This is a genomic window from Cupriavidus sp. AU9028, from assembly GCF_019795295.1.
GTDB lineage: Bacteria > Pseudomonadota > Gammaproteobacteria > Burkholderiales > Burkholderiaceae > Cupriavidus.
The window spans coordinates 1-115,343 of sequence record NZ_JAIMCG010000009.1; the positions used below are offsets into that span (position 1 = coordinate 1).

The window sequence follows — 115,343 nt, forward strand, 5'->3', positions numbered from 1 at the left end:
GCTTAGGCTGAACGCTACCAAGAATGGACGCCCCGATCCTCGCTCTCCCTCGAACTTGAGCTCGCGCTCAGAGCATGGGGCCATCGATCTGAGGCGTCCAGGACGAATTGTGCGACATACAAGGGGCTGGGGGGGAGGGAGCCGACCCGCAGCGCCCCGCAATCACACCACGCGCGAATACCGTGGGATGGCAGCCGGCAAGGACACGGTTGACACCGGCCGGTCGGTGCCCTTCATCCTGCCATCGTTGGCCGGGGCGGCGCCCCTGCGCAGATGGCTGTCGAAGACCATGGCAACCCGGCGCACCAGCAGGCGGCCAAGCGGGGTGACATCGATGCGGCCGTCCGGCCTGTCGATCAGCCCCTGCGCCTGGAGCCGCTCCAGTTCGCCCTGCTCGGCGGCGAAGGCGGTGGCAAAGGGCTGGCCCAGCCGCTGCTCTAGTTGGCGCAGGTCCAGCGTGCCATTGCACATCAGCGCGCCGATGATCTCCCGGCGCAGCGCGTCGTCATCGTCGCAGACGATGCCGCGGATCACCGGCAGTTCTCCGGCGTCGAGCGCCGCGAAATACGGCTCCAGCTCGCGCGCGTTCTGCACATAGCGTCCGGCCACCGCGCCAATGGCGGAAACGCCGAAGCCGAGCTGATCGTAGCCGGCATGCGTGGAATAGCCCTGGAAATTGCGCTGCAACCGGCCCTCGCGCTGGGCAACCGCCAGCGGGTCGTCCGGCAGCGCGAAATGGTCCATGCCGATATAGACATACCCCTCGTCGGTCAGCCGCTCGATGGTGGAGACGAGGATATCCAGCTTTTCCCCCGGATCGGGCAGCGCGGCCTCGTCGATACGCCGCTGCGGCTTGAACAGATGCGGCAGGTGCGCGTAGCTGTAGACGGACAGGCGCTCGGGCCGCATCGTCAGCACCGCATCGAGGGTGGCCGCGAAGCGTTCGGTGCGCTGGTGCGGCAAGCCGTAGATCAGGTCCATGCTGACCGACTGGAAGCCGTGGCGCCTGGCTGCATCGACGACCGTGCGCGTTTCCTCGTAGCTCTGCACGCGGTGAATCGCCGCCTGCACCAGCGGATCGAAGTCCTGCACACCGAGACTGACGCGATTGAACCCCAGCGCAGCCAGTTCGGCAACGCGGGCCGCATCGACCCGCCGCGGGTCCAGTTCGATGCTGTGCTCGCCCTCGGGCAGCAGCACGAAGTGCCGGTTCAGCGCGTCGAACACCTGCCCCATCTCGCCGGTGTGCAGGAAGGTGGGCGTGCCGCCGCCCCAGTGGGATTGCATCACCGCACGCGGGCTGCCGAGCAACGCCGCCACCATGCCGATCTCGCGCGCAAGATAGCGCACGTAGCGGCCGCTGCGGCGGCGATCGCGCGTAACGATCTTGTTGCAGCCACAGTAGTAGCAGATGTTTTCGCAGAACGGCACGTGCAGGTACAGCGACAGCGGCGCGGCACCGTTCCGGGCACAGTCGCGCAGCGCGTCGCGGTACTGCACCTGGCCGAAGTCGGCGCGGAAGCGGTCGGCGGTGGGATAGGAGGTGTAGCGCGGCCCGTTGGTGTCGATGCGTGCGGCCAGCGCACGAAAGTCGGGCAGTGCCGCGCGCAGCGGCGTGGTGGCAGCCATGCGTGGCCCCTGGTGCTGGGAAGATGGGACCATCGTAGCGGCACCGGCCGAGGCCGGGGTTGATCGCGATCAAGCGTCATGCCGGCAGCCGGCAGGCCGGGGCGGCAATCAGCCCGCGGTCACCTTGCCCGCGCCGCCGAGCAGCGCCTTGAGCCCGGCCAGCCGGTCCTTGGGGCTCATTGCAGGCGCGTCGTCCCTGGGCACGGGCGCCTCTTCCAGCTTCATTTCACCGATGAAGCGCGACGGCTCGCACGAGTAGGTCTCGCGCGCCCGCTTGCGCTTGCGGCACCAGCTGATATGCAGGCTGCGCTGGGCGCGGGTGATGCCGACATACATCAGCCGGCGCTCCTCCTCGATCTTCAGGTCGGTCAGGTCCTCGTCCTCGCGGCTATGCGGCAGGATGCCCTCTTCCACGCCGACGAGGAATACGTGCGGGTACTCCAGCCCCTTGGAGGCGTGCAGCGTGGACAGCCGCACCGCATCCGGGTCTTCCTCGCGCCCTTCCAGCATGCTCATCAGCGCCACGGTGTGCGTCAGTTCCAGCAGGTTCTTGCCCTCGTCGCCAAAACCATCGGCGGTGTCGTAGCCGGTCGCCTCGCCGTCCTCGCCCGTGCCCTCTGGCTTGGTGCCCTTGCGCTTGAGCCAGTCGAGAAACTCGAGCGTGTTGGTCCAGCGCGCCTGCGCCTGCCGCTCGTCGAAGGTGTCGTACAGATAGGCTTCGTAATGGATGCCTTCCATCAGGTCGTCCAGCACCTGCGTGGCCGGGTCGGTGGCCGCGCGGTCAGCGAGGCGCACCATCGATTCGCAAAACACCCGCAGCGGCTCCAGCTGGCGCGGCTGCAGCTTGCCCTCGATGCCGCCCATCATCGCCGCCTCGAACAGCGACACCTTGGCCTGACCGGCGAACGTGCCCAGCACTTCCAGCGTGGTATTGCCAACGCCGCGGCGCGGCGTGGTGACCGCGCGGATGAAGGCGGGATCGTCGTCGGGATTGGCGATCAGCCGCAGATAGGCGCAGATGTCCTTGATCTCGGCCTTGTCGAAGAAGCTCTGGCCGCCCGACAGTACATAGGGAATGCGTTCACGCCGCAGGATCTGCTCGAACAGCCGCGCCTGGTGGTTGCCGCGGTAGAGGATGGCGTAGTCGCGATACTGCGCGCGCCGCTCGAACTTGTGGGCCGAGAGCCGGAACACCACGGACTCGGCCTCGTGTTCCTCGTCGTTCATCGGCGACACGGTGATCGGATCGCCCATGCCGTGCTCGCTCCACAGCGTCTTGTCGAACAGCTTGGGGTTGTTCGAGATCACCGCATTGGCGGCCTGCAGGATGCGCACGGTGGAGCGGTAGTTCTGCTCCAGCTTGATGACCTTCAGGTTCGGAAAGTCCGTCTGCAGCAGCCGCAGATTGTCCAGCGTCGCGCCACGCCAGCCGTAGATCGCCTGGTCGTCGTCGCCCACCGCGGTGAAGGCGGGCGCGCGCAGATGCGAGCCGCCGGCCAGCAGCTTGAGCAGCTGGTACTGGCAGGCGTTGGTGTCCTGATACTCGTCGACCAGGAAGTAGCGCAGCCGGTTCTGCCACTTGAGCCGCACCGCCTCGTCACGGGCAAACAGCTCGGCCGGCAGCCGGATCAGGTCGTCGAAGTCCACCGCCTGATACGCCGCCAGCGTGGCGACATAGTTGCGGTACACCAGCGCCGCCTGATGCTCTTCGGCGCTGGCCGCCTGGGCGATCGCCGTGTCGGGATCGATCATCGCGTTCTTCCACAGCGAGATCGTGCTTTGCACCGAGCGGATCAGCTTCTTGTCGGTGGTCGCCAGCTGCTCCTGGATCAGGCCGAAGCAGTCGTCGGCATCCATGATGGAAAAGCGCGGCTTCAGGCCCAGGTGCTCGGCCTCGGCACGCAGGATCTGCACGCCGAGCGAGTGGAAGGTACAGACCGTCAGTTGCTTGATCGGGATGCGCTTGCCGTCGCGCGTCTTGCCTTCCATCAGCTTGGCGATGCGCTCCTGCATCTCGCGCGCGGCCTTGTTGGTGAAGGTCACCGCGGCGATATGACGGGGCTCGAAGCCCTTGTCCTCGATCAGGTGGGCGATCTTCTGCGTGATCACGCGGGTCTTGCCCGATCCGGCGCCGGCCAGCACGAGGCAGGGCCCGTCCAGGTAGCGGACGGCTTCGGATTGGGCGGGATTCAGTCCGTGAGTCATGCGGCTGGGGCAGCGGGATGGGCAGTTGGTTGGCGACACGCGCCGTGCCGCGCACGAAAGACGCGGGCGAAGCGGCCGATGCTATCACGGGCGCCGGCTCCCCCGCTGCCGCCGCCGGCCAGGAGCGGCTCGACAAGCACTTCACTGAAGCGAACCAGCCACAGCCGCCGGTTTGACAGTCCCGGCCTGCCCGGTTAGAGTCGCGCCATCCGTCCGGGAGAGCGCGCGATCGTTCGCGCCGCCGAAGGGGAATCACCCGCAAACTCTCAGGCACCATGGACCGGGCGGATCGGCATGCAGTATGCACACGATGTATGCCGCACTCTGGAGAGCGGCACCGGCCATCCATCAGTCGGATGGTCAGCGTGCCCACCGAAGGGGCGCACGGCGTTTGTCCGTCGTCACCGGGTTTGACGGGGCGGTCGATGACCGCCACCGGGAACCGGGACGGCGAGCCGTAATCTCTCAGGTATCGAGGACAGAGGGGGTCATCCGACGCGACGATCGGAGCGCCAGGCGCATGGCGCCCGGCCGTCGCGTCGGATGACCCCTTTTTGCCTGGCGCGCCGCGATGGCGCGCCGGAAACCCCGAACCAAGCCCCGAGGATTCCATGACGCTCCAGGCCACTCCGCTCAACGCCATCCACCGCGCCCTCGGCGCCCGCATGGTGGATTTCGGCGGCTGGGACATGCCCGTCAACTACGGCTCGCAGATCGAGGAACACCACGCCGTGCGTCAGGACGCCGGCATGTTCGACGTCTCCCACATGTGCGTGGTCGATCTCGAAGGCGCCAATACCCGCGCCTTCCTGCGGGGCCTGCTCGCCAACAATGTCGACAAGCTGCAGACGCCCGGCAAGGCGCTCTACTCGTGCATGCTGGACGAGCGCGGCGGCGTGATCGACGACCTGATCGTCTACTTCTTCGCCGAAGACCGCTTCCGGCTGGTGGTCAATGCCAGCACGGCGGTCGGCGATATCGACTGGATCCGCCAGCGCAACGAGGCGACCGGCAGCGGCGTGACCATCACGCCGCGCCGTGGCGACGTCGCCCCGGAAGGGACGCCGGCCCTGGCCATCATCGCGGTACAGGGCCCGAATGCGCGCGCCAAGGTCTGGCAGGCCTTCCCGGCCACGCAGCCCAGCGATGCGCTCAAGCCGTTCAACGCGCTGATCGTCGACGTGCCGCTGATCGGCGAGATGATGCTCGGCCGCACCGGCTACACCGGCGAAGACGGCTTCGAACTGGTGGTGCCGGCCGAGAGCGTGGCGGGCGTCTGGCAGAAGCTGCAGGACGCCGGCGTGCGCCCGGCCGGGCTGGGCGCCCGCGACACGCTGCGCCTGGAAGCCGGCATGAACCTGTATGGCCAGGACATGGATATCCACACCTCGCCGCTCGACGCGGGGCTGGGCTGGACCGTGGACCTGCAAAGCGAGCGTGACTTCGTCGGCAAGGCGGCGCTTGTCGCCAGCGGCCAGCAGAAGCAGTTCGCCGGGCTGATCCTGCGCGACAAGGGCGGCGTGCTGCGCGCTCACCAGAAAGTGCTGACGCCCGCGGGCGATGGCGAAATCACTTCCGGCACCTTCAGCCCCACCCTCTCCCAATCCATCGCCTTCGCCCGGCTGCCGCGTGATGTCGCGCACGGTAGCGAGGTGCAAGTCGAAATCCGCGACCGCAAACTGGCCGCCACAGTGGTTAAACTGCCATTTGTGCGCAATGGCAAGGCGCTCGTGAGCTGATCGACGCCCCCGCGGCCGAGATCGGCCGACCGGTCATCTTTGCGCCGCCGCGGCAATGAGCCTGCGCCGCGGCGGCGCCCCAAGGACACAAGAATCGAATCTGGAGAACTGCATGAACTTCCCCGCTGACCTCAAGTACACCGAGTCGCACGAATGGGTGCGTGTCGAAGCCGACGGTACGCTGACCATCGGCATCACCGACCACGCCCAGGATGCGCTCGGCGATATCGTCTTCCTCGAACTGCCCGAGGTGGGCAAGACGGTAGGCGCGGGTGACGCGCTGGCCGTGGTCGAGTCGGTCAAGGCCGCTTCCGACATCTATGCGCCGGTCGCCGGCGAAGTGGTGGCGATCAACGATGCCGCCGCCGCGTCCCCGGAGAGCGTCAACGCCAACGCCTTCGACGCGTGGCTGTTCAGGATCAAGCCGGCCAACGGCGACGACGTGAACGGCCTGATGAGCGCCGACGCGTACAAGGCCAGCGTCGGCGCCTGACCGGCTGCCACGTTTGCGACGCTGGCGACGGGGCCGACCACCCCGCGCCGGCGTGCCCCCCCGAGTTCCTTGCCATGAATGCCCCCCTGCCCATGAACGCCGCACACTCCGCTCGCCTCTCGCTTGCCGAACTCGAGGCCCGCGACGCCTTCTCCCATCGCCATATCGGGCCCGACGCCGCCGAACAACAGCACATGCTGAAGGTGCTGGGCTACGACAGCCGCGCCGCGCTAATGGACGCGATCATTCCCGCCGCCATCCGCCGCCGCGACGGCATGCCGCTGGGCGAGTTCACCGAGCCGCTGACCGAGGAAGGCGCGCTGGCCAAACTGCGCGCCATCGCCGGCAAGAACCAGGTGTTCCGCAGCTTCATCGGCCAGGGTTACTACGGCACGCACACGCCCAAGGTCATCCTGCGCAACATCTTCGAGAACCCGGCCTGGTACACCGCCTACACGCCGTACCAGCCGGAGATTTCCCAGGGCCGCCTGGAAGCGATGCTGAACTTCCAGCAGATGGTCACCGACCTGACCGGGCTGGACATCGCCAACGCGTCGATGCTCGATGAAGGCACCGCCGCGGCGGAAGCGATGACGCTGCTGCAGCGGGTCAACAAGCACGCCTCGAACACCTTCTTCATCGCCGACGACGTGCTGCCGCAGACCATCGAAGTGGTGCGCACGCGTGCGCTGCCGCTGGGCATCGAGGTGCAGGTAGGCCCCGCGGCCGATGCGGCGAAGGCCCATGCCTTCGGCGTGCTGCTGCAGTATCCGGGCGTCAACGGCGATGTCGCCGACTACCGGGCCATTGCGGACGCCGTGCATGCGGCCGGCGGCCTGGTGGTTGCCGCCGCCGACCTGCTGGCGCTGACGCTGCTGACCGCGCCCGGCGAATGGGGGGCGGACGTGGCAGTGGGCAATTCGCAGCGCTTCGGCGTGCCGCTGGGCTTCGGCGGCCCGCATGCCGGCTATATGGCGGTCAAGGATGCCTACAAGCGCTCGATGCCGGGCCGGCTGGTCGGCGTCACCGTCGATGCACAGGGCAACCCGGCCTATCGGCTGGCACTGCAAACCCGCGAGCAGCATATCCGCCGCGAAAAGGCCACCTCCAACATCTGCACGGCGCAGGTGCTGCTGGCGGTGATGGCGTCGATGTACGCGGTCTACCATGGCCCGCAGGGCCTGAAGCGCATCGCGCAGCGTGTGCATCGCCTGACCGCGACGCTAGCCGCTGGCCTGGAATCCCTGGGTTATCGCCGCGTCAACGGCACCTTCTTCGATACCCTGACCATCGAGACCGGCGAGGCGACCGCGGCCATCCACGCCGCAGCCGAGCAGCGCCGCATCAACCTGCGCCGCGCCGGCCAGAACCGCGTCGGCATTTCGCTCGACGAAACCACCACGCGCGACGAAGTGATCGCGCTGTGGGAAGTGTTCGCGCAAGGCAAGGCCGTGCCGGCCTTCGACGCGGTCGAGGCGTCGGCCAATGACGGCTACCCTGCCGCGCTGGCGCGCCAGAGCGCGTACCTGACGCATCCGGTCTTCAATACGCATCACGCCGAGCACGAGATGCTGCGCTACCTGCGCATGCTGGCCGACAAGGATCTGGCGCTGGACCGCACCATGATTCCGCTGGGCTCGTGCACGATGAAGCTGAACTCGACCAGCGAGATGATTCCGGTCACCTGGCCGGAGTTCTCCAGCATCCACCCGTTCGCGCCCGCCGAGCAGACGGTCGGCTATCGCGAGATGATCGGCCAGCTCGAAGCAATGCTGTGCGCGGCCACCGGCTACGCGGCGGTCAGCCTGCAGCCGAACGCGGGCTCGCAGGGCGAGTACGCCGGCCTGCAGATCATCCATGCCTATCACGCCAGCCGTGGCGAAGCGCATCGCGACATCTGCCTGATCCCGTCGTCGGCCCACGGCACCAACCCGGCGTCGGCGCAGATGGCCGGCATGAAGGTGGTGGTGGTGGCCTGCGACGAGCAGGGCAACGTCGATCTGGCCGATCTGGAAAAGAAGGCGGCGCAGCACAGCGCCAATCTGGCGGCGATCATGATCACCTACCCGTCCACGCACGGCGTGTTCGAGGAAGGCGTGCAGCGCATCTGCGAGATCGTGCACGGCCACGGTGGCCAGGTCTATGTCGACGGCGCCAACATGAACGCGATGGTCGGCACCGCGGCGCCGGGCCAGTTCGGCGGCGACGTGTCGCACCTGAACCTGCACAAGACCTTCTGCATCCCGCACGGCGGCGGCGGCCCCGGCGTCGGTCCGGTGGCAGTCGGCGCGCATCTGGCGAAGTTCCTGCCCAACCACCAGAGCACCGGCTACCACCGCGCCGACGACGGCATCGGTGCGATCTCGGCCGCGCCCTACGGCTCGGCCAGCATCCTGCCGATCTCGTGGATGTACATCGCGATGATGGGCTCGGCCGGCCTGACCGCCGCTACCGAGAACGCGATCCTGGCGGCAAACTATGTGGCCAAGCGGCTGTCCGAACATTATCCGGTGCTCTACGCGGGCGCCAACGGCCATATCGCGCACGAGTGCATCCTCGATCTGCGTCCGCTGCAGAAGACCACCGGCATCACCAACGAAGATGTCGCCAAGCGGCTGATGGACTATGGCTTCCACGCGCCGACGATGAGCTTCCCGGTGCCCGGCACGCTGATGATCGAGCCGACCGAAAGCGAGGCGCTGCACGAGCTGGACCGCTTCATCGACGCGATGATCGCCATCCGCCAGGAGATTGCGCGTGTGGAGGACGGCAGCTTCGACCGCGAGGACAACCCGCTGAAGAATGCGCCGCATACGGCAGCCGTGATCACCGCCAACGAGTGGGACCACAAGTACACTCGCGAAGAAGCCGCCTACCCGGTTGCCTCGCTGCGCACGCAGAAGTACTGGCCGCCCGTTGGCCGTGCCGACAACGTGTATGGCGACCGCAATCTGTTCTGCTCGTGCATGCCGATGAGCGCGTACGAGGAATGACGCCACGGCGGCGCCGGACCTGTTCCGGCGTCCGCCGCGGCGGTGCTTCGGCGGTGTGAATCCGCGCGGGGCACGCGCTGCCTCGTGCAAACCGTCCGCCGGCCCGTCGCCAGCGGCCAGTCAATGCATGGAGGTGGATCGATGTGGGAACTGAGCGCCCCCTGGTGGGAATTCGTCGTACGCGCGGTGATCATCTATTGCAGCGTGCTGCTGCTGATGCGACTCGCGGGCAAGCGGCAAATCGGGCAGATGACGCCTTTCGACCTGGTGTTGCTGCTGATCCTGTCGGAGGGCCTGCAGAACGCGATGATCGGCAGTGACGAGTCGGTCCTGGCCGGCCTGATCGTGGCCGTGACGCTGGTCGGCATCAATGGTCTGGTCAGCTGGTTCAGCTGGCGCAGCCGCAAGTTCGAATATGTGGTCGAGGGTCGGCCGCAGCTGCTGATCCGCAACGGCAAGGTCTTCAACGACGTGATGAAGGCCGCCCGCATCACCAGCGACGACCTGATGAAGGAGTTGCGGCGCGAAGGGTGCAACAGCCTGGACGATGTCCGCTACGCCATTCTCGAAAACGACGGGGCCATCAGCGTGCTGAAGCACAAGGAGGTCCCTGACCCGCCAGCGGGCCCCGGGGTCTCGATCTGGATGCGGCCGGACGACGACCGGCCGGTCTGAACACAGCAAGTCATGCCCGTCAATGCGGCATGGCGTCAGGAGAGTCAACGTGGCCGTCAGCGTATTCGATCTGTTCAAGGTGGGCATCGGCCCATCGAGTTCGCACACGGTCGGGCCGATGCGGGCCGCGGCGATGTTCGCCCATGGCCTGGAACGCGACGGGCTGCTGCCGCGCGTGGCCAGCGTGCGCGTCGAACTGTACGGCTCGCTGGGCGCGACCGGCAAGGGGCACGGCACCGACAAGGGCGTGATCCTCGGCCTGATGGGCGAGGCGCCCGACACCATCGATCCGGACACCATCGAGCAGAAGCTCGGACAGATGCGGGCCACGCGGTCCCTGTCCCTGCTCGGCAGGCATGCGGTGCCCTTCGTGGAGAAGGAGCACATCGCGTTCTACCGGCGCGAGGCACTGGCCGAGCATCCGAACGGCATGAAGTTCCATGCCTGGGACAGCGACGGCACGGCGCTGCGGGAAGGAAAATACCTGTCGGTCGGCGGCGGCTTCGTGGTCACCGCCGGAGCGGCCAACACACAGGTGCTGGAGGCTGACCGGCAATTGCCGCACCCCTTCCGCAGCGGGCGCGCCCTGCTCGATATCACCCGGGCCAGCGGCAAGTCGATCGCCCAGCTGATGCTGGAGAACGAATGTGTCTGGCGCAGCGAGGATGAAGTGCGCGCCGGCCTGCTCCATATCTGGGACGTGATGCAGGCGTGCGTGGCGCGCGGCTGCCGTACCGATGGCGAGCTGCCGGGTCCCTTCAAGGTGCGCCGCCGCGCGCCGGAGCTGTACCGCAACCTGACCGAGCGGGCCGAACGGACGCTGTCCGATCCGCTGTCGGTGATGGACTGGGTCAACCTCTACGCCATCGCCGTCAACGAGGAAAACGCGGCGGGCGGGCGCGTGGTGACCGCGCCGACCAATGGCGCGGCGGGCATCATCCCGGCGGTGATGCACTACTACGACCGCTTCGTGCCGGGTGCGAACCAGCAGGGCGTGGTCGACTTCCTGCTGACCGCCGGGGCGATCGGCCTGCTGTACAAGCTCAATGCGTCGATTTCGGGGGCCGAGGTCGGCTGCCAGGGCGAGGTCGGCGTCGCCTGTTCGATGGCGGCCGGCGCACTGGCCGCGGTGCTGGGCGGCACGCCCGAGCAGGTCGAGAACGCCGCCGAGATCGGCATGGAGCATAACCTTGGGTTGACCTGCGATCCGGTCGGCGGGCTGGTGCAGATTCCGTGCATCGAGCGCAATGCGATGGCGTCCGTCAAGGCGGTCAACGCGGCGCGGATGGCGCTGCGCGGCGATGGCAGCCACTACGTCTCGCTGGATTCGGTGATCAAGACCATGCGCGAGACCGGCGCCGACATGAAGACCAAGTACAAGGAAACCGCGCGCGGCGGGCTGGCGGTCAATATCGTCGAGTGCTGATGCCGGCAAGACGGCAAGCGCTGGCGTCGCGGCACTGAAACAGGGCAAAATCGCGGGCAGACCCCTGCCCGCGAGGACGCCATGCAGACCTTTCACCAGCTCTTCGATCCCGAGTCGTCGACCTATACGTATCTGCTGATCGATGCGGCCACGCGGGACGCCGCCTTGATCGACCCGGTCGACCGGCAATTCGAGCGCGATCTGGCGCTGCTGGAGCAGACCGGCGTCCGGCTGCGCTGGATCCTGGAGACGCATGCGCACGCCGACCATATCACTTCGGCGGGCCACCTCGCCCAGCGCACCGGAGCCGGCACCGCCGCGCCTTCCGGCTGTGAAATCCGTCCCGCGCAGAAGCAGCTGATCGACGGCGATACCGTCACCTTCGGTAGCCAGATCCTGCGCGCCATCCATACGCCGGGCCATACGGCGGGCAGCATGAGCTACCTGTGGGAGGAGCAGCCTGCGGATGGCGATGCCAAGGTGGTGCGCCGGGTCTTCACCGGCGATGCGCTGCTGATCGACGGCTGCGGCCGCACCGATTTCCAGTCCGGCGACGCCGGCACCCTCTACGACAGCCTGACGCGCCGGCTATTCACGCTGCCCGACGACACGCTGGTCTACCCCGCGCACGACTACAAGGGCCGCACCCATTCGACCATCGCCGCCGAGCGCGCCAGCAACAGCCGGATCAGCGGCCGGACCCGGGACGAGTTCATCGACATGATGAAGAACCTGAACCTTCCCCCGCCACGCATGCTGGCGGTGGCGGTGCCGGCGAACCAGCAGCTGGGGCTACGGGATGGCGAACGCGTGCCGCATGGGGTTTGATGGTCGTCCGGCCAAGTAATAGAAGTAACAAAGCGACCGAAATCGAAAATTCGTCGAGTGCACCGCTGCGACGATCGTCCAGATGACAGCCGCGCTGGAGCACTCGTCGAAGCCGCAGGAAGCGGCTTCCCGCGTTACTTCCCCGCCCACCGCTCGCAACTTTGCCGCACCGTCTCGCGCAGGCTGCGGCTATCCCCGTTGATCTGACGCATCAATTCCGCATCGCCACGGCGGCTTGCGGCCAGCATGCGGATATTGGCCAGGGCTTCAAGCGAGCCGAGCGCTTCGGCATGGGGCACCAGCACGTCGCACATCTTCAGGATGTGGTCGGCGATCGGCATCCGGGTCAGTTCGTTGGGATGCACGTATTCGCCGTCCAGTCCGAAGCGGCATGCCTGGAAGCGATTGAAGGTATAGACGAGGTAGTCGTCCTCTTCGGGCGCGAAGGGCCGTGCCAGCAGCAGGTAACGCGCCAGCGCCTGGATATAGGCGGCAATGTCGCAGGCCCGGGTGACCGTCAGCGGCGTGTCCATCACGCGGACTTCGATGGTGCCGAATTCGGGCTTGGGACGGATGTCCCAGTAGAAGTCCTTCATGCTCTCGATCACGCCGGTCTTGCGCATCTTCTCGAAATAGGCGGCGAAGGCATCCCACGTCAGCATGAAGGGCGCGCGGCCGCTCATCGGGAAGGCGGCAACCGAGTTCAGCCGCGCCGAGGCGAAGCCGGTATCGACGTCCTGCACATAGGGCGACGAGGCGGCAAGCGCGACGAAGTGCGGCACGTAGCGGCCGATCGCGTGCAGCAGGAACAGCGAGTCGTCGGCGCTCGGGCAGCCGATATGCACGTGCTGCCCGAACACCGTGAACTGCTTGGCCAGGTAGCCGTACAGCTCGGAGATGTACTGGTAGCGCGGCGAGTCGGAAATGGTGCGATCGGCCCACTGCTGGAACGGGTGCGTGCCGCCGCCGCAGATGCCCAGGTTCAGCGCGTGGGACGCTTCCACCATCAGGTCGCGCATCGTGGTCAGTTCGTCCAGCGCCTGCGCGTAGTCGTGGCAGATGCCCGTGCTGATCTCGATCATCGAGGGGCTGATCTCGGGCTTGATGTCGCCGGCATGCTGCGCGCCCTTGAGCTGGCGCAGCAGGTCGGGCGCGAACGGCGCGAGGTCGTAGTCGTGCCGGTTGACGAGCTGCATTTCCAGCTCGACGCCGAAGGTCAGTGCCTCGGAGTGCTTGAACGGTTCCAGTGACATCAGCGGGTCCCTCCTGTGGGTCGGACCTCGCCGGCATAGCGAAGTGCCCAGCTTGCCAATACGGGCGCGGCGATCTGCTCGATGGCCAGCGCGCACAGGATGATGGCGGTCAGCAACTGCCCGGTGTTCGGGTACAGCCGCACCACATCGCTCATCAACAGCCACGCCAGTCCGGACATCGGCCCGAGCGCGACGCCCAGTGCCATGCATTGCCGCATGGACAGGCCGGAGAACGATCCGAGCGCCATCACGCCGGCGAGCTTGGCCAGGTGGCGCAGCAGCACCAGCACGATGGCGGCGACACCGCCGATGGCCCAGTCGTTGATCGTCAGCGGCAGGCCCAGCGACACCACCATCACGATGATCAGCAGGCTGCCGACGCTGCCGAAGTGCGCGGGCCAGACACGTGGCTGGTTGTCCTGGTGCTTGAAGAGCACGCCGGCCAGAATCAGCGTCAGCGGTACGGACAGCTTGAAGAGGCGGGTCAGCGCCAGCGTGAACAGCACCATGCCGACCAGCACCAGGAAGCTGTACCCGTCGTCGGACGCCAGACGCCCATAGATGGCATGGCTGAGCTTGCCGACCACCCAGGCCAGCAGCGCGGAGCCCATCAGCAGATACAGCGGATGGAGCAGCGCCGCGCCGATATTGCCGTATTCGGAATGCAGCCAGCCGGTGGCCAGCTGCACGATGACCGCGGCGTAGATACTGTTCAGCGCCGCCATCGCCAGCAGACGCTCGGTGACCTGCCCTTCGGCTCGCAGTTCGTTCTTCAGCTGCAGCACGATGGTGGGCGAAGTGCTCACGGCGATGCCGCCGGCGAGGATGGCCACCGTCGGACCGACGCCCATCCATTGCAAGGTGGCCGTCACCAGACCCCAGGTCAGCAGGCTCTCGCCGGCGCTGGTAAAGAGCAGCCATCGGTTGGCGCGCAGCCAGGTCAGCGACAGCCGGTGTCCAAGTTCGAACAGCGCGAAGGCCAGCGCCATGTCGATAAGGATGCGGGTCTGGCCGATCATCGTTCCATCGACGATGGGCCGCCCCAGGGCGCCGGCCAGCAGACCCGCCACCGCATAGCCGACGATGCGCGGCAGGCGCAGATACAGACGGCAGATTTCGCCGGCCAGGCCGGCACCGACCAGCGCGAGGCCGATCCAGAAGAGCCCGCTTGGCGCGAGCGGCCAAGTCGGGAATAGTTGGCTTAGTCCATTCATGCGTGCAATCCTAATCGAACCCTGTGACAACCCGTGTCCGGGTTTGTCCCACAGGGCACGCATTTTGCAGAAAAAGCAGTGAATTGCGCCAAAATTGCCGCGGTTGGCCTCAATTCACGGCTGCGGTTCCGCTCGGGTTCTCCCCGGGGTCCGCTCGGACCCCGAGGCGCGCACGCACGCAGGCTGCTCAAACCAGCGTTGCTGTCAGACCCCCCAGAATTTCCAGGTGGGCCGCGTGCGCTTCAAGGCGTCCTCGACGCGGCGATAGAGGGACGCCTGGCGTCCCGTTTTCGCACCGAGCTCCCGGGCACGCAGAAAATGGGCCCGGGCCGCTTCGCGGCGCTGCATGCCGAGCGCGGCCTGCGCCGCGTGCAGCCGGATCTGCGGCTCATCCTGGCTTCCCGCCACGATGGCGGCCTCGAGGTCGCTCAGGGCATCGGCGAAGGTGACGGACAGCGCCAACGGCGCCCGGTCGCCGGACCCGTCGCCCTGCTGCGGCGGCTCGGCGTCCGGCGACGAGGAAGCAGCGGCCGCGGGCGTGGCGCCACGCTGGGCTTCCAGCCACTCCAGCCGGATCAGCCCCCGTTGAAAGCGCGGTGCAGCCTGATCCTCGGCATCGCCCGCTGCCAGCTCGATTGCCTTCTCGAACAGCGGCAGTGCACGGCCGTTGTCGCGCAACTCGCGCCAGATACGTCCGAACGCGTAATACAGCGCGGCGTCCTCGATCTGCAGCGCCCGCTCCTGCAGCGCTTCGATCTCGTCCAGCGCGAGCGCGCGCTCGCGGGCCTCCATCGCGGGTGCCGCCGCGCCCAGCAAGGCGGCGAAATGGGCCCGCGCATGGGCCATCGGATGGGCCGCCTCGCTGCGCTCCTCGACCGGCAGGGCGTCGAGCTGCGCGTCCATATGGGCGATCGCGGCGCGGGCCGCGGTCACGGCGTCGGTGCCGCCAATGGCCTTCCAGGCGTGGATCAGCCGGCTGAAGACCCAGGCGACCTCCGCCGGTTGCCGGTCCAGCGGATAGCGGTTGAGTACCTCTCCGGCCACCTCGACAACCAGCGGATGCCTCCCTGCGGAATCGTGGCAGTCTAACAGGTCGATCCAGTGGCCGATGAAATCGCTGACGGCGATGCCCTTCTCGTGCAGCGCCACTCGCTCCTCGCGCTCGTCCTTGCCCGTCCCTTGCAGCCGCCGGGCCAGACGATCGCACAGCAGGGAATAGATGTGCGGGTCGGCGTCGTCGCAGGTGCCTTCGCCGCTTTCGAAGTACGCTTCGAAGCGGCCCAGCGCGATGCGCCATGCCTTCTGGATCTGCGGCTCCAGCGCGGCGGCCGATGCCGGCTCGCGCTCGGCGAACTCCGCCAGCGACAGGCCCGCCAGGTAGTAGCCGTGCGCATCGGGGGCGTTCTCGTTCAGCCGGAAGCCCTGCCATGGCGCGGATTCGCCCGCGCGCAGCCGCCATTCCAGTTCCCGCACCTGGGCGCGGGGATCGGGCACGCGGCGCAGGTACACCGCCAGATCGTCCCGTGCCCCGGCGACGTCGCCGGCCCGGTAGCGCAGCGGTGCGCGCACGCGGCGCGCCTCGGGATGGTCCGGTTCCGCCGCGAGCACGAGTTCGGCCTGCTGCGCCGCCAGCGCGTCCCCTTGCGAGCCGCTCAACTGCAGCAGATCCGGGTTGTCCAGCGCGATGCGCGCCAGGCAAAGCCGCAGCAGCGGGTCCACCGCCTGCCCGGCGGTTTCCGATGCCTGGATATGGGACCCCGTCAGCGCGAGGATGTCGTGGGCACCGAGATCCGGCGCGCGGTACAGCAGGTCGTACCAATAGCGCGCGGCGCGGGCAGGATTGCCGAGCCGGTAGTGCACCAGACCCGCGTGGAACTGCGCGCTCCACTCACCGGTGGCCAGCCCATTGCGCCTGGCGGCCTCCTCCAGCCAGGGCAGCGCTTCCTGCAACCGCCCCGCGCTCATCAGCAGCAGGCCATAGCGGTGCGCCAGCAGCCCACGCGAGGCCCAGCGATGGGCGGGATGCAGCGGCGTCTGCGGCAGCCGGCTCAGCGCGGCATCGAGAATGGCGAAGCTGCGCTCCGGCTCGCCCTTGTCGAACCACAGCCGCGCCCGCAACGCGTCATAGTCGACCACCTCGGGATGCTGCCGAGCGAGGCCATCGAGGATCGCCAGCGCGTCGTCATAGCGCTCCTGGGTGGCCAGCTCGATGGCGAGGTCGTAACTGAGTGGCGTGGCGGACACGGACTGCTCCTTGGCAAAGCGGAATAGGACTGGAATAGGTCGGGATCGGACGGTCGGGGCCATCGGTGGCCTGGCTCGCGGACGAAGCCCAAACGACGTATGTCGGCCACTTCGGGCCGGAGTGTAGCGGGAAAGTGGTGGTTAGCCCCACTTTCGGGGGATGACCGTGCAGGCGGGCGGCCGGCCGCAGCGGCTAGCCGTCCTTGGCGGGCAGATACTCGCGGCGATCGATGCCGTAGCGCTGCATCTTGTCGTACAGCGTCTTGCGCGCGATGGCCAGGGTTTCCAGCGTCTCCCGCACGCTGCCGCCGTTGGCGGCCAGGGTGTCGCGAATCAATTGGGCCTCGTAGCGGTCGACCCGTTCGGCAAGGCTGCCGGGTGTCCCGGGCGCGCCCGCGGACGGCGTCTGCACCGCAGCCGTAGCCTCGGCCTGGGCCGTCCGTACCTGGCCGAGGCGCGCGCCCGGCGTCAGCGCCGTCACGCCGAGCACGAAGCGCTCGGCGAAATGCAGCAGCTCGCGCACATTGCCGGGCCAGTCGTGCTCGTCCAGATAGCGGCGCACGCCATCGCCCAGTGCCGGCACCTCCCGCCGGAAGCGGCTTGCCGCCTGCGTGCAGAAGACATCGAACAACAGCCCGATGTCCTCGCGGCGCTGGCGCAGCGGCGGCAGATGCAGGGTGACCACATTCAGGCGGTAATACAGGTCCTCGCGGAACGCGCCGCGCTGCGAGGGGTCGGCCAGATCGACCTTGCTGGCCGCCACCACGCGCAGGTCCACCGGACGCAGTTCGTTGGTGCCGAGCGGATCGACGCTGCGCGTCTCCAGCACCCGCAGCAGCTTCAGCTGCACCGCCGGCGGCATGCTCTCGATCTCGTCCAGAAACAGCGTGCCGCCGCTGGAGTGCTCGATGCGGCCGACCCGCCGCCGTTGCGCGCCGGTGAAGGCGCCCGGTTCGTGTCCGAACAGCTCGCTCTCGATCACCGACTCCGGTAGCGCGCCGCAGTTCAGCGCCACCAGCTGGCCGGCACGGCGGCGGCTCCACTGGTGCAGCGCGGTGGCCGCCATCTCCTTGCCGGTGCCGGTTTCGCCCACCAGCAGCACGTCCACGTCGGCGTCGGCGATATGCCGGATAGTCTCGCGCAGCTCCACCATCGGCGCGCTGATGCCGAGCAGGGGCCAGTCCGATTGCCCGCCTTCGGAGGCCTGCTGCAGGCGGCGGTTCTCCAGCACCAGTTGACGCTTTTCCCAGGCATGGCCGACCGCGGTCAGCAGGCGGTGGGTCGCGTAAGGCTTCTCGAGGAAATCGTAGGCGCCGCGCCGCATCGCTTCTACCGCCTGCGCGATATCGCCGTGGCCGGTGATGAAGATCACCGGCAGGCTGGCGTCGCGCTCGAGCACCCGCTCGAACAGCTGCAGGCCGTCCAGACCTGGCATGCGCATGTCGGTGACCAGCACGTCCGGGTAGCCGTGCGCCAGGCTGTCCAGGAACGACTGGGCGCTCGCGTGCGCGTCGACGTGGTATCCGGCCAGCGACAGGCTCTCGCTGGCGGCGATCCGCACGTCGTGGTCGTCGTCGACCAGGGCCACGCGGCGGGCAGGGGTATCGTTCGATGGCGTCATGGTTGCGGACGCTGCCGCGTCCCGTTCAGCAGGATGGTAAAGACAGTGCCGCCGCCCGGCGCCGGCGCGGCGTCGAGGGCACCACCGAAGTCGCGCACGATGTCGCGCGAGATCACCAGGCCCAGCCCCAGCCCTTCGGGTTTGGAGGTGGAGAACGGCGTGAAGAGCCGCTGCGCGATCTCGCCGGCAATGCCCGGGCCGTTGTCCGAGACGGCGATCCGCACGCGCTCGCCGCACGCCTCGACCGCGATGCCGATGCGGCCATCGGGCTGGCCGGCCAGCGCGTCCAGCGCGTTCTGCAGCAGATTGACCAGCACCTGCTCCAGGCGCCGGCGCTCGCCCATTGCCTGCGCGCCACGCTGGCCGGTGCGGGTCACCGGCACCGGCTGGCTCTGCAGCCGGGGGCCCAGCAACATCAGCGCCCCCTCGATGGCCTCGTCCACGGAAATGGGCTCGACCGCGCCCGAGCCGCCCTTGCGTGCAAAGCTGCGCAGCTGGCCGGTGATGGCGCCGATGCGCTCGGTCAGGGCGCCGATCCTCTGCAGATTGGTTCGCACCCCCTCCTCGTTGCCGCGTGCCAGATGGCTGCCGGCATTGTCGGCACTGGCGCGGATGGCGGCGACGGGCTGGTTGATCTCATGGGCGACGCCGGCCGCGATCTGTCCCAGGGAGCTGAGCTTGCTGGCCTGCACCAGCTGCTCCTGCGCGGCATGCAGCCGCAGCTCGGCCAGCCGGCGCTCCTCCATCTCCGCGCGCAGCTGATCGTTGGCCGCGCGCAGTTCCGTGGTGGCGGCGCGTACCTGCTCGGTCAGTTCGGCGCGGGCCGCGGCCTGCCGGGCGTTGTGCCGCCGCACTCGTTGCCGCAGCGCCAGCGCAGTGGCTACGGCCCCATATAGCAACAGCAGCACCACCAGCGCCTGTGCCTGCATCCGTGCGCCGGCCGCCGCGGCCTCGGGCTGCAGGGGCGCCAGCTGGTGGAAGGTCCAGTCGGTGCTTGCCACCGGCAACGCGATGTGCACGTAGCGCTGGTCGCTGGCGCGCGCCGGTACGTCTGCCCGTACGACCGAAGCCTGGCCCGGCGCGCCTTCGCCCTGCGGCGGCCGCAGCGGCAGCGTCTCGAAAGTCGCCTCGCCATACTGCAGGCTCTGGCGCAGCCGCGCGGCGATGGCCGGGGGAACCGGGCGCAAGGCGCGAAAGCGCCAGGCCGGCTCGCTCGACAGCAGCACCACGCCGCCCGGACTGGTGACGAACACCGGATCCGGCAAGCGGGCCCAGTCCGCCTCGAGCGCGTCGAATTCGACCTTGACCGCGACCACCCCGAGCAGCGCCCCCCGCGCGTCCGCCACGCGGTGCGACAGGTACAGCCCCGGGCGCCGGCTGATCGTGCCCAGCGCGAAGTGCTCGGCCGCGCCCGCCTGCGCGGCGCGGGCGAAATATGGGCGGAAGGCATAGTTCTCGCCGACGAAGGTGTCGGCGCCGCGCCAGTTGCTGGCGGCCAGGGTCAGGCCATCGCGGTTCATCAGGTAGATCACCGAAGCGCCGGTGCCCGCAGCCAGCTCCTCGAGCTTGCGGTTCAGCGCCGCGACCGCTGCCGTATCCGGGCCGATCAGCGCATTGCGCAGGTCCGGGTCCTGGGCCAGCACCATCGGCAACGCCCGGTGTTTCTCCAGGTCGCGCCGCAGCGTGGCGACGTTGAAGCGCGCCGCGCCCTCGGCGCGCGCCGTCACCGCTTCGGTCGCGCTCCGCAGCGCGACGCGCCCGACGACCTCGAGCACCGCGACGGCAAGGGCCAGGCCGAGCCCGACCAGAGCCAGGGCTGCGACGAGGGCGCGCGTGCGAGGACGCAAAGGGGACGGCGCGACAGCGCCGCGTGGGAGGGGCATCGTGGAAAGGCGGAGGCGAAGGCGAAGGTGAGGCGGAAGCGGAAGCGCAGGGCTTCGTGCGGGCGGCGGATCGTCGGCCGCCATCGCTCACGTGGTTGTGTGGAAACTCACACATCAAGGCTGGCATTCTAGGTGGTTTTCCGCCCACCCGCCAGCGCATCCACCCGTCCCCTACCGAAATTCCGTTACAGAACAATGACTTGAACGGCAAGAGGCGCGTGGCACGGCGCTTGCGTTACCCCCGCCGCTCCTGGCGCCGCACCCGCTCGGCCCAGCTTACCTTTACATATGGACTGCAGCCGGCCCACGCTGGCGAAGTCTTCGGCAGGGGACACCCATGATCGACACGCATTTCGAGGCGGCGCCGGCCGTCAAGCGCCCGTTTTACCGCCATCTGTACGTCCAGGTGCTGATCGCCATCGCGGCCGGCATCGCACTCGGTCACTTCTGGCCCGAGACCGGCGCCGACATGAAGCCGCTGGGCGATGCCTTCATCAAGCTCGTCAAGATGATCATCGCGCCGGTGATCTTCCTGACCGTGGCGACGGGCATCGCCGGCATGACCGACCTGAAGAAGGTCGGTCGCGTCGCCGGCAAGGCGATGGCCTACTTCCTGACGTTCTCGACGCTGGCGCTGATCGTCGGCCTGATCGTGGCCAATGTGGTGCAGCCGGGCCACGGCCTGCACATCGACCCGGCCACGCTGGATTCGAAGGCGGTGTCGGGCTACGTCGCCAAGGCGCACGACTCGTCGATCGTCGGCTTCCTGATGAACATCATCCCGACGACGATCATCAGCCCGTTCGTCAACGGCGACATCCTGCAGGTGCTGTTCGTCGCGGTGCTGTTCGGCATCTCGCTGGCACTGGTCGGCGAGCGCGGCAAGCCGGTGACGGACTTCCTGCAGGCCGTGATGCAACCGGTGTTCCGCCTGGTCGCGATCCTGATGAAGGCGGCCCCGGTGGGCGCATTCGGCGCAATGGCCTTCACCATCGGCCGCTACGGCATCGAATCGGTCGCCAACCTGGCGATGCTGGTGGGCACCTTCTACCTGACCTCGCTGCTGTTCGTGCTGGTCGTGCTGGGTGCCGTGGCCCGCTACAACGGCTTCTCGATCCTGAAGCTGGTCCGCTATATCCGCGAGGAGCTGCTGCTGGTGCTGGGTACCAGCTCGTCCGAGGCGGCGCTGCCCACGCTGATGCAGAAGATGGAGCGCGCCGGCGCCTCGAAGTCGGTGGTCGGCCTGGTCGTGCCGACCGGCTACTCGTTCAACCTGGACGGCACCAACATCTACATGACGATGGCGGCGCTGTTCATTGCACAGGCTTGCGACATTCCGCTGTCGCTGGGCGACCAGATCCTGCTGCTGCTGGTGGCGATGCTCAGCTCCAAGGGCGCCGCGGGCGTGACCGGGGCCGGCTTCATTACGCTGGCGGCGACGCTGGCGGTGGTGCCCACGGTGCCGGTGGCCGGCATGGCGCTGATCCTGGGCATCGACCGCTTCATGTCGGAATGCCGCGCGCTGACCAACCTGGTTGGCAACGCAACCGCCGCCATCGTCGTGGCACGCTGGGAAGGCGAGCTGGACAAGGACCAGCTGGACCGCGCACTGGCGGGCGAGGTGGTGCCGGCGGTCGACGAGCCGGCGACGGCACAGCCGGCCGCCTGAGCGGGCGGCATGGCCTGACAGGCCATGGCAACAAAAAGGGCCCCGCATGGCGGGGCCCTTCTCGTTTGCAGACAGCGCTCGAACACCCTGCGCGTCGCTCCCGCGAAAGCGGGAATCCAGCGTCTTCAAAAGCCACTGGGTCCCCGCTTCCGCGGGGACGACGGTGCCTGATCGGCAGTCCTGGGCCTCGCACTGCGGGCCCTTCTCGTTCGCGCAGCCGGTGGCAGCAGCGCGGCTTACTTGCCGCCGAGCGTTTCCAGCACGGTCCACTTGCCGCCGACCACCTTGTAGACGGTGATACCGCCGTCCTTCAGGTCGCCGCGCTGGTCGTACGCCAGCGTCTTGGTGGTCACCGCCGGCATGTTGGTCGCGGCCAGCACCGGCAGGTAGCGCGCCGGATCGGCCGAGCCGGCCTTGATCATCGCCGTCATCAGCGCGGTCGCGCCGTCGTAGGCATACGGCGAGTAGGTCTGCACCTTGCTGCCGAAGCGCTTCTCGTAGCGCTGCGCGTACGCAGCGCCGCCGGGCATCTGCTCCAGCGGCAGACCGGCCAGCGACACCACGGTCCCCTCGGCGGCAGGGCCGGCCAGCTTCAGGAAGTTGTCGGTCTTGGACATCTCGCCCGACACCAGCGGCGCCTTCAGGCCCAGTTCCTTGATCTGCTTGGCCATCGGCGCCGACTGCGTCTCCGCGCCGCCGAAGAAGATCACGTCCGGGTTGGACCGCTTGATATTCGTCAGCACGGCCTTGAAGTCCACCGCCTTGTCGTTGGTGTACTCGCGGCGCACGATCTTGCCGCCCGCCGCCTTGGCCGCCTTCTCGAACTCGTCGGCCAGACCCTGGCCGTAGGCGGTGCGATCGTCGACGATGGCGATGGTCTTCGCGTTCAGCTTCTTGACGACGAACGCGCCGATCACCGAGCCCTGCTGGGTGTCGGAAGTCATCATGCGGAAGGTCGTCTTGAAGCCCTGGCGGGTGTATTCCGGCGCGGTCGCCATGGCGATCTGGGCGATGCCGGCACGGTTGTACACCGTCGAGGCGGGGATGCTGGTTCCCGAGTTGAAATGACCCAGCATGCCCTGGATGCCGGTGTCGACCAGCTTCTGCGCGACGACCGAGCCGGTCTTCGGATCGGCCTGGTCATCTTCCGAGACCAGCACGAACTTGACTTCCTTGCCGCCGATCTTCGGCTTGGTCGCGTTCATGTCCTCGATGGCGAGCACCACGCCGTTCTGCATGTCCTTGCCGTACTGCGCCTGGCCGCCGGTCATCGGCGCGGCGAAGCCGAGCTTGATTTCCTGGACCTGGGCGAACGCGGCCGAAGCGGCGGTCAGGCCGGTGGCGGCGAGTGCGACGGTCAGCGCCGTCTTGTGGAAAGTCGAGATCATCCGTTCTCCTTCGTGGCCGGTAGGCCGGTTCACAGCACCTGTCGATGCGTTCGGCCCGCCACGGGTGCGGGCCACGCCTTCTTGTCACGGGCGGCGGGATCGCCGCCGCACCGCGTTCTCCACCCGGACGATCGCGCCGGCTTTCCTGTCAGCCGATCGTCATCAGGTTCGCATTGCCGCCCGCGGCGGCCGTGTTGACCGACAGCGCGCGCTCCATCAGCAGGCGTTCGAGCGCAATCGCACTTTCGCCGTGATTCAGGCCCTGCACGCCGACGATCGGCCCCTGGCGCTGCGCGACCCGCTCGCAGACCGCGCGCAGCTGGTCCGAATCGCCATGATGCAGCACGGCGTCGAAGAACACGTCCTCTGCACTCCAGTCGGCCACCAGGCGGACGCGCGATTGTACTGCCTTGGGCAAGCGCGCATGCAAGGCACGGGCAGTGGCGTCGTCGGCCCACAACGCGGTGGAACCGACCGCCAGCACCGCGGCCAGCTGGGTGGCCAGGTCCGCTTCGTTCTGCGCCAGGCACAGCACCGCCACGCGCGGCGATACGGTGTACGTATTGCGCTCGCCGGTGGGACCGGCCAGCGTGATGGTGCGGCCGGACGGCGAGGCGGCATGGAAACGGTCGCACAGTTCGCCCAGGCCCGGCATCGTGTTCGCCCACTCGCTCAGTGCCGTCCACGCCGCCGCCGCCTCCCTGGCCAGCAGCGGACCGCTTTCCGAGGCGCGTTGCAGATCCTCGGCACGCAGCGCCTGTACCAGGCCGTCCTGCGGACAGACCGACAGCAGCCGGTGCAGGTACAGCGGGCCGCCCGCCTTCGGACCGGTGCCGGACAGCCCTTCGCCGCCGAACGGCTGCACGCCCACCACCGCGCCCACGATATTGCGGTTCACATACAGATTGCCGACGTGCGCGCGCCGCACGATGCGGTCGATGGTTTCGTCGATACGGGTGTGCACGCCCATGGTCAGACCATAGCCGGTGCCATTGACGTCGTCGAGCAGCGCATCGAGCTGCGGGCGGGCAAAGCGCACCACGTGCAGCACCGGGCCGAACACCTCGCGCTTCAGTTCGTGCAGGCTGTCCAGCTCGATCAGCGTCGGCGGCACGAAGGTGCCATTGCGGCAAGCCGGCGACTGCGCCGCTTCCGCATCGACCTGATGCACGCGCCGGCCCTTGGCCCGCATCGCCTCGATATGGCCGACGATGCCGGCGCGCGCCTCCTCGTCGATCACCGGACCCACGTCGGTGGACAGCCGGTCGGGATTGCCCATGGTCAGCTCGGCCATCGCGCCCTTGAGCATTTCCAGCACGCGGTCGGCCACATCCTCCTGCAGGCACAGCACGCGCAGCGCCGAGCAACGCTGGCCGGCCGAATCGAAGGCGGACGACACCACGTCCGCGACCACCTGCTCGGCCAGCGCCGACGAATCGACGATCATCGCGTTCTGTCCGCCCGTTTCCGCGATCAGCGGCACCGGACGGCCAGCGGCGTCCAGGCGCCCCGCCAGATTGCGTTGCAGGATCCGCGCGACTTCGGTGGAGCCGGTGAACATCACCCCCTTGACGCGGGTATCGCCGACCAGCGCCGCACCGACCGTCTCGCCGCGTCCGGGCAGCAGCTGCACCGCCCCCGCGGGAATGCCGGCCTCGCGCAGCAGGCGCACCGTCTGCGCGGCGATCAGCGGGGTCTGCTCGGCCGGCTTGGCCAGCACCGTGTTGCCCGCGGCGAGCGCCGCGGCGACCTGTCCGGTGAAGATGGCCAGCGGGAAATTCCACGGGCTGATGCAGACCACCGGGCCCAGCGGCCGGTGCGTGTCGTTGGAGAAGCGCTCGCGCACCTGCACCGCGTAGTAGCGCAGGAAGTCCACCGCCTCGCGCACTTCCGCGATCGCGTTCGAGAAGGTCTTGCCCGCCTCGCGCATGATCACGCCCATCAGCGGCTGCATCTGTGCTTCCATCAGGTCGGCGGCGCGCTCCAGCGCCGCGGCGCGGTCCTCCGGCATGGTGGCCTGCCAGATTGGCGCGGCATTGACGGCCTCCTGCAGCGCGGCCTCGACGTCGGCGGCACTGGCTTCGGTCACGTGGCCGACGATGTCGCGATGGTCGGCGGGATTGCGCACCGGGGCGGTCTCGCCGCCGCCGGGCGCTTCGCTGCCCAGCAGCGGACCAGCCGTCAGCACTTCGCTGGTGCCGTGCAGCAGCGCCGAGGACAGCGAAGCGAGGCGATGCTCGTTGGACAGATCGAGGCCGGCGGAATTGGCGCGCTTGTCGCCGTACAGGTGGCGCGGCTGCGGAATGCGCGGATGCGGCAGGCCCAGTTCGCCCTCGTCCCGGTGCAACCGTTCGATCTGCATCACCGGGTCGGCCACCAGCTCGTCCAGCGACACGGTGTCGTCGGCAATGCGGTTGACGAAGGAGGTATTGGCGCCGTTCTCCAGCAGCCGGCGCACCAGGTAGGCCAGCAGCGTCTCGTGCGTGCCGACCGGCGCGTAGATGCGGCAGGGCCGATTCAGCTTGCCGTCCGCCACCGGGCCGACCACCTGCTCGTACAGCGGCTCGCCCATGCCGTGCAGGCACTGGAATTCGTACTGGCCGGGGTAATAGCTGTGACCGGCGATCTGGTAGATCGCCGACATGGTGTGCGCGTTGTGCGTGGCGAACTGCGGGTAGATCGCGTCGGGCGCCGCCAGCAGCTTGCGCGCGCAGGCGACGTACGACACATCGGTGTAGACCTTGCGCGTATAGACCGGATACCCCTCCAGGCCGTCGATCTGCGCACGCTTGATTTCGCTGTCCCAGTAGGCGCCCTTGACCAGGCGGATCATCAGGCGATGGCGGCTGCGGCGCGCCAGGTCGATCACGTAGTCGATCACGAACGGGCAGCGCTTCTGGTAGGCCTGCACGACGAAGCCAATGCCGTTCCAGCCGGCCAGTTCCGGTTCGAAACAGAGCCGCTCCAGCAGGTCCAGCGAGATTTCCAGGCGATCCGCTTCCTCGGCATCGATATTGATGCCGATGTCGACCTCGCGCGCCAGCAGCGTCAGCGACTTGAGCCGCTCGTACAGCTCGCCGATGACGCGCTCGTGCTGCGCGCGGCTGTAGCGCGGATGCAGTGCGGACAGCTTGATCGAGATGCCCGGCCCTTCGTAGATGCCGCGGCCGCGCGAGGCCTGGCCGATCGCACGGATGGCCTGCTCGTAGGACGCCAGGTAGCGCTGCGCATCGGCCTCCGTCATGGCCGCCTCGCCCAGCATGTCGTAGGAGTAGCGGAAGCCCTGCGCCTCGTACTTGCGCGCGTTGGCCAGCGCCTCGGAAATCGTCTCGCCGGTGACGAACTGCTCGCCCATCAGGCGCATCGCCATGTCCACGCCCTTGCGGATCAGCGGCTCGCCGCCCTTGCCGATGATGCGCGTCAGCGCCGTGGTCAGTCCCGCCTCGTTGTGGGTGGAGACCAGCTTGCCCGTCAGCAGCAGGCCCCAGGTCGCCGCATTGACGAACAGCGACGGGCTCTGGCCAAGGTGGGACTGCCAGTTGGCGCCGCTGATCTTGTCGCGGATCAGCGCGTCCCGCGTCGCCTTGTCGGGGATGCGCAGCAGCGCCTCGGCCAGGCACATCAGCGCCACGCCCTCCTGCGAGGACAGCGAGAACTCCTGGATCAGCCCCTGCACCAGCCCTTCGCGGCCGGTGCCCACCTTCTGGTCGCGCAGCTTCTGCGCCAGCTTGCGCGCCATCGCCATCGCGGCGTCGGCCTGCGCCCTGGGCAAGCGCGCCTGCTCCAGCAGCACCGGCACGCATTCGGTCTCGGGCCGGCGGTAGGCGGAGGTAATGGCAGCGCGCAGCACCGACTGCGGCTGCACGCTCTGCGCGAACTCCAGGAACGGTTGGGGCGGGGCGTCAGCCGCCGTTTCCCCCGTCTCGCCGGCCTCGCCGTCGTCGCGCGTCTCCGCGCCAGCGAAGGGCGCCTGCCCCTGCTCGATCTGCTCCAGGTACGAGAAGATCGCCTGCTTGATCAGCCAGTGCGGCGTACGGTCGATCGATTGCGCGGCGCGCTTCAGGCGCTCGCGGGAAGCGTCGTCAAGCTTGACGCCCAGGGTGGTGGCTGCCATGCAGGAATACTCCGGAAGGGAACGGGACGAGCGAGTCCGCATCGCTGCGACCCGCCAGGCTGGCGCGATCTTACTCCCGGGGCAGTCAAAGGTGCAACCAATTGCAACCATGGGGTTAACCCGCCCGCCCAGGGTGCAACCTTACCGATCAGATCCGCAGGGGGTCGATCTCCAGCTGCCAGCGCACCCCTTTCACCTCGGCGGCGACCTGCGGCAAGCGGTCCGTCCAGCCGGACAGGAATCGCTGCAGGGCGGCGCGCGCTCCGCTCTCGATCAGCATCTGCGCGCGCTCCCGTCCGGCGATACGAACCATCGACATCGGCACCGGATCCTGCACGAAGATCTCGCTGCTGCTGCCGTCCTCGTCCTCGGCAAGCAGCGCCCCGGCGGCGCGCAGGAACGCCAGCGCGCGCTCCAGCTCGCGGTGCTCGGCCGTCAGCAAGGCCTGATGGACGAAGGGCGGCAAGCCGGCCTGGCGCCGCTCGCGCAGCTGGGCAGCGGCAAAGCCGTCGTAGTCGTGCCGCAGCAGCGCCTGTAGCGCCGGCGCATCCGGGTAGCGGGTCTGGATCAGTACCTCGCCCGGCAGGCCGGCCCGGCCCGCGCGGCCCGATACCTGCATCAGCGAGGCGAACAGATGTTCCGCGGCGCGAAAGTCATGGCTGAACATCGCGGCGTCGGGATGGACGATGCCCACCAGCGTCACCCGCTGGAAGTCATGCCCTTTGGCGATCATCTGGGTGCCGACCAGGATGTCGACCTCGCCCGCGTGGACCTCGTCGAACATCGCCTGGGCGCTGCCCTTGCGGCGGGTCGAGTCGGCATCGATGCGCGCGATGCGCGCTTGCGGGAAGCGCGCGGCCAGCGCTTCCTCGATTCGTTGCGTGCCCCGTCCGAGCGGGGCGATGTCCACGTTGCCGCAGTCCGGGCAATGATGGGGCACGCGCGCCTCCAGCCCGCAATGATGGCAGCGCAGGCAACGCTCCGGACGGTGCAGCACCAGGTAGGCCGAGCAACGGGAACAGCCCGACAGCCAGCCGCAGCTGTCGCAGGCGATCACCGGCGCGTACCCGCGCCGGTTCAGGAACAGCAGGCTTTGTTCGCCGCGCGCCAGCCGCTGCTCGATGCCCTGCAACAGCGGCGCCGACAGCCCCTCGAACAACTGGCGCTGCCGTTGCCGCTCGTGGTTCAGGTCGATCAGCCGCACCGACGGCAGCACCGCCTGCGCCTGGGCCCGCTCGCGCAGCACCAGCTTGCGGTAGGCGCCCTGCTCCGCACGCCACCAGCTCTCCATCGATGGCGTGGCCGAGCCCAGCACGATCGGGATGCCCAGCTGCTTGGCGCGCCAGACCGCCAGGTCGCGCGCAGAATAGCGCAAGCCCTCCTGCTGCTTGTAGGAGGTATCGTGTTCCTCGTCGACCACGATCAGCTTCAGGCCCGGAAGCGACGCCAGCACCGCCATCCGCGTGCCGAGCACGATCCTCGCCTCGCCCCGGTGCGCGGCAATCCAGTGCAGCGTCCGCTCCTGGTCCGCCATGCCGCTGTGCAGCAGCGCCACCGGCAGGTCGGGAAAGCGCGACGCCACACGCTCGCGCAGCTGGGGTGTCAGGTTGATTTCGGGCACCAGCAGCAGCGCCTGCGCATCGGGCTCGCGCGCCAGCACGGCAGCGATCGCGTGCAGGTACACCTCGGTCTTGCCGCTGCCCGTCACGCCATGCAGCAGGAAGGGCGTGAACGCGCTGGCCTGCGCAATCTGCTCCACGGCAGACCGCTGCTCGTCATTCAGCGGCGGCGGCGTGGTCGGCGTGTCTGCCGACTCGGCTTGCCGGGGAGCGGTGTCCAGCAACGGCCGGTCGATGCCCTGCGCCTGTAGCCATCCCTGCGCCACCCACTCTGCCAGGCGCGCCGGCGCCGCGGTGCACAGGGCACGCGCGTCGTCTTGCGTCAGCGACTCGTTGCGCTCGCTGGCCGCCACAAGCGCCAGCGCCAATGCCCGTACCGAGCGGGCGCGAGCAGGAACGGCGGCGAGCAGCGCGTCGGCGCAGCCAGGCGCCAACCGGTAGCGCTCGGTCCGCGTACGGGCGGCCAGCCGCCCCCAACCTTCCGGATCGCGCAGGCCGGGCGGCAGCGCGGGCAGCATCACCTCGCCCAGCCGCCGGTGATAGTAGCTGGCGGCAAAGCGCATCATCGCCAGCCATTGTGCCGACAGCGGTCGCAGCCAGCCGGCGCGCGCCGAGACCTCGCGCAATTTGTCATGCGGCACGTCGGTGCTGGCGATGCCGCCCAGTACCACTGCCGCCACCGAGCGCCGCCCGAACGGCACCACCGCCAGCTCCCCTGCTCCGGGCGCGGGGCCTGGCGGTGTGCTGTAGTCGAACGCGTCGTCGGCCGGCGTGTCGAGCGCAACCCGTACCAGTCCGGCGGCCCCCGCTGCGCCTGCGGCGGGGTCGCCAGACTTCATTAGGGTGCCGGAGACGGGCGCGGCGGCCGGATGGGACATGGTGGATCGACGCGTTGCTACGGGAAAGGATCGGTGCGGACGGGAAGCAGGCGCGCCGGCAAGAGCAACGGGGATGCGCCAGTCAGGTGAAGGACAAGGCTCTCGCACCGCAGCAAGAACTTAAAGTAAAACTTGAAATGCCGGCCTAAGTCGATGATACAGGAGGGGTTTTCCCGCCTCTCCACAGCGGCTGTGGATAACTTTGTTGAAAACTTGCCTCCGCTGCCCGGAAAGGCGCGTGCCACAAGGGTTTGCGGGCAATCCACGCCTCTGGGTCAAACTCTACAAAGCCAGAAAAATCAAACACTTAGCTGCTGGGCGCCAAGCCGGTGCCGGGGCCGGCGGTCGTGCAGTGCGGCAAGCCCATCTTTGTGCATAAGTCAAGCCTTGACAGCGCAAAATCAGCCACACACACGCACAGTCCTGCACCACGATGTAGCGACGCACGCACTTCCCAGCACTGCGGCGAGCCCCGCTTACCGTTGGCCGTGGCGTAGCCGCCGACTGTAGCCGTGCACCTCGTCCACCAGGACTTCCACGCTGGCGGGCGGCGTGAATTGCGAGATGCCGTGGCCAAGATTGAACACATGCCCGTCGCTGCCCCCGCCCGCGGCGTAGTCGTCCAGAACCCGGCGTACCTGCTCGCGGATCGCCTGCTCGGGCGCGAACAGCACGCTCGGATCCAGGTTACCCTGCAGCGCGACCTTGCCAGCCGTGCGCCGGCGCGCCGAGGCCAGATTGACGGTCCAGTCCAGACCCACGGCGTCCGCGCCGATGCCGGCAATCTGCTCCAGCCACAGTCCACCGCCCTTGGTGAAAACGATGACCGGCACCGTCTCGCCATCGCGCTGCCGTTGCAGGCGCCCAACCACGCGCGCCAGGTAATCGAGGGAGAACGTCTGGTAGATGCCGTCGGCCAGCGTGCCGCCCCAGGTATCGAACAGCATCACTGCCTGCGCGCCCGCCTCGATCTGCGCATTCAGATAGTGGGTGACGGCCTGTGCGTTGATGTCCAGGATCCGGTGCATCAGGTCGGGCCGGCCGTACAGCATTGCCTTGACGGTACGGAAGTCGTCCGAACCGCCGCCTTCGACCATATAGCAGGCCAGCGTCCATGGGCTACCGGAGAAGCCGATCAGCGGCACCCGCTGCTTGCCGTCCTGAGACAGCGCGCGCCGGATCTCCGTCACGGCATCGAAGACATATTGCAGGTTCGCCATATCCGGAACCGCCAGCCGCGCCACGTCCGCTTCCGTGCGCAATGGATGGGCGAAGCGCGGACCCTCGCCCTGCGCAAAGGACAACCCGAGCCCCATGGCATCCGGCACCGTCAGGATGTCGGAGAACAGGATGGCCGCATCGAGGGGAAAGCGGTCCAGCGGCTGCAACGTGACTTCGGTCGCAAACGCCGGATTCTTGGCCAGACCCAGAAAGCTGCCGGCCCGCGCACGGGTCGCATTGTATTCCGGGAGGTAGCGGCCCGCCTGGCGCATCAGCCACAGCGGGGTGTACTCGGTCGGCTGCCGGCGCAGTGCGCGCAGGAAAGTATCGTTCTGCAGTGCGGTCATGGTCATCCCTCGTCAGCCCGCCATTCTACGGGATGACCGTGCCGAAAATCCCGCGGCGCGCTACTCCTCCTCGATCAGCGCGGCAAAGGCTTGCCCCGCGCGGCGCATCCATTCCCGCGCGCGCGTCGAGTGCGGCTGAAGACGGGCAAAGCCGTGCGTCATGCCGCCCGCCTCGATGGTGACCACCGGCGCGCCTTCGCGAACCAGGTGGTCGGCGTAGGCCAGTCCGTCGTCGCGCAGCACGTCGTGCGCCGCCACCACGACCACGCTGGCAGGGGGCATGCCCTGGCGCTCGCCGTCCGCGGGCGGCGCCATCAGATGCAGGAGCGGATCCTGCAGCGCCTGCTCGGCGGCCAGCCGTTCCTTGCCCGCGTACTGCGTCCAATACCAGGCCATCTCGTCGCGGGTCAGCCCTGGGCCGTCCGCGAACGCGCGATAGCTCTCGGTCGACATGCGCGGGGAAGCAACGGGGTAGACCAGCAGTTGTGCAGCCACCCGCGCGGTCTGGCCGGCGTTGGCCCGCCGTGCGGCCTGCGCCGCCAGGTGTCCGCCGGCGCTGTCCCCGCCCACGGCGAGGAACCCGGTGTCGAGGCCCAGCGCCTCCCGCTGCCCGGCAAACCACAGCAGGGCCTCGAAGGCATCGTCGCATGGCGCCGGGTACGGATGTTCCGGGGCCAGCCGATAGTCCACACTCGCGACGGCGCAACCGGTATCGGCACACAGGTGCGCGGCCACAACACCATGGGTGCGGCGCGAGCCGACTACCCACCCGCCGCCGTGGAAGTAAACGAGCAGGCGCGGTCGTTCGACCTGCCGTGGCCGGAACAGCGTCGCCTCCAGCGTCCGGCCGGGCAAGTCGATCGAAACCTCGTCGGCGTCGACATCGTCGGGATCGGCCGACACGGACAGCGCGGCCACCTCTTCGAAGCGCTGGCGCCGTTGCCCCGCGTCGGCGGGTGACGGCTGCCCGGCATAGCGCTCGGCCAGCGCTTCGTAATAGCGACGGAGTTCAGGATCGATGGCCACGTGCGTTCCGGAATCAGGAAAGGCGCCCAGTGTAACGTTGGGACTGCGGCGCGTGCCAGCGGCGAGGGGAAGGACGCAAGGTTCGGCGCGCAGTGGTTACGGGAACGTTACGGTTCGGCCAGCCTCGCGCGATGCGCGGCTGTGGCCGTCGGCCCCGTTGAAACGCAAAAAGCGTGCGCTTTCGCACCAACTATACGCAATCGGCTGCCGTTTTAGCGACATAACCGGCGATTTCGCTTTCAACTACTTGCAAACCGATACACTTTGTTACTGCCAAGCGGGGAGGTTTTACCTGACAATGCTTTGACAGAACGCCACTCGGCAAGAGACACCGTCCCCGGCCTTCAAGACCGCGACGGCGAGGAAGTTTGACTGACAGGCAAGATGGAATGGCATCGCGCGACAGGATCGCTGATGGCCATGCCTGACATGATCTGCCGGCCGTGACGCAGGAGGTTGTCCTGATGATCGCCCAGCGGCTTGTTCTGACCGAACCCGTTCCTTCGAATTGACCCCTCGAAGGGATTTTCCCGTCCGCGCGGCGCCTCCCCGGCCCGCGCGCTTTTTTTTGTGTTATTGGTTTGAAAGGATACAGCGCGCGTATAAAAAAAGCAGCCGGATTGGCTGCTTTTTTATGCCGCAAGCGGTACTTGCTGCAAAAACGCAACGTACCGGCCGAAGCGCGCCGTCTGGAGCGCTCCGGCGGCCGCCTTACTTCTTCCGGCGCAGACGCGCGATCGCAGCAAGCTGCGCAGCGGCCACCGCCAGTTCGCTTTGCGCACGAGCCAGATCGAGTTCGCTGCTCTGGTTCTGCAGCAGCTCCTCGGCAGCACGCTTGGCTTCCTGTGCCTTGGCTTCGTCCAGGTCGCCACCGCGAATCGCCGTGTCGGCCAGCACCGTCACGTGGCGCGGCTGGACTTCCAGAATGCCGCCGGCAACGAACACAAACTCTTCGCTGCCGTCTTCCTTCTCGATCCGGACCGCACCGGGCTGGATGCGCGTGATCAGCGGCGTGTGGCCCGGCAGAATGCCCAGCTCACCCGACTCGCCCGGCAGCGCCACGAACCTCGCCTGCCCGGAGAAGATCGACGCCTCCGCGCTGACGACGTCTACAAGAATGGTTGCCATGTGAATTCCTTTGTCCAGTGGCTTCGCTACACACGGTGGCGCAGGGAATGCGCCACCGTCGTCTGGCAAGGCTTACTGGAGCTTCTTGGCCTTCTCGAATGCTTCGTCGATCGAGCCCACCATGTAGAACGCCTGCTCCGGCAGGTGATCGCACTCGCCGTCCACCAGCATCTTGAAGCCGCGAATGGTTTCCTTCAGCGGGACGTACTTGCCCGGCGAGCCGGTGAACACTTCCGCGACGTGGAACGGCTGCGACAGGAAACGCTGGATCTTCCGGGCGCGCGCCACGGCCAGCTTGTCTTCCGGCGACAGTTCGTCCATGCCCAGGATCGCGATGATGTCGCGCAGCTCCTTGTAGCGCTGCAGCGTCTGCTGGACGCGGCGGGCCACTTCGTAGTGCTCGGTACCGACGATCTGCGGGTCCAGCTGGCGCGAGGTCGAGTCGAGCGGATCGACGGCCGGGTAGATACCCAGCGCGGCGATGTCACGCGACAGCACGACGGTCGAGTCCAGGTGCAGGAAGGTCGTTGCCGGCGACGGGTCGGTCAAGTCATCGGCAGGCACGTACACGGCCTGGATCGAGGTGATCGAGCCGGTCTTGGTCGACGTGATGCGCTCCTGCAGCTTGCCCATTTCTTCAGCCAGCGTCGGCTGATAGCCCACGGCGGAAGGCATACGGCCCAGCAGTGCCGACACTTCGGTACCGGCCAGCGTGTAGCGGTAGATGTTGTCGACGAAGAACAGGATGTCACGGCCTTCGTCGCGGAAGCGCTCGGCCATGGTCAGGCCGGTCAGCGCGACGCGCAGACGGTTGCCCGGCGGCTCGTTCATCTGGCCGAACACCATGGCCACCTTGTCGAGCACGTTCGAGTCCTTCATTTCGTGGTAGAAGTCGTTGCCCTCACGGGTACGCTCGCCCACCCCTGCGAACACCGACAAGCCGCTGTGCTGCTTGGCGATGTTGTTGATCAGTTCCATCATGTTGACGGTCTTGCCGACGCCGGCGCCACCGAACAGGCCCACCTTGCCGCCCTTGGCGAACGGGCAGACCAGGTCGATCACCTTGATGCCGGTTTCGAGCAGGTCGACCGAAGGCGACAGTTCGTCGAACTTCGGCGCGTGCTGGTGAATCGCCCGCAGTTCGTCCGCGGCGATCGGGCCGGCTTCGTCGATGGGACGGCCCAGCACGTCCATGATGCGGCCCAGCGTGCCGTGGCCGACCGGCACCGAGATCGGCGCGCCGGTGTTCTTCACGCTCATGCCACGGCGCAGGCCGTCGGACGAACCCAGCGCGATGGTACGGACCACGCCGTCACCCAGCTGTTGCTGGACTTCGAAGGTCAGGCCCTTCTCGGCGAACGACGCTTCATTGCCGTCTTCCAGCACCAGCGCGTCGTACACCTTCGGCAGCGCGTCGCGGGGGAACTCGATGTCCACCACGGCGCCAATACACTGCACAATATTTCCGATACTCATTTGTATCTCCGATAGCTTGAATACTTGACGCCCAGTCGCTTAAACGGCTGCTGCACCGCTGACGATTTCCGACAGTTCCTTGGTGATCGCTGCCTGGCGGGTCTTGTTGTAGTCCAGCTGCAGTTCTGCAATCACGTTCTTGGCGTTGTCGGACGCCGCCTTCATGGCCACCATGCGCGCCGACTGCTCGGACGCCATGTTCTCGGCCACGGCCTGGTACACCAGCGCTTCGACGTAACGGACCAGCAGTTCTTCGACTACGGTCTGGGCGTCGGGCTCGTAGATGTAATCCCACGAGTAAGCGCGCTTTTCCTCTTCGGTCTGGCTCAGACGGCTCGCGTCCAGCGGCAGCAGCTGCTCGACCACCGGCTCCTGACGCATGGTGTTGACGAACTTCGTGTACGCCAGGTACACGGCGTCGATCTCGCCATTGGTGAAGGCGTCAAGCTGGACCTTGATTGCGCCGATCAGCTTTTCCAGATGCGGCGTGTCGCCCAGATGCACGACATGCGACACCACCCGGGCGCCAATGCGGCTCAGGAACTGCATGCCCTTGGTGCCGATCGCCGTCGCCTGCACGTCGACATTGCGGTTCTGCATCGAGCGCAGTTCCTGCGTGACCGCACGCAGGATGTTGGTATTCAGACCGCCGCACAGCCCCTTGTCGGTCGTCACCATGATCAGGCCCGCGCGGCGAACGTCGCGCGAGATCATGAACGGGTGACGGAACTCCGGGTTGGCCGCTGCCAGGTGCGCGGCAATATTGCGCACCTTCTCGGCGTACGGACGAGCGCTGCGCATCCGCTCCTGCGCCTTGCGCATCTTGGATGCGGCGACCATTTCCATCGCCTTGGTGATCTTGCGCGTGTTTTGCACGCTCTTGATCTTGGTTCGAATTTCTTTCGTTCCGGCCATATCTTCCTCTCCAGTCGTGCCGAACCGCCCCTGCCTCGTTGCCGTGGCAGCGGCGGCCCGGTCCGTGGAACGACGCGGTTAGAACGCGGCGGACTTCTTGAAATCCTCGATCGCTGCGCGCAGCGCGGCTTCGTCGTCCTTCGACAGATCCTTGGTATCTTCGATGCGGTTGACGAGGTCGGCGAACTTGGTGCGCAGATGGTCGTGCAGGCCCTTCTCAAACGGCAGGATGTCCTTCACGTCCACGTTGTCGAGGTAGCCGTTGTTGGCGGCGTACAGCGACGCGGCCAGCTGCCACACTTGCAGCGGCTGGTACTGCGGCTGCTTCAGCAGCTCGGTCACGCGGCGGCCGCGCTCCAGCTGGCGACGGGTCGCGTCGTCCAGGTCGGAGGCGAACTGCGCGAACGCGGCCAGTTCACGGTACTGCGCCAGGTCGGTACGGATACCGCCGGACAGCTTCTTGACGACCTTGGTCTGGGCGGCACCACCGACGCGCGACACCGAGATACCGGCGTTGATCGCGGGACGGATACCGGCGTTGAACAGGTCGGTTTCCAGGAAGATCTGGCCGTCGGTAATCGAGATCACGTTGGTCGGCACGAACGCGGAAACGTCGCCCGCCTGCGTTTCGATCATCGGCAGCGCGGTCAGCGAACCGGTGCGGCCCTTGACTTCGCCGTTGGTGAACTTCTCGACGTAGTCGGCGTTGACGCGAGCGGCACGCTCGAGCAGGCGCGAGTGCAGGTAGAACACGTCGCCCGGGTAAGCTTCACGGCCCGGCGGGCGGCGCAGCAGCAGCGACACCTGACGGTATGCCCATGCCTGCTTGGTCAGGTCGTCGTAGACGATCAGCGCGTCTTCACCGCGATCGCGGAAGTACTCGCCCATCGTGCAGCCAGCGTAGGCGGCCAGGTACTGCATGGCGGCCGAGTCCGATGCGGCGGCAGCGACGACGATGGTGTATTCCAGCGCGCCGGTTTCTTCCAGCTTGCGCACCACGTTGGCGATCGTCGAAGCCTTTTGGCCGATTGCCACGTAGACGCAGAATACGCCCTTGCCCTTCTGGTTGATGATCGCGTCGACGGCCACGGCGGTCTTGCCGGTCTGGCGGTCGCCGATGATCAGCTCACGCTGGCCACGGCCGATCGGCACCATCGCGTCGATCGACTTCAGGCCGGTCTGCAGCGGCTGGCTGACGGACTGGCGGGCGATCACGCCCGGCGCGACCTTCTCGATCACGTCGGTCAGCTTGGCGTTGATCGGACCCTTGCCGTCGATCGGCTGGCCCAGCGTGTTGACCACGCGGCCCAGCAGTTCCTTGCCGACCGGCACTTCCAGAATGCGGCCGGTGCACTTGACCTGGTCGCCTTCCGAGATGTGCTCGTAGTCGCCCAGCACCACGGCGCCGACGGAGTCGCGCTCGAGGTTCAGTGCCAGACCGAAGGTATTGCCGGGAAATTCCAGCATCTCGCCCTGCATCACGCCGGACAGGCCGTGCACGCGGCAGATGCCGTCGGTCACGGAAATCACCGTGCCGGTGTTGCGCACTTCAGCTTCGGCGCCAAGACCCGAGATGCGGGACTTGATCAGCTCGCTGATTTCTGAGGGGTTCAGTTGCATCTCAATGCTCCTAATTCTTCAATCCGTCGCTGGCGCGCCGTTAAGCGGTCAGCGCGGCTTGCATCGCGGCCAGACGGGCGCGCACCGAGGTGTCGAGCACTTCGTCACCGACCTGGACACGCACGCCGCCGATCAGCGACGGGTCCACCGCCACGGTCGGAACCAGCTTGCGGCCGAACTTGCGTTCGAGAGAGGCCAGCAGGTCCTTGAGCGAGGCGTCCTCGATCGGGAACGCACTGGTGATCTGGACGTCGGCCGAACCTTCGCGCTGGTTCTTCAGCGCGTGGAACTGCTCGGCGATCTCGGGCAGCACGGTCAGACGATCGTTGTCGACCAGCAGCTGCACGAAGCGGCGAGCTTCCTCGCTGACCGGCGACTTCAGCACGGACAGGAAAAGCTCGACCAGCTTGTCGCCGGACACGTTCGGGTCGTCAGCGAGGGCTTGCATCTCGGGCGCAGCCGCGACCAGTCCCATCTCCGACACCAGTTCGGACCATGCACCCAGGTTGCCGGCGCTCGATTCGCTGGCGACGCGGAACAGCGCCTCAGCGTAGGGACGGGCAATGGTTGCGGTTTCTGCCATGTCAGAGCTCAGCCTTCAGTTGATTGAGCAGGTCGGCATGGACCTGCGCGTTCACTTCGCGCTTCAGAATCTGTTCTGCGCCCTTGACGGCCAGCACGGCAACCTGGTCGCGCAGTTCTTCGCGCGCCCGAGTGATCTGCTGATCCGCGTCGGCCTTGGCCTGCGCGATGATGCGCGCGGCCTCTGCCTGGGCGTTCTGCTTGATTTCGTCGGCGACCAGCTGGGCACGCTTCTCCGCGTCGGCGACGCGTTGGGCGCCTTCCGTGCGGGCCTCGGCCAGCGCGGATTCGACGCGCTTGTTGGCCAGTTCGAGCTCGGCCTTGCCCTTTTCGGCTGCCGCCAGTCCGTCAGCGATTTTCCTTGCGCGTTCGTCGAGCGCCTTCACCAGCGGCGGCCAAATGAATTTGGCAACAACCCACCACAGGATGAAGAACACGACCATCTGCGCAAAAAACGTTGCGTTCAGATTCATGGTGTGTTCCTTTCGGTAATAAAACTACGGATAAATGCGCAAAGGCGGCCAGGCTAGTGGCCTGCGCCGCCCGTCAGCATCATGCAGACCGAAAAGATTTACTGGATGACGGCCAGCAGCGGGTTGGCGAACGCGAACAGCATGGCGACACCGACACCGATCAGGAATGCTGCGTCGATCAGACCAGCCAGCAGGAACATCTTGGTTTGCAGCGGGTTCATCAGCTCGGGCTGACGAGCGCACGCTTCAATGTACTTGCCACCCATCAGGGCGATGCCCAGGCAGGCACCGATAGCGCCCAGGCCGATGATGATGCCGATACCGATGGCGGTCAGACCCTGGATGTTGGCGAGAAACTCTTGCATGACGACTCCTTAGATTGAGAGAGACTTGAAACCAAAAAACCAAAAAACGAGAAACTAAACCGGAAATCAGTGCGCGTCGTGCGCCTGGCCCAGGTACACCAGGGTCAGCATCATGAAAATGAATGCCTGCAGCAGCACGACCAGGATGTGGAAGATGGCCCAGGCGGCGCCTGCGAGCACGTGGCCGACGAAACCCAGGGCCGACAGATCGGCGCCGAAGGTCCACATCGAGCCCAGCAGCGCGATCAGCAGGAACACCAGCTCGCCGGCGTACATGTTGCCGAAAAGTCGCATGCCGAGCGACACGGCCTTGGCCAGGAATTCGATGATGTTCAGCACCAGGTTGAACGGGGCCAGGTACCACTTGGCGCCGAACGGCGCGGACAGCAGTTCGTGGGCGAAGCCGCCTGCACCCTTGATCTTCAGGCTGTAGTAGATCATCAGGATCAGCACGGCGAACGACATGCCGAAGGTGCCGTTCAGGTCGGTGGTCGCCACCGCCTTGTGGTGGGGCAGATGCACGCCGAACACGCCCAGCAGCAGGTTCACGCCGTGAACCCAGTCAACCGGGATCAGGTCGATGGCGTTCATCAAGGTAATCCAGCAGAACACCATCAGCGCCAGCGGAGCGATCCACGAGCGGTCGCCGTGGATGATGCCCTTGGCCTGGTCGTCGACCATCTCGACGACCATTTCGACGAAGGCCTGGAAGCGGCCCGGCACGCCGGGGGTGACACGACGGGCGGCCATGTACAGGAACAGCACGACCAGCGCGCCGCACAGCACCGACCAGAACACCGTGTCGTAGTTCATCACGCTGAAATCGACGACGGAGGCCTGCTTGCCGCCGACGGAATTCAGGTTTTGCAGATGTTCGGCGATATAGCCGGAAGGGGTAAGCGCGTTCTCGGCGCCCTGAGCAGTTGCCATGTCGATTCGAACCGTATATTGCGAAACCTTTGTTACCGTCGCCCTCGCCATGGGGCGCTCGGTATGTTTCTTGCGCCGCCTTCGGCCGAAAGGCCGGTCACCGCAGCGCAAGCTCGTTATTACCGTGTTACTCCGGCGCCGTCACCGTGTGACGCACCAGAATGAAACCTGGGATACCGCCCTGGGCCGCGCGCGCACAGCCGTTGTGCAGCGCCGCCTTCCCTTCGGGCCGCTAGCGAAGCGCCAGCGCGACCCAATACGTCTTCAGTGCAAGCAGGAACGTGACCAGCATCGGCACCCAGCGCAGATCCCGGTACAGCACCACCACCAGCACGAACAGCGCGACGGTGGCGAACACCTTGATCGCCTCGCCAACCACCAGGCCGCCGACGGAGGTGCGTTCCCGCGCCATCCACAGTCGCAACGCGAAGAAGGCGCTCGGCACGAAGCACACCATGCCGCCGAACCAGGCAGACCAGCCGTACGGCCCGGCCTCCGGCCCGAACACCGCCCAGGCTGCCGCGGACAGCAGCGTCACCACAACCTGGATCAGCACCACGCGCCCCGGCGTCATCGTTGACGGCCGCAGGGCGCGCTCCCCGAACATCGATACCGCCTGCTCGCGCGTGATCGGTTCGGCGGCCGGAAAGTCGTCGGCCCGCTCCTCGTCCTGCCAGTCGTCCTGCCAGTCGCTACGTCGCTCGCTGCGGCCCGTTCCGCTGGACCTTTGCTCGCCCGGGTGATTGCTTCCGCCTTGGGTCACTGCCACCCTGCCTCGCTTCCTGTAAACCGGGCTGGCAACATGGTTTCCCGCCCTGATTTCAAACCGCACGATTTTACGGGGAATGCTCTTTGCGAGTCAATCTGCCTTACAGATGCCTTGCACGGCGATGCGGCGCTGACACGCTGCATCGCGCTCACACATCCATAGGGTGGCGGGAAAGGCGCGGGACGACAATGACCTGCCAGGTCATGAGGAGCGGTGCGAGAAAACCCCGCGCCGTGCAGCTCGAGGTCTAGGCGGCCTGCTTGCCGTCGGCGCGCACGCGCAAGCGGTTCAACACCTCGTCCAGCGCGTCGTTGCTGGCGAACTGGATGGTCAGCTGCCCCTTGCCGCGCGCGCCCTGCCGAATCTGCACCGGCATGCCGAGCGCGTCCGACAGTTCTTCCTCCAGACGCGCCACATCGCGCGAGCCGCCGCCGGGCTTCTGCTTCAGCGCCTTGCCGTCCTCGGGCTTGAGCGTGGCAGCCACCAGCTTCTCGGTTTCCCGAACCGACAGCCGCTTGTTGACGATCTGATTGGCAAGGGTGATTTGATGCGCGCCGTCCACCGCGAGCAGCGCGCGGGCATGGCCCATGTCGAGGTCGCCGGCCATCAGCATGGTCTGGACCGGCTGGGCGAGATTGAGCAGCCGCAGCAGATTCGATACGGCGCTGCGCGAACGCCCCACCGCTTCGGCCGCCTGCTCGTGGGTGAAGCTGAATTCGCGGATCAGGCGCTGGATGCCCTGCGCCTCTTCCAGCGGGTTCAGATCCTCGCGCTGGATGTTCTCGATCAGCGCCATCGCGGCGGCAGACTCGTCCGCGACCTCCTTGATCAGCACGGGCACCTTGTCGAGCCCGGCCAGGCGCGAGGCGCGGAAGCGGCGCTCCCCCGCGATGATCTCGTAGCGGTCCGGCTCGGCCACGCGCCGCACCAGGATCGGCTGCATCAGCCCCTGCGCACGGATGCTGGCGGCCAGCTCCTGCAGCGCGCCTTCGTCCATTCGGGAGCGCGGCTGGTATTTGCCCGGCTGCAGCTGGTCCAGTGACAGGACCGTGGGCGCGCCCTCCTGGCGGGCCGCCTCGACGATCTCGGCGGGGCCGCCCAGCAGGGCTTCCAGGCCGCGTCCGAGGCCCTTTTTCTTGACGGCGCTCTTGGCCGCAGCGGGAATCTTGGCAGTGCTCATGCGGTTTCCTTGCTCCTTGACGGCCGGAGGGCTCAGCTCAGTTCGCCCAGGCTGCGCACCCGGGCAATCATTTCGGCACCGAAATCGAGGTAGGCCTTGGCGCCCTTCGATGCGGGGTCGAAGGTGACGCCCGGCATGCCGTACGACGGGGCCTCGGCCAGCCGCACGTTGCGCGGGATCAGCGTCTTGAACACCTTGTCGCCGAAATGCGCCTCCAACTGGGCCGACACCTGCTGTTGCAGCGTTACACGTGGATCAAACATCACACGGAGCAGGCCGATCACCTTCAGGTCGCGGTTCAGGTTGGCATGCACCTGCTTGATGGTGTTGACCAGATCCGACAGGCCTTCCAGCGCGAAGTACTCGCACTGCATCGGCACGATCACACCGTGCGCCGCGCACAGCCCGTTCAGCGTCAACAACGACAGCGACGGCGGGCAATCGATCAGCACGAAATCGTACTCGCTGGCCACTTCCGCCAGCGCGTTGCGCAGGCGCCGTTCGCGCTGGTCGATTTCGACCAGTTCCACTTCCGCCCCCGCCAGCTCGCGGTTCGCGGGCAACACGTCATAGCGGCCTGACTCCGAACGCTGGCGCGCCTGCGCCACCGTCGAGAATCCGACCAGCACCTGATAGACGCTATGTTCCAGCGACTGCTTGTCGATACCGGAACCCATCGAGGCGTTGCCTTGCGGATCGAGATCGACCAGCAGCACGCGCTGGCCCTGCGCGGCCAGCCCGGCGGCGAGGTTCACCGTCGTGGTGGTCTTCCCTACCCCGCCCTTCTGGTTTGCGATCACGAATACCTTTGCCATTCTCTCCGCCGCTCCTCGCTGTCGTTCGACTGCCGGTTTCCGCCGGCCAGCCCTGCTCCCCTGCCCTGTCTTCGATGCCTTGCTGCGTCAGGGACCATCGCGCCGCTTCAGCACCACGAGGTGTCGCTCGGCGTCCAGTCCGGGCACGGTGATCCTGGGTACGGCCTCCAGTTCCCACTGGTCCTCCAGTCCAGCCTGCGCCATGCGCTCCAGCTCGGCGTGCGGGTACACTCCCTTCATCGCCACCAGGCGGCCACCGGGTGCCAGCAGATGGCCGGACAGCCGGATAAAGTCGCCGAGTTCGGCGAAGGCGCGCGAGGTGATCACGGCATAGCCGCATGCATCCTCCAGCTTCTCCACCGGCCCCCAGTGCGCGGCCGCGTTGGTCAGCCGCAACTGCGCCCTGCATTGCGTCAGAAAGGCGGTCTTTTTCTGCACGATGTCCACCATCAGCACGCTGAGCGAGGGCTCGGCAATAGCCAGCGGCAGGCCTGGCATGCCGCCGCCCGAGCCGACGTCCAGCACCCGGGCCCTTGCCCCTTCGGCCACGCGCCCATCCCGCGCGTTCTGCGCGAGCACCGGCACGGCGGCCAGCGAGTCGAGCAGATGGTGGCTCAACATCTCGTCGGGATTGCGGATCGCCGTCAGGTTATAGGTGGCATTCCATTTGCGCAGCAAGCCGAGATAGGCGAGCAGCGTCTCGACCTGGGCGGCGGCCAGGTTCAATCCCAGCGCTTCCAGTCCGGCTTCCAGGCGCCGACGCTGGCCTGCCTCATCGACCGCTTGTTGTCGGTACCCGGCCACTCAGGCAGCCTCCAGCCCGTTACCGGCCTTGGCCCGGCCCAGCCCCTTCTTCTTCAGGTGTACCAGCAGCAGCGAGATCGCCGCCGGGGTCACCCCCGAGATACGCGATGCCTGGCCCAGCGTCTGCGGGCGATGCTGGTTCAGCTTCTGGCTGACTTCGAAACCCAGGCCACGGACTTCCGTGTAATCCAGGTCTTCCGGCAACCGGGTCGATTCGTTTGCTTCCAGCTTGCCGACCTCGGCAGCCTGGCGAGCGATATAGCCGTGGTACTTGATGCCGATCTCGATCTGCTCGCGGATCTGCCCGGCCTGCAGGGGATCGTCCGCGAGCGCCGTCTCGGGCGCATAGCGCCCGCCCTGCACTGCCACCAGATCCTCGTAGCCGACGCCCGGTCGGCGCAGCAGATCGGCCAGGCTGTACTCGCGCTCGATCGCTTTGCCCAGCAGGGGCACGGCATCTTCCGGCGGCAACAGGGACGGGTTGACCCAGGTGCTGCGCAGCCGTTCTGTTTCACGTGAAACAGCGTCCCGCTTGCGGTTGAACGCTTCCCAGCGGGCGTCGTCGACTACACCCAGCTCCCGACCCACTTCCGTCAGTCGCATGTCCGCATTGTCCTCGCGCAGGCTCAGCCGGAACTCGGCGCGGCTCGTGAACATGCGGTACGGCTCGGTCACGCCGCGGGTAATCAGGTCGTCGACCAGCACGCCAAGGTACGCCTGGTCCCGGCGCGGCGCCCACGCGTCGCGTTCCTGTGCATACAGTCCCGCGTTGATACCGGCCAGCAACCCCTGGGCCGCGGCTTCCTCGTATCCGGTGGTGCCGTTGATCTGGCCGGCGAAAAACAGCCCGCCGATGGCCTTGCTCTCCAGCGACGACTTCAGCGCGCGCGGATCGAAGTAGTCGTACTCGATGGCGTAGCCCGGCCGCAGGATATGGGCGTTCTCCAGGCCTCGAATCGAATGCACCAGGTTCAGCTGCACATCGAAGGGCAAGCTCGTCGAGATGCCGTTCGGGTAGAACTCGTTGGTCGTCAGCCCCTCTGGCTCCAGGAAAATCTGGTGGCTTTCCTTGCTGGCAAAGCGATGGATCTTGTCCTCGATGCTGGGACAGTAGCGCGGCCCTACCCCTTCGATCACCCCCGTGTACATCGGCGAGCGATCGAGACCGCCTCGGATGATGTCGTGGGTACGGCTGTTGGTATGGGTAATCCAGCACGGCAGCTGCTGGGGATGCTGCTCGGGACGACCAAGGAAGGAGAACACCGGCACCGGATCCAGATCGCCGGGCTGCTCTTCCATCGCCGAAAAGTCGATGGTGCGCCCGTCTATGCGCGGCGGCGTGCCGGTCTTCAGACGGCCCTGCGGCAGCTTCAGTTCCTTGAGCCGCGAGGACAAGGTGACCGCGGCGGGGTCGCCCGCTCGCCCACCTGTGTAGTTGTCCAGACCGACATGGATCTTTCCGTCGAGGAATGTGCCGGCCGTCAGCACGACGGCCCGCGCGCGGAAGCGGATGCCGACCTGGGTCACCGCACCAACCACCCGGTCACCTTCGACCATCAGGTCGTCCACGGCCTGCTGGAACAGCATCAGGTTAGGCTGGTTCTCCAGGCGGGTGCGGATGGCCTTGCGGTAGAGCACTCGGTCGGCCTGGGCGCGTGTCGCCCGCACGGCGGGACCCTTGCTCGAGTTCAGGATCCGGAACTGGATGCCGGCCTCGTCCGTAGCAGCCGCCATGGCGCCGCCGAGGGCATCGACTTCCTTGACGAGATGGCCCTTGCCGATCCCGCCGATCGAAGGATTGCAGCTCATCTGCCCCAGCGTTTCGATGCTATGGGTCAGCAGAAGCGTCTGACATCCCATCCGGGCGGCGGCAAGCGCGGCTTCCGTGCCGGCATGGCCACCGCCGACGACGATGACATCGAATTCTTTCGGGTAAAGCATGGGGGTTACCTCCTCCGGGAGGCAGATGAGGGCAAACAGGGGAAGACCGGATTATACCGGTTATCGTTCCCTGGCTTGGGGGATGCCACCCGCAAATGTTGTTTCACGTGAAACAAGAATTCGCTTACCCATTGTGGTCGCCACTTCTGCCTGGCCTTCCCCCCAAGTCCTGTTTCACGTGAAACAAAAAAAGGGCCGGTCTTGAACCGGCCCCTTCTCCCCCAGGTAGAACCCGGCAGCGACTCAGGCCGCTACCTGGTTCCGCAGATAGTCGCGCACCTTCTGCAGCAGCCGCCCCATATCGCGCTGGACGGTAGCAAAGCCACTGTTGCGCTCCCGTGTCCGCTCATCCATATACAGCGGCCGACGGATCTCGATCTGCAAGCTGTGCCGAGCCTCGGCCGGGCGGCCGATCTGGGCGATCAGCTGCACGCCCTTGTAGGGGTCGTTGCGCGCCACGCTGTAGCCCATATCGCGCAGACCGCTCTCGATCAGGTGGACGAACTCGGGATCGCAGGTGGTGCCATCCCGGTCGCCCAGCACGAAATCGGCGAGCGGGTGCGGACTGACCTTCTTCAGACGCTCGTACGCGTTGTTCGGCATCGAATGCAGATTCAGATGCCACACCGCGCCGAAGCGCCAGTGGCTGTCTTCGACCGCCTTCGCCAGCGCCGCATGGTAGGGACGATAGTAGGTATCGATCCGGTTACGAACTTCGGCGATGGACAGCTTGCGGTCGTAGATTGGCGTAGCGGCGTCGATATTGCGCCATATCAGGCCGAAGCCCAGCCGCGTCTTCTCGCCCGGCGCCAGCGGCTCGGGCCATTGACCGTCCAGCAGGTCCGGATCCAGATCGTCCAGCATCCGGTTCGGATCGATATAGACGCGGGGGAAGTTGGCGGCCACCAGCGTGCCGCCCACCGCCGGTACCGCCTCCCACAGCGCCTCCACATGCGTATCCTCGCCTTCGCGCAGCCGGGTGGCCGGCGCCGCCGCATGGAAGTCCGCCGGGTAATGCGTGCCGCTATGCGGCGAATCGCAGACCAGCGGCAGCGCCTCGCCTTCCGGAAGGCGCAGGACAAAAGGTTCGAAGGCGTTCGGCATGGTTCAGTCCAGGCTGATCTTGGCGGTCTTGGCGACGCGCGAATACCGGGCCATGGCCTGCTCGATCTGCGCCTTGAACTCGTCCGGTGTGGTCGGAACCGGGGTGCCTCCCGATTCGGCGATCTTCTTCTGGAAGTCCGGATTCTGGATCGCCTTGTGCACCGCCTTGTTCAGTCGGTCCACCACTGCCGGGGGCGTACCCGCCGGCGCGACGATACCGAACCAGCCGCCCTCGCCCATGTCCTTGAAGCCGAGTTCGGCATAGGTTGGCACGTCAGGCAGCTGCGGCGAGCGCTTGGCGCCCAGCACCGCCAGCGCGCGCAGGCGGCCACCCTTGACGTGCGGCAGCGTCGACGACAGGTTGTCAGTGATGGCGTTGACCTGGCCCGCGACCGCATCGTTCAGCGCGACACCCGCGCCCTTGTACGGCACATGCAGCAGCTCGATGCCAGCCAGCGACATGAAGTTCTCGATATTCACGTGGCCCAGCGAGCCGGTGCCCGGCGAGGCGAAGCTGTACTTGCCCGGATTGGCCTTGGCCAGCGCGATGAATTCCTTCATGGTCTTGGCCGGCACGCTCGGATGCACCGCGAAGACGCTGGGAATGGCGACCACGTTGCTGATCGGCGCAAAGTCCTTGATGGGGTCGTAGCTCAGCTTCGGGTACACCGCCGGGTTGGAGCCGTGGGTGCTGACGGTGGCCATGCCGATGGTGTAGCCGTCCGGCTTGGCGCGCGCCACTTCACCCATGCCCAGCGAGCCACCCGCGCCACCCTTGTTCTCCACCACGATGGTCTGGCCCAGTTCACGGCCGGCGTACTCGGCGATCAGACGGGCCGACAGGTCGGTCGAACCGCCGGCAGCAAACGGCACCACCAGTCGCAGCGGGCGCGACGGATAGTTGTCGGCAAAGACGGCACCGGCGGGCAGCACGGTGGCGGCAGCGGCGCAGGACAGCAGCAGACGGCGACGAGTGGAAATGGCTCGGGACACGGATCTTTCTCCTTGGTTGTTGTGTAGGTGCGCCGCAGGGCTGCGCAGCTCGGCGGAGGACCCGCTGGGGTACCCCGGCCGAGGCAGCCAGATGCGGCATGCGTCCAGAGTGTCAGCCGTTTACCGGGCGATGACAAACGACTATATTGCACTTTTGCATGACTTAACGTCATCCTCGACCAGCATGCGGCTGCACTCCCCTTCGATGTCCGAACTGCACGCGTTCGCGGCGGCTGCCCGCCTCGGCAGCTTCACGCGCGCCGCCGAACAGCTATGCGTGACGCAGGGTGCGATCAGCCGCGCCATCGCCCGGCTGGAAGCGCATTTCGGCCAGCCGCTGGTGCGGCGTAATGCGCATGGGCTGGTGCTGACGGCGGCGGGAAGGACGCTGCTCGAGGCGGTGCTCGAACCGCTGGCGGCAATCGAAACCGCCAGTGCCGCCCTGCTGGCCGGCGACCGCCAGCATCACCTGACCTTGTCCGCGGTGCCGACGCTGGCCAGTGTGTGGCTGGTACCCCGGCTACCCGACTTTCACAGGAAGCACCCGGATATCCGCATCGACTTCGTGCCCTACCGGCGCGACGAGGACTTTTCCGGCGCGGCGCCGGATGCGGCGCTGCTCGCCGGCTCTGCCACCAGCTGGCCGAATCTGCACGCGGACTACGTGATCGGGAACGAGATGGTGCCGGTATGCCACCCGGAGCGGGCGCGGGCACGCCGGGAGGTCGGCGCCTGGCTGTCGCCGGCGGATCTGCTGTCGGAGCCACTGCTGTATCACAACAATGCGCCGGCCAATTGGCAGCACTGGTTTGAAGCGGCGGGCGTGCCCCATGTGAAACCGGTGCTGGCCCGTGGCTTCGATCAGGTATCGATCCTGGTGCAGGCGGTGAAGGCGGATATGGGCATTGCCGTGCTACAACGTTGCCTGGTGCGCGACGAGATCGAGGCGGGGCGAGTGGCCGCGCCGTTCGATCTGCCCATCCGGCTGACGCGCGGGTACTTTCTCTGTACGCCGCGCGAGCGGCAGCATCATCCGGCGCTCAGCCGGTTCCGCGCGTGGCTGCTGGAAACGGCGGCGCAGGATCCGGACGTGGTCCGGGTTCGCGAAACCGCCATCGATAAACGAGACGAATAGCGGCGGCGCTCCAGATCGCGCCGCTCTTCGTCCCGCAAATGCCAACCGCCGCCGTTTATGCCGCCTTGCGCGACAGGCCCAGATAGGTCTCGATGACGCGAGGATCGGCCGCCAGCTGCTGCGCGGGTCCCGCCATCGCGATCTCGCCGGTTTCGATCACGTAGCCGTAGTCGGCCACCTGCAAGGCGGCGCGGGCGTTCTGTTCGATCAGCAGCGTCGCCACGCCGGTCTGGCGCAGGTTGTTGATGATGTGGAAGATTTCCTTGACGATCAGGGGCGCCAGTCCGAGGCTCGGCTCGTCCAGCATCAGCAGCGCGGGCTTGGCCATCAGCGCCCGCCCCACCGCGAGCATCTGCCGCTCGCCGCCGGACAGCGTACCCGCCTCCTGGCGCGCTCGCTCGCGCAGACGCGGGAACAGCTCCAGCACCACGTCCATCTGGTCCAGGAAGTTCTTCTCGCCGGCCTTCTTGCGCCGGAACGCGCCCAGCCGCAGGTTGTCTTCCACCGACATCGACGCGAACAGCTCCCGCTTTTCTGGCACCAGGCACATGCCGCGCGCCACGCGGCCCTCGACCGGGATGCCGGCGAGATCGTGCCCGAGGTAGGACACCAGGCCGCTCGCCGAGCCGTTGACCGGCAGCGCGCCCATCAGCGCATTGAGCATCGTCGACTTGCCGGCGCCGTTCGGGCCGATCACCGTGACGATGCGGCCCGCCTCGACGCTCAGGCTGGCGCCGTGCACGGCTTCCACCTTGCCATAGCGCACATGCAGATCGCGGACTTCGAGAATGACGCTCATGTTCGGTTCCTGGGGTTCTTATTCCACGCCGCCGAGGTAGGCCTCGAGCACCGCCGGATTCTTCTGCACGTCTTCGGGCACGCCTTCGGCAATGCGGGTGCCGAACTCCATCACCACCAGCCGGTCGGTCAGGTTCATCACGAAGTCCATGTCGTGCTCGACCAGCAGCACGCTCATGCCCTCCGCCCGCAGCTTGCGCAGCAGGTCGGCCAGTGCCTGCTTTTCCTTGTAGCGCAGGCCGGCGGCCGGCTCGTCCAGCAACAGCAGCGCCGGATCGCAGCACAAGGCACGGGCGATTTCCAGGATGCGCTGCTGGCCCAGCGCGAGGCTGCCCGCCTCCATATACATGCAGTCGGCCAGACCGACCCGCTCCAGCTGACGCCGGGCCTCGAACAGCAGCTTGGCTTCCTCGCCGCGATTCATGCGCAGGATCGCCGCCGAGACACCGCCTTGCGGCCGGTAGTCGCCGCGCAGGTGGGCGCCGATGGCGACGTTCTCCAGCACGGTCATGGTGGGCAGCAGATGCACGTGCTGGAAGGTCCGGCCGATGCCGCGCTTGACGATCTCGCGCGATGGCAGGTTGGAGATCACCTCGCCGCGATAGCGGATTTCGCCCCGCGTCAGCGGCAGCACACCGGTAACCAGATTGAAGGTGGTCGACTTGCCAGCCCCGTTCGGCCCGATCAGCCCCACGATCTCGCCCGCATCGACGTGGAAGTCCACATCGTTGACCGCGACCAGCCCGCCGAACTCCTTGCGGGCGGCACGCACGTCCAGGATGCGCTCGCCCGCCTGCGGCTTGCGCCGTACCGGCAGCGGCGCCGCGTCCTCGGGTGCCCGTACCGGCGGACCGCTCGGTACCAGGCGCCGCAGCCAGGGCCAGATGCCATCGCGCGCGTATTGGAGCAGCACCACCAGCAGCACGCCGAAGACGATGATTTCGAAGTTGCCGCTGGCGCCCAGCAGCTTGGGCAGCACGCCCTGCAGCGTGTCCTTGAGGATGGTCAGGATGCCCGCGCCGAGCACCGCGCCCCAGACGTGGCCGACGCCGCCGACCACTGCCATGAACAGATATTCGATGCCGTAGTTCAGCCCGAACGGAGTGGGGTTCACCGCGCGCTGCAGGTGCGCGTACAGGAAGCCGGAGATGCAGGCGAGGATCGCCGCGACCACGAACACCACCACTTTCATCCACGCGGTATTGACGCCCATTGCCTCGGCCATCACGCCGCCGCCCTTCAGTGCGCGGATGGCGCGGCCCGGGCGGGAATCCAGCAGGTTGTGCATGGCAATCACGGCCAGCAGCACCACGCACCAGATCAGGTAGAACATCGAGCGGCCCGACTGCAGTTCGATGCCCAGCAGAGACAGCACCGGGATACCGTTCAGGCCGTCATATTTGCCGAGGAACTCGAGATTGCCGAACAGGAAGAACAGCGACAGCCCCCAGGCGATGGTCGCCAGCGGCAGATAGTGGCCGGACATCCGCATCGTGATCAGGCCGATCACATAGGCGGACGCCATCGTGATGACCAGGCCGACCAGCAGGCCGAACCAGGGCGACAGTCCATACTGCGTGGTCAGGAACGCGGTACTGTAGGCGCCGAGGCCAACGAAGGCCGCCTGCCCGAACGACGTCATCCCGCCCACGCCGGTCAGCAGCACCAGGCCAATGGCGACGATGCTGTAGAGGCCGATGTAGTTGCCCAGCGTGATCCAGAACTCGGGCGTGGGCAGCACCGGCAGCAGGGCCAGCACGGCGACGAAGACGAGCATCAGCACGCGGTTGCGGTTCAGCACCCCTTGCGGGCGCACGGCCGCGGGGCGGCTGGTAGTGGTGGTGGCGTCGGGTTGCATCATTCTTCGTCTTCCACATGTTTGCTGGTCAGCGAACGCCAGAGCAGCACCGGAATGATCAGCGTGAACACGATCACCTCCTTGAAGGCGCTCGCCCAGAACGACGAGTATGACTCGAGCAACCCGACCAGCAGCGCGCCCGCGGCGGCGACCGGATAGCTGACAAGTCCGCCGACGATCGCGCCGACGAAGCCCTTCAGGCCGATCAGGAAACCGGATTCGTAGTAGACCGTGGTCAGCGGCGCGATCAGCACGCCGCACAGCGCCCCCATTGCCGCGGCCAGCGTGAACGAGAGCCGGCCCGCCTGCGTGGTGCCGATGCCGACCAGGCGCGCGCCCAGCCGATTGACCGCGGTGGCGCGCAGTGCCTTGCCGGTCAGGGTACGGTCGAAGTAGAAGTACAGCGCGCCGATCAGCAGCGCGGACACCGCGACGACCCACAGGCTCTGTCCCGAGATCGACAGCGCGCCGACTTCGAAGCGCGCGTCGGAGAACGGCGTGGTGCGCGAGCCTTCGGCGCCGAACATCACCAGCCCGAGGCCGACCAGCGCGAAGTGCACGCCGACGGAAACGATCAGCAGCACCAGCGTGCTGGCCTCGGCCAGCGGCTGGTAGGCGATCCGGTACAGCATCGGACCCATCGGCACCACGATCAGCAGCGTCAGCGCGATCTGGGCCAGCATCGGCATCGCCTGCGCGCCATAGTTCTGCGCCAGCAGATGCACCGCCAGCGGAAACGCCAGGTACTTGCCGGCGAGCACGGCAAGGCGGCGGGCGGCGTCGCGGCGCAGCTCCGCGTTGCGCAGCACGGCGGCCGCATCGTAGAGAAAGGTGAGCACACCCATGGCCAGCAGCAGCCAGGAGGTCTTCGGCGCGTGGCCGGCCTGCATCACGGCCAGCGTCAGCGCGCCAAAGGCGACGAACTCCCCCTGGGGAATGAAGATCACCCGCGTGACCGAAAACACCAGCACCAGGGCCAGTGCCAGCAAGGCGTAGATCGCGCCGGAGGTGATGCCGTCCTGCGCGAGGATGGCGGCAATCGAAAGGTCCATTGTCTGCCCGAGGTGTAGGAATTGGGGCCGGCACGCGGCTGACCGTTCTCGTCCGCCGGCCGTAGGAGGGTCGGTAGATTACGAAATAGTAAACACCTTACGCATAGCGGAAATCCGCGCGAACCCTAGTGCCCGGTCCGAAAACAAAAAAGGCGCATGGCCTGCATGCGCCCGGATCTGGGCTGCGAGGACCGGGCGAATCGGGCGACGGATCGCCTCGGCCCTTCCCGGACTGCAGTCTTCCCTCGTCCTTATTGCCCCAGCAGCTTCCACTTGCCGTCGGCGATCTGCACCATCACGCGCGCGCGGTTGTCCATGCCGAGGTGGTCGGTCGGCGACATCGTGACGATGCCGTGCGACACCGGCAGCTCCCTGGTCTGCTCCAGCGCGTCGCGCAGTGCCTTGCGGAATTCCGGCGTGCCGGGCTGCGCCTTCTTCAGCGCCTCGGGGATGGCGCGCTCCAGCAACAGGCCGGCGTCCCACGCATGGCCGCCGAAGGTCGAGACCTGGCCGCCGAACGTCTTCTCGTAGGCGGTCTTGTACGCCATCGCCGGCTTCTTGACCGGGTTGCTGTCGGGCAGCTGCTCGGCCACCAGCAGCGGACCGGCCGGCAGCAGCGTGCCTTCGCAATCCTTGCCGCAGACCCGCAGGAAGTCGGGGTTGGCGATGCCGTGGGTCTGGTAGACCTTGCCCTTGAAACCGCGCTCCTTCAGTGCCTTGGCGGGCAGCGCGGACGGCGTGCCGGAGCCGGCGATCAGCACGGCGTCGGCATTGCTCGCCATGATCTTCAGCACCTGGCCGGTTACCGAGGTATCGGTGCGGGCGAAGCGCTCCTGCGCGACCATCTTGATCTGGCGCGGCCCGGCGACCTTGGTGAACTCCTGCGCCCAGCTCTCGCCATAGGCGTCGGCGAAGCCGATGAAGGCCACGGTCTTCACCTTGTTGCGGCTCATATGCTCGGCGATCGCCTCGGCCATCAGCGAATCGTTCTGCGGGGTCTTGAAGACCCAGGCGCGCTTGGCATCCATCGGCTCGATGATGCGGGCGGACGCGGCCATGCTGATCATCGGCGTGCTGCTCTCGGCGACCACGTCGACCATCGCCAGCGAATTGGGCGTGACGGTGGAGCCGACGATTGCGTCGACCTTGTCCTCGGTGATCAGCTTGCGGGTGTTCTTGACCGCGGTGGTGCTGTCGGAGGCGTCGTCGAGCACGATGTACTCGACCTTCTTGCCGCCGATCTCCTTGGGCAGCAGGCCGAAGGTATTGCGCTCCGGGATGCCGAGCGAGGCGGCCGGCCCGGTCGCCGAGACCGTGACCCCGATCTTGACCTGGGCGTGGGCGATGCCGGCGAACAGCGAGGCGGCGGCGAGGGCCAGCAGGCTGGCGCGCTTGAAATTCATCTTGTCTCCTTCGTCTGCAGCGCTCGGGTAGGTCCGCGCGCGGCACGAAGGCCGCGGCTGCCTCTCGTTATTCTGTTGCCGGCTGTCCCGGCGCGGATGGCTGCGGTATCCGGACCGGCTGGTCGCCGCGGCATGTTGCCGTGACCCATTGCCGTGGCTTGTCGCCTGATTCCCCGACCGAGCGGTCGGGAATGCGAACCGAGTCTAACACAGGGCCTTGTGGCGCCAAGGCAGGATTAACCCGCATCGCAACACGGCCGGGTGGGACAGCGCACGATCCTCCGCCCCTCCCAGGACAGTCGAGCGGCCGTTCAACCGACGAAGGCATCCCAGGCGGTCTTCAGGATCAGCGCGCTGACCACGAAGATGAACACCTTGCGCACGAAGGCGCTGCCATGCCGCAGCGCCAGCTTGCTGCCGACCTGGCTGCCGCCGATATTGCCCACCGCCATCACCAGGCCCAGCTCCCACCAGATGTGGCCCTTCGATGCGAGCAGCAGCAGCGCCGCAAGGTTCGTCGCCAGATTGACCAGCTTGGTCGAGGCGGCCGCGTGCAGGAAGTCGTAGCCGAATACCCGCACGAACAGGATCATCAGGAAACTGCCGGTGCCCGGGCCGAAGATGCCGTCATAGAAGCCGATCACCCCGCCTCCCAGCAGCGCGGCCAGCCGCTCGCGGCCGCCGGACAACGCCGGCGCGTGATCCACGCCCAGGTCCTTCTTCGCCACCGTGTAGACCAGCAGCACGCCAAGCACGAAGGGCAGCGCCTTGCGCATTGGCTCGGCGGGCAGCAGCGTCAGCGCATAGGCGCCGGCCATCGAACAGAGGAAGGCGGTCACCACCGCCGGACCGGTTGCGCTCCAGTAGATGCGTACCTGCCTGGCGTAGCGCAGCGCCGCGGTCGAGGTGCCGGCGAAGGAGGCGACCTTGGTGGTGCCGATCAGCGTCGCCGGTGCGTGGTTCGGCAAGGCGGAGAAGATCGCGGGAATCTGGATCAGCCCGCCGCCGCCAGCGACGGCGTCGATCAGGCCAGCCAGAAAGGCCGCGGCGAACAGGAAGACGAATTCCGGCGGAATATCGAAGGAGAACATCGGCAGGCAATTGCGTAAGGGATCGTGAAACAGGGCAGGTGCGGGGCCGTCTCGGGCGAAGGGACTTGCCCGCGCCCGGGCCGCTCGGTGTGCCGGGTCAGCGCAGCACTTTCGCCGCGGGGGCCAGGTCGCGGTGCCACAGGCCGTCCGGCAGCGGCTGGACCATGGCGGCATCGGCGTCATCCGGGGCGGGAGCAAGTGCCGGCGCCAGCAGCAGATGGCGCACGCCATGTGCGCGACACCAGTCGGCCAGCCAGTTGCGGCAGGCGGCAAGCAGCAGCGCCCGATACGCGGGCTCCGCGACGCTCCCGCTCCACCACTCCGCCGCCAGCACGGCCAGGCCGCCCAGATCCAGCCTTGGCAGCAGATGCACCGGCATGCACGCCGACCACGCTCCTCCTGCCTGCGCGAGCAGGCACAGGCCCAGCTCGGGACGGTCGAGCAGACGGCACAACGCCTCGTCGCGGCCGCGCCGGGCGATCGCCGGCAAGGGATGGCGCGCCTGCAGCCAGGCGGCCAGCGCTTCCCGGTCGGCGCGGGTGGCCGCGCGAACGCTGACAGTGGCGTCGGTCATGGCGCGGTCAGGGGAAGCGAGGGAGGGGGCGAGGCGGGAGGCGTCCCCGCCAGGCGGCGAGAAGGAGCCGTCAGGCGAGGCAACGCCGCCGGCGTCGTCCGGAGAGAGCCGGTCGGCAGGGAACCGAGGGATGGGAGCAGGCATGGTGCACCAGAAGGAGGCCTGCATTGTCGCATGCCGCCAATGCGGCCATCGGGGCGCAGCGATCGCAATGTGGCGGATTCCAGACGCAGAGCCGGTCTGGCGTGCCGACCCCTTGCAATGGCGGCGAGGCCAAATAAAAAGGGCGTTGGCGGGTTTCCCGTCAACGCCCTTCCTTTTATTACGCTGCTTCCTCACGGAATGTCCATCGTGGGTGCGCGCTCTCGTCTCCTCGCTTCCGCCTCCAGTTAACCTGCGAAAACCGTGGCTCCAATGTAACGAAGCGGTGCGCGAGGGACAAGCTGGGAAAACCCTAGCCCCAAAAGCGGGCATGTGGGCTGGGGGTCACGCCCCCGGCGCCTGCTCGGCATTGGCGCCGCATGCCCTCTCCCCCGCCAACTCCCCGCCCGAATCAGCGCCGCATCCTCTCCCACAGCGCCTGCAACTCGCCCATGATCCCGCGCCGGAACGTCAGCACGCAGATCACGAAGATGATGCCGGTGACCATGCTGACCGACTCGCCGAGCGAGCCGAACCACTCCACGCCCGTGGTGCGGGCCAGGAAGCTGCCGATGTCGCCCAGCTTGTTTTCCAGCGCGACGATCACGAAGGCGCCGACCAGCGGCCCGGACAGCGTGCCGAGCCCGCCGACCAGCGTCATCAGGATCACCATGCCGGACATCGACCAGTGCACGTCCGTCAGCGTCTCGAAACCCAGCACCAGCGCCTTGATCGAGCCTGCCAGGCCGGACAGCGCGGCGGAGATCACGAAGGCGGTCAACTTGAAGCGGTCGGTGTCATAGCCCAGCGAGATCGCGCGCGGCTCGTTTTCCTTGATCGCCTTCAGGATCTGCCCGAACGGCGAATGCACCGTGCGCACGATCAGCGCGAAGGCCGCGACCAGGATGACCAGCGCCACGTAGTACAGCGTCATGTCGTCCGACAGCGGCACCACGCCGAACAGGTCTCCGCGAGGGATGCCCTGCAGCCCGTCCTCGCCGCCCGTGAACGGCGCCTGCAGGCACAGGAAGAACAGCATCTGCGCCAGCGCCAGCGTGATCATCGAGAAATAGATGCCCTGGCGGCGGATGGCCAGGGCGCCGACCACATAGCCAAGCACCGCACCGGCGCCGGTGCCCAGCAGCAGCCCGACTTCCGGCGTCACGCCCCACTCCTTCATCGCATGGCCTGCCACGTAGCCCGCACCGCCGAAGAAAGCCGCATGTCCGAACGAGAGCAGCCCGGTGTAGCCGATCAGCAGGTTGAACGCGCAGGCAAACAGCGCGAAGCACAGTACCTTGAGCACGAACACCGGGTACGCCCCTGCCACGGGTGCCAGCACCAGCGCGAGCAGCAGCAGGCCATACATCGACAGCGGTACCCATCTGCGCGCACCGCCCTCGCGCCCGGCGGCGCGGCCGTCCGGCCCCGCGCCCGCCATCGTGTTGTCGATCTTGCCGCTTGGCATGTCCATCACTTCTCCCTCCCGAACAGCCCTGCCGGTCGCAGCAGCAGCACGATCACCATGATCAGGAACACCACCGTCGACGACGCCTCGGGATAGAACACCTTGGTGAAGCCCTCGACCACGCCCAGGCCCAGGCCCGTGATGATCGAGCCGAGGATCGACCCCATGCCGCCGATCACCACCACGGCGAAGACGACGATGATCAGGTTCTGCCCCATCAGCGGCGAGATCTGGATCACCGGTGCGGCCAGCACGCCGGCGAACGCCGCCAGTGCCACGCCGAAGCCATAGGTGAGCGTTACCATCAGCGGCACGTTGATGCCGAACGCTTCCACCAGTTTCGGATTCTCGGTACCGGCGCGCAGATAGGCGCCCAGCTTGGTCTTCTCGATCATGTACCAGGTCGCCAGGCACACCACCAGCGACGCGACCACGACCCACGCGCGGTAGTTGGGCAGGATCATGAAGCCGAGGTTCGATGCGCCGGACAGTGCCTCGGGCGGCGAGTACGGCAGGCCGGACACCCCGTAGATCGAACGGAACACGCCCTCGATCACCAGCGTGATGCCCAGCGTCAGCAGCAGCCCGTAGATATGGTCGAGCTTGTAGATCCAGCGCAGCATGGTCTTTTCGATGACCACGCCGATCACGGCCACCACCAGCGGGGCAAGCAGCAGCATCACCCAGTAGTTCAGGCCGGCGTACTCCATGCCCATCCACGCCAGCACCGCGCCGAGCATGAACAGCGCTCCGTGCGCGAAGTTGATGACATTGAGCAGGCCGAAGATCACCGCCAGCCCGAGGCTCAGCATCGCGTAGAAGGCCCCGTTGACGAGCCCCAGCAGCAACTGGGACAACAGGGCCGGCAGGGGAATACCGAAGAGTTCCATCACAGCGGTCCGGCCAGTTGGCGCCGAAGGGACTGCCGCGCGTCAGCCCGCGGGCTGTGCGGCGGTGTCCCCCGGCGCCGGTCGTTGATGGTGCGGCCCGGACCCGCCGCTGCAAGGCGGCGGGCCCCGGCCTCCGTCATTACTTCTTCAGCAGCGAGCACTTCGATTCCGCCGGCGTGGTGAACGCCTGGTCGCCCGGAATCGTCGCGACCACCTTCAGGTAGTCCCACGGCTTCTTCGACTCTTTGGCCGTCTTCACCTGCATCAGGTACATGTCATGCACGAAGCGGCCGTCGGCGCGGATCTGGCCCTTGGCGTAGAAGTCGTTGATCTGCATCTTCTTCAGCTCGGCCATCACCTTGTCCGGATCGTCGGTCTTGGCCGTCTCGACCGCCTTCAGATAGGTGCGGATCGCCGAGTAATCGGCCGCCTGCAGGCTGCTCGGCATCTTCTTGTTCTTCTCGAAGAAGCGCGTGGCGAACTTGCGCGTCTCGTCGTTCATGTCCCAGTACCAGCTGTCGGTCATCAGGAGGCCTTCGGTGTTGCGCAGTCCGAGGCTGTGCACATCGTTGATGAACATCAGCAGGCCGGCGATCTTCATCGAGTTGGTGATGCCGAACTCCTTGGCCGCCTTGATCGAATTGATGGTGTCGCCGCCGGCATTGGCCAGCCCCAGGATCTGCGCCTTCGACGCCTGTGCCTGCAGCAGGAACGACGAGAAGTCCGACGCCGACAGCGGATGGCGGACCTGGCCGACAACCTGGCCACCATTGGCCTTGACCACTGCCGAGGTATCGTTCTCCAGCGAATGGCCGAAGGCGTAGTCCGCGGTCAGGAAGAACCACGACTTGCCGCCCTGCTTGACCACCGCGCTGCCGGTGCCCTTGGCCAGTGCCACCGTGTCATAGGCGTAGTGCACCGTGTACGGCGAGCATTCCTCGTTGGTCAGCCGCGCCGTGCCCGCGCCGATGTTGATATAGACGCGCTTCTTTTCCTGCGCGACCTTGTTCATCGCCAGCGCGGTGCCGGAGTTGGTGCCGCCCAGCAGCATGTCCAGGCCCGCCTGGTCCATCCATTCGCGCGCCTTCGAGGCGGCGATGTCGGCCTTGTTCTGGTGGTCCCCCGACAGGATTTCGATCGGCTTGCCCAGCACCTTGCCGCCCGCATCCTCGACCGCCATGCGCACGGCTTCCAGACCCGCCTTGCCGTCGATATCCGCATAGAGGCTCGACATGTCGGTGATGAAGCCGATCTTGACCGAATCGCCCGACACCTGGGCGCTTGCGGCGCCAGCCATCATCCCCGTGACGAGAGCCGCCGTGGCGGCAGCAAGCCGTTTCCTGTTCATTTTCCCTGTCTCCTGAATTGCGGCGGCATCGCGGCCGCCCGTACCTGCCGCCTGCCCGCTTTTTGGCAGCGAGCGCGACGGACTGCCTTGCCGACCGGGCGCTTTGCGCTATACGCCCAGCAGTTCGTGCAACACCGGCATCTTTGGCTGCAGCTCGCTCGCCGCGAAGCGTTCGACGATGGTGCCGTGCTCCATCACATAGAAGCGGTCCGCCAGCGGCGCGGCGAAGCGGAAGTTCTGCTCCACCATGACCACCGTGTAGCCCTTCTTCTTCAGCGTCAGGATCATCCGTGCGAGCGCCTGCACGATGACAGGCGCCAGTCCTTCCGAAATCTCGTCGAGCAGCAGCAGGTTGGCGCCGGTGCGCAGGATGCGCGCGACCGCCAGCATCTGCTGCTCGCCGCCCGAGAGCCGCGTGCCCTGGCTGTTGCGGCGCTCCGCGAGGTTCGGGAACATCTGGTAGATCTCGTCCTCGCTCATGCTGTTGCTGTCGGACGTGCCCTTCAGGCGCGGCGGCAGCAGCAGGTTCTCCTCGCATGACAGGCTGGAGAAGATGCCGCGTTCCTCCGGGCAATAGCCGATGCCGTAGTGCGCGATCTTGTGGGTGGGCAGATGAATGGTCTCGTTGCCGTTGATCCGGATCGAGCCCTTGCGCGTGCCGGTCAGCCCCATGATCGCGCGCAGCGTGGTGGTGCGGCCGGCGCCGTTGCGGCCCAGCAGCGTGACCACCTCGCCATGCTGCACGGTCAGGTCCACGCCGTGCAGGATGTGCGATTCGCCGTACCAGGCCTGCAACCCGCGGATATCCAGCGCCGGCACTGCATCGTTGTGTTGGTTCGCCATCGTGCCGTTCCTCTCCTCAGTGGGCGCCCTGCAGTTCGGCCTCGACCGTGCCCATGTAGGCCTCCATCACGCGCGGGTCGCGCGACACATCGGCATACGGACCCTCGGCGAGAATCGCGCCACGCTGCAGCACCGTGATGGTGTCGGCGATCGACGAGACCACGTTCATGTTGTGCTCCACCATCAGGATGGTGCGACCCTTCGACACCTCGCGGATCAGCTCGGTCACGCGATCGACATCCTCGTGGCCCATGCCCTGCGTCGGTTCGTCGAGCAGCATCAGCTCCGGCTCCATCGCCAGCGTCGTGGCGATCTCCAGCGCGCGCTTGCGCCCGTAAGGAAGATTGACGGTCACCGTATCGGCGAAGGACGACAGTCCTACCTGGTCCAGCAACTCCATTGCGCGGCGATCGAGCACCGTCAACGAGCGTTCGCTGCGCCAGAAATGGAACGACGTGCCCAGGCTGCGCTGCAGGCCGATGCGCACGTTCTCCAGCACCGTCAGGTGCGGAAAGACTGCGGAAATCTGGAACGAACGGATGATGCCGCGCCGGGCGATCTGCGCCGGCTTCTCGCGGGTGATATCGATGCCGTTGAACAGGATAGAGCCGGTGGTCGGCTCGAGGAATTTGGTCAGCAGATTGAAGCAGGTCGTCTTGCCCGCGCCATTCGGGCCGATCAGCGCATGGATCGAGCCGCGCCGCACCCGAAGGTTAACGTCGCTTACCGCGGTAAACCCCTTGAATTCCTTCGTGAGGTTGCGCGTCTCCAGGATGATGTCCTGCTGATTCATTGTCTCCTGCCCGTCCTCTGCGAGGGCGTGCCGGCGGATAGCCGGGCGTCGCCCAAGGGTTGCAACCCGCTCGCGCCACGGTGACAAGGCGCTCGCTGCGTGGTGGTGCCACTTCTGATTTTTTGCGCGCGACGACAGCGACAGCCGGATGCGCATGTGAGCGCTGCATCACGGCTGTCAGGCGTCTATTGTGTGCACCTGCTGCGTTGCAAAACATCGGGGTTTGCACTGACCGCCACTTTGGTGCGTGCGAGGCTGTGCCGATGATCGAAGAGTCTTTTCGCGCTGGTCCGTCGCGCGAACGCGCAACTCGACACCGAGGTCATTTTCTTCTCATGTGCGGTAGCTCACCGTCCGCGGGCATCGCGCCCCATCTCCTGCCCAGATCGGCTACTGGAACTCCACAACCGAATAAAAAAGCGCAAAATATGGCACACGGGCGCGAACCCCTCGATACATTGGACAGGTAGAACCGATATGGACATCCGCTACATCGGCCAGCGCGTGCGAGCACGGCGTGAAGAAATCGGCCTGACGCAAGAGCGGCTCGCAAGACTCTCTCAGCTATCGAGGGAAACCGTGCAACGACTAGAAGCAGGGACTTTGAAAGACCTTGGTTTTCAGCGCGTGGGCAGGCTTTTGCGCGTGCTCGGTCTGGACTTCGACAGCCTCTCTCTCGAGCAGAGGAAGCGCAAGCATGGTCTTTGGATGGCCGCGCAAACTGCCAGCGTCAGCTACCGGGGAACCCTCTCCCCGGAGATGCTGGAAGAAGCGCTGACGACTGGCAACGTTCCCTCGGGATTCGAGCCGCACATAGGACACCTGCTGGACGAAGCTCCTGTGGAAGTTCTGGTCATGGCAGTGGAAGAGACGGCAGCGAATGAATCGCTGCCACCCGCGATGGTGTGGAAACAGGTATCGCGACTGGCAGCCGACTTCGCCACAACCAGACGAGAACTATGGGCGTGACGGAGGCAGACCTCCCCGGGGGCCCCTGGCGGGTCCTCTTCGGCCATGCGCTTCGCCTGCTGGAGCAAGTAGAAACGTTCGGCGGACGCAAGCCGTTCTTCACGTTCGGCGGAGGGACGGTTCTGATGCTCCGATACAACCATCGGTTGAGCAAGGACATCGACCTGTTCGTGCCCGATCCGCAATACCTCGGCTTCGTGACCCCCCGCCTCAGCGATATGGCCGACCAGCTACGAATTGGCCCATCGTCTCGACATGTCGCGACAAGCCGCCGAACAGCATGCGGCAGCGATCGGGAGTGCGCTGCAAGAAGCCGATGTCGCCACCGGCGACTATCGCGGCGCGCTGGTCCATGGCACGGACCACCACATCGTTCAGGCCACCGAACAGGGCACGGTCATCGTTCACGAGAGGTTTCGGCTCCCCTCGGTAGTGCGCGGCATAGTGCCCGGGAACATCGTCGTCCGTTTGCGTTACTGCAACGGGACCGCAAGCATCGTCAACAGTGAACGTGAAGGCGGGCCGGGACAATAGCTGCTGCATTAGCCGGCTCCAGCACGCCAATCCTCGCGGATCATGTCGCTCGCCCGCTCCGCGATCATGATGGTTGGCGAATTGGTATTGCCCGAAGTGATCACCGGCATCACCGACGCATCGACCACGCGCAAGCCTTCGACGCCAATCACACGCAGCCGCTCGTCGACCACGGCCTGCGGATCGTCGGCCTTGCCCATGCGGCACGTGCCCACGGGATGGAAGATGGTAGTGCCGATGTCGCCGGCAGCCTGTGCCAGCGCCTCGTCGCTGTCCACGCCCGGACCCGGCAGCCACTCCTGCGGGCGATATGGCGCCAGCGCCGGCGCGGCGACGATCCGGCGTGTCAGGCGCAGGGAATCGGCAGCGACCTTGCGGTCCTCGTCCGTCGCGAGGTAGTTCGGTGCGATCACGGGCGGCTGGCGGAAGTCGGGCTGGTCGATATGCACGCTGCCGCGCGAGGTCGGGCGCAGGTTGCAGACGCTGGCGGTGAAGGCGTTGAAGCTGTGCAGGGGATCGCCGAACTTGTCCAGCGATAGCGGCTGCACGTGATACTCGACGTTGGGTCGCTCGTGCTCGTCGCTGGAACGCGCGAACGCGCCCAGCTGGGACGGCGCCATGCTCATGGGCCCGCTCTGGTTCAGCGCGTATTGCAGGCCGATACCGAGCTTGCCCCACCAGCGCGCCACGCGCGTGTTGAGCGTGCGCACGCCATCGACCTTGACGATCATGCGCAGCTGCAGGTGATCCTGCAGATTCTCGCCCACGCCGGGCAGCGCCTGACGCACCGGGATGCCGAGTGCCTGCAGACGCCACGGCTGACCGATGCCGCTGAGCTCCAGCAGCTGCGGCGTGTTGATCGCGCCAGCTGCCAGGATGACTTCACGCCGCGCCGCGGCCGTGTGCCGCTGCCCGGCGCCGGTGAATTCGAGGCCGCTGCAGCGCCGGCCTTCGAAGGCCAGCGCTGACACCTGCGCGCCGGTGATCAGGGTCAGGTTCGGCCGCTCCGATGCCTTGCGCAGGAAGGCCTTGGCGGTGTTCCAGCGGATGCCGCGGCGCTGGTTGACTTCGAAGTAGCCGACGCCGAAGTTGTCGCCCCGATTGAAGTCGCCGGTGCGCGGAATGCCGGTCTGCTCGGCGGCATCGATGAAGCGTTCGAGAATGTCCCAGCGCAACCGCTGCGGTTCCACGCGCCACTCGCCGCCGGCGCCGTGGTATTCGCTGGCACCGGCGTGATGATCCTCGCTGCGCTTGAACAACGGCAGCACGTTGTCCCAGCGCCAGCCATCGTCGCCGGTAATGCGCGCCCACTCGTCGTAGTCCTCGCGCTGCCCGCGCATGTAGATCATGCCGTTGATGGACGAGCATCCGCCGAGCACGCGCCCGCGCGGGTAGATCAGCGAGCGCCCGTTCAGGCCGGGTTCGGCCACGGTGCGGTACATCCAGTCCGTGCGAGGGTTGCCGATGCAGTACAGGTAGCCGACCGGAATATGAATCCAGTGATAGTCGTCCTTGCCACCCGCCTCCAGCAGCAGCACGCTGACGTCGCGGTCCTGTGTCAGGCGATTGGCCAGCACGCACCCCGCGGTACCGCCGCCGACGATGATGTAGTCGTATGTCTCCATGTGCCCCTTTTGATGGTGGCTTTCTGTTGCCTTGCCTGGCTTGAGGTTATCCGGCGGCGGGCTGCAGATGCTGCCGCAGCCAGACGCTCAGCGCGTCGAACACCTGGCTTCGCCACGGCTGTGCTTCGTTGAGCAGCTCATGGTACGCCCCTTCGAAGCGGACACACTGGCACAGGTCGGCCGGCGCATTGTCGCAGAAGCGCTGGATGGCGGCAGGATCGACCACACGGTCGGCGCTGCCCGAGAGCACCAGCGTGGGCGCTTCCAGCAGCGGCGCATCGGCCTGGGCGCGGTCCAGCCCAAGGAGGATGCTCTGCAGCAGCCCGGCGGTAACGGTTCGCTGCACCAGCGGATCGCTGCGATAGCGCGCGCTCTGTACCGGGTCGTGCGTGAGGCTCGCGGGATGGATGGGGCTGGGCACACGCAGGTTCGGCGCCAGCGTCAGCAGGATACGGTGCAAGGTCTGGGGCAACCCCGACAGATGCAGGCCGAGCGCCGGCGACGAGAGAATCAGCGCGCGGATCGGCCGCAGGCGCGCGGTGGCCAGACGCGCCGCCAGCAATCCGCCCATGCTGTGGCCGAACAGCAGCGGCAGTTCGGGCCAGCGCTGCACCGTCGCGTCGTAGACCTGCACCAGGTCCTCGAGCAGCGTGTCGGGAGCGGGCGTGACCATGCGGGCGCCGCCGCTGCGGCCGTGGCCGCGATGGTCATAGGCACGCACGCGCAAGCCGAGTGCGAGCAGGGTGCGCACCAGCTCCGGATAGCGTCCGCCGTGCTCGGCCATGCCGTGCACCAGCAGCAGCGTGCCCAGCGGTTCGGCTGCGCTGGCGGGATCCGGCTCCCAGGTACGCACCAGCAGTTCGGTGCCGTCGCGCACACGTTGCCGCGTTTCGACCGGTGGCGGCGCGTCGTGTGCCATGCCCGGCGCGATGGCCGAGGCGTCGGGCTGTGCAATGGTCTGGGTTGACTGGCCGGTCAGCGGCCGGTCCTCGGGATCTGCCAAGCGGGCCTCCTTGCGCGATGCTTCATCGATATTGCCGATGCCATGGCGGTACGCCCTGCACCGTGCCCACCGGTCCAGCCCGTCAACAGCCGTGGCACGCCTGCCCCGCCGCCGCATTCTCGAAATCGGCAAGGATCGGGCAGTCGGGCCGGCCATCGCCGCTGCAGGCCTCCGATAGCTGGCGCAGGGTGTCGCGCATGGCGGCGAGTTCGGCGATGCGGCGGTCCAGTTCGTCGATATGCCGCAGGGTCAGCGCCTTGACGTCGGCACTGGCGCGCTCGCGGTCGTGCCACAGTGCGAGCAGCGCACGTATTTCGTCCAGCGAGAAGCCCAGATTACGGGCGCGCCGCACGAAGCGCAAGGTATGCACCGACTTGTCGTCATAACGCCGGTAACCCCCTTCGCTGCGCGGCGATGCCGGCAGCAGGCCGATCGACTCGTAGTGCCGGATCATCTTGGCCGACACCCCGGACGCCTTTGCCGCTTCCCCGATGTTCATTTCCCCTCCTCCACCATGGCCTGGGCGCCGACGGGCGCAAGCGCCGCGGTCGTGCCCTGCGCCGCGCTGCCCGCCCCGGCCGCCTGTTCCGCACCTTGCGGCCGCCAGCGCCGCAACAGCAGCGCGTTGCCGACCACGCTGACGCTGGAAAAGGCCATCGCGGCGCCTGCCACCACCGGGCTCAACCATCCCGCCGCCGCCAGCGGAATGCCGACCACGTTGTAGATGAACGCCCAGAACAGGTTCTGGCGAATCTTGCGGACGGTGCGGCCGGACACCGCCAGTGCGTCTGCGACCAGGCGCGGGTCGCCGCGCATCAGCGTGATGCCCGCGGCGTGCATTGCCACATCGGTGCCGGTGGACATGGCGATGCCAACGTCGGCGGCCGCCAGTGCCGGGGCGTCGTTGATGCCATCGCCCACCATCGCGACCACGGCGCCGTCGCGGCGCAGCGCTTCGATGCGCGCCGCCTTGTCCTGCGGCAACACCTGCGCCTGCACCTCGTCGATGCCAAGCTCGGCCGCCACGCGCGCGGCCGCGCCCTCGCTGTCGCCGGACAGCATCACGGTGCGGATGCCATGCCGATGCAGGCTGGCGACGGCCTCGCGCGCGCCGGCCTTGATGGCGTCGCCGAATGCGACCAGACCCGCGACTCGCGTCCCTTCCATCACCCAGGAGACGGTACGCCCGGCCTGTTCCAGCTGCACGGCGGCCGCCTCCAGCTGCGGCGGAACGCCATCGCTGCCCTTGTCCGCAGGCACTTGCGCCGAGCGCGCTTGCAGACGCTCGTCGCGCAGCCGCCGGCTTCCCAGTGCCCAGGGCATGCCTTGCACGGTGCCCGAAATGCCGCGTCCGGGCAGCGCGCGCAGTTCCTGCGCCGCAGCCGGCTCCACGCCGGCCTCGGCGGCAGCGCGCAGCACGGCGCGCGCGAGCGGATGTTCGCTACCCGCCTGCAGCGCCGCCAGCGTGGCTAGCAGCGATCGCCGGGCCGGCGTGGCCGCGCCCGACTTGTCGCCGGCCGCACTGTCGGACCAGTTGTCCTCGGCGGAGAGCAGCGCCACCAGTTCGGGCTGGCCGACGGTCAGCGTGCCGGTCTTGTCGAAGGCCACCACGTTGACCCGGTGCGCCACCTCCAGGGCCTCGGCATCCTTGACAAGAATGCCGGCGCGGGCGCCGGCCCCCGTGCCGGCAATGATCGCCGCCGGCGTAGCCAGCCCGAGGGCGCAGGGACAGGCAATCACCAGCACCGCGACCGCATTGAGCAGCGCCGCCTCCCAGTCGCCCGACAGCGCCCCCCAGCCGAGCAGCGTGGCCAGGGCGATCAGCAGGACCACCGGCACGAATACCGCGCTGACCTGGTCCACCAGCCGCTGGATCGGCGCCTTGGCGGCCTGCGCATGCTCGACCATGCGGATGATGCGCGCCAGCACGGTTTCGGCGCCCACTGCGCTGGTGCGGATCACCAGCCGGCCCTCGCCGTTGATGGCGCCGGCCGCGACGCGCGCACCCGGCTGCTTCTCCACCGGGAGGCTTTCGCCGGTCAGCATCGATTCGTCGGCATGGCTGTCGCCCTCGATGACCTCGGCATCCACCGGGATGCGTTCACCGGGCAATACGACCACCTCGTCGCCGACGCGCACCTGGGCCAGCGGTACCGACACTTCCCCTTCCGCCTTGCGCAGCCGCGCGCGGTCCGGACGCAGCGCCGACAGCGCGCGGATCGCTTCCGCGGTCTGGCGCTTGGCTCGCCCTTCGAGCCATTTGCCCAGCCGCACCAGCGTGATCACCACGGCGGCGCTCTCGAAATAGAGGTGGTCGGCGCCCTGTGGATGACGCCACATCAGCCACAACGACAAGCCATAGGCGGCGGACGTGCCTAGCGCGACCAGCAGGTCCATATTGCCGGCGCCGGCCCGTACGGCGCGCCAGCCGGCGCGATAGAAACGCCAGCCGAAAACGAACTGCACCGGGGTTGCCAGCAGCCACTGCCAGAGCGGCGCCAGCATCCAGTGCCCGCCAAACCACTCGATGACCATCGGCGCAAGCAGCGGCAGCGACAGCAGCGCGGGAACCGCGACCGACCAGGGACCGCTCCAGAAGTCGGCGGCCTTGCCCGCCGCAGCCTCTTCGATCGTGCCGTCGGCCACGCCCGCGTCCACCGGCTGCGCGGCGTACCCCGCGCGCTCGACCGCCTGCTGCAGGCGGGCGGCCAGCGCAGCGATATCGCCGTCGTCGACCACGCGCAGATGGGCGCGCTCGCTGGCGAGATTGACCTGGGCGTCGAGCACGCCAGGTACGGCGCGCAGCGCCCTTTCCACCCGGCCGACGCAGGAAGCGCAGGTCATGTCCTGCACCTGCAACTCGATCTCCTTGCGCGGTACGGGGTAACCGGCCTTGTCCACGGCCTCGACGGCGCGCGCCAGCGCGGCGGCGTCGGTCACCGCCAGGGTGGCCTGCTCGGTGGCGAGATTGACGGCGACTCGCTCGACGCCGGGTACGGCACCAAGCGCGTTTTCGACCCGGCGCACGCAGGAGGCGCAGGTCATCCCTTCGACCGGCAAGCGCCATTCATCGGCGGAACCGGCCGGGCTGGCGGCTGGAATTGTGGAAGCGGACATCTGTGGATCCATCCCATGTGACAACGACTGTCACTGGATGATCGACCTTACCATGTTGGGAAGGTCAAGGTCCGCTTGAGCATCGGGAAGCGATGCACCGACGCTTGAGCTTGCCACGATGGCAAGGTTCACAATGCAGGCAATGGGAGGAAAAGGCGGCACCGAGCCGTTGCCCCCTCCCACCTCACACGTCACAGGAGAACATCATGATGTCGTTTCAGGTTGAAGGCATGAGCTGCAACCACTGCGTCGCGGCGATTACCCGCTCCGTGCAGCAGGTGGACCCGTCCGCACGCGTCCATGCCGACGTCGCGGCCAAATCGGTGCAGGTGGAATCGACGGCGGCCGAGCCCTCGGTCCGGGCGGCGATCGAATCGGCCGGATACACCGTCAAGTCGTGATCGCGCCGGGGCCGCAACCGGCCGATGGCAAACCGCCCGCTTTCCCGCACCTGCGCAAGGCAGGACGGGAAGCGGGCGGTTGTCCGGCGCGATCAGCAGGCGCCCGCGGGCGCCCGGTCCGCGTCAGAAGCGGTAGCCGATATTCAGGAAGGTCACGATCGGATCGATCTTGATCTTGGTGTGCGAAATCACCGTCGCACCACCCTGTGCCGAGTTGCGCGTCGTGAACGTGGCCCGCGTATCGAGCGGCAGATAGGACACCGACAGGCCGAGATACCAGCGATCGTTCAGCGCATAGGTCGCGCCGATATTGAACACCGGGTTCCAGGACGCCTTCGCGCTGGCCGTCATCGTGGCGTTGGGGCCGAACTCCCGACGGACAAACTGCTGGTTGGTGATCGTTTCGTCGCTGAACCAGGTGTAGTTCACGCCCAGGCCGATATACGGGCGGAAGCGCGACTTCGGCTCCAGGAAGTGATACTTGACCAGCACCGCCGGGCTCCACTGGCGCACCTCGCCCAGCTTGCCGTAAACGCCATACCCCTTGTCGCCATGGACATCGTGCTTGGGCGGCACGCCCGCGACGACTTCGGCGGAGATATGGTCGGTGACGAAGTAACCCAGCGAGAGACCGATCGTATTGGCGGCCTCGATGTCGGCACCGGTGTTCGGACGGGCCATCCCGACGGGGCGGCCGCCGACGCTGTCGATGGTCAGCGGATCGGCCGAGCTGTTCGGCATCACGCGGAACCAGCCGGTGCTGACAATCACGTCTCCCGCCGATTGCGCGTGGGCCGCGCCCGCAGCGAGCAGGGCCGCAGCGGCCAGCAGCTTCGTCTTGATTTGGGGCATTGTTCCTCTTCTCCTTCAGTGTTGCTCCTGCAAGGGCCGCATTATCACGCTGCCATCGAAGCAAATGTTTCAAAAGAGAAACGTTTTGTAGAGCGAGGTTACTAAAGCGAGGGTTTACCTGAGTTCGAAGCGGCGGATAAGGCAGTCAACTGTCTCGTTTCCGCATCTTCCTGTATCGGCGGGGGGAGGACCGATGCATGCAGCGGCAACGCGAAAGCCGTCACAGACCACGGACCGCCAGCGTGCACGCGGCCAGGTCCCATAACGCGTAGCCGACGCTCTTGAACACCAGCGGCGAACCGCTTCCCGTCCGCAACGCCTCGGCGCGCAGGATCGCCTGCTGGAATGGCTGCACATCGTGCCAGTCGATGCCAGCCTGCAGCAGATCGCCCGCCTCGTCCTCGATCCCGGCAAGCGTGTCGGCGAGCAGACGGCCCGCGCTGGCGGCATGGCGGCACAGCTGCGGGGGCAGTTCGGCCATCTCGGGCCGGAAGGCGCCGACGGCCGCAATGAAGTGATGGTCGCGCCAAAGGCCGGAATCGAGGTCCGGTAGCACCGGCACCCGGCTCGACGTCACGGTCACGATCATCGACACCCGAGGCAGGACCTGGGCCACCGCATCCACCACCTCGGCCTGCAGATCCAGCGTTCGCGCATGGTCTGCCAGCGCCTCGGCGCCGCTTCGGGTACGGCTGTGCAGCCAGACCCGGCGCAGGGGCAAGCCGGCAGCGAACGCTTCCAGGTGGGTGCGCGCCTGCACGCCGGCGCCGACGATCAGCAATTCGCCATCGGCGCGCGCGGCAAAGCGCTGCGCGGCAAGCAGGGACACGGCCGCGGTGCGCCGACCCGTGACCGTCGGCCCGTCCAGCCACGCCAGCCTGCGTCCGGTATGGGCGTCCGCGACGACCACCTCGCCCAGGATGCTCGGCAACCCGCGCATGGGATTGCCGGGATGCACGGTGATGTTCTTGGTCATGGCCAACGCGGCGTTGCGGGCAGGCATGACAAGCAGCGTCCCTTCCCCCGCCTCGGGCGAACCGACCGGCAGCGCGATCCTGGCCGGCGCGCTGGCGGTGCCCTCGCGCAGTTCCGCGAGCATCGATTCGATGGCCAGGGCCAGTTCCGGATAGGGCAGCCGTTGCGCGGTGGCGTCGGCATCCAGCAATGCCGGCGCCTTCCCAGCCGGGTCCGCGGCGCGCTCGTGCGTATTGCCCAATGTCATCGATGGATCTCCAGAGAGTCGTCAGGGCGTCTTGTCATTCAGCCATGGTCAAGGCCCCGCTATCGCTGCCTGCCGGTCAGCAGACCGCCAACCAGCAGGACCTGCGCGCCGGCATAGGTCCACCAGATCGCCAGTTCATAGCGCTCGAACGGCGAGAGGAAACGCGCCGTGCCGATCAGCGCGTCGGACAGCAGGAAACACAGCCCGCCCAGCGCGGCAAACGGCGTGGGCAGTCGCGCCAGCAGCGCCATGCACGCCATGGTGGCAGCGGTGGCGGCATAGGCAGCGACCGGGGTGGCCAGGTCGCCCAGATTCGGCCAGATCCGTCCCAGCAGCGTGCCGGTGGCGCCGATCACCAGCCCGCAGCCAAACAGCCGATGCGGGCGGAAGTCGCCCGCCAATGGCAACAGGACGAAGAGATAGGCAAGCTGGGCGACCAGATACGCGCCGAGCCCGGCCTTGAACGAGAACGAGAGCCACGGCACCGCCAGCAGCATGTCCCCCAGTGCGCAAGTGCCGAGCGCCAGCAGCAGCCAGCGCCGCTCGCGCGCGACCGGATGCCGCCAGGCAGCGCGTGCGAGCAACAGTGCCATGGCCGCCTTCCACAGCGGCTGCCAGGCAACCCGTCCATTCAGCGGCGCCCCCGGCGGCAATTCCAGCGTCAGGCTGGTCAGCAGCGCTCCATAGGCGAGGCCGGCCAGCGCCCCCGCAATCCACCATTCCCGTACCGCTTCCGGCATCCGCCACCGCTGCCGGGTCAACATGCCGATCATCGCGTTTATCCTGCAGGTGGCGCTTGTGCGCCCTTCCCGGTTCTCTTTTCCGTGGTCGATTCGCCTGCAGCACAGGCCGCCATCGACGCTGTGCTGGGATCGGCTCATAACGGCTAGCGTGACACGGTGGCAAGGTTGGAGGCAAGCGTCGGGTGCAAGCGCTCCCATGCCAGCCGCGCCCTGACAGTCCGCTCAGCGTAGATGGCCAAGCGGCAGCGTCCCCTCCCGCTTGAGCGCCGTCAGCACGATATTCGAGCGCACGCTCTCGACGCCCGGCACGCGCATCAGCTTGCGCATGGTGAAATCGGCCAGCGCCGGCAGGTCCGGCACCACGATGCGCAGCAGATAGTCCGCCTCGCCTGCGACCGAATAACACTCCTGCACCTCCTCCAGTAGCAGGATCTCGTCGCGAAAGCGCTCCACAACGGTATCGCCATGGTGGGCCAGCTTGACACTGGTGAATACCAGCACACCCAGACCGAGCGCCGGTGGCGACAACACTACCCGGTATCCCGTGATCACGCCTTCACTCTCGAGCCTTGCCAGCCGCCGTCCCACCTGGCTGGCGGACAGATGCACCTCGTCGGCCAGTTGCTGATGCGTCGAGCGCCCGTCGGCTTGCAGCGCCGCCAGCAAGGCGAGATCGAAATTGTCCAGGGAGAGGGTGTCCTTCGCAGCCATTCTGTCTTGTGCGGCTTTCACGCATCGTTTTGCAAGGAATTGCAGCTTAACCGCATTCCAGCCGCAATCCAACCCAATATTGCGGGCCGTTCGCGCAGCGGCATCGATAGAATTTGCATGAACGCCGCATCTGCCCTGCCTCGATGGCGGCACACGAGCAGCACGCGGCAGAATTCTTCTGATCGATGGAGAGGAGTTCTTCTCTCCGTGCAACGATTCGACCGGCGCATATTTCGATGGAGCGCCAGGGTGACGAGGAGGCAAGCATGGAATTGGTGGAGCAGGCGCAAGGCGCCGCCTTCAATGGCACGATGACCGACAAGCTGCGCGAGCAGTTCGAAGCGGGCCTGCTGGCCGACGCCTCGCTGCGGCCCGATTTCACCATCGCGCAGCCGGTACATCGCTATACCGAGACCGACCATGCGATCTGGCGCCAGCTGTACCGGCGCCAGGCGCAGATGCTGCGGGGCCGGGTTTGCGACGAATTCCTGCGCGGGCTGGACACGCTGGGCATGGGGGAGGACCGGGTTCCGGACTTCGAGCGTCTGAACGAACGGCTGATGCGCGCCACCGGCTGGCGCATCGTCGCCGTGCCGGGCCTGGTGCCCGACGAGGTCTTCTTCGAGCATCTGGCCAACCGGCGCTTCCCGGCGAGCTGGTGGATGCGCAAGCCCGAGCAGCTGGACTACCTGCAGGAACCCGACTGCTTCCATGACGTCTTCGGCCACGTGCCACTGCTGATCGATCCGGTCTTCGCCGACTACATGCAGGCCTACGGCAAGGGCGGGCTGAAGGCCGCCAGGCTGGGCGCCCTCGACATGCTGGCGCGGCTCTACTGGTACACGGTCGAATTCGGCCTGATCCGCACCGACGCGGGCCTGCGCATCTACGGCGCGGGCATCGTCTCCAGCCAGGGCGAGTCGATCTACAGCCTCGACTCCTCCAGCCCGAACCGGGTCGGCTTCGACGTGCGCCGCATCATGCGTACCCGCTATCGGATCGACACCTTCCAGAAGACGTACTTCGTCATCGACGGTTTCGAGCAGCTGTTCGACGCCACCCGCCCCGACTTCGGCCCGCTGTACGCCGAGCTGGGGGACATGCCGACCCTGGGCGCCGGCGAACTGATCCCCTCGGACGTCGTGCTGCAGCAAGGCGACCGCGCGGGCTGGGCCGACAGCGCCGATATCTGATGCGTGCAGGACCGGGCGGGGTGTCCGGTCCCGCGCCGCTGTGAAACAATCGAATGACCGCCGCAAGCGGGCGCAATCCCGCCCGGCTTGCGCCGTTCCTCAACCTTTCGTGCTGACCGCAATCATGACGACACTCGCCCCGCTCACCGAACAGGATCGGGCGCCGCTGCTGGCGGCGCTTCCGGGCTGGTCCGCCGTTACCGGCCGCGATGCCATTCACAAACGCTTCGTCTTCGCCGATTTCAACGCCGCGTTCGGCTTCATGAGCCGGGTCGCGCTGCAGGCCGAGAAGATGAATCACCATCCCGAATGGGCCAATGTCTATAACCGCGTCGATATCACGCTGACCACGCACGACGCCCATGGACTGACCACGCGCGATACCGACCTGGCGCGCTTTATCGAAGAGGCGGCCGCCGGCCTCACGCGCTGACCAGCCCGGCAGAACGGGTGGCAACCGTGTAAAGGAAACGAAAGGAAGCAAGGAAAACTGCGAGTTACAATCGGTCGTTGCGCCAACGCGCAAGCGACGGGCCGGCGGCTGACGTCCGGGTACTGTCGCCATGCGGCGCACCAACACCGGTGCAGTTTTCGCCCCTTTCCCTTCCCCGCCACTCGAGAGCACCTGTTCGCATGCGTATCCTGCTGATCGAAGACGACCGCCAGATCGCCAGCGGCGTCGAGGCAGGCCTGTTCCAGGCCGGTCACCAGGTGCGGGTCGTCCACGACGGCGTCTATGCCACCGAACATCTACTGCGGGAGCAGCACGATCTGGTCATCCTCGACCTCGGGCTGCCCGGCATCGATGGCATGACGTTGCTGAGCCGATACCGTGCCCGCAATCGCACTACTCCGGTCCTGATCCTGACGGCGCGCGACGAGCTCGAGGACAAGCTGTCCGGGCTGAACGCGGGCGCGGACGACTATCTCGTCAAGCCGTTCGCCTTCCCCGAACTGGAAGCGCGGGTGCGAGTGCTGCTGCGGCGCAGCCAGCACGGCGAGGCGGCGCCCGAGCGCGATATCCGCCTGGGCGGCCTGCGGCTGTCGGGCAACGACCGCCGCATGTTCCTCGATGGCAAGCCGCTGGAACTCTCGCCGCGCGAATTCGCCGTGCTCGAACTGCTGCTGCAGCGACAGGGGCGCGTCGTCAGCAAGGCCCAGCTGCAGGACCATCTGGCCACCTTTGCCCACCCGGCCGGCGATGGCGGCGATACCGTCGGCGATACCGCCATCGAGGTCTATGTGCACCGGGTGCGCAAGAAACTCGAAGACAGCGACGTCGAGATCGTCACCGTGCGCGGCTTCGGCTATCTGCTGCAGAGCCGGGCGCAAGCCTGATCCTGGCAGTGGACAAGCGCCGGCCCCAGCTCGCCATGCGCAGCCTGCGCGACGATGCCAGCAGCGGCGGCCAGAGTGTCCGTCCGGCATCCACGCAAAGCCTGCGCGTGCACCTGTTGCGCGCGCTGGCCACTCCGCTGTTCGCGCTCGTGCTGACCAGCGGCTCGCTGTCCTATTGGCTGGCGGCGCACTACACCACCCAGGTCTTCGACCGCGCGCTGTACGGCGTTGCCAACAATATCGCGCAGCAGATCCGCATCGCCGGTCCCCGGCTGGAGCACGATATTCCGGGGATTGCCCAGACCCTGGTCGAAGCCGAGGGCAGTGACCGCATCTACTGGCGCATCCATGGCCCCGAAGGACTGATCGGAGGCATGGACACCTGGCTGGGCTACGGCACCGGCCAGACCGCGCTGCACGATGCCCGGCTGTTCTATGCCTGGTTCGGCGGGCGCCAGGTACGAGCGGTGCGGCTGCCCGTGTACCTGGATCCGGTGCCGGCAACCCACGCCGCCGATTCAATCGATTCGGCCAATCCGACCGATTCATCCAACCCGGCCGACCCGGCCGACGCGGGCGTCACGGCGCGAGCCACCCCAGCCGCCTCTGCCATGCGCGGGCCGGTGGTAGTGGAGGTGGCCGAACTGCTGGACCGCCGCGAAACCGCCGCCAACGAGATCCTGCTGTCGGTATCGGTGCCGCTGATCCTGCTGCTGCTGGTGGGCAGCCTGATCCTGTCGCATGTGCTGAAGGAAGAGCTGGTCCCGCTGCAAATCCTCACCGACAAGCTGAACCGGCAGACCGCGCGCTCGCTCGCGTCGCTGGACGAAACGCAGGTGCCGGCCGAGGTCGAGCCGCTGATCCGCGCGCTCAATGCGCTGCTCGCCCGGCTGCGCGATGCGCTCGATGCACAGCGCAAGTTCATCGCCGACGCCGCCCACCAGCTGCGCACCCCGCTGACCGCGGTCAAGCTGCATGCCGACCGGGCAGTGCAATCGCAGTCCCCCGAAGGCGCGCGCCACGCGTTGCGCGAATTGCAGTCGGCGGCAGACCGGGCGGTGCGGCTATCCAACCAGCTGCTGTCGCTGGCCCGGGCCGAACCGGGCCTGTCGCTGGAAAGGCTCGGGCCGGTCGAACATTTCGATCTGGCGACGCTTGCCTTCGAAACCGGTGCGGAATGGGTGCCCCAGGCACTCGAGCGCCGCATCGACCTGGGCTTCGAAACGCTGCCCGGGCCAACCTTTACCGGCGCGGCGCCTTCGGTCGTGCGCGGCAACCGGGTGCTGGTGCGCGAGGCACTGAGCAACCTGATCGACAACGCCGTCAAGTACGTGCCTCCGGGCGGGCGCATCACGGTACGCGCCGGCGGCGAAGCGATCGGCCATCGCGGCATGGCGGTGGTGATGATCGAGGACAACGGTCCCGGCATTCCGCCGGCACGCCGGCAGGAAGTCTTCAAGCGCTTCTTCCGTGGCGACCATATGCCCGGCCAGATCGCCGGCGCGCCGGGTGACAGCGCGCCCGGCGGAGCGGGCCTGGGGCTTGCCATCGTCCACGAAATCATCAGCCTGCATCACGGCAGCATCGCCATCGAAGACGTGCTGCCCGAGGACGAGCGCGAGCGCCCGGCCATGCGTTTCGTCATTCGCATCCCGTGCGAAGCCCCGGGCGCCTCCTGAACCTGCACTGGGCGCCGCCGCTCGATCAGCGACGACCCTTGGGGGCCAGCATGCTGCCGCGGCACTTGGGACTGCCGCAGCGGCAGGCGAACTCTTCCTTCAGCTTCCTGGTGTAGCGAGCGTCGATCACCAGGCCGTAGTCGTAGAACAGTTCCTCGCCCGGCGCGATATCGCGCAGCGCATGGACGAAGACCCGGCCTTCCTTCTCGCGCGCCTCGCAGTTCGGCTCGCAGGCGTGGTTGATCCAGCGCGAGCGGTTGCCGCCGTGCTTGGCGTCGAGCACGTCGCCATCTTCCAGCGAGAAGTAGAAGGTGTGATTCGGATCCTTGGGATCGTGCGGGTGCCGGTCCAGGGCGGTCTGCCAGGAGATGCGTTCGCCCTTGTACTCGATGATGCGTTGCCCCTCGGCGATCGGCGCGATGGCATAGACGCCGCGGCCATGGACGGGGGACTTGCGCACCTCGATCAGGTCGCGCGCCGCCACCCTGGTCTTCGGCTTGTCCTTTCCCTTGTCTTTCGCCTTCTCTTTCGTCTTGTCTTTCGGCCGGGCTGCGGACTTCCCCGTGTCGGCGAGGACCTTCTCCGGCTTCGACCGGGCCTTTCCCTTCTCCGCCTTCTCCGCCTTCTCCGCCCTCTCCGCCTTCTCTGTCTTCGGGCGCTTGTCGCCCTTCCCCACCTTCGCGTTGCTGCCCTTCGACTGTTCGGCCATATCGCTCTCTGCGCTCTCTGTTTACCGCGCCACCACGGCTCGTTTGCCTCCACGCCGGCCCGCGCCAGCATGCCTGGCGATGATAACCGTGCCAATGCCTGCGAGGACACGCGGGGTAACCGGTAATGCTCTCATTGAAGCCCGCGGCCGGCAACGCCGGGAGCCTTCACGGTCGTCGGAAGCCCATCCAGCCAGTTGACCCCCAAGGAGGGGGATAGGTCCGTCACTGTGGACAAGGCGGACGTTTACTGTGGATAAGCCCTCGGGTTTGCTGTGGGTTGCCTGGGGCTGGCATGGGGATGTACCGGGAACAAGTCCTACCCCTTGCGAGGGGACGCTCATCCCGACGGTCTAGTCTTCCACCTCCGCCAACACTCCCTCCCGTCGGTTCTGCTTGCTGCAAGGTCTTGATTCGATTCACGTATACGTGGTTTTCCACAGAAGGCCGGCAGGTTTACCTACTACTACTATTCGTATACATACAAAGACATATCTAAACCAAAGGGATCAGGGACGCCCTCGAAAAAACACCCAGCCCTGTATACCCCGTATCCCCCGGCAACCCTGACTGCCCCCCGACTGGGCTCTGCGTGAGGCGACACAGGGGTATACGCGAACCAGGCAGGTATACGGCCCCGGCTTGCCGTATCCCCCTCCACCCCTGTCCATGCCGCCTCAAGGGCCGTATACGCCCGCAGGAGCGCCCGTATACGCCCACTGCGTCCCCTGCCCCTTCTCGACCCTCCACCGCCTCTGCAAGGCTCCAGACGCCTCCTGCTGCCACCCGGCGACTTCGTGTGAAGAAATAGCCTCATCGGCCGAGGGCGATCGGCCGCGCGATGCCAGCCCCGCCGACGCTCCGAATGCCCGCCAGCCCGCCTCCACACTGGCCTTCCCGGTTCTTGCTGTAACAATCTTGCCGGCGGAAACCCAGGCGCCACACGGTATGATGTCGCCCGCAGCGCCTTTTCCTTGGTGAGCGCCTGCTCCTGCAGGCCGGCATACCGATGAAGAAGGCGTTTGTTTTATCAACTCGATACGGAGTGAAGCATGACGAAAACCGAACTGATCGACGCGATCGCGGCAGGTGTCGACGGCCTGACCAAGGCCAAGGCCGAGCAAGCGCTGAATGTGACCCTGAACGCCATCATGGATGCCGTTGCCAAGGGCGAGACGCTGAGCCTGATCGGCTTTGGCACCTTCAGCCAGGGCGAACGTGGCGAGCGCATGGCCCGCAACCCGCGCACCGGCGAAGAAATCAAGGTCGAAGCCGCGAAGACGATCAAGTTCAAGGCTGGCCAGAAGTTCAAGGACGCAGTGAACCAGTAAGTCCGGGCGGTCCGCGCCGACCCCGACGCATCGCCCCGCCGTGCCACCGCCTGGGATGCCATACCGGCGCCAGGCACCGCGGGGAAATCATTCTTATCCACAATCCGGACCCGCCGCAGCGCAACCGTCCGTCAACGTTATCCACCGAAAGCGCCCCGCGGCGCTCGCCGCGTTAACCCGCTGCTCCGGTGCACCCCTCCAGCGAACCCGAATCCGCGCCATGCCCCATGCAGCCGTGGCTGACGGCTGTCGGCGCAGCAACCATATGGTGCTTGCCGCCACCCGCCACGCCGCGCCGGCGCTATGGGGAAAGGGCGGATGTCCACAATGTTGTTCACACCGGTTTTCCCCTTTTTTCCACAGGGCGCGTATACGTCCATATGGATGAGGCGCCGCTCGACCGTCCCCCTGGTAAACCGGCGGCTTGCATGCCGCAGGCGGCCGAAATGCGCACGCTCCCGGGTAAACCGAGAACCACTTCCCGATCGCCGCGACAAATAGAGCGACGATCTTCAATCGGATGGCCGCACCGTACGGCCACCAACTTTGCGATAACCACCATGAACAGGAGCCGTGTGCCGATGCAAGCGAGGACCGAGCGGGCGAGAGCCGGGACCAGGTCAATTGGCAACCGGATCGCCGGTGTGCCGGCGGCGCTATTGGCGCTGGGACTCGCCGCCGTGCTGGCCGGGTGCGCAACGCCGCCTCGCACCGCGCCTGAGACCGCCCGCCCGCAGGCCGTGCCCTTGCCCATGGCGACGGAACCGGCGCCCGTTTCGTCGCAGCCGGCGGCGCCACCGTCGTCGCGCGAGCGGATCGTGCGCATCGCCCTGGATGAGTGGCAACGCTGGGGCGGCCAGACGGTGCGCATCGGTCGCGACGATACCGCCTGTGTCGTCAGCAGTCCTCTGCCGCCGCCGCCCGTGCCGCTGCCGCTCGATCCAATCGCCAACGTGTTGCAGGGGCTGCCGGCACCGGACAACACGCTGCCGTCCGCCTCTTCCGCCGCGATACCCGGGACGGGGCCGGGCAATTCGGCCGATATCGACGAATCGCAGGGCGTCGCTGGAGCCAACTGCGTGCAGTTTCCCGATGGCACCGGCATGGAGGCCACTGCCCAGGGTTGCGCGCTGGCGCAGCGATACTGGGCGATCGTCGGCAAGGAAGTGGACTGCGAGCAGATTACCCAGGGCCGCTGGGCATGGTCGGCCGTGTTCATCTCGTGGGTGTTGCGCCAGGCGGGACTGGACGAGAGCCAGTTCCTGACCGGCGAGTCCCATTCGATGTATGTGGTGGATGCGCGTGACGGCATCCTGCCGGCCCCGGCGTTTCGGGTCGAGCCGGTGCCGGCGCTGCCGCGCCCCGGCGACATGATCTGCGCCGGGCGCGGCCGCGACAAATACCTGTCCAGCCCTTCCGAGATCGGCTTTGGCACCACGCCCATGCACTGCGACATCGTCGTCGAGGTGGACGAAGCCACCCGCACGGTGAAGGCCATCGGCGGCAATGTGCAGCAGTCGGTGTCGATGGAGCTGGTCGAGCTGGGCGAGTCGGGGACGCTGGACGGCTTCACCAACTCGCACGCGCCCTGGCTGCTGGTGATGCGCAACCAGTTGCCCTGAGGCGATGGGCGCCTAACGTCTTTCCGCTACCGCGTCGTCGATGTCCGGCTGCGGGCTGGTCTCGAACAGGTCGCCCTGGGTGGTATCGGGTTCGGCGGTCCCCACGCCCAGTCCGATCAGCCGCACCGGCAATCCGCGCCGCGCGTGGCCGGCCGCCAGCAGCCTGGCGTAGATCTCGCGCTGGGGCCGATGGCCACGACACTCCACGGTGGTGGTGCGAAAGTCGGTGAAGCGCAGCTTGATGAAGAGCTTGCGCACCCAGTCGCGGGCGCCTGCCCGCTCGATGCGCGCGTCCAGCAACTGCATCAGCGGATCGAGCTCGTCCAGGCAAGCATTCAGATCCGGCAAGTCTTCCGCATAGGTTTCTTCGACGCTGATCGACTTGCGCTCGCGCTCCGGGCTCACCTGGCGCTCGTCGATGCCACGGCAAAGGTTGTAGAGCCGCGCGCCGAAACTGCCGAAGTGCTTGTGAAACCGGTCCGGCGTCCAGTCGCGCAGGTCGGCGCAGGTCGTGACGCCCAGCTGCCTGAGCTTGCCCGCGGTGACCCGGCCCACACCATGGATGCGCTCGACCGGCAACGCCGCGACGAAGGCATCGACCGCGCCTGGCCGGACCACGAACAGCCCGTCCGGTTTGTTCCAGTCGCTGGCGATCTTGGCAATGAACTTGTTGGGCCCGACGCCGGCCGAGACGGTCACCCCCACTTCGTCGCGCACTCGCTGGCGGATTTCTTCCGCGATCCGCGTCGCGCTGCCCTGATGGCGGGAGCTGCCGCTGACGTCCAGGTAGGCTTCATCGAGCGACAGGGGCTCGACCAGCGCGGTGTACTCGCGATAGATGCCAAAGATGCGCCGCGAAACCTCGCGATACTTGTCCATCCGCGGCGGCATGATCAGCAGGGCCGGGCAACGCTTGAGCGCCTGCGCCGAGGACATCGCCGAGCGCACGCCGAAGGCGCGGGCCTCGTAGTTGCACGTGGCAATCACGCCGCGCCGCTCGGGACTGCCGCCGATGGCGAGCGGACGGCCCCGCAGCGACGGGTCGTCGCGCATTTCCACGGACGCATAGAAGCAGTCGCAATCGCAATGGATGATCTTGCGGGTGGGCGCCTGGCCGGGGTCGGCGTGCAGGGAGGAGGGCTCCGGAGACGGCACGGCGATTCAGCGGATAAATGCTAACGACGACATCCAGCCTGCCGTCCATCGATGCGATCGATCATGATGGCCTGCGCTATTCGGCGATGGCGGCCGCGGGCCGGCGCCGGCCGATCCAGAACCCTTCCACCGCATAGACGGCCAGGGCCAGCCAGATGATCGCGTAGCCTGCCTGCTTGTCGGCTGGAAACGGCTCGTGATACAGCCACACGCCAAGCAGCAATTGCAGCGTCGGCCCGGTGTATTGCAGCAGCCCGAGCAGCGACAGCGGAATGCGGCGCGCGGCCGCCGCGAAGAAGAGCAGCGGTACGGCGGTGACGGGGCCCGCCATGGCCACCAGCACCTGCACCGCGGGGCTGGCGTGGACAAACCCCGACTGGTCGTTGCCGATCAGCCAGCCCAGCGCTCCCACGGCGAACGGAAACAGCAGCAGCGTTTCCAGCGACAGCCCTTCCAGTGCGCCCAGGGATGCGGTCTTGCGCAGCAGACCGTAGCCGCCAAAGGTGGCTGCCAGCGCGAGCGCGATCCACGGCAGCTGTCCGGCGGCGAAAGTCAGCCAGGCCACGCCGGCCGCCGCCAGCCCGATCGCCACCCATTGGCCAGCGCGTAGTCGCTCGTGCAGGAACACCACGCCAAGCAGCACGCTCAGCAGCGGATTGATGAAGTACCCCAGGCTCGCGTCGACGACGCGGCCGGCCGAGACGGCCCAGATATAGAGGAACCAGTTGCCGCACAACAGCGCGGCGCTGGCGGTAAAGCCCAGCAACAGCCGGCGGTCGGACCAGACGCTGCCGAGCCAGCGCCAGTGGCGGCGCACCAGCAGGATCGCGGCGAGAAACACCAGCGACCACACCATCCGGTGCAGCAGGATCTCCAGCGGGGCAATGCCCTGCAATGCCTTGATATAGAGGGGAAGAAGGCCCCAGAGGATGTACGCCATCAAGGCGTAGAAGATGCCGGTCTGCATGCGGAGAATCCTGTCTGAGCCGAGGATTCTACCGGGCGCCCAGCGCCCGTGCAGAACGGCGGCCGGGCTGGCCCCGGCCGCTGCGGTGGGTGGCGAGCTTTACAGCTTGCGGGCGAAGCTGAACTGCGCGAACGCCTGTTCCGCCACGTTGAACCACGCCGCCTGATTGTTGCGGAAGACGCGCCAGTCTTCGAAGATCTTCTTGAACGACGGATTCTTGGCGCTTTCTTCGGCATAGGATTCCTGCGTCGCCTTGAAGCAGGCCTCCATGATTTCCCGGGAGAACGGGCGCAGCTTGACGCCGTTCTCCAGCAGCCGCGCCAGCGCCTGCGGGTTCACCGTGTCGTACTTGGCCATCATCGCGGTGTGGGCCTCGTAGGTAGCGGTCTCCAGCGCGCGCTTGTACAGCGCCGGCAGCTTCTCGTATTCGCTCGCCGACGCGTAGAACGACAGCTGCGCGCTGCCTTCCCACCAGCCCGGGTAGTAATAGAACGGCGCCACCTTGTAGAAGCCCAGCTTCTCGTCGTCATAGGGGCCGACCCATTCCGCCGCGTCGATGGTGCCCTTCTCCAGCGCGGGGTAGATGTCGCCGCCGGCGATCTGCTGCGGCACCACGCCCAGGCGCGACAGCACCACGCCCGCAAAGCCGGCGACCCGGTACTTCAGGCCCTGCAGGTCGGCCACCGTGCGAATCTCCTTGCGGAACCAGCCGCCCATCTGCGCGTTGGTATTGCCGCCCAGGAAGTTGACGACGTTGTATTCCTTGAAAAACTCGCGCATCAGCTTCATGCCGTTGCCATTGACCATCCAGGCATTCTGCTGGCGGGCGGTCAGGCCGAACGGAATGGTGGTGTCGAAACACAGCGTCGGATTCTTGCCGAAGTAGTAGTAACCGGCGGTGTGGCCGATCTGCACGGTGTTGTTCTGCACCGCGTCCAGCACCTGCAGGCCGGGCACGATTTCACCGGCGGCGAACACCTTGATATTGAACTTGCCGTCGGTCAGCTCGCGCACGCGCGCGGACAGCGTTTCCGCGCCGCCGTAGATGGTGTCGAGGGATTTCGGGAAGCTGGAGGCAAGCCGCCATTCCACTGCCGGATTGCTGCCGACCACAGCCGGGGCGGCCGCCCCGCTGGCTGCCGGTGCGGCAGCCGGAGCGCTGGGCTGCTCTTCCTTGCCGCAAGCGGTCAGGACCCCTGTCGCCGCCACAGCGGACGCCTTCAACAGAAACGAACGACGTTCCATCGACTACTCTCCTCGTTATGCATTATCGATTTGGCCCTCGCAGCATGCTGCGTCGCACCGGCGCGGGGGTGGTCTCCTTGGGCTGATCGATTATAGCGGTGCGCTTTCCGCCACGGAGGAAAGGGCGGCTCCGGGTTTTCGCTAGGCAAGCGCTTTGCGCAACACTTCGACTAGGGCTTTCCCTGAACGCGCCCGGTGCCCGCTACTGACACCGCTTTGTGTGCAATGCAACAACCGGCAGGGATTTTGTAACCCGTCTTGCGGTCCAATAGGCCCGGCTGATACAACCCTCGCTCCTGGTGCCTTCCAGGTTTTGCCGCCATGCTCGGCATGCCGGCCCGTTCAGCCGATCCACCCATCGATACGTCCTGTCGCGAGACATGCTGGTGCAGTACTTTCGCCTCCGCTCCCGCCGCCATGATGGCCGCCGCCCGCCGGGGCGCGGCCGGACATCGCACGCGCCGCTTCCGGGCCGTCCGGGATGGGCGCGGCTGGCCGTGCTCGGGATCTGGAGCGTCAGTGCCTGCGCGCAGACGCTGACGCCGGACGGCGTGCAGCAGGAAACGGTGGCCCCGGGGACGGCTTCCGATTTCCCCCCTGCGCTCGCCACGCCAGGCTCGGCCACTCCGCGCCCGGTCGCGTCGGCTCCGGCGGTTCCTGCTGCGGGGCTGCCGGAGTCGGCTAGCGCCGCACCGCAGGACGCGGACAGCAGCAAGGCGCAGGACGACCCGCTGGCAGGGCTGCTGGGCAAGGCCGATACGGCAGGGGACGGACCCGCCGCCGGGGCCGCCGCCGGCGCCCCCGACCGAGCCTCCGATAGCTCCTTGCAAGGGCCGACCGAGATCGCTCTGCAAACCCCGACCGCCGGCCCGGTTCCCGCGGCGCCGGTTGCCGAAATCCTGGCCGAGCCGGTGGCCGATACACCCGAGCAGGCGGTGCTCGGCGAGCTGGAAACCGGGCTTGCCGGTCCGCCCGAGCCGCTCCCGCCCGCCCCCGCGCCCATCGTGCTGTTCCCGCAGCGCCTGGGCGAATTTCCTGCGGCGGAACGGGTGGCACCGGTCAACGATGGCGAGCGCGCCACCGCGATGACCGAGGACGTGCCTCCGGTCTTTGCCTCGATCCTGCCCACCGACGATCCAGCCGAAGAGTCGGTGTGGCGCCTGACCTACAGCGGCCGCGCGGCATACGTCGACAACATTCACGCGCTACGCGCCTGCCCCCGCGGCAGCAGCCTGTCCACGGGGGTTGGACCGGGCGTTGCCTGCAGCAGCAGCGGCGAGGTCAAGGTGCGCGAAGCGCTGTGGCAGCTGGACGGCGGTGCGGCGATCGAAGTGGTGGCGCAAGCCCGCAGCACCGGTGCCACCACCGTCGACGGCCGCCCTGCCGCGGTCGATCCCTACCAGCTGGTGCCGCAGTTCTACACTGCCGTCAGCGGACTGGCGGCGCTGGAGGGCGCGACCATGTGGGCAGGCCGCCGGGAAGCGTCGCCCTTCCTGCTCTCGTCCGGTCTGCTGCCCCCGACCACCAATGCGCTGCGTTTCGGCGTCGACAATGCCCGCCTCGCCGGCGTGGGCCTGAGCTACCAGTTCACCGCGCGCGACGATACCAATGGACAGCACCTGCCCAGCTACCATTCGGTGCGCACGGGGCCGATTCCGGTCAACGAGGGCGGCAGCCTGCAACTCGGCTTCACCCGGGTCGAAGCCAACGCGCTGGCCGAGGCGGCCGGCGATGCCTGGTGGGCCTCTGCCATGCACGAGCAGAAGGGCGTGCTGGCCGGCACCAACCGGTTCGGCCTGCAATATGGCAGCGGCAGTCGCGTGGCGATGACGGGTTACACCGGCATGGGCGACTCGCTGTCACGGGTACGGCTGGCCGAATCGATGGAGTGGAAGGGGCGCGGCGGCCTGGTCGGCTCGGTCGAGTCCGCCGTGCAGTTCGACCGGTCGATGCTCGGCACGCTGCAATGGATGACGGCGCGCGTGCGGCCCGCCTACGTGGCGAGCAACCAGTTCCGGCTCTCCTTCGAAGTGGCCCACGACCAGATCGAGTCGGGCTTCGGCGTCAGCGGCCAGCGGACGGCGCTGACGGTCGCCCCGACCTTCACGTTGGGCAAGGCGGCGGGCAACGCCAACCTGCGGGCCTTCTATACCTACAGCCGCGCCAACGACGTCGATGGCATCACCTTCGCCGCGCCGGCCAACGCCTGGGCTTCGCAGGCTTCCGGCTCCATCTTCGGCATCCAGCTCAATCGCCGCTGGTGACCAGCTGTCACCGCTGCTGCCAGCGCGGTGCCAGCGCGGCCGCCAGCGCGTGTCAGCCGAACCGGACGCAATACACCGGCGGCAGGTGCGCCGAGACACAGCTCCAGCGCTCGCCCCCCTGCTCCGAGACCCAGAGCCCGCCGGTCGTCGAACCCATCGCCAGCCGCTCGCCGCCTTCGTCGACCGCCAGGCCGTGGCGGTACACCAGGTCGTAGCCTGGCGAGGGCGGCAACCCGTCGGAGAAGGCCGTGAAGGTGTCGCCGCCATCCCGCGTGCGCGTCACGGCCAGCTGTCCGTCGACCGGCACCCGGCATTCGTCCTTGACCGCGGGCACGAACCAGGCGGTGTCCGGATCGTGCGGATGCACCGCGGCCGCGAAGCCGAAGCTGGAGGGCGAGGCGTGGCGTGCCTCCCACCGTTCGCCGCCATCCATGGAACGGTAAATGCCGCCATGGTGCTGGATCCACAGCGCATCCGGGCGGTCCGCACAACTGACCATCCTGTGCGGATCCTGGATGACCGGATCTTCCGCCCGCTCCGGCGGCATATAGGGCGCCACCATGCCGCGCGTCGTGCCATTCCAGCTCTGGCCGCCGTCGCGCGTCTGCCAGACGCCGCCGCAGGACACCGCCACTGTCACGTGCCGGCTGTCGCGCGGATCCACGCAGATCGAATGGATACCCGGGTCATCGTAGCCGCCGCCGAACCACTCGGCACGTTCGGGACGGTCCCACAGCGGCCGGTTCAGCGCCCAGCTGGCACCGCCATCGTCCGAGCGGAACAAGCCGCCCGGGATGGTGCCGGCCCACAACACGCCGGGCTCGTCGCGGCCGCCAGCTTCCAGCGACCAGATCTGTTGCAGCGACCACGGCGCTTGGCGAGCCGGCGGCGTTTCGCCGGCTGCGTCGCCGGGACCGACATCGGCCATGTCCGTTGCCGCCGTAGCCTGGCCCGCGGGCCGCGGCGGATAGACCGGTACGCCGCAAGCGGTCCAGCCGCCCTCACCCGCGCGATCCCGCGCACGCCGCCACAGCTTCACGCCGAAATGGCCCAGATTCAATGCGGCATAGAGCGAGCCGTCCCGGGGACCCGCCAGCACCATGCTCACCGGCTCGCCAAGGAAATGGACCTCGCTCTGACGCCACCGATCGCGCGCAGTGCGCTCCCAGACGAGCAGGCCCTTGCGGGTCGCGACCAGCAGTCGGTTCTCCATCGTGCGTCTCCTGTCGTTGCCCGCGCGTTCTATCCGCCGGAGAGGGCCTGCACGACATAGACGCGGCTGCCGTCGCGCACCGCGTCAGACATCCGCTCGCGGTCGCGAATCATCGTGCCGTCGACAAAGATCGCCACATGGCGGCGCAGGCTCCCCTGGTCGTCCACGATATAGCCGCGCAACTGCGGTTGCCCGGCAAAGGCGATATCGAGCATCTCCCGTACCGTGCCCGCCGAGACCGTCAGCTCCGGCATCGGGACATGCCGCTGGATCGCGGGCGCAAAGGTCAGCACAGCCATCGTCGTGGGTCCGTCCGTGCGCCGCCGGGGCAGGCGGCGTGCGTTCAGTCTAGGCGGCGAGCGCGGCTTGGCGAAGCCGGAGAGTGGGCTGGGCCGCCTATGTGGAGAGCAGCCTGTCCGCGGGTAACGACGACGTGCCGGCACTGACCCATGCCGAGCAGCCAGCCGGCGCCACGGTGCCGCTCACGTATATCGCACCGTGCCGGTACAGCGCCAGGCGATCCACCTGCTGGGCGGAAGTCAGCACCCAGACTCCGCCACCCGCATCCGTCCACGCCACGCGGGCATCGGTGCCTTCCAGCGCGCGGAAGAGCCCGCCGGCATTCGCGCCGGGCCCCAGCACCACCGTCACGGAACCATCCGGATAGTCACGCAAGGGCCAGGCGTTCAGCGCGGCCCCCAGCAGCGCGCCGGTGGTCAGCACCAGCGCCACCCAACTGGCCGCAATGCCCGCTCCCCCGCCGCCCGCGCCTGCCCCGCTGGAAGACCGCCGCCGCATCCGGATACCCGCCACCAGCGGAATCAGGCCGAACAGGATCAGCCAGGCAAGATCCCACGCCAGCGGATTGGGCGAGTCCATGCGGATGCGGTGAATGCCGGTAAGCCAGTGCGAGAAGATCGCATCGACCGCATGCCAGACGCCAAAGCCGATCCAGAAGTTGGCCAGCAACCGTCGATTGCCGCCGGGCAGCGCCATGGCTTCGCGCGAGCGGTACAGCAGCCACAACCCCACGGCCGCGATCACATACATCAGCGCATGGAACAGCCCGTCCGCCATCACCTGCACACGCAAGTCCCCGAACGCCCCGCTGTCGATCGCCGACAGCAGGTGATGCCATTGCAGGATCTGATGCAGAAGGATGCCGTCGAAGAATCCGCTGAGCGCAAAGCCCAGCGTGTAGCCGGCCCAGTCGAAACGCCGAGGATAAGGCGCGCCGCCGCCAAACCCGCCGCTGTTCAAGGGTGTGAAGTACCTTGCTTGCATGAGTGTCCCTCCGGAGGCAGGAGTCGCTGGAATCCGAGGAGGGGATACAACTTGTGTGCCAGAGCGATAAATGGCTGGCCTTCCCGGACGCCAGACCGGGCGGCGTCATGCGCTTCGTCGGTCAGAAGGGCAACAAGCTTGTGGTCCTGGCGGTTCAGGCTCGGCGAGACAACTCTGCTCGCCATTGATCCGTACCGCGCGGACCCTTAGTGCGTTGATGCAGCACAAAGCAAAACGCCCAACCGGTAAAGGTTGGGCGTCGAATACTGGTGGCCTGGGACGGAATCGAACCGCCGACACAAGGATTTTCAATCCTCTGCTCTACCGACTGAGCTACCGGGCCAAAGAAGCGAAACTATATCAACCGGCGAACCGCCGGTCAAGTCCCTCTTCGCGTTTATTGCTCGGCGGGCTCGGGCTTGTTGCGGCTCAGTTCAACCCCGAGCTGCTTGAGCTTGCGGTACAGGTGAGTCCGTTCCAGGCCGGTTTTCTCCGCGACACGCGTCATGCTGCCGTGCTCGCGCACCAGGTGGTACTCGAAGTAGGCGCGCTCGAACATGTCCCGCGCTTCGCGCAGCGGCATGTCGAAGGAGAACTGCATTTCGGCTTCGGGCGGCCGCTGGGCGGCGCCATTGACCGTTTCCACAGGCGCCGCTTCCGCCGGCTGGGCCGCTGCCGCCGCAGGCGCCGGGCTGGCGACGGCGGCGCGCGGACGCTCCTGTCCCCGCGCGAGGCCCTGCTCCACCGCCGACAGCAATTTTTGCAAGGCGATCGGCTTTTCGAGGAAGTTCAGCGCCCCGATCTTGGTGGCTTCCACGGCGGTATCGATGGTGGCGTGCCCGGACATCATGATCACCGGCATGGTGAGCTGGCCCTGGGAGGACCACTCCTTGAGCAGCGTCACGCCGTCGGTGTCCGGCATCCAGATATCGAGCAGAACCAGGTCTGGCGTATTGGCGGCACGGTATTCACGGGCCTGTTGGGCGTTTTCCGCGACTTCCACCACGTGACCTTCGTCGCTCAGGATCTCCGAGAGCAATTCCCGGATTCCCATTTCGTCGTCCACTACGAGGATGGTTGCCATACTTTCCTCTTAACCCCTCCATGGCGTCGCGGCATGACCGCAATGCCTATGCAAGCTTGGCGAACAGGATGGAAATCTGGGCTCCGGCGACCTCGGCGCCCTCCATTCGGTTGCGCAATTCAATGCGCGCACCGTGTTCGTCAATGATTTTCTTTACCATCGCCAATCCGAGGCCTGTCCCCTTGGCCTTGGTGGTCACGTATGGTTCGAACGCGCGGCTCAGGATGCGGGGAGCAAAACCCGGACCATTGTCGGCGATGGTCAGCTTGACAGCCTGCCGGCTCTCTCCGGCAGTATCTTTGTATTCTACAGTCTCGGTGTGCAGAGCGATACAAGGCGCCGGACGGCCGGCCGCCAGGTTCTCGGCCACCGCGTCCTGCGCGTTCTGCAGCAGATTGTGGATGACCTGGCGCAGTTGCGTCGGGTCGCCCTTGATCTCCGGCAGGTTCCGGCCCAGCGTGGCATGGATGACCGGGTGCTCGCGCATGGCCGGATCGTCGATGCCGTACAGATGCAGCACCTCGCCTACCAGTCCGTTCAACTGCAACGCCTGCAGCATCGCCGGCGGCGTTCTTGCATAGTCGCGGAAATCGTCGACCATGCGCTTCATCGCCGCTACCTGGTTAACGATCGTGGTAGCGCCGCGCTTTAGCACTTCCGCATCGGTGCCTTCCAGCTTGGCCGCCAGCTTCATCTGCAGCCGCTCGGCCGACAACTGGATCGGCGTCAGCGGATTCTTGATTTCGTGGGCGAGCCGGCGCGCGACTTCGCCCCAGGCGACCGAGCGCTGCGCGGAGATGACGTCCGAGATGTCGTCGAACACCACCACATAGCCCGGGTCGGCGTCCTCGCTGACATGGTCGGCGGACGGCAGGCGCGCGCCCCGTACCAACAGCGTCAACGGCTGGTCCTCGGCCCCATGCGGCAGCTCGATCTGCTTCTGCCAATGGGCGGCGCCCCCGAGCATCTCGCTGGTGTTCTGCTCGCTGAACGCCTGCCGCACGATCTCGCCGAATACGTCCATGCCGGGGATGGTCTCCACCGGCAGACCCACCGTCGGTGCGAGAGGCTGGCCGAAGATCCGCTCGGCGCCCGGGTTGGCCGTGACCAGCTTGAAGCCCCGGTCCAGCACCAGTACGCCGGCGGTCAGGTTCTGCAGCACGCTTTCCAGGAACGCCTTCGATTGTTCCAGCGCCGACCGGTTCTGCTCGACGGCCAGTCGTGCCTCGGCGAGCTGGCGCGTCATCATGTTGAACTGCTGGGTCAGCATGCCCAGCTCGTCGCGGCTCTTGAGCTCGCGCTTGGGCGACAAATCGCCCTCGGCCACCTCCTTGGTGCCCTGCAGCAGCATCAGCAGCGGCCGGGCCAGCTGTCCGCCCAGCAGCAGCGCCAGCATCACGGCGATGAAGACGGCCAGGAACAGAGTCAGCGTCAGCGTGCCGATATACATCTTGCGCAGGCCGGTACGGCCGAGCGCCTTCTCCTGGTAGTCCTGATAGGCGCGCTGGACCTCGTCGGCGTTGCGGGCCAGCGTGGGCGGCACGGGATGGACCACCTGCAGGTAGCGTTCCTCGCGCACGGTCTCCCCCAGCAGCCCGAAGCCCGCGGACGGATAGTCCTCGGCACGGCGCTCCAGCGACAGTCCGGAGCCAGCCCAACGGCCGGAGGAGGCGCCGCGCGCGGGTGCGGCCGCGTCGCCCCCCACCGGGGCGGGTGCGGGCCCGAGCGGGATGATGATGCGCAGCCGGTACAGATGACTGTCGGGCCGGTCGGCCTGGTGACCGTCGCCGCCGCCATCGGTGCCCGGGTCGGTTCCACCTTCCACCGCGGCATAGCCACCGGCCAGCCGCGCCTGCTCGACCAGGACCCCGGACGGCAGGCTCGGCACGAGCGTCGCATAGTCGCTCGAGGCGCTGGCCAGCACGCGTCCACTGCCGGTGAAGATGGACGCCTCCTGCACGCCGTACTGTTCGCGCAGGCGGTTCAGCTGCAGAGAACTGACCGGTTCCGGCGAGGCGCCGATCTGTTCGCTGATCTGGCGCGCCTTTGCCTGCAGGTCGGCCAGCGCGCTGTCGATGGTGGAGCGGCCCAGGTTCAGCCCCGCTTCGAGCGCGGTTTCGACCCGCACGTCGAACCAGGACTCGATGCTGCGCGAGACGAACTGCAGCGACACCAGGTAGATCAGCACGCCGGGCAGCACGCCAACCACGCCGAAGAACACGGCCAGCTTGGTCATCAGCCGGGTGCCGAATTTCCCGCGCCGGTAACGTACCAGCAGGGCCAGGGCCAGGCCCCCGATGATCAGCACCATCAGTACGCCGATCACCAGGTTGATCTTGTAGAGCAGCGTGAAATACCGGTCGAAGAACTCGGTGTTCGCCGACGCGGCGGCCAGCAGCACGACCAGCACCAGCGCCAGAAAGACAATGGTGCCGGCGACCACACGCGTCAGCAGGCGCCGCACCCTTCCGTCAAGGACCGCTTCGAGCCTGGCCATCATGGCTCCGACGGCGTGGTCGACAGCGCCATCGGCCACAGCAGCGGCGCGGCGGCGCGGCGTACGGGGACGGCGGCGGCCGGAGCGGGCGCCGAGGCCGGCGGGGCGGTCGGCGCGGAAGCCGGCGCGGCAGGCGCACTGGCGGCGGCGGCCGAAGCGCCCTGGCCGTTGCCCGGTGCACTGGCCGGCGCCGCCGAGGCGCCGTTCTGACCGCCATGCGGTACGGCATGCGGCGCGCCATTGGCCGGCGCGCTGGCCGCGCCATTGCCGGCGCCGCTGGGCACGGAAGGAGGCGGCGCGGGCGGTGCCGCAGGAGCCGGCGGGGCCGGTGGTGGCGGCGGTGGTGGCGGCGGCGGTGGCGGCGGCGGTGGTGGCGCTTCGGTCGGCGTGAAGGTGAAGCGCCGCCATTCAGACGACAGGTTCCAGTCGCGGGTATTGACCGCGTTGATCTGGAATGGCTTGGGCAGCTGCGACAGGTCCAGGCGCATGCGCACCTCCGCCTGATAGGGGGCCCCGAGCTTGACCTCGTCCAGGTCGAACACGTACCAGCCTCGCACCTGCTTGATGAAGTCCAGCGCGCCCTTGAGCCGGGTAAAGGGCAGTTGCAGCCCGCCGGTGGACACCCGGTATTGCCGCGTCAGCGGATGGAAGGTCAGGCGCACGCTGCGCGTGACCGTCACCGGCTTCTCGTCGAACCAGTACCAGCGCGGACGGCTAAGCTGGAAGTCGACCGCGAAATACAGCGGGATTCCCTTGTGCAGTGCATCTTCGAGCGCCGGTGACAGATCGAAGGCAAAGCCGGCATGCAAGGCGTAGCCGCCGTCCTGGTGTTCCAGATGGACGTCCTTGACCTCGATGGTCTGGGCTTGCGCGGACGGCGCGACCAGCAGCGTCAGTGCCGCCAGCACCGTCAGTATCATCAGCAGCGAGGCCAGCCAGCGTGCCGCAGTGCCGGTTTCGTTACCAGCGGCTTCCGAGCGGGCATGGTTTCCGCGCGCATTGTCGTCATGAGGGCGGAGGACGGCCAAGCGAGGCGGAGCGGGCATCGGGTCAGTGGCGTTTCTGGAAACGGGCGTAGAAGAAGCCGTCGTGGTCCGTCGGCAGGGCAAGGCTGGCGGGCGTGCCGCCGTGTGCCCCGGATTGCCCAACGGAATCGGCCCCGACAGGAGCTGGCTGCATGCTGGACGGGCCGGCCCCTGCCGGCGCGGTCCCGGCGCCATTCATGCTGCAGGGCAGCAACTGGCCGGGCGCCTGCAATCGTATCGCATCTGGCAACTGCTCACCAAACCACTGCGCCTGCTCTTCTCCCTCCGTTGGGAAAATCGAACACGTTACGTAAACGAGGATGCCGCCCGGTTTCAGCAACGGCCATAGCTGCGAGACGATGCGGCGCTGCTCGTTGACCAGCCTTGCCAGATCGGTCTCCCGCCGCAGCCAGCGAATGTCGGGATGGCGTCTCACAATGCCGGATGCCGAGCAAGGCACATCGGCCAGGATGCGGTCGAACTGCCGGCCATCCCACCAGTCCGCGGGCCGGCTCGCATCGCCGACCAGGACCTGCGCCTCCTTGCCGAGCCGGGACAGGTTCTCGTCGATACGGCGGGCCCGTACGGCGTCGCTTTCGACCGCCACCACTTCCACGCCGGAGAGCGGCTCGGCCAGTTCCAGCAGGTGGCCGGTCTTGCCGCCGGGCGCGGCGCAGGCGTCCAGCACGCGTTGACCATCGGCCAGTCCCAGCAGCGGACCGGCCAGCTGCGCGCCGGCGTCCTGCACGGATACATCGCCGGCCTCGAAGCCGGGGATCTGCGCGACCGGCAGCGGCCGGGTCAGCCTTACCGCCTGCTCGCCCACGCGCTCGGCGGCGATGCCGGCCGCCGCGAGCTGCTGCAGATAGTCCTGGACGGGGATGCGCAGCGGGTTCACGCGCAGCGTCATCGGCGGCCGCGTGCCGGCATGGCGCGCCAGCTGCTGCAGGCGGTCCGGATAGGCCTGGCGCAGCCGGCGCAGCCACCAGTCAGGCAGGTTCCAGCGGGCCTCGTCGTCGCGCCGCACGTCGTCCAGCAAGGCCCGCCGCTCGCGCAGGAAGCGCCGCAGCACCGCATTGACCATGCCCCGCGCATGCGCGGCCTTCGGGTCCGAGGCTGTCGCGCTGACGGCCTGGTCGACCACGGTGAAGGCGCTGTAACCGCTCTTGCCACCCTCGCCGCCTGCCCCCTCCTCGTTGCCCTCCTCCGCTTCGATCAGCAGGGTCAGTGCGACGGCCAGCAGGGCGTCCACCAGCGCACCGGGCGGACGCGACACCATGCGCGTGACCAGTGCACGCGCGGTGCCGAACTGCCGCATGGTGCGATAAGCCAGATCCTGAAGCGCACCGCGGGCAGCGGCGGCCTGCGCGCGCTCGAGGCGATCCAGCCGATACAGCGTCGCGGCGTCCTCGATGGCCTGCGGCAAGGCACTGCCTTCATTGACGCCGCGTACCGCGGCGGCGGCGGCCAACATCTGGAAGGCTAGGGAATCGGGAGGCAGGCGCATGAGATCGGAATACAGGTAATGACGGCGGCGGACGCACGGGAACGCCGATGACGCAGAAAATCAAGCAGCGCCGCAGCAACGGGAGCGGCGGCATGCAGGCGGGGGTGCCGGATGGCATTGGGCGGCGCGCTCGCTTGCACGGCGCTGGCTTTCCACGCAGATCTGAGTATTGCAAAGACCTGTCATAGAAAAGCCCGCCGGCTCGGCGAAGAGCACGGCGGGCAGTTTACCCTGTCCCTGACGGGCAGGCACCGTCACAGTGGATAGGTGCCCGTCCTTGCCATCTGCATCAGCCGGGCGACACGCTCCTCCGTGGACGGGTGCGTCGAGAACAGATTCGCAACCCCGCCGCCCGAGAGCGGATTCATGATCATCATCTGCGCGGTGGACGGGTTGGCTTCGGCAGCCTGGAACGGCATGCCGGTCGCATACCGATGGATCTTGTCCAGCGCCATCGCCAGCGCCTGCGGGTCGCCGCTGATTTCCGCGCCACCGCGATCGGCCTCGAACTCGCGCGCGCGGGAGATCGCCATCTGGATCAGCGAGGCCGCCAGCGGCGCGAGGATCGCTACCGCGATACCGGCGATCGGGTTGCGGTTGCCCTCGCTGTCGCGGCCGCCGAAGAACATGGCGAAGTTCGCCAGTGCGGCGATCGCACCGGCCATCGTCGCGGCGATGGTCGAGATCAGGATGTCGCGGTGCTTCACATGCGCGAGCTCGTGTGCCATCACGCCGCGCAGTTCGCGATCGGACAGCACACGCAGGATGCCCGTGGTCGCTGCCACCGCTGCATTCTCGGGGTTGCGGCCGGTGGCGAAGGCGTTGGGCGCGGCCTCGTCGATCAGGTAGACGCGCGGCATCGGCAGCTGCGCGCGCTGCGCCAGCTCCTGGATCATGCCGTAGAACTGCGGCGCGGTGGCCGCGTCCACTTCCCGTGCGTTGTACATGCGCAGGACCAGCTTGTCCGAGAACCAGTACGAGAAGAAGTTCATGCCGAGCGCCATCAGCAGCGCCACCATCATGCCGCTGCGACCGCCGATCATGCCTCCGATGACGATGAACAGCGCCGTGATGGCGGCCATCAGCATGAAGGTCTTGACCCAGTTGAACATCGTTGTGCCCCTTCGAAATGGTCATCGGTGGCGCCGTGCGTTACCGCACGGGCGCGACGATGCGATGCCCCTTAGATCGGGGCGTGCGGGGGAAATTCAATGTTGGCCGGGGGACCGCGCGTCAGCGAGAAGCGAAGAATCAGGGCCGGCGTTCACGGCTGCTTGCGAGCCGAGCGACCGCGGTGGTCAGGGCCACGATCTGCTCGCCCTGCTTGTCGAGCCCGGCAGCGATCTGCTCGCTCTGCCTGTTGAGTCTGGCCTGGATCTGCTCGCTCTGCTTGTCGAGCTTGTCCTCAATGCGTTCAAAGCGCCGCTCCGCAGCTTTCTGGCCCCTTTCCAGGCTATCGAGGCGGACAAGAACGGGGCGAATTTCGGCGCCGATCAGGTCGTGCGTGTTGTCGCGTGACAGGGCGAGGATGCCGAAAATGCCGCCCAGCGTGAATGCGACCGCCGTGAAGAGCATACCGGCGGTCTTGACGTTCTGCTGCGCCTGCGACGCCGTGATCATCCGGGCCACTTCCTCGTGGGTGGGAGGGGCGCAATGCGCCATGTCGCTTGCGTCGGAATGCTGGGTGGCAGAAGCGGAGCCCATGCTGTCGACCAATTGGAAGGAAGAGACTTCCAGTATGGCCGCGCATCGGTCCGAGCGCAGCAGCCAATGAGTGACAGCTGGACCGGGATGGACCGCCAGTGTCAGCGCTGCGCCAGCGCCAGCCGGGCGCCCAGCCCGATAAACGCCACGCCGACCACGCGGTCGAGCCAGCGCTTGATGCCGGATGCCCGGCTGGCGCGGCGAGTGATGCCCAGCATGGCCGGCCCTTTCGCTTCGCTTCAGTAATGGATCAGCGCGTGCCTACCGTGCAGCGCGTCCCGGCGGCCAGCGGCATGCCCTGCAGAAACGCCTGCGCGGGAAGCCGGCGGCCCCCGGGTTTCTGCAACTCCGTCACGCGCAGTGCGCCCTCGCCGCACGCGATGACGACGCCTTGCGCGTCCGCAGCGACGATGGTCCCCGGCGCCGTATCCTGACCGCCGATGTCCGCCGGCAGCGCGATGGCGCTTGCCTGCCAGCACTTGACCGCGATGTCGCCGATCTGCACCACCGCGCCGGGGAACGGATTGAAGGCGCGCACCTGCCGCGCCAGTTCCATCGCTGGCCGGCGCAGATCGAGCCGCGCTTCGTCCTTGCCGATCTTCTCGGCGTAGGTGACGCCGTCAACGGGCTGCGGCACGGCGGCCAGGCGCCCCTCGGTCCGCAGGCGGCGCAGGGCCTCGACGATCATCGTCGCGCCCAGCTGCGCCAGCGTATCGTGCAGCATGCCGGTGGTGCTGTCGGCAGCGATCGGGACGGTTTCGGTCGAGATCATCGCGCCGGTGTCCAGCCCCTCGTCCATCTGCATCAGCGTGATGCCAGTGGCGGCGTCGCCGGCCTCGATGGCCCGGTGGATGGGCGCCGCGCCGCGCCAGCGCGGCAGCAGCGACGCATGGATGTTCAGGCAACCGTGGCGCGGCAGCGTCAGCACCTCCGCGGGCAGGATCAGGCCATAGGCGGCGACCACCATCACATCCGGCGCGCATTGCGCCAGCGCGTCGACGGCGGCGCCGGCTTCTTCCGGATATTTGCCCTGGCGGCGCAGCGAGCGCGGCTGCAGCACCGGACCCAACCCTTGCGCGACGGCGTATTGCTTGACCGGACTGGCCTGCAGCTGCATGCCGCGCCCGGCCGGCCGGTCTGGCTGCGTCAGCACGGCCACGACCGGAAAGTCCGCCTCGTGGATTGCCGCCAGCGCGGCACGCGCGAACTCGGGGGTGCCGGCAAAGGCCACCCGTAGCGGCCGGGTTTGCTGGGCGTCGTTGGACGAGGTTGCGCAAGCGTCCTGTGCGTCGCTGACCGTCATGGCGCTTTCCGCATCAGGCGCGCGCGCGCTTTGGCTGCTGCGCCTTCTGCTGCTTCTGCTGTTTCTGCAGCTTCGACTTGATGCGGTTGAGCTTGAGCGGGGAGAGGTATTCGACGAAGACCTTGCCCTTCAGATGGTCCATCTCGTGCTGGATGCAGACCGCCAGCAGATCGTCGGCCTCCAGTTCGAAGGTCTCGCCGTTCTCGTTCAGCGCCCGCACCCGAACGCGGTCGGGGCGCTCGACCCGGTCGTAGATCTCGGGCACCGACAGGCAGCCCTCTTCATAGATCTGGAGGTGGTCGCTGGCCCAGACGATCTCCGGGTTGATGAAGACCTGCAGTTGGTCGCGCGTGTCGGAGACGTCGATCACGATGACCTGCTCGTGCACGTCGACCTGCGTCGCGGCCAGGCCGATACCCGGGGCTTCGTACATGGTTTCCGCCATGTCCTTGACCAGTTGACGGATGCGGTCGTCCACCTGCGCGACGGGTTTCGCGACGATATGAAGGCGGGGATCGGGATAGGTCAGGATGTCGAGTTTGGCCATGATACGAGTGCGCGGGGCGCGAGCGGTACAACGTTGGCGCCACCATCGATACGGCCGCTGCTGCCCGTTGCCATTGGCATCGGATGCGGTGCGGTCGTATTGGCGATGCAGGCGCCTGAAATCAGAATCGGGGCACGAGGCCTGAAAATCAAGCGGCGGCAATCCTACCCGGGGCCGGGTGTGAAGGCCGCTTCGCAAGGCCCGCAGCTGCCTGCAACGGCGCCCTTTGCGAGAAGACGAGATGGACGGCAGCTGCTCGAGGCAGCCGCCTGCCGAAAGGCGCGATCTTACCAAATAACCCCTTGCCACGCCGGACCTGGCGCCGCCGCGCAGCCGGTGCCAACCGAGAGCCGATGACCGATCCCGAGGAGATTGCCGCATGGCTGCGCCTGACCGGAACGCCGGGGCTTTCCGCGGTGGCGGCGCGCCGGTTGCTCGCGGCCTTTGGCCTGCCCCAGCAGATCCTGGCCACCCCTGTGTCGCGGCTGGCGCAAGTGGTGCCCGCTACCCTCGCCCGCCGCCTGCTGGCGGCGCCGGACGACGCGATGCGGGTTGCCGCGGCGAGAACGGCGACCTGGGCCGCGCAGCCCGGCCAGGCCGTGATTGGACTGGCGGACCCGTCGTATCCCGTAGGTCTTCTGGATTTGACCGATCCGCCGCTGCTGTTGTTCGCCCGCGGTAATCCGGATCTGTTGCGAAGGCAGGCAGTGGCGGTGGTAGGCGCCCGCAACGCCACGCAACAGGGCGAGCGCGATGCACAGCGCTTCGCACGGCGCTTGTCGGAGGCGGGCTGGCTGGTGGTGTCGGGACTGGCCCACGGTATCGATGCCGCCGCGCATGCCGGCGGGATGCAGGGGCCGGCCGGCACGCTCGCCGTGGTGGGGACGGGCGTGGATCGCGTCTATCCCGAGTCCAACCGCGCCTTGAGCGACCGGCTGGCCGCCGAAGCGCTGATCGTCAGCGAACTGCCGCTGGGCACCCCGCCGCGCAGCCTGCACTTTCCCCGCCGCAACCGGCTGATCGCGGCGCTGTCGCGCGGCGTGGTGGTCATCGAGGCGGCGTTGCGATCCGGCTCGTTGATTACCGCCCGTCTGGCGGCCGAACTGGGACGGGAGGTCTTTGCCCTGCCCGGCTCCATCCACGCGCCGCAATCGCAGGGTTGCCACCAGTTGATCCGGCAGGGCGCAATGCTGGTCGAGTCGGCCGAGGAAGTGCTCGCCGAACTCGGTACGGCGGCGGACAGCGCGGGATGTCCCGTGCCGGCGCCATCCGCGCCAGCACGGCGGGAACCGCTGGAACCGCTGGAACCGCTCCCTGCGCCGTCCCCAACCCCTCTTGCTGCAGGGCTGGAACACAGTGGCACGGCAGTCCTGGCGGCAATCGCGTACGATCCGGTCGGTGCGGACGCCCTGGCTGCGCGCACCGGTCTGCCCGTGGCGCTCGTCACCGCGGCGCTGCTGGGGCTGGAACTTGGAGGCGCCGTCGAGAGTCTTCCCGGCAATCGGTATCGGCGCCTGGCTTGAGCGTCCTCGCCAGGGAAGCCGCTACAATGCGCCGCCTGCGCGGCGGCCGCCCGTGGCCGGCTGCGGGCCGGTTTTCCGCCGAAACCGGCGTTCGGTTCAGGTTTGGAGTCACATGACCGTTTACTTCCCGGAGCGGGACGGCGCAGCGATCGCTGTCGCGTTGCAGTCACAATCGGCAGGCCGTCTGGTGGCCTGCCTGTGCGCCGCCTGGTGCGGCACCTGCAACACCTATCAGGCGGTGTGGGAGCAGCTCGCGAGCCAGCATCCTGGCGATTGTTTCGTCTGGATCGATATCGAAACGCATGCGGATGCGCTCGGGGATATCGACATCGAGAACTTTCCCACCGTGATGGTGCAGCCAATCGCGGGCGGACCGCCCGATTTCTATGGAACGCTGCTGCCCCACGCGGCCACGCTGCAGAAGTTGCTAGAAAAGGGCCGCGCGATGCCGGGAGACGGTGACGAGGCGCCGGACCTGCTCGCCTGGTTGAATCCGTCGGCGCTGGCGCGGTCACAGTAGCCGGCAAGAGGCCTGCGGCAGAGCCGGTGAAAGAGCCGGGATCGCGCAGAAGTGGCGCAGGAGACCAGCCGGCAAGGGCTTGCTGCCGGAGCGGCGGGGCAGGCGGAAAAGGCCGCTGCCAGACCGCACCGGCGGTCGCCAGCCACGGCGGCTCGCCTTGCACCGTGCTCCGCAGCGCGCTTATTATTGGCGCCTCGTGGCCCCCCGGGGGGAACGAAGCGTCTGTTTACATATAGTGCAGTGCCAATCGCGGAAGGCAATCAGGACCGACCGCAAGGATTCCACCCATGTCCAAAGCTCTCATCATCGCGGAAAAGCCGTCGGTCGCGGCCGACATCGCCCGTGCACTCGGGGGCTTTACCAAGCATGACGAGTACTACGAGAGCGACGAGTATGTGCTGTCCTCGGCGGTCGGCCATCTGGTCGAAATCGCCGCGCCCGACGAGTACGAGGTCAAGCGTGGAAAGTGGAGCTTTGCCAACCTCCCGGTGATTCCGCCGCATTTCGACCTGCGTCCCATCGCCAAGACCGAGACGCGGCTGAAGGTGCTGAACCGCCTGATCAAGCGCAAGGACGTCACCGCCCTGATCAACGCCTGCGATGCGGGGCGCGAGGGGGAACTGATCTTCCGGCTGATCGTGCAGCAGGCCAAGGCGAAGCAGCCGGTACGCCGGCTGTGGCTGCAATCGATGACGCCGGCGGCGATCCGCGAGGGCTTCGCCCGTCTGCGCGAGGACGAGGAAATGCTGCCGCTGGCCGATGCCGCGCGGTGCCGGTCGGAAGCGGACTGGCTGGTCGGCATCAATGGCACGCGAGCGATGACCGCCTTCAACAGCAAGGGCGGTGGCTTCTTCCTGACCACCGTTGGCCGCGTGCAGACGCCGACGCTGTCGATCGTGGTGGAGCGCGAGGAGAAGATCAAGCATTTCGTCCCGCGCGACTATTGGGAAGTGCGGGCCGAGTTCATCGCCGCGGCGGGCCTCTACGAGGGCCGCTGGTTCGACCCGAAGTTCAGGAAGAACGAGTTCGACCCCGAGGCGCGGGAGTCGCGGCTGTGGAGCGAGGCCGAGGCCAAGAGCATCGTGGCGGCCTGCCGCGACAAGCCCGGTACGGTCACCGAGGAATCGAAGCCGTCGACGCAGCTGTCGCCGGCACTGTTCGACCTGACCAGCCTGCAGCGCGAGGCCAATTCGCGCTTCGGCTTCTCGGCCAAGAACACGCTCGGCCTGGCCCAGGCACTGTACGAGAAGCACAAGGTGCTGACCTACCCGCGTACCGACTCGCGCGCGCTGCCCGAGGACTACATGGGCACGGTCAAGGAAACGCTCGGCATGCTGGCCGACAGTTCGCCGAACTACCTGCCGCATGCAAAGAAGATCCTGAATAGCGACTGGGTCAAGCCGAACAAGCGGATCTTCGACAACAGCAAGATCAGCGACCACTTCGCCATCATCCCGACGCTGCAGGCGCCGAAGAACCTGTCCGAGCCGGAGCAGAAGCTGTACGACCTGGTCGTGCGGCGCTTCCTGTCCGTGTTCTTCCCCGCCGCGGAATTCCAGGTCACCACGCGCGTCACCGAAGTGGCCGGCCATCATTTCAAGACCGAAGGCAAGGTGCTGGTCAATCCCGGCTGGCTGGTGATCTACGGCCGCGACAAGCAGGGCGACGACGCCAACCTGGTACCGGTGGCCAAGGACGAGAAGGTACGCACCGACAAGGTCGAATCGGTCGGCCTGACCACCAAGCCGCCCGCGCGCTACAACGAGGCGACGCTGCTGTCGGCGATGGAAGGCGCCGGCAAGCTGGTGGACGACGACGCGCTGCGCGAGGCGATGGCGGGCAAGGGTCTGGGCACGCCGGCCACGCGCGCGGCCATCATTGAAGGGCTGCTGACCGAGAAGTACCTGGTACGGGAAGGACGCGAGCTGATTCCGACCGCCAAGGCCTTCCAGCTGATGACGCTGCTGCGCGGCCTGGGCGTGCAGGAACTGACGCAGGCCGAGCTGACCGGCGAGTGGGAGCACAAGCTGGCGCAGATCGAGCGCGGACGCCTGAAGCGCGACGAGTTCATGCGCGAGATCGCGCAGATGACCCAGCAGATCGTCAAGCGCGCCAAGGAATACGACAGCGATACGATCCCGGGCGACTACGCCACGCTGGAAACGCCCTGCCCGCAATGCGGCGGCCAGGTCAAGGAAAACTACCGTCGCTTCGCCTGCACGGCGTGCGAGTTCTCCATCAGCAAGATTCCGGGCGGGCGGCAGTTCGAGCTCGACGAAGTGGAAACGCTGCTGCGCGACAAGGAGATCGGTCCGCTGCAGGGCTTTCGCAGCAAGATGGGCCGCCCCTTCGCCGCCATCCTGAAGCTTGGCCGCGACGATGACGGCAACTACAAGATGGAGTTCGACTTCGGCCAGAACGAGGACGAGAACGACGGCGAGCCGGTGGACTTCAGCGAGCAGGAGCCGCTGGGCCATTGCCCGAAATGCAATGGCTCGGTGTACGAGCACGGCATGAAATATGTCTGCGAGAACGCCGTCGGCGCGCAGAAGCACTGCGACTTCTCCACGGGCAAGATCATCCTGCAGCAGGAGGTGTCGCGGGAGCAGATCGCCAAGCTGCTTGGCGAGGGCCGCACCGACCTGCTGACGGGGTTCAAGTCGTCGCGCACCGGCCGCAACTTCAAGGCCTATCTGGTCAAGCAGCCCGACGGCAAGATCGGCTTCGAGTTCGAGGCGCGCGAGCCCAAGGCGGGTGCGAAGACGGCGGCCAAGACCGCTGCCAGGACGGCTGCGAAAACCCCCGCAGCGCCCCCCGCAGCGGGCGAAGGCGATAACGGCGCGCAGACGCCGGCGGCGAGGAAAACCGCTGCGGCCAAGACGCCTGCCAAGACGCCCGCCAAGCGCGCCGCGGCGAAGACCCCTGCCCGCAAGACCGCGCGCGCCAGCGCCAAGACCACGGCGAACGCGAGCGAGTAAGCGCTCGGGAAGCCGGACACTGGAAAAGGGGGCCGCGGCCCCCTTTTCTCATTCCGCGGACCGCTTGACGCCCTCTTCCACCAGGAAATCGATGAAGGCCCGCACCTTGGTCGGCAGGAACTTGCGGCTGGGATAAATCACGCTCAGATCGCGGCGCGGCAGCTGGTACTGCGGCAGGATATGTTGCAGCAAACCCGCCTCGATGCTCGGCCGTGCGAGGTAGGACGACAGCATGGCAATGCCCAGGTTTGCCAGCGCGGCCTGGTGTGCCAGTTCCGCATTGCTGCACAGCAGACCGGGCCGGATAGGCACCGTCACCTCCCCTTCGGGGCCGCGCAGCGTCCAGGTGTGTTCGGCGTTGGGCAGCCGCATGGCGATGCAACGGTGATGGGACAGGTCGTGCGCATGGCGCAGCGGCGGATGCTGGGCCAGGTAGCCGGGCGAGGCGCACAGGATGATCTCGGCGCTGATCAGGGGCCGTGCAACCAGGTGCGAGCCCAGCCCCAGGTCCGACAGCACGATGCCGACGTCCCTGCCCTCCTCGACGATATCGACGATGCGGTCGGACAGCTGCACGTCGAAGACCACGTCCGGGTACAGCGTCTGGAAGCGGCCGAGGATATCCGGCAGCAGGTGCAGGCCGAACATGACCGGGGTAACGATGCGCAGCGTGCCGGACAAGGACTGGCTGCGCGCGGCGACCACCGATTCGGCCTCTTCCACGTCCTCCAGGATTTGCTGGCAGCGCTGCAGATAGGTTTCACCCGCGTCGGTGAGCGACAGGCTGCGGGTGGTCCGGTTCAGCAGCCGGGTGCCGAGATGCGCTTCCAGATCGGCGACATAGCGGGTGACGACCGCGTTGGAGATTTCGAGTTGTTGCGCCGCACGGGCAAAACTGCCGAGCTCCACCACCTTGGTGAACACTCGCATCGATTGCAGCCGGTCCATGACACGATCTCCCCGATTCCGCCTGAATTTTTCCGCCATCCGGCGGGTTTGTTGTTCTAAATAGAACTAATCATTGTGGACGGCAATATTTATTCATATAAGGGAAATGCCTAATATGCGGTCATCAGATGCCGCACTGCAACGAACGGAAACCGCGGAGTGGCAATCGTCGGCAGCAAAAAAACAAGGACAGCATCATGAAACTCTCGCGCATCGCTCTGCTCACCGCTACCCTGGCCGCCGCCCTGGCAGCCGCCCCTGCCATGGCCAAGCCGGGCCAGTTCAATCCCTACACCGACGGCGCCAAGGCCGGCCAGTTCGACGTCTTTACCGAAGGGGCGCGTCAGGGCAAGTTTGACGTGTTCACCGAAGGCGCTCGCCAAGGCAACTTCGACGTGTTCACCGAAGGCGCCCGCCAAGGCAAGTTCGACGTCTTTACCGAAGGGGCCGCACGCTGATGTCTGGCCGGTCCGGCGCGGCCTGACCCGCCGCACCTGCCCCCCTTCCGCAATGCCCGCGCCCCCGAGCGCGGGCATTGTCGTTCAGGGGCGCCCCAAAGGAAAAAGGACCGCATTCGCGGCCCTTTTCCTGTCAATCGTCGTGGCGATGGCCGCGGCGATGATAGTGGTGCTTGTTCTTGTACTTGCCCTTCTTGTAGTAGCCGCGGCTCTTGTAGTAGCGGTCGCGATCGTCCGCATACGAATTGCTGCGCGAGACGTTGCCGCCGAGCGCCGCGCCGGCGCCGCCGCCCAGCGCCGCCCCGATCAGGCCGCCGCTGCGGCCACCGACGACATTGCCTGCCGCGGTGCCGGCACCGCCGCCGAGCGCGCCGCCCAGGATGGCGCCAGTGCGTTCGCGCCGGTTCGAGGTAATCGCGCCTCCCGCGCCGCCGCCCAGCGCGCCGCCGATCACGGCGCCGGTGGAGCCGCCCAGTGCGCCCCCGACTGCTGCGCCGGCGACACCGCCCAGCGCGCCGCCCACGGCATTGTTCAGATCGCTGGCCCAGGCCGGCACAGTGGAGGCGGCAAGAGCCAGGGCGACGGTCAGATTGCGAACGAGTTGGCGAGACATGTGTTGTTTCCTCGGGTTGCCAAACTATGAGTGAAGTGTAGGGCCGGTATCCGCGGCTTGCTGTAACCGCCTGTAAGGCTTTATTAATGCTGCAGAAAGACAACAAGGCCGCCCGAAGGCGGCCTTTGTGCTTATTTAGCCACTAAATTGACTGGGAACCCCCCGATGTACGGGTTCCAGGCATCAACAGCAGCGTCCCTGTCCACCTCCATACCGGGCTTCCTGACGCTCCCGGAAAAATTCTTCGTAACTCATCGGACGGCGGTCCGGATGGGTTTGCTCCATGTGCGTCAGGTAGGTCTGGTAGTCGGGCAGCCCGACCATCAGCCGCAGGGACTGGCCGAGGTAGCGGCCCATTTTTTCCAGCGGTTCCAGCATGTCGGCTCTCCTCGAGGTGTTGGGGCGGCGCGGTGCCGGGCTTATTGCTGCGAGGCGGAGGCCGGCATCGGCTCGAACGGCGTTTCCCGCGCGGTCGGCTTGGCGGCGCCGCTGGCCTGCAGGCCGGTGCGGAAGCCGTACACCACGATCGACAGCACCACCAGGATGAACAGCGCGCACAGACCGGCGTCGAGATAGTCGTTGAAGACGATCTGGTGCATCTGGTCCATGGTCTTGGCCGGCGCCAGCACCGTCCCCTGGGCGATGGCGTCGCTGAAGCGGCTGGCGTGCGACAGGAAGCCGATCTTCGGATCCGGATGGAACAGCTTCTGCCAGCCGGCAGTCAGCGTGCAGATCAGCAGCCACACGGTCGGCACCAGCGTGACCCAGGCATAGCGCCCGCGCTTCATCTTGACCAGCACGCAGGTGCCCAGCACCAGCGCGACGGCGGCCAGCATCTGGTTGGAGATGCCGAACAGCGGCCACAGCGTGTTGATGCCGCCCAGCGGATCGACCACGCCCTGATAGAGGAAGTAGCCCCACGCCGCCACGCACAGCGCGGTCGCCAGCAGGTTGGCCGGCAGCGATTCGGTCTTGCGCATGGCCGGCACGAAGGCGCCCAGCAGATCCTGCAGCATGAAGCGGCCGGCACGGGTGCCCGCGTCCACGGCGGTCAGGATGAACAGCGCTTCGAAGAGGATGGCGAAGTGGTACCAGAAGGCCATCATGGCCTGCCCGCCCACCACCTGGTGCAGGATGTGGGCGATGCCGACGGCCAGCGTCGGTGCGCCGCCTGCACGGGAGATGATGGTGTTCTCGCCAACGTCCTTGGCGGTCTGGATCAGCACGTCGGGCGTGATGACGAAGCCCCAGTTCGACACTGCCGCGGCCACGGCTTCCGGCGTGGTGCCGATCGCGGCGGCGGGGCTGTTCATCGCGAAGTAGACGCCCGGTTCGATCACCGAGGCCGCGACCAGCGCCATGATGGCGACGAACGACTCGGCCAGCATCGCGCCGTAGCCGATGAAGCGCGCGTGCGTTTCGTTCTCCAGCAGCTTGGGCGTGGTGCCCGACGAGATCAGCGCATGGAACCCCGAGACCGCGCCGCAGGCGATGGTGATGAACAGGAACGGGAACAGGTTGCCCGACCAGACCGGTCCGCCGCCGTCGGCGAACTGGGTGAACGCCGGCATCTTCAGTTCCGGCGCGACGATCAGGATGCCGATCGCCAGCGCAATAATGGTGCCGATCTTCAGGAAGGTCGACAGGTAGTCGCGCGGTGCGAGCAGCAGCCACACCGGCAGCACGGCGGCGACGAAGCCGTAGCCGATCAGCATCCAGGTCAGTGCGACGCCGTCGAAGGTGAACAGCGGCGCCAGTGTCGGGCTCTCATGCACGTACTCGCCGCCGATGATTGCCAGCATCAGCAGGACGAAGCCGATCACCGACACTTCGCCGATACGGCCAGGACGGATGTAGCGCGTGTACAGGCCCATGAAGATGGCGATCGGAATCGTCACCGCCACGGTGAACGTGCCCCACGGCGAGTCGGCCAATGCCTTGACCACGATCAGCGCCAGCACCGCCAGGATGATGATCATGATCATGAAGCAGCCGAACAGCGCGATCATGCCGGGCACCGTGCCCATTTCGGACTTGACCAGGTCGCCCAGCGAGCGGCCGTCGCGGCGCGTGGAAATGAACAGCACCATGAAGTCCTGCACCGCGCCGGCGAAGACCACGCCGGCCAGAATCCACAGCATGCCGGGCATGTAGCCCATCTGCGCGGCCAGCACCGGGCCGACCAGCGGTCCGGCGCCCGCGATCGCGGCGAAATGGTGGCCGAACAGCACCGCCTTGTTGGTCGGCACGTAGTCGAGGCCGTCGTTATGCCGCCATGCGGGCGTCATCCGGCTCGGATCCAGCTGCATCACCTTGTCGGCGATGAACTTGCTGTAGTAGCGGTAGGCGATCAGATAGATACAGATCGCGGCGACCACGATCCAGAGCGCGCTGACGGCTTCTCCGCGCGCCAGCGCGACAGTGGCAAAGGCAAAGGCGCCAAGGACGGCGACGGCCAGCCACACCAGGTGTTGCCCGATGCGATTCATAGTGAAGGTCTCCTCAGACCGGATGGAACAAGGCCCGTGCAGGGGACAAGGCCCGGATCGGCGCGGCAGTGCCGCGCGGCGCGGCAAGCGCGGCGCGCAAGCATCGTGCCGGGCGGCGTCGGGTTGACGGTCGGGGAAGGCGGTCTCCGGGTGTCTGCGGCGCGCCCGGTACTCGCATCGCGGTCCGGATCTCGTTCTCAGGCGGGCAGGCGGCTTGCCGGGCGGGAGCCAGGCGGCCGCGTGCGTGATGGTGCGCAACGCCGGTGGCCCGGCAGTTCACGCTCCCGGCGTGTAGTATTGACACCCGCCCCACCGGGCACAAGCGCATAACTACGCAGAACGGCTGCGTGGTACTACGTAGAGAACACCCCAAACGACGTAGACGCGGCGGCGACACGCTTGCCGCATCGGCATTTCCGCGCACGATGAAACTCCGCCTGAAGATCCTGCTGCTCGCGGTCGCGCCGCTGGCCGTCGCCATGCTGGCGATCGCGCTCACGGTTCGGGACCAGTCCACCGCGCTCGCGCTGCACGAGCGTCAGCTGGTCGAGGCCGCCTATCTGCAGAGCAAGCGGGCCGAACTGCACCATTACGTCGAACTTGCCCAGAGCGCGATCGCGCCGCTTGTCGCCGCCGGCCGCAATGACGAGGGCGCGCGGCGGGCCGCCATGGAAGCGCTGGCCCGGCTCGAATATGGCCACGATGGCTACTTCTTCCTCTATGACGTGCACGGCCGCAGCCTGATGCATCTGCGCCAGCCCGAGCTGGTCGGCCAGGACCTGTGGAATCTGCGCGATTCGACCGGCACGCCGACCATCCAGCGGTTGATGGCCGTGGCGCAGGCAGGCGGCGGCGCCGTCCAATACGAGTGGCGCAAGCCGTCCAGCGGCAAACCGGCGCCCAAGCTCGGCTATGTCGTGCTGGTGCCGGAGTGGGGATGGATGCTGGGCACCGGGATCTATCTGGACGATGTGGAAAACACGCTGCGCCAGCTCGACGAGCGTGCGAAGACGGATATTCGCGCCACGCTGGCCTGGATCGGCGTGATTGCCGGCATCAGTCTGTTGCTGGTCTGCGCGGGTGGCCTCGCCTTGAACATCAGCGAACACCGCGAGGCGGACGCCAAGCTGCGGCAGCTGGCGCAGCGGGTGGTGCAGTCGCAGGAGGAGGAACGCGTGCGGCTGGCTCGCGAACTGCATGACGGCGTCAGCCAGTTGCTGGTATCGGTCAAGCTGGTGCTGGAGGCGGCAGTGAACCGGCTGGTGCAGGCACCGGCAGAGGGAGCGGCGGTGGCGCCGGTGCTCGGCATGGCGCTGAACCGGCTGGAGACCGTGTTCGGCGAGGTCCGCCGCGTTGCCCACAATCTGCGCCCGGCGCTGCTGGACGACCTTGGCCTGCATGCCGCGCTCGAACAGCTCGCGCGCGAGATGCAGGGCGCAAGCGGGCTCGCCATTCGGGTGCGCCGCGAGGGCGAGCCGCGGCCGCTGCCGGAGGAGGCTGCCACCGCGCTGTACCGCATCGCGCAGGAGGCGCTGACCAATGTCGAGCGCCATGCTTCGGCCCGTCACGTCGACATCGTGCTGACCTTCGGCGCTGCCGCCGTGGCACTGCGGGTGCAGGACGACGGGGTTGGCTTCGATGTCGCCCGCATGCAGCAGGATCCCAGCCGCGGCATCGGGCTGCGCAACCTGCGCGAACGCGTGGCCATGCTCGGCGGGCGTTTCGATATCGATTCCGGGCCGGCGGGCACTCGACTGGGCGCATCGCTACCATTGCAGGCGGGCGAACCCACGCCTGGCGACGACGAAACCGCGCGCAGCCAGCCACATGAAGAGGCCCGTAAAACGGTCGGGGAGGCTTCGTCATGATCGGCACGATGCCGAGCGGCGGACCGGCGCGCGTGCTGCTGGTCGACGATCATGTGCTGGTGCGGGACGGCATCCGCATGCACCTGTCGCTGCAGCCAGGGTTGCAGGTCGTCGCCGAGGCGGGGGACGGCCAGAGCGCGCTGGACTGGCTCGCAGGCGCGCCGACGCAAACCATGCCGGCGCTGGCCATCACCGACATCGGCATGGCCGGCATGAGCGGTATCGCCTTCACCGAGGCGCTGCACACGCGCTATCCGGCCATCGCCGTGCTGGTCGTGTCGATGCACGACAACCTGGAGTACGTGCGGCAGGCGGTCCAGGCGGGCGCGCGCGGCTATGTCTTGAAGGACGCGCCCGCAGGCGAACTGCTGGCGGCCATCGAGGCGGTGCTGGGCGGCCACATGTTCTTCAGCGCCTCCATCGCCCGGCGCATGGCGCAGGCCGAGGCGTCCCCGCTTGCGCTTGATCCGCTGACGCCGCGCGAACGCGACATCCTCGCCCGCATCGGCCAGGGCATGGCCAACAAGGAAATCGCCGGCGCGCTCGGGCTGTCGGTACGCACCGTGGAGACGCACCGGCTGAACTTGAAGCGCAAGCTCGGCATCGAGAGCCGTGCGGCGCTGGTCAAGTATGCGGTGGAGCAGGTGGGGAGCGAGGCGGTGGAAAAGCTCTAGAAGTGGCAGTTCACGATAGCGATAGTGCGTCGTCTTCCCTACGCTTCCCGAGCGCTTCCGCTCTCACTTCTGTAGCACCAATGTGCTGCATTGAGTCGAACACCAGAGATTGGCCGGCCAGTTGAAGAGGATCGACGCGAACTGGTGATCGGGCGCGGCACGCGCGGCTACGTTGCGTTGTACCGCTATGTAGAGATCCTCGACACGGTGTACGTGCTGGGATTCGCAGCCAGAAGGAGTGCGGCTACGGCGATCGCGGGGGTGAAGGGGGCAGTTAGAGCGGCAGTTAGAGCGGCAGTTGGATCGCGCACGTTCACCCGATAAAAAGCCCTCGCGCAATGCGAGGGCTTTCTCACTACCGGACCCTGCCATCCCCGCTCTCACGGGAACGGCAGTACCGATCAGGCTGCCAGCCGCCTGGCCAGCGCGTCCTTGGTCTCGGTCAGTTCCTGCGGCAGGTGGTGCTTGAGCTGGGTGAACAGCTCCTCGTGCAGCGCCAGTTCCTTCTCCCACGCCGCGCGGTCGATCGAGGTGACCTGCTGGAACTGCTCGGGCGAGAATTCCAGCCCTTCCCAGCTCAGGTCCTCGTAGCGCGGGGTGGTGCCGAACACGTGCTCGGTGCCCTCGCCGCGGCCTTCGACGCGGTCGATCATCCACGACAGCACGCGCATGTTCTCGCCGAAGCCCGGCCACACGAAGTTGCCGGACTCGTCCTTGCGGAACCAGTTGACGCAGTAGATCTTCGGCAGCTTCGCGCCCGACGCTTCCAGCTTCTTGCCCAGCGCCAGCCAGTGGCCGAAGTAGTCGCTCATGTTGTAGCCGCAGAACGGCAGCATCGCGAACGGGTCGCGGCGCACCACGCCTTGCTGGCCGGCAGCGGCGGCGGTGGTTTCCGAGCCCATGGTGGCGGCCATGTAGACGCCTTCGACCCAGTTGCGGGCCTCGGTCACCAGCGGCACGGTGGTCGAGCGGCGGCCGCCGAAGATGAACGCGTCGATCGCCACGCCGGCCGGGTTGTCCCAGTTCTCGTCGATCGACGGGCACTGGAACGCGGGCGCCGTGAAGCGCGCGTTCGGGTGGGCGGCCTTGGCGCCGGTCTCCTTGGCGATCTCGGGCGTCCAGTCCTTGCCCTGCCAGTCGATCAGGTGCGCCGGCGCTTCCTTGGTCATCCCTTCCCACCACACGTCGCCGTCATCGGTCAGCGCCACGTTGGTGAAGATGACGTTCTCGCGCAGCGTCGCCATCGCGTTGTAGTTGGTCTTCTCGCTGGTGCCCGGGGCAACGCCGAAGTAGCCGGCTTCCGGGTTGATGGCGTACAGGCGGCCATCCTTGCCCGGCTTGATCCAGGCGATGTCATCGCCGATGGTCGTGATCTTCCAGCCCTCGAAGCCCTTGGGCGGGATCAGCATGGCGAAGTTGGTCTTGCCGCAGGCCGACGGGAATGCCGCCGCGACGTGGTACTTCTTGCCTTCCGGCGAGGTCACGCCGAGGATCAGCATGTGCTCGGCCAGCCAGCCCTCGTCGCGGCCCATGGTCGAGGCGATCCGCAGCGCGAAGCACTTCTTGCCCAGCAGCGCGTTGCCGCCGTAGCCCGAGCCGAACGACCAGATCTCGCGGGTTTCGGGGAAGTGGACGATGTACTTGGTCGGGTTGCACGGCCACGGCACGTCCTTCTCGCCGGCCGCCAGCGGCTTGCCAACCGTGTGCACGCACGGCACGAACTCGCCGTCGGCGCCCAGCACGTCGTACACGGCGCGACCCATGCGGGTCATGATGCGCATGTTGACGGCGACATACGGGCTGTCGGACAGCTCCACGCCAATGTGGGCGATCGGCGAGCCCAGCGGGCCCATCGAGAACGGCACCACATACAGGGTGCGGCCGCGCATGCAGCCGTCGAACAGCCCGTTCAGGGTCTGGCGCATCTCGCCCGGCGCCGTCCAGTTGTTGGTCGGGCCAGCGTCTTCTTCCTTCTGCGAGCAGATGAAGGTACGGTCCTCGACCCGCGCCACGTCGGAGGGGTCGGACAGCGCCAGGTAGGAGTTCTTGCGCTTGGCGGGGTTCAGCCGCTTCAGGGTGCCGGCCGCGACCATCTGGTCGCACAGGCGGTCGTACTCTTCCTGCGAGCCGTCGCACCAGTAGATGCTGTCCGGCTTGGTCAGCGCGGCGATTTCGGTAACCCAGGCGATCAGCTTCTGGTGCTTGACCCAGGCCGGAACGTTCAGTGCCGGCGTGCCTTGCATGGTGGGATGATTCATCGTGGATACTCCAAAGCGGATAAGGAATTCTTTGGCAAAGCCTGGCCCCCGGTAGCGCAGTACGGCGGATCGGAACGGAGCGTGTGCCAGGACCGCAATGCAGTACGGACCACTTCTTTTGGAAGCGGTTCCGGGCATGCGGGAGTCGCGCGTCGTGACCGGTGCGGTCCCATGCGCCGACTCCGTCGGGTGCGCGCCTCTCGGGCGCGGCCACCCCGTTCGGCCTGGCGTCGCTCGTCCTTGCCTTCGGCCGGACATTGCGACGACCCGCGTAGCCGTTTCCTGGTACTGCTGGCACATGCCGGAACGTCTGATGCGTTCCTGGCCTACTTCAAGCCCGTCGTCCGGCAGGCAGTCACATCCCGTTACAAGTCCGCGACGCAGGGCCGGGAATAAATGCCAACGAGGACGTCCGTGGCTGCGCTACAGTGGCGGTTTGCCCCGCAAATTGCGGCGGGGAACCGCCGTCAGGCTTGTTCCGGCGGCTTCCAGAGCACGGGAGCAGGGCTCGACCGCGAATTGCTGGCGTCGCCGGAGGCGGCAAGGATACCACCGTCGATGCGCTTCGGTTTTTGCTCTGCAACATCCGCCCACCCTTCCTGGAGCCCCGTTTTTGGCCGGAGAACGGGGGTGCGTGCGCGGCACCGTACGGTCGCCCTTCCCGTCACCCCTTGGCGGCAACCATACTGGCGGCGCTGGCCCCCGGTCTGTGGGCACGCGAACCAATTAACGTCATGACCTCAACCCGCCCATGAAAATTGCCGTTCTCGACGACTACCAGGACGCCGTTCGCAAACTGCCCTGCTTCCGCCTGCTGGAGGGGCACGACGTCAAGATCTTCAACAACACCGTCAAGGGCGTGGGCCAGCTGGCCGCCCGGCTGTCCGATGTCGAAGCGGTGGTGCTGATCCGCGAGCGCACCCGCATGACCCGCCAGCTGCTGGAGAAGCTGCCGAAGCTGAAGATCATCAGCCAGACCGGCCGCGTCGGCACCGTTGGCAGCCATATCGACGTCGACGCCTGCACCGACCGCGGCGTGGTGGTGCTCGAAGGGGTCGGCTCGCCGGTGGCGCCGGCGGAGCTGACCTGGGCGCTGATCATGGCGGCGCAGCGGCGCATTCCGCAGTACGTGGCGAGCCTGAAGCACGGCGCCTGGCAACAGTCGGGGCTGAAGTCCACCACCATGCCGCCGAACTTCGGCCTCGGCCAGGTGCTGCGCGGCCAGACGCTGGGCATCTGGGGTTACGGCAAGATCGGCCGGCTGGTGGCGGGCTACGGCAAGGCCTTTGGCATGTCGGTGCTGGTGTGGGGGCGGGAGGCGTCGCAGCAGGCGGCGCGCGAGGACGGCTTCGCGGTGGCAGAGTCCCGGGAACAGCTGTTCACGGATAGCGACGTGCTGTCGTTGCACCTGCGCCTGAACGACGAGACGCGGCACCTGGTCAAGCTCGCCGATCTGAGCCGGATGAAGCCCACCGCCCTCTTCGTCAACACCAGCCGGGCCGAGCTGGTCGAGGAAAACGCCCTGCTGGGCGCGCTGAACCGCGGCCGGCCCGGCATGGCGGCGGTCGACGTGTTCGAGTCGGAGCCCATCCTGCAGGGCCACGCGCTGCTGCGGATGGAGAACTGCATCTGCACGCCGCACCTGGGCTATGTGGAGCGCGACAGCTACGAGTTGTACTTCCGTACCGCCTTCCAGAACATCCTCGACGTACTGGCGGGCAAGCACGACAGCGTGGTCAACCCGCGCGCGCTGACGCCGGCGCTGTCGCGCGGATAGCAACGGCGGGCGGCCGCCAGGAGAGCGGTCAGCGAGGCGAAGGGTCAGACCAGGTCGAGCTGCTCGGAGCGGATTCCAAGGGCTGCGGCAATCTTCTCCCGGGTCGCCGCATATTGCCATCCCAGTCGAACAGGACCGCGACATTCCCGGGCGGTTCGAGGCACGGCGCGGCCAAAACCGCTACACTGCGGCGACTCCAGGTGCGCCCCATGGGACCCCGGTCCGACAGGCGCGGCACTCCGGCCTTCTCCCCATTTGCTCTTCGCTTTCCCATGGACCCCAGGCTACTGACGCTTTGCGTCGGCAATTTCGTGATCGGCACCGGTGCGATGATCGTCACCGGCATGCTGAACGACATTGCCGCCGACTTCGCCATCAGTGCCGCGACCGCGGGCCAGTTGATCTCCGCCTTCGCGCTGGCCTGCTGCATCGGTGCGCCGCTGTTCGCCACGCTTGGCTCGCGTATCGACCGGCGCCTGCTGCTGGTGGGCTCGCTGGCGCTGTACGGCGCGCTGCATCTGGCCTGCGCGCTGGCGCCGGAGTTCGGCACGCTGGTCGTGCTGCGCTTCGTCACCGCGATTGGCGCGGCCATCTATACCCCGCAGGCGGCCGCCACGCTGCCGCTGCTGGTCGAGCCCGGGCAGCGCGGCCGGGCGATCAGCTTCGTCTTCCTTGGCTGGAGCATTGCCAGCGTGGTCGGCGTGCCGCTGGGGACCTGGATCGGCAACGGCTTTGGCTGGCGCGTCAGCATGACGGTAGTCGGCATCTTGGCGCTGGGCGTGGCCTGTGCGCTGTGGCGCGTGTTGCCGCGCGGGCTGATGGTGCAGCCGGTAGGACGGGCCGCCTGGGCCGCGGTGCTGCGGCATACGCCCCTGATGCTGGTGGTGTCGGTGACGATGATCTCGTCGGCTGGCATGTTCACGATGTTCACCTATATCGCGCCCATGCTGCGCGATGTGCATGGCATTCAGGGCGCGGGCCTGAGCCTGATGTTCCTCGCCTATGGCGCCTGCGGCGTGTTCGGCAACCTGCTGGCCGCCTCGCGCATGGACCGGCTCACGCCGGGGCGCGTGGTGCTGATCGCGCTGGGCAGTTCGCTGGCGGCAATGCTGCTGTGGCCGCTGACCGGGCTGGGCACGCTGGCGCTGGTGCTGGTCTTCATGCTGTGGGGCGTGGGCGGCTTTGCCACCAACAGCGCGCAGCAGGCGCGGCTGGTGATTCTGGCGCCGGAGCGGGCGGCCGCCTCGATCTCGCTCAATTCCTCGTCGATCTACCTGGGCCAGGCGATTGGCGCCACCAGTGGTGCGGCGATCTACGCGCTGGCCGGGGTGGATGCACTGCATTGGGGCTCGGCGCTGTGGATCCTGCTGGCGCTGCTGGTGTCGGCCCGCGCCACGCGGCTGGGACGCCGGTGGTTGCGTGCCGGCCAGCCCTGCGCGCA

91 protein-coding genes, 1 tRNA gene, 3 pseudogenes and 2 riboswitches (1 of these 97 running past the window's edge) are annotated in these 115,343 nt (G+C 67.2%); of the genes and pseudogenes, 26 read left to right on the top strand and 69 right to left on the bottom strand.

The window, feature by feature from the left end; translation table 11 throughout:
• Window positions 1-162: 162 nt before the first annotated feature.
• Both hemN and K6V06_RS11555 read right to left on the bottom strand, forming a co-directional pair.
• Window positions 163-1,629 carry an oxygen-independent coproporphyrinogen III oxidase gene (hemN, locus tag K6V06_RS11550; RefSeq protein ID WP_222243551.1) on the bottom strand — a complete coding sequence of 489 codons (1,467 nt, stop codon included), beginning with the start codon at window positions 1,627-1,629 and terminating at the stop codon, window positions 163-165.
• A gap of 108 nt (window positions 1,630-1,737) precedes the next feature.
• A complete protein-coding gene (locus K6V06_RS11555) occupies window positions 1,738-3,834 on the bottom strand; it encodes a UvrD-helicase domain-containing protein (protein WP_222243552.1) in 2,097 nt (698 codons plus the stop codon).
• A gap of 204 nt (window positions 3,835-4,038) precedes the next feature.
• Window positions 4,039-4,127: riboswitch (glycine riboswitch) on the top strand.
• Window positions 4,128-4,148: 21 nt separating this feature from the next.
• A riboswitch (glycine riboswitch) is annotated at window positions 4,149-4,326 on the top strand.
• A 119-nt stretch (window positions 4,327-4,445) separates the two neighbouring features.
• On the opposite strand from K6V06_RS11555, the gene gcvT reads away from it, so the two are divergent.
• The 6 genes from gcvT to K6V06_RS11585 all read left to right on the top strand — a co-directional run bounded on the left by gcvT (window position 4,446) and on the right by K6V06_RS11585 (window position 11,988).
• The gene (gcvT, locus tag K6V06_RS11560; protein WP_222243553.1) at window positions 4,446-5,573 is read left to right on the top strand and encodes a glycine cleavage system aminomethyltransferase GcvT; all 1,128 of its coding nucleotides are present in this window, start codon (window positions 4,446-4,448) and stop codon (window positions 5,571-5,573) included.
• A 112-nt stretch (window positions 5,574-5,685) separates the two neighbouring features.
• The gene (gcvH, locus tag K6V06_RS11565) at window positions 5,686-6,066 is read left to right on the top strand and encodes a glycine cleavage system protein GcvH (RefSeq protein ID WP_222243554.1); all 381 of its coding nucleotides are present in this window, start codon (window positions 5,686-5,688) and stop codon (window positions 6,064-6,066) included.
• A gap of 74 nt (window positions 6,067-6,140) precedes the next feature.
• Window positions 6,141-9,059 carry an aminomethyl-transferring glycine dehydrogenase gene (gene gcvP, locus K6V06_RS11570; RefSeq protein WP_222243555.1) on the top strand — a complete coding sequence of 973 codons (2,919 nt, stop codon included), beginning with the start codon at window positions 6,141-6,143 and terminating at the stop codon, window positions 9,057-9,059.
• Between the two features lie 141 nt (window positions 9,060-9,200).
• Window positions 9,201-9,734 (top strand): DUF421 domain-containing protein, encoded by a 534-nt coding sequence (locus K6V06_RS11575; protein WP_222243556.1) that lies wholly within the window; start codon window positions 9,201-9,203, stop codon window positions 9,732-9,734.
• A 49-nt stretch (window positions 9,735-9,783) separates the two neighbouring features.
• Window positions 9,784-11,160 carry an L-serine ammonia-lyase gene (locus K6V06_RS11580; RefSeq protein WP_222243557.1) on the top strand — a complete coding sequence of 459 codons (1,377 nt, stop codon included), beginning with the start codon at window positions 9,784-9,786 and terminating at the stop codon, window positions 11,158-11,160.
• An 81-nt stretch (window positions 11,161-11,241) separates the two neighbouring features.
• Window positions 11,242-11,988 (top strand): MBL fold metallo-hydrolase, encoded by a 747-nt coding sequence (locus K6V06_RS11585; RefSeq protein ID WP_222243558.1) that lies wholly within the window; start codon window positions 11,242-11,244, stop codon window positions 11,986-11,988.
• Window positions 11,989-12,122: 134 nt separating this feature from the next.
• On the opposite strand, the gene K6V06_RS11590 is transcribed toward K6V06_RS11585, so the two are convergent.
• The 5 genes from K6V06_RS11590 to K6V06_RS11610 form a co-directional block, all read right to left on the bottom strand.
• The gene (locus K6V06_RS11590; RefSeq protein WP_222243559.1) at window positions 12,123-13,241 is read right to left on the bottom strand and encodes a YbdK family carboxylate-amine ligase; all 1,119 of its coding nucleotides are present in this window, start codon (window positions 13,239-13,241) and stop codon (window positions 12,123-12,125) included.
• Window positions 13,241-14,455, bottom strand: a complete 1,215-nt coding sequence (locus tag K6V06_RS11595) for a cation:proton antiporter (protein ID WP_222243560.1) — start codon at window positions 14,453-14,455, stop codon at window positions 13,241-13,243. The genes K6V06_RS11590 and K6V06_RS11595 overlap by 1 nt, the downstream gene beginning before the upstream one ends.
• Window positions 14,456-14,659: 204 nt before the next feature.
• Window positions 14,660-16,699, bottom strand: coding sequence for a tetratricopeptide repeat protein (locus tag K6V06_RS11600; protein WP_222243561.1), 2,040 nt, complete (start codon window positions 16,697-16,699; stop codon window positions 14,660-14,662).
• 193 nt (window positions 16,700-16,892) lie between these two features.
• Window positions 16,893-18,320: a sigma-54 dependent transcriptional regulator gene (locus K6V06_RS11605; protein ID WP_222243562.1), complete on the bottom strand. Its 1,428-nt coding sequence runs from the start codon at window positions 18,318-18,320 to the stop codon at window positions 16,893-16,895.
• Entirely contained in the window at window positions 18,317-20,167 is a 1,851-nt protein-coding gene (locus K6V06_RS11610; RefSeq protein WP_222243563.1) for an ATP-binding protein, read from the bottom strand. The genes K6V06_RS11605 and K6V06_RS11610 overlap by 4 nt, the downstream gene beginning before the upstream one ends.
• A gap of 373 nt (window positions 20,168-20,540) precedes the next feature.
• Between K6V06_RS11610 and K6V06_RS11615 the strand changes: the two genes are divergently transcribed.
• Window positions 20,541-21,872 (top strand): dicarboxylate/amino acid:cation symporter, encoded by a 1,332-nt coding sequence (locus K6V06_RS11615; protein ID WP_222243564.1) that lies wholly within the window; start codon window positions 20,541-20,543, stop codon window positions 21,870-21,872.
• Between the two features lie 236 nt (window positions 21,873-22,108).
• On the opposite strand, the gene K6V06_RS11620 is transcribed toward K6V06_RS11615, so the two are convergent.
• The 20 genes from K6V06_RS11620 to K6V06_RS11715 all read right to left on the bottom strand — a co-directional run bounded on the left by K6V06_RS11620 (window position 22,109) and on the right by K6V06_RS11715 (window position 47,560).
• Entirely contained in the window at window positions 22,109-23,260 is a 1,152-nt protein-coding gene (locus K6V06_RS11620; protein WP_222243565.1) for a branched-chain amino acid ABC transporter substrate-binding protein, read from the bottom strand.
• 148 nt (window positions 23,261-23,408) lie between these two features.
• Window positions 23,409-27,374: a trifunctional transcriptional regulator/proline dehydrogenase/L-glutamate gamma-semialdehyde dehydrogenase gene (putA, locus tag K6V06_RS11625; RefSeq protein ID WP_222243566.1), complete on the bottom strand. Its 3,966-nt coding sequence runs from the start codon at window positions 27,372-27,374 to the stop codon at window positions 23,409-23,411.
• 148 nt (window positions 27,375-27,522) lie between these two features.
• Window positions 27,523-29,832: a primosomal protein N' gene (locus K6V06_RS11630; RefSeq protein WP_222243784.1), complete on the bottom strand. Its 2,310-nt coding sequence runs from the start codon at window positions 29,830-29,832 to the stop codon at window positions 27,523-27,525.
• 515 nt (window positions 29,833-30,347) lie between these two features.
• A complete protein-coding gene (gene hemE, locus K6V06_RS11635; RefSeq protein WP_222243567.1) occupies window positions 30,348-31,439 on the bottom strand; it encodes a uroporphyrinogen decarboxylase in 1,092 nt (363 codons plus the stop codon).
• A gap of 60 nt (window positions 31,440-31,499) precedes the next feature.
• On the bottom strand, window positions 31,500-32,465 hold the full coding sequence (locus tag K6V06_RS11640) for an alpha/beta hydrolase (protein ID WP_222243568.1): 966 nt from the start codon (window positions 32,463-32,465) through the stop codon (window positions 31,500-31,502).
• 711 nt (window positions 32,466-33,176) lie between these two features.
• Window positions 33,177-33,593, bottom strand: a complete 417-nt coding sequence (locus tag K6V06_RS11645) for a F0F1 ATP synthase subunit epsilon (protein ID WP_222243569.1) — start codon at window positions 33,591-33,593, stop codon at window positions 33,177-33,179.
• Window positions 33,594-33,665: 72 nt separating this feature from the next.
• A complete protein-coding gene (gene atpD, locus K6V06_RS11650) occupies window positions 33,666-35,069 on the bottom strand; it encodes a F0F1 ATP synthase subunit beta (RefSeq protein WP_222243570.1) in 1,404 nt (467 codons plus the stop codon).
• A gap of 39 nt (window positions 35,070-35,108) precedes the next feature.
• Complete coding sequence (gene atpG, locus K6V06_RS11655; protein ID WP_222243571.1) at window positions 35,109-35,984, bottom strand: F0F1 ATP synthase subunit gamma; 876 nt, start codon at window positions 35,982-35,984, stop codon at window positions 35,109-35,111.
• Between the two features lie 78 nt (window positions 35,985-36,062).
• Window positions 36,063-37,604, bottom strand: a complete 1,542-nt coding sequence (atpA, locus tag K6V06_RS11660) for a F0F1 ATP synthase subunit alpha (RefSeq protein WP_222243581.1) — start codon at window positions 37,602-37,604, stop codon at window positions 36,063-36,065.
• Between the two features lie 40 nt (window positions 37,605-37,644).
• Window positions 37,645-38,187, bottom strand: a complete 543-nt coding sequence (locus K6V06_RS11665) for a F0F1 ATP synthase subunit delta (protein ID WP_222243582.1) — start codon at window positions 38,185-38,187, stop codon at window positions 37,645-37,647.
• Between the two features lies 1 nt (window position 38,188).
• Window positions 38,189-38,659: a F0F1 ATP synthase subunit B gene (locus tag K6V06_RS11670; RefSeq protein WP_222243584.1), complete on the bottom strand. Its 471-nt coding sequence runs from the start codon at window positions 38,657-38,659 to the stop codon at window positions 38,189-38,191.
• A gap of 98 nt (window positions 38,660-38,757) precedes the next feature.
• Window positions 38,758-39,024: a F0F1 ATP synthase subunit C gene (gene atpE, locus K6V06_RS11675; protein WP_006579745.1), complete on the bottom strand. Its 267-nt coding sequence runs from the start codon at window positions 39,022-39,024 to the stop codon at window positions 38,758-38,760.
• Window positions 39,025-39,090: 66 nt separating this feature from the next.
• Entirely contained in the window at window positions 39,091-39,954 is an 864-nt protein-coding gene (gene atpB, locus K6V06_RS11680; RefSeq protein WP_222243587.1) for a F0F1 ATP synthase subunit A, read from the bottom strand.
• Between the two features lie 232 nt (window positions 39,955-40,186).
• Window positions 40,187-40,723 (bottom strand): ATP synthase subunit I, encoded by a 537-nt coding sequence (locus K6V06_RS11685; protein ID WP_370637453.1) that lies wholly within the window; start codon window positions 40,721-40,723, stop codon window positions 40,187-40,189.
• 247 nt (window positions 40,724-40,970) lie between these two features.
• Complete coding sequence (locus tag K6V06_RS11690; protein ID WP_222243589.1) at window positions 40,971-41,903, bottom strand: ParB/RepB/Spo0J family partition protein; 933 nt, start codon at window positions 41,901-41,903, stop codon at window positions 40,971-40,973.
• Between the two features lie 32 nt (window positions 41,904-41,935).
• Window positions 41,936-42,718 carry a ParA family protein gene (locus K6V06_RS11695; RefSeq protein ID WP_222243591.1) on the bottom strand — a complete coding sequence of 261 codons (783 nt, stop codon included), beginning with the start codon at window positions 42,716-42,718 and terminating at the stop codon, window positions 41,936-41,938.
• Window positions 42,719-42,805: 87 nt separating this feature from the next.
• Window positions 42,806-43,522, bottom strand: a complete 717-nt coding sequence (rsmG, locus tag K6V06_RS11700) for a 16S rRNA (guanine(527)-N(7))-methyltransferase RsmG (RefSeq protein WP_222243593.1) — start codon at window positions 43,520-43,522, stop codon at window positions 42,806-42,808.
• Entirely contained in the window at window positions 43,523-45,463 is a 1,941-nt protein-coding gene (gene mnmG, locus K6V06_RS11705; RefSeq protein WP_222243594.1) for a tRNA uridine-5-carboxymethylaminomethyl(34) synthesis enzyme MnmG, read from the bottom strand.
• A 243-nt stretch (window positions 45,464-45,706) separates the two neighbouring features.
• A complete protein-coding gene (locus tag K6V06_RS11710) occupies window positions 45,707-46,567 on the bottom strand; it encodes an N-formylglutamate amidohydrolase (RefSeq protein WP_222243595.1) in 861 nt (286 codons plus the stop codon).
• Window positions 46,568-46,570: 3 nt separating this feature from the next.
• Window positions 46,571-47,560, bottom strand: a complete 990-nt coding sequence (locus K6V06_RS11715; protein WP_222243596.1) for a tripartite tricarboxylate transporter substrate binding protein BugE — start codon at window positions 47,558-47,560, stop codon at window positions 46,571-46,573.
• Window positions 47,561-47,744: 184 nt separating this feature from the next.
• Between K6V06_RS11715 and K6V06_RS11720 the strand changes: the two genes are divergently transcribed.
• A complete protein-coding gene (locus K6V06_RS11720; RefSeq protein WP_222243598.1) occupies window positions 47,745-48,695 on the top strand; it encodes a LysR substrate-binding domain-containing protein in 951 nt (316 codons plus the stop codon).
• Window positions 48,696-48,750: 55 nt separating this feature from the next.
• On the opposite strand, the gene K6V06_RS11725 is transcribed toward K6V06_RS11720, so the two are convergent.
• The 11 genes from K6V06_RS11725 to K6V06_RS11775 all read right to left on the bottom strand — a co-directional run bounded on the left by K6V06_RS11725 (window position 48,751) and on the right by K6V06_RS11775 (window position 60,954).
• Window positions 48,751-49,494, bottom strand: coding sequence for an ABC transporter ATP-binding protein (locus K6V06_RS11725; protein ID WP_222243600.1), 744 nt, complete (start codon window positions 49,492-49,494; stop codon window positions 48,751-48,753).
• Window positions 49,495-49,512: 18 nt separating this feature from the next.
• Window positions 49,513-51,351, bottom strand: a complete 1,839-nt coding sequence (locus tag K6V06_RS11730) for an ATP-binding cassette domain-containing protein (RefSeq protein ID WP_222243788.1) — start codon at window positions 51,349-51,351, stop codon at window positions 49,513-49,515.
• Window positions 51,351-52,403 carry a branched-chain amino acid ABC transporter permease gene (locus K6V06_RS11735; RefSeq protein ID WP_222243602.1) on the bottom strand — a complete coding sequence of 351 codons (1,053 nt, stop codon included), beginning with the start codon at window positions 52,401-52,403 and terminating at the stop codon, window positions 51,351-51,353. Before K6V06_RS11735 ends, K6V06_RS11730 begins: the two co-directional genes overlap by 1 nt.
• Window positions 52,404-52,654: 251 nt before the next feature.
• Window positions 52,655-53,806, bottom strand: a complete 1,152-nt coding sequence (locus K6V06_RS11740) for an ABC transporter substrate-binding protein (RefSeq protein ID WP_222243604.1) — start codon at window positions 53,804-53,806, stop codon at window positions 52,655-52,657.
• 311 nt (window positions 53,807-54,117) lie between these two features.
• Complete coding sequence (locus K6V06_RS11745; RefSeq protein ID WP_222243606.1) at window positions 54,118-54,897, bottom strand: TSUP family transporter; 780 nt, start codon at window positions 54,895-54,897, stop codon at window positions 54,118-54,120.
• 97 nt (window positions 54,898-54,994) lie between these two features.
• Window positions 54,995-55,471, bottom strand: coding sequence for a hypothetical protein (locus tag K6V06_RS11750; protein WP_222243608.1), 477 nt, complete (start codon window positions 55,469-55,471; stop codon window positions 54,995-54,997).
• A 553-nt stretch (window positions 55,472-56,024) separates the two neighbouring features.
• Window positions 56,025-56,981 carry a branched-chain amino acid ABC transporter permease gene (locus tag K6V06_RS11755; protein ID WP_222243790.1) on the bottom strand — a complete coding sequence of 319 codons (957 nt, stop codon included), beginning with the start codon at window positions 56,979-56,981 and terminating at the stop codon, window positions 56,025-56,027.
• A gap of 104 nt (window positions 56,982-57,085) precedes the next feature.
• On the bottom strand, window positions 57,086-57,970 hold the full coding sequence (locus tag K6V06_RS11760; RefSeq protein ID WP_222243610.1) for a branched-chain amino acid ABC transporter permease: 885 nt from the start codon (window positions 57,968-57,970) through the stop codon (window positions 57,086-57,088).
• A gap of 139 nt (window positions 57,971-58,109) precedes the next feature.
• Window positions 58,110-59,318: an ABC transporter substrate-binding protein gene (locus tag K6V06_RS11765; RefSeq protein WP_222243612.1), complete on the bottom strand. Its 1,209-nt coding sequence runs from the start codon at window positions 59,316-59,318 to the stop codon at window positions 58,110-58,112.
• A gap of 108 nt (window positions 59,319-59,426) precedes the next feature.
• Window positions 59,427-60,161: an ABC transporter ATP-binding protein gene (locus K6V06_RS11770; RefSeq protein ID WP_222243614.1), complete on the bottom strand. Its 735-nt coding sequence runs from the start codon at window positions 60,159-60,161 to the stop codon at window positions 59,427-59,429.
• Window positions 60,162-60,177: 16 nt separating this feature from the next.
• Window positions 60,178-60,954: an ABC transporter ATP-binding protein gene (locus K6V06_RS11775; RefSeq protein WP_222243616.1), complete on the bottom strand. Its 777-nt coding sequence runs from the start codon at window positions 60,952-60,954 to the stop codon at window positions 60,178-60,180.
• 477 nt (window positions 60,955-61,431) lie between these two features.
• Between K6V06_RS11775 and K6V06_RS11780 the strand changes: the two genes are divergently transcribed.
• Window positions 61,432-61,923 (top strand): helix-turn-helix domain-containing protein, encoded by a 492-nt coding sequence (locus tag K6V06_RS11780; RefSeq protein WP_222243618.1) that lies wholly within the window; start codon window positions 61,432-61,434, stop codon window positions 61,921-61,923.
• A pseudogene (locus tag K6V06_RS20710) lies at window positions 61,914-62,132 on the top strand (nucleotidyl transferase AbiEii/AbiGii toxin family protein); the annotation flags it as partial. The gene K6V06_RS11780 and the pseudogene K6V06_RS20710, both read left to right, overlap by 10 nt.
• A gap of 1 nt (window position 62,133) precedes the next feature.
• On the opposite strand, the gene K6V06_RS20715 reads toward K6V06_RS20710, so the two are convergent.
• The 5 genes from K6V06_RS20715 to K6V06_RS11805 form a co-directional block, all read right to left on the bottom strand.
• Window positions 62,134-62,466 carry a hypothetical protein gene (locus K6V06_RS20715; RefSeq protein ID WP_255581803.1) on the bottom strand — a complete coding sequence of 111 codons (333 nt, stop codon included), beginning with the start codon at window positions 62,464-62,466 and terminating at the stop codon, window positions 62,134-62,136.
• Window positions 62,466-64,082, bottom strand: a complete 1,617-nt coding sequence (locus K6V06_RS11790; protein WP_222243622.1) for a GMC family oxidoreductase — start codon at window positions 64,080-64,082, stop codon at window positions 62,466-62,468. Before K6V06_RS11790 ends, K6V06_RS20715 begins: the two co-directional genes overlap by 1 nt.
• 46 nt (window positions 64,083-64,128) lie before the next feature.
• Window positions 64,129-65,001 carry an alpha/beta hydrolase gene (locus K6V06_RS11795; protein WP_222243792.1) on the bottom strand — a complete coding sequence of 291 codons (873 nt, stop codon included), beginning with the start codon at window positions 64,999-65,001 and terminating at the stop codon, window positions 64,129-64,131.
• Window positions 65,002-65,167: 166 nt separating this feature from the next.
• Window positions 65,168-65,584 carry a Cu(I)-responsive transcriptional regulator gene (gene cueR / locus K6V06_RS11800; protein ID WP_222243624.1) on the bottom strand — a complete coding sequence of 139 codons (417 nt, stop codon included), beginning with the start codon at window positions 65,582-65,584 and terminating at the stop codon, window positions 65,168-65,170.
• Window positions 65,581-68,202 carry a heavy metal translocating P-type ATPase gene (locus K6V06_RS11805; RefSeq protein ID WP_222243626.1) on the bottom strand — a complete coding sequence of 874 codons (2,622 nt, stop codon included), beginning with the start codon at window positions 68,200-68,202 and terminating at the stop codon, window positions 65,581-65,583. Before K6V06_RS11805 ends, cueR begins: the two co-directional genes overlap by 4 nt.
• 206 nt (window positions 68,203-68,408) lie before the next feature.
• On the opposite strand from K6V06_RS11805, the gene K6V06_RS11810 reads away from it, so the two are divergent.
• Complete coding sequence (locus K6V06_RS11810) at window positions 68,409-68,603, top strand: heavy-metal-associated domain-containing protein (protein ID WP_222243628.1); 195 nt, start codon at window positions 68,409-68,411, stop codon at window positions 68,601-68,603.
• 123 nt (window positions 68,604-68,726) lie between these two features.
• On the opposite strand, the gene K6V06_RS11815 is transcribed toward K6V06_RS11810, so the two are convergent.
• The 4 genes from K6V06_RS11815 to K6V06_RS11830 form a co-directional block, all read right to left on the bottom strand.
• On the bottom strand, window positions 68,727-69,455 hold the full coding sequence (locus tag K6V06_RS11815; protein WP_222243629.1) for an OmpW family protein: 729 nt from the start codon (window positions 69,453-69,455) through the stop codon (window positions 68,727-68,729).
• A gap of 220 nt (window positions 69,456-69,675) precedes the next feature.
• On the bottom strand, window positions 69,676-70,677 hold the full coding sequence (locus K6V06_RS11820; protein ID WP_222243631.1) for a delta(1)-pyrroline-2-carboxylate reductase family protein: 1,002 nt from the start codon (window positions 70,675-70,677) through the stop codon (window positions 69,676-69,678).
• 59 nt (window positions 70,678-70,736) lie between these two features.
• Window positions 70,737-71,450 (bottom strand): lysoplasmalogenase, encoded by a 714-nt coding sequence (locus K6V06_RS11825; RefSeq protein ID WP_222243633.1) that lies wholly within the window; start codon window positions 71,448-71,450, stop codon window positions 70,737-70,739.
• 192 nt (window positions 71,451-71,642) lie between these two features.
• On the bottom strand, window positions 71,643-72,131 hold the full coding sequence (locus K6V06_RS11830) for an Lrp/AsnC family transcriptional regulator (protein WP_222243634.1): 489 nt from the start codon (window positions 72,129-72,131) through the stop codon (window positions 71,643-71,645).
• 266 nt (window positions 72,132-72,397) lie between these two features.
• Between K6V06_RS11830 and phhA the strand changes: the two genes are divergently transcribed.
• From phhA to K6V06_RS11850, 4 genes are all read left to right on the top strand, one after another.
• Window positions 72,398-73,324 carry a phenylalanine 4-monooxygenase gene (gene phhA, locus K6V06_RS11835; protein WP_222243635.1) on the top strand — a complete coding sequence of 309 codons (927 nt, stop codon included), beginning with the start codon at window positions 72,398-72,400 and terminating at the stop codon, window positions 73,322-73,324.
• Between the two features lie 124 nt (window positions 73,325-73,448).
• Window positions 73,449-73,757 (top strand): 4a-hydroxytetrahydrobiopterin dehydratase, encoded by a 309-nt coding sequence (locus K6V06_RS11840; protein WP_222243636.1) that lies wholly within the window; start codon window positions 73,449-73,451, stop codon window positions 73,755-73,757.
• A 200-nt stretch (window positions 73,758-73,957) separates the two neighbouring features.
• The gene (locus K6V06_RS11845; protein WP_222243637.1) at window positions 73,958-74,662 is read left to right on the top strand and encodes a response regulator transcription factor; all 705 of its coding nucleotides are present in this window, start codon (window positions 73,958-73,960) and stop codon (window positions 74,660-74,662) included.
• A 35-nt stretch (window positions 74,663-74,697) separates the two neighbouring features.
• Window positions 74,698-76,341 carry a sensor histidine kinase gene (locus tag K6V06_RS11850; protein ID WP_222243638.1) on the top strand — a complete coding sequence of 548 codons (1,644 nt, stop codon included), beginning with the start codon at window positions 74,698-74,700 and terminating at the stop codon, window positions 76,339-76,341.
• A 25-nt stretch (window positions 76,342-76,366) separates the two neighbouring features.
• Here K6V06_RS11850 and K6V06_RS11855 read toward each other — a convergent pair whose 3' ends face one another.
• A complete protein-coding gene (locus K6V06_RS11855; RefSeq protein ID WP_222243793.1) occupies window positions 76,367-76,825 on the bottom strand; it encodes an SET domain-containing protein-lysine N-methyltransferase in 459 nt (152 codons plus the stop codon).
• Window positions 76,826-78,100: 1,275 nt separating this feature from the next.
• Here K6V06_RS11855 and K6V06_RS11860 point away from each other — a divergent pair.
• Complete coding sequence (locus K6V06_RS11860) at window positions 78,101-78,379, top strand: HU family DNA-binding protein (RefSeq protein ID WP_222243639.1); 279 nt, start codon at window positions 78,101-78,103, stop codon at window positions 78,377-78,379.
• A 581-nt stretch (window positions 78,380-78,960) separates the two neighbouring features.
• A complete protein-coding gene (locus tag K6V06_RS11865) occupies window positions 78,961-80,001 on the top strand; it encodes a DUF2272 domain-containing protein (protein WP_222243640.1) in 1,041 nt (346 codons plus the stop codon).
• 12 nt (window positions 80,002-80,013) lie between these two features.
• Here the strand turns inward: K6V06_RS11865 and dinB are convergent, their stop codons facing one another.
• The 3 genes from dinB to K6V06_RS11880 all read right to left on the bottom strand — a co-directional run bounded on the left by dinB (window position 80,014) and on the right by K6V06_RS11880 (window position 83,368).
• Window positions 80,014-81,156 (bottom strand): DNA polymerase IV, encoded by a 1,143-nt coding sequence (gene dinB, locus K6V06_RS11870; protein WP_370637454.1) that lies wholly within the window; start codon window positions 81,154-81,156, stop codon window positions 80,014-80,016.
• 76 nt (window positions 81,157-81,232) lie between these two features.
• Window positions 81,233-82,123 carry an EamA family transporter RarD gene (rarD, locus tag K6V06_RS11875; protein ID WP_222243641.1) on the bottom strand — a complete coding sequence of 297 codons (891 nt, stop codon included), beginning with the start codon at window positions 82,121-82,123 and terminating at the stop codon, window positions 81,233-81,235.
• Between the two features lie 99 nt (window positions 82,124-82,222).
• Complete coding sequence (locus K6V06_RS11880; protein ID WP_222243643.1) at window positions 82,223-83,368, bottom strand: TRAP transporter substrate-binding protein; 1,146 nt, start codon at window positions 83,366-83,368, stop codon at window positions 82,223-82,225.
• A gap of 497 nt (window positions 83,369-83,865) precedes the next feature.
• Between K6V06_RS11880 and K6V06_RS11885 the strand changes: the two genes are divergently transcribed.
• On the top strand, window positions 83,866-85,632 hold the full coding sequence (locus tag K6V06_RS11885) for a carbohydrate porin (protein ID WP_370637455.1): 1,767 nt from the start codon (window positions 83,866-83,868) through the stop codon (window positions 85,630-85,632).
• 52 nt (window positions 85,633-85,684) lie between these two features.
• On the opposite strand, the gene K6V06_RS11890 is transcribed toward K6V06_RS11885, so the two are convergent.
• From K6V06_RS11890 to def, 13 genes and pseudogenes are all read right to left on the bottom strand, one after another.
• Window positions 85,685-86,845: an exo-alpha-sialidase gene (locus K6V06_RS11890; protein WP_222243645.1), complete on the bottom strand. Its 1,161-nt coding sequence runs from the start codon at window positions 86,843-86,845 to the stop codon at window positions 85,685-85,687.
• 29 nt (window positions 86,846-86,874) lie between these two features.
• The gene (locus K6V06_RS11895) at window positions 86,875-87,144 is read right to left on the bottom strand and encodes a MoaD/ThiS family protein (protein ID WP_222243647.1); all 270 of its coding nucleotides are present in this window, start codon (window positions 87,142-87,144) and stop codon (window positions 86,875-86,877) included.
• A 97-nt stretch (window positions 87,145-87,241) separates the two neighbouring features.
• A complete protein-coding gene (locus K6V06_RS11900; protein WP_222243649.1) occupies window positions 87,242-88,129 on the bottom strand; it encodes a DUF2243 domain-containing protein in 888 nt (295 codons plus the stop codon).
• 267 nt (window positions 88,130-88,396) lie between these two features.
• Window positions 88,397-88,472, bottom strand: a tRNA-Phe gene (locus tag K6V06_RS11905).
• A 54-nt stretch (window positions 88,473-88,526) separates the two neighbouring features.
• On the bottom strand, window positions 88,527-89,213 hold the full coding sequence (locus K6V06_RS11910) for a response regulator (RefSeq protein ID WP_222243651.1): 687 nt from the start codon (window positions 89,211-89,213) through the stop codon (window positions 88,527-88,529).
• A gap of 46 nt (window positions 89,214-89,259) precedes the next feature.
• Window positions 89,260-91,713, bottom strand: coding sequence for a PAS domain-containing sensor histidine kinase (locus K6V06_RS11915; RefSeq protein WP_222243653.1), 2,454 nt, complete (start codon window positions 91,711-91,713; stop codon window positions 89,260-89,262).
• Window positions 91,714-91,940: 227 nt separating this feature from the next.
• Window positions 91,941-92,756: pseudogene (locus K6V06_RS11920) on the bottom strand (DUF4390 domain-containing protein); the annotation flags it as partial.
• 4 nt (window positions 92,757-92,760) lie between these two features.
• Window positions 92,761-94,242 (bottom strand): 16S rRNA (cytosine(967)-C(5))-methyltransferase RsmB, encoded by a 1,482-nt coding sequence (rsmB, locus tag K6V06_RS11925; RefSeq protein ID WP_222243655.1) that lies wholly within the window; start codon window positions 94,240-94,242, stop codon window positions 92,761-92,763.
• Window positions 94,243-94,496: 254 nt separating this feature from the next.
• Window positions 94,497-95,354, bottom strand: a complete 858-nt coding sequence (gene htpX, locus K6V06_RS11930) for a zinc metalloprotease HtpX (protein WP_222243656.1) — start codon at window positions 95,352-95,354, stop codon at window positions 94,497-94,499.
• A 139-nt stretch (window positions 95,355-95,493) separates the two neighbouring features.
• On the bottom strand, window positions 95,494-95,958 hold the full coding sequence (locus tag K6V06_RS11935) for a hypothetical protein (protein ID WP_222243657.1): 465 nt from the start codon (window positions 95,956-95,958) through the stop codon (window positions 95,494-95,496).
• An 89-nt stretch (window positions 95,959-96,047) separates the two neighbouring features.
• Window positions 96,048-96,131 (bottom strand): annotated as a pseudogene (locus K6V06_RS11940) (LysE family translocator); the annotation flags it as partial.
• A 65-nt stretch (window positions 96,132-96,196) separates the two neighbouring features.
• Window positions 96,197-97,249, bottom strand: a complete 1,053-nt coding sequence (gene fmt / locus K6V06_RS11945; protein WP_222243658.1) for a methionyl-tRNA formyltransferase — start codon at window positions 97,247-97,249, stop codon at window positions 96,197-96,199.
• A 13-nt stretch (window positions 97,250-97,262) separates the two neighbouring features.
• Window positions 97,263-97,796, bottom strand: coding sequence for a peptide deformylase (gene def / locus K6V06_RS11950; RefSeq protein WP_222243659.1), 534 nt, complete (start codon window positions 97,794-97,796; stop codon window positions 97,263-97,265).
• Window positions 97,797-98,149: 353 nt separating this feature from the next.
• Here def and dprA point away from each other — a divergent pair, with 353 nt between their 5' ends.
• The 3 genes from dprA to K6V06_RS11965 all read left to right on the top strand — a co-directional run bounded on the left by dprA (window position 98,150) and on the right by K6V06_RS11965 (window position 102,817).
• Window positions 98,150-99,319, top strand: coding sequence for a DNA-processing protein DprA (gene dprA / locus K6V06_RS11955; protein WP_222243660.1), 1,170 nt, complete (start codon window positions 98,150-98,152; stop codon window positions 99,317-99,319).
• Between the two features lie 112 nt (window positions 99,320-99,431).
• Window positions 99,432-99,839 carry a thioredoxin family protein gene (locus tag K6V06_RS11960; RefSeq protein ID WP_222243661.1) on the top strand — a complete coding sequence of 136 codons (408 nt, stop codon included), beginning with the start codon at window positions 99,432-99,434 and terminating at the stop codon, window positions 99,837-99,839.
• A 287-nt stretch (window positions 99,840-100,126) separates the two neighbouring features.
• Window positions 100,127-102,817 carry a DNA topoisomerase III gene (locus K6V06_RS11965; RefSeq protein WP_222243663.1) on the top strand — a complete coding sequence of 897 codons (2,691 nt, stop codon included), beginning with the start codon at window positions 100,127-100,129 and terminating at the stop codon, window positions 102,815-102,817.
• Window positions 102,818-102,865: 48 nt separating this feature from the next.
• Here the strand turns inward: K6V06_RS11965 and K6V06_RS11970 are convergent, their stop codons facing one another.
• Complete coding sequence (locus K6V06_RS11970) at window positions 102,866-103,765, bottom strand: LysR family transcriptional regulator (RefSeq protein WP_222243665.1); 900 nt, start codon at window positions 103,763-103,765, stop codon at window positions 102,866-102,868.
• A 197-nt stretch (window positions 103,766-103,962) separates the two neighbouring features.
• Here K6V06_RS11970 and K6V06_RS11975 point away from each other — a divergent pair, with 197 nt between their 5' ends.
• A complete protein-coding gene (locus tag K6V06_RS11975; protein WP_222243667.1) occupies window positions 103,963-104,223 on the top strand; it encodes a hypothetical protein in 261 nt (86 codons plus the stop codon).
• Between the two features lie 133 nt (window positions 104,224-104,356).
• Here K6V06_RS11975 and K6V06_RS11980 read toward each other — a convergent pair whose 3' ends face one another.
• The 3 genes from K6V06_RS11980 to K6V06_RS11990 form a co-directional block, all read right to left on the bottom strand.
• Window positions 104,357-104,836, bottom strand: a complete 480-nt coding sequence (locus K6V06_RS11980) for a hypothetical protein (RefSeq protein WP_222243669.1) — start codon at window positions 104,834-104,836, stop codon at window positions 104,357-104,359.
• 183 nt (window positions 104,837-105,019) lie between these two features.
• A complete protein-coding gene (locus tag K6V06_RS11985; protein ID WP_222243671.1) occupies window positions 105,020-105,214 on the bottom strand; it encodes a YbdD/YjiX family protein in 195 nt (64 codons plus the stop codon).
• A gap of 41 nt (window positions 105,215-105,255) precedes the next feature.
• Window positions 105,256-107,325: a carbon starvation CstA family protein gene (locus K6V06_RS11990; RefSeq protein WP_222243673.1), complete on the bottom strand. Its 2,070-nt coding sequence runs from the start codon at window positions 107,323-107,325 to the stop codon at window positions 105,256-105,258.
• 425 nt (window positions 107,326-107,750) lie between these two features.
• On the opposite strand from K6V06_RS11990, the gene K6V06_RS11995 reads away from it, so the two are divergent.
• Together K6V06_RS11995 and K6V06_RS12000 are read left to right on the top strand one after the other, a co-directional pair.
• A complete protein-coding gene (locus K6V06_RS11995; protein ID WP_222243675.1) occupies window positions 107,751-109,193 on the top strand; it encodes a cache domain-containing protein in 1,443 nt (480 codons plus the stop codon).
• Complete coding sequence (locus K6V06_RS12000; protein WP_222243677.1) at window positions 109,190-109,867, top strand: response regulator transcription factor; 678 nt, start codon at window positions 109,190-109,192, stop codon at window positions 109,865-109,867. Before K6V06_RS11995 ends, K6V06_RS12000 begins: the two co-directional genes overlap by 4 nt.
• A gap of 401 nt (window positions 109,868-110,268) precedes the next feature.
• Here K6V06_RS12000 and K6V06_RS12005 read toward each other — a convergent pair whose 3' ends face one another.
• Complete coding sequence (locus tag K6V06_RS12005; RefSeq protein ID WP_222243678.1) at window positions 110,269-112,125, bottom strand: phosphoenolpyruvate carboxykinase (GTP); 1,857 nt, start codon at window positions 112,123-112,125, stop codon at window positions 110,269-110,271.
• A gap of 751 nt (window positions 112,126-112,876) precedes the next feature.
• Between K6V06_RS12005 and K6V06_RS12010 the strand changes: the two genes are divergently transcribed.
• Window positions 112,877-113,902 (top strand): D-2-hydroxyacid dehydrogenase family protein, encoded by a 1,026-nt coding sequence (locus tag K6V06_RS12010; RefSeq protein ID WP_222243679.1) that lies wholly within the window; start codon window positions 112,877-112,879, stop codon window positions 113,900-113,902.
• A gap of 272 nt (window positions 113,903-114,174) precedes the next feature.
• Window positions 114,175-115,343 carry the 5' portion of an MFS transporter gene (locus K6V06_RS12015; RefSeq protein ID WP_222243680.1) on the top strand. 19 nt of this gene lie beyond the right edge of the window, so the window shows 1,169 of its 1,188 coding nt (coding positions 1-1,169); the start codon lies at window positions 114,175-114,177; its stop codon lies beyond the right edge, outside the window.

Excerpts from the sequence above, each read along its gene's own strand:
- hemN (WP_222243551.1), bottom strand. The coding sequence starts at position 1,629 with ATGGCTGCCACCACGCCGCTGCGCGCGGCACTGCCCGACTTTCGTGCG.
- K6V06_RS11555 (WP_222243552.1), bottom strand. The coding sequence starts at position 3,834 with ATGACTCACGGACTGAATCCCGCCCAATCCGAAGCCGTCCGCTACCTG.
- gcvT (WP_222243553.1), top strand. The coding sequence starts at position 4,446 with ATGACGCTCCAGGCCACTCCGCTCAACGCCATCCACCGCGCCCTCGGC.
- gcvH (WP_222243554.1), top strand. The coding sequence starts at position 5,686 with ATGAACTTCCCCGCTGACCTCAAGTACACCGAGTCGCACGAATGGGTG.
- gcvP (WP_222243555.1), top strand. The coding sequence starts at position 6,141 with ATGAATGCCCCCCTGCCCATGAACGCCGCACACTCCGCTCGCCTCTCG.
- K6V06_RS11575 (WP_222243556.1), top strand. The coding sequence starts at position 9,201 with ATGTGGGAACTGAGCGCCCCCTGGTGGGAATTCGTCGTACGCGCGGTG.
- K6V06_RS11585 (WP_222243558.1), top strand. The coding sequence starts at position 11,242 with ATGCAGACCTTTCACCAGCTCTTCGATCCCGAGTCGTCGACCTATACG.
- K6V06_RS11590 (WP_222243559.1), bottom strand. The coding sequence starts at position 13,241 with ATGTCACTGGAACCGTTCAAGCACTCCGAGGCACTGACCTTCGGCGTC.
- K6V06_RS11595 (WP_222243560.1), bottom strand. The coding sequence starts at position 14,455 with ATGAATGGACTAAGCCAACTATTCCCGACTTGGCCGCTCGCGCCAAGC.
- K6V06_RS11605 (WP_222243562.1), bottom strand. The coding sequence starts at position 18,320 with ATGACGCCATCGAACGATACCCCTGCCCGCCGCGTGGCCCTGGTCGAC.
- K6V06_RS11615 (WP_222243564.1), top strand. The coding sequence starts at position 20,541 with ATGATCGACACGCATTTCGAGGCGGCGCCGGCCGTCAAGCGCCCGTTT.
- K6V06_RS11620 (WP_222243565.1), bottom strand. The coding sequence starts at position 23,260 with ATGATCTCGACTTTCCACAAGACGGCGCTGACCGTCGCACTCGCCGCC.
- putA (WP_222243566.1), bottom strand. The coding sequence starts at position 27,374 with ATGGCAGCCACCACCCTGGGCGTCAAGCTTGACGACGCTTCCCGCGAG.
- K6V06_RS11630 (WP_222243784.1), bottom strand. The coding sequence starts at position 29,832 with ATGAAGTCTGGCGACCCCGCCGCAGGCGCAGCGGGGGCCGCCGGACTG.
- hemE (WP_222243567.1), bottom strand. The coding sequence starts at position 31,439 with ATGACCGCACTGCAGAACGATACTTTCCTGCGCGCACTGCGCCGGCAG.
- K6V06_RS11645 (WP_222243569.1), bottom strand. The coding sequence starts at position 33,593 with ATGGCAACCATTCTTGTAGACGTCGTCAGCGCGGAGGCGTCGATCTTC.
- atpD (WP_222243570.1), bottom strand. The coding sequence starts at position 35,069 with ATGAGTATCGGAAATATTGTGCAGTGTATTGGCGCCGTGGTGGACATC.
- atpG (WP_222243571.1), bottom strand. The coding sequence starts at position 35,984 with ATGGCCGGAACGAAAGAAATTCGAACCAAGATCAAGAGCGTGCAAAAC.
- atpA (WP_222243581.1), bottom strand. The coding sequence starts at position 37,604 with ATGCAACTGAACCCCTCAGAAATCAGCGAGCTGATCAAGTCCCGCATC.
- K6V06_RS11665 (WP_222243582.1), bottom strand. The coding sequence starts at position 38,187 with ATGGCAGAAACCGCAACCATTGCCCGTCCCTACGCTGAGGCGCTGTTC.
- K6V06_RS11670 (WP_222243584.1), bottom strand. The coding sequence starts at position 38,659 with ATGAATCTGAACGCAACGTTTTTTGCGCAGATGGTCGTGTTCTTCATC.
- atpE (WP_006579745.1), bottom strand. The coding sequence starts at position 39,024 with ATGCAAGAGTTTCTCGCCAACATCCAGGGTCTGACCGCCATCGGTATC.
- atpB (WP_222243587.1), bottom strand. The coding sequence starts at position 39,954 with ATGGCAACTGCTCAGGGCGCCGAGAACGCGCTTACCCCTTCCGGCTAT.
- K6V06_RS11690 (WP_222243589.1), bottom strand. The coding sequence starts at position 41,903 with ATGAGCACTGCCAAGATTCCCGCTGCGGCCAAGAGCGCCGTCAAGAAA.
- K6V06_RS11695 (WP_222243591.1), bottom strand. The coding sequence starts at position 42,718 with ATGGCAAAGGTATTCGTGATCGCAAACCAGAAGGGCGGGGTAGGGAAG.
- mnmG (WP_222243594.1), bottom strand. The coding sequence starts at position 45,463 with ATGCTTTACCCGAAAGAATTCGATGTCATCGTCGTCGGCGGTGGCCAT.
- K6V06_RS11710 (WP_222243595.1), bottom strand. The coding sequence starts at position 46,567 with ATGCCGAACGCCTTCGAACCTTTTGTCCTGCGCCTTCCGGAAGGCGAG.
- K6V06_RS11720 (WP_222243598.1), top strand. The coding sequence starts at position 47,745 with ATGCGGCTGCACTCCCCTTCGATGTCCGAACTGCACGCGTTCGCGGCG.
- K6V06_RS11725 (WP_222243600.1), bottom strand. The coding sequence starts at position 49,494 with ATGAGCGTCATTCTCGAAGTCCGCGATCTGCATGTGCGCTATGGCAAG.
- K6V06_RS11730 (WP_222243788.1), bottom strand. The coding sequence starts at position 51,351 with ATGCAACCCGACGCCACCACCACTACCAGCCGCCCCGCGGCCGTGCGC.
- K6V06_RS11735 (WP_222243602.1), bottom strand. The coding sequence starts at position 52,403 with ATGGACCTTTCGATTGCCGCCATCCTCGCGCAGGACGGCATCACCTCC.
- K6V06_RS11740 (WP_222243604.1), bottom strand. The coding sequence starts at position 53,806 with ATGAATTTCAAGCGCGCCAGCCTGCTGGCCCTCGCCGCCGCCTCGCTG.
- K6V06_RS11745 (WP_222243606.1), bottom strand. The coding sequence starts at position 54,897 with ATGTTCTCCTTCGATATTCCGCCGGAATTCGTCTTCCTGTTCGCCGCG.
- K6V06_RS11750 (WP_222243608.1), bottom strand. The coding sequence starts at position 55,471 with ATGACCGACGCCACTGTCAGCGTTCGCGCGGCCACCCGCGCCGACCGG.
- K6V06_RS11755 (WP_222243790.1), bottom strand. The coding sequence starts at position 56,981 with ATGTATGGCCTGCTGCTGCTCGCGCTGGTGCTGGCACCCGTGGCAGGG.
- K6V06_RS11760 (WP_222243610.1), bottom strand. The coding sequence starts at position 57,970 with ATGGAACTCTTCGGTATTCCCCTGCCGGCCCTGTTGTCCCAGTTGCTG.
- K6V06_RS11765 (WP_222243612.1), bottom strand. The coding sequence starts at position 59,318 with ATGAACAGGAAACGGCTTGCTGCCGCCACGGCGGCTCTCGTCACGGGG.
- K6V06_RS11770 (WP_222243614.1), bottom strand. The coding sequence starts at position 60,161 with ATGGCGAACCAACACAACGATGCAGTGCCGGCGCTGGATATCCGCGGG.
- K6V06_RS11775 (WP_222243616.1), bottom strand. The coding sequence starts at position 60,954 with ATGAATCAGCAGGACATCATCCTGGAGACGCGCAACCTCACGAAGGAA.
- K6V06_RS11780 (WP_222243618.1), top strand. The coding sequence starts at position 61,432 with ATGGACATCCGCTACATCGGCCAGCGCGTGCGAGCACGGCGTGAAGAA.
- K6V06_RS20715 (WP_255581803.1), bottom strand. The coding sequence starts at position 62,466 with ATGCAGCAGCTATTGTCCCGGCCCGCCTTCACGTTCACTGTTGACGAT.
- K6V06_RS11790 (WP_222243622.1), bottom strand. The coding sequence starts at position 64,082 with ATGGAGACATACGACTACATCATCGTCGGCGGCGGTACCGCGGGGTGC.
- K6V06_RS11795 (WP_222243792.1), bottom strand. The coding sequence starts at position 65,001 with ATGGCACACGACGCGCCGCCACCGGTCGAAACGCGGCAACGTGTGCGC.
- cueR (WP_222243624.1), bottom strand. The coding sequence starts at position 65,584 with ATGAACATCGGGGAAGCGGCAAAGGCGTCCGGGGTGTCGGCCAAGATG.
- K6V06_RS11805 (WP_222243626.1), bottom strand. The coding sequence starts at position 68,202 with ATGTCCGCTTCCACAATTCCAGCCGCCAGCCCGGCCGGTTCCGCCGAT.
- K6V06_RS11810 (WP_222243628.1), top strand. The coding sequence starts at position 68,409 with ATGATGTCGTTTCAGGTTGAAGGCATGAGCTGCAACCACTGCGTCGCG.
- K6V06_RS11815 (WP_222243629.1), bottom strand. The coding sequence starts at position 69,455 with ATGCCCCAAATCAAGACGAAGCTGCTGGCCGCTGCGGCCCTGCTCGCT.
- K6V06_RS11820 (WP_222243631.1), bottom strand. The coding sequence starts at position 70,677 with ATGACATTGGGCAATACGCACGAGCGCGCCGCGGACCCGGCTGGGAAG.
- K6V06_RS11825 (WP_222243633.1), bottom strand. The coding sequence starts at position 71,450 with ATGATCGGCATGTTGACCCGGCAGCGGTGGCGGATGCCGGAAGCGGTA.
- K6V06_RS11830 (WP_222243634.1), bottom strand. The coding sequence starts at position 72,131 with ATGGCTGCGAAGGACACCCTCTCCCTGGACAATTTCGATCTCGCCTTG.
- phhA (WP_222243635.1), top strand. The coding sequence starts at position 72,398 with ATGGAATTGGTGGAGCAGGCGCAAGGCGCCGCCTTCAATGGCACGATG.
- K6V06_RS11840 (WP_222243636.1), top strand. The coding sequence starts at position 73,449 with ATGACGACACTCGCCCCGCTCACCGAACAGGATCGGGCGCCGCTGCTG.
- K6V06_RS11845 (WP_222243637.1), top strand. The coding sequence starts at position 73,958 with ATGCGTATCCTGCTGATCGAAGACGACCGCCAGATCGCCAGCGGCGTC.
- K6V06_RS11850 (WP_222243638.1), top strand. The coding sequence starts at position 74,698 with ATGCGCAGCCTGCGCGACGATGCCAGCAGCGGCGGCCAGAGTGTCCGT.
- K6V06_RS11860 (WP_222243639.1), top strand. The coding sequence starts at position 78,101 with ATGACGAAAACCGAACTGATCGACGCGATCGCGGCAGGTGTCGACGGC.
- K6V06_RS11865 (WP_222243640.1), top strand. The coding sequence starts at position 78,961 with ATGCAAGCGAGGACCGAGCGGGCGAGAGCCGGGACCAGGTCAATTGGC.
- rarD (WP_222243641.1), bottom strand. The coding sequence starts at position 82,123 with ATGCAGACCGGCATCTTCTACGCCTTGATGGCGTACATCCTCTGGGGC.
- K6V06_RS11880 (WP_222243643.1), bottom strand. The coding sequence starts at position 83,368 with ATGGAACGTCGTTCGTTTCTGTTGAAGGCGTCCGCTGTGGCGGCGACA.
- K6V06_RS11890 (WP_222243645.1), bottom strand. The coding sequence starts at position 86,845 with ATGGAGAACCGACTGCTGGTCGCGACCCGCAAGGGCCTGCTCGTCTGG.
- K6V06_RS11895 (WP_222243647.1), bottom strand. The coding sequence starts at position 87,144 with ATGGCTGTGCTGACCTTTGCGCCCGCGATCCAGCGGCATGTCCCGATG.
- K6V06_RS11900 (WP_222243649.1), bottom strand. The coding sequence starts at position 88,129 with ATGCAAGCAAGGTACTTCACACCCTTGAACAGCGGCGGGTTTGGCGGC.
- K6V06_RS11910 (WP_222243651.1), bottom strand. The coding sequence starts at position 89,213 with ATGGCAACCATCCTCGTAGTGGACGACGAAATGGGAATCCGGGAATTG.
- K6V06_RS11915 (WP_222243653.1), bottom strand. The coding sequence starts at position 91,713 with ATGATGGCCAGGCTCGAAGCGGTCCTTGACGGAAGGGTGCGGCGCCTG.
- rsmB (WP_222243655.1), bottom strand. The coding sequence starts at position 94,242 with ATGCGCCTGCCTCCCGATTCCCTAGCCTTCCAGATGTTGGCCGCCGCC.
- htpX (WP_222243656.1), bottom strand. The coding sequence starts at position 95,354 with ATGTTCAACTGGGTCAAGACCTTCATGCTGATGGCCGCCATCACGGCG.
- fmt (WP_222243658.1), bottom strand. The coding sequence starts at position 97,249 with ATGACGGTCAGCGACGCACAGGACGCTTGCGCAACCTCGTCCAACGAC.
- def (WP_222243659.1), bottom strand. The coding sequence starts at position 97,796 with ATGGCCAAACTCGACATCCTGACCTATCCCGATCCCCGCCTTCATATC.
- dprA (WP_222243660.1), top strand. The coding sequence starts at position 98,150 with ATGACCGATCCCGAGGAGATTGCCGCATGGCTGCGCCTGACCGGAACG.
- K6V06_RS11960 (WP_222243661.1), top strand. The coding sequence starts at position 99,432 with ATGACCGTTTACTTCCCGGAGCGGGACGGCGCAGCGATCGCTGTCGCG.
- K6V06_RS11965 (WP_222243663.1), top strand. The coding sequence starts at position 100,127 with ATGTCCAAAGCTCTCATCATCGCGGAAAAGCCGTCGGTCGCGGCCGAC.
- K6V06_RS11970 (WP_222243665.1), bottom strand. The coding sequence starts at position 103,765 with ATGGACCGGCTGCAATCGATGCGAGTGTTCACCAAGGTGGTGGAGCTC.
- K6V06_RS11975 (WP_222243667.1), top strand. The coding sequence starts at position 103,963 with ATGAAACTCTCGCGCATCGCTCTGCTCACCGCTACCCTGGCCGCCGCC.
- K6V06_RS11980 (WP_222243669.1), bottom strand. The coding sequence starts at position 104,836 with ATGTCTCGCCAACTCGTTCGCAATCTGACCGTCGCCCTGGCTCTTGCC.
- K6V06_RS11985 (WP_222243671.1), bottom strand. The coding sequence starts at position 105,214 with ATGCTGGAACCGCTGGAAAAAATGGGCCGCTACCTCGGCCAGTCCCTG.
- K6V06_RS11990 (WP_222243673.1), bottom strand. The coding sequence starts at position 107,325 with ATGAATCGCATCGGGCAACACCTGGTGTGGCTGGCCGTCGCCGTCCTT.
- K6V06_RS11995 (WP_222243675.1), top strand. The coding sequence starts at position 107,751 with ATGAAACTCCGCCTGAAGATCCTGCTGCTCGCGGTCGCGCCGCTGGCC.
- K6V06_RS12000 (WP_222243677.1), top strand. The coding sequence starts at position 109,190 with ATGATCGGCACGATGCCGAGCGGCGGACCGGCGCGCGTGCTGCTGGTC.
- K6V06_RS12005 (WP_222243678.1), bottom strand. The coding sequence starts at position 112,125 with ATGAATCATCCCACCATGCAAGGCACGCCGGCACTGAACGTTCCGGCC.
- K6V06_RS12010 (WP_222243679.1), top strand. The coding sequence starts at position 112,877 with ATGAAAATTGCCGTTCTCGACGACTACCAGGACGCCGTTCGCAAACTG.